A 95374-nucleotide genomic window follows, 5' to 3' on the forward strand; every position below is an offset into this window, starting at 1 on the left:
GATCTGATCGCCAATCTGCTGGCGGAAGCGCAGGAACTCGAAACCGGCTTAACGCGGGAAGAAGAGCCCGCGCGTCAGGCCTGTGACGAGGCAAACGACGAGTACGAAAAATACCGCGAGCAGCAGCACGACGCCGAGATCCGTTTCCGGAAAGGCCGCCAGCTGTCAGAAGAAGATCAAAGCGAACTCAAGCGACTGTGGCGTCAGGCCAGTAAACTCTGTCACCCGGATCTGGTGGCGGATGAACTGAAAGATGAAGCCAACGCCATGATGGTGCAGCTTAACCAGGCGAAGCATCGCGGCGACGTCAAAGCCATTCGTTCGCTGGTGGCGCGTCTGCATCAGGGCTTTGAGCCAATGATGGCCAGCGACCGGCTGAACGATCTGGAACGTATCCGCAAAAAGATGGCGCAGGTACGGGAACAAATCGACACTCTGGTCGCCGAGCTGGCGGAGCTGGAAAAAGAGGAGTCCTGGCTGCTGGTGTCATCACTGAGCAATATGGACGCGTATTTTACCCAGCAGGAGAAAGCCCTCAGCGAGGTTCGCGCCGCGCTGGAACGTCAGGTGAGCGAAGCGCAGCTCGACGCGGTCGCCTGATTATTTGGCGTGCCAGTAGGCTGCCGCCCGCATCAGTTGCGGATCAACCCCGCCGCCTTCAAACGGCTGGCTGACGTTTTTCACCACCTTCCCTTCCCCGGTGATCCACAGGTAATAGTCCTGCGCCGGGACGCGCACCTGCGCCAGCCGTTGCGCCAGTACGTCCTCGTTATGACCGATAATCCATTCGATATTGAAGCCGTCCAGATGCGCCAGATAATCCTTATACGCCTCATCGCCGATGGTTACGATGGTGGTCACCTCCGGGCGCGCCGGATGTTTGCTGATGGCTTCCAGACGGCGGCGCAGCGCAGGCATGCCTGACTCATCGCAGACGTAAAGCTGCCAGGCGTAATCCTCCGGCATCACCAGCGAACCGCGCGGGCCGCCGATGGTCAGGGTGTCGCCTTCCCGCGCCTCCAGCGCCCAGCTGCTGGCCACGCCGCCGTCATGGATAAAGAAATCCAGCGCCAGTTCGTGACGTTCTGCGTCATACAGCGGCGTATAGTCACGGGCCGCCGGGCGTGGGCCGTCCGGCCAGACGATACCGTCTTCGGTGACCGTGGGCGGCACCACTTTTTGCCCCGGCTGCGGGAAAAAGACTTTGGTGTGATCGTCAAACCCCTGCGAACTGAAGCCCGCCAGTTCGTCGCCGCCCAGCACAATGCGCTGAAAACCTGTGCCGATACGTTCAACACGTAATACTGTCAGTTCACGAAAGCGCAGTTCATTGCGCACGCGCTGCGGATAACGCTGATGTGATGTGGTCATTATTTAGCCTTCGTCACGTTAAAAACGATATATCTGATTTGGTTTTAAATGATAATGATTGCTAATTAGCAGGAACGCAAGCAAAATTAGATATATCTAATTCAGAGGGTTTATGCGATGAGGCATCCACAGGTTCACGGTCATCACGAGCACGGCAGCCGCCGTCCGCGCTTTTTCGGACATGGCGATCTGCGGCTGGTCATTCTGGATCTGCTGTCCCGCAACGCCAGCCACGGTTACGAGCTGATCAAGGCGATTGAACAGCTCACCCTCGGCCATTACACGCCAAGCCCTGGGGTGATCTATCCGACGCTGGATTTTTTGCAGGAACAGGCGTTTATCGCGATCGGGGAAGACGGCGGACGGAAAAAGATCGCTATTACCCCAGCCGGAATGCAGTGGCTGGCGGAAAACGCTGAGCAGCTCGGCCAGATCCAGGCGCGGATCAAAGCCCGCAGCGTCGGGTATCTGCTGCGTCAGGATCCGCAGATGAAACGCGCGCTGGATAACTTTAAAGCCGTGCTGGATCGGAAAGTAAATCAGGAAAACGTCAGCGCCGCACAGCGGGAACAGATCATCGCGGTGATCGACCATGCGGCGCTGGAGATTTCACAGCTGGATTAAGCCGTCGCCTCCCGGCGTACGCGGAACACGCTGACCAGACCTTTCAGGTGCGACGCCTGATCGCTGAGCGACGCGGCGGCGGCCACAGACTCTTCCACCAGGCTGGCGTTCTGCTGGGTGGTGGAGTCAATCAGGCCAATGGCGCTGTTGATCTGCGAAATGCCTTCCGTCTGTTCACGGCTGGCGTGGCCAATCTGGCGCAGAATGGTGTCCATCTCTTCCACATTGCTGACCATACCGTTAATCAGCCCGCCCGCTTTTTCCACCAGCGCCATGCCGTCGCGGGCCTGGGCGGTGGAGCTTTCGATCAGATGGCGGATCTCGCTGGCGGAAGACGCCGTTTTGCCCGCCAGCTGGCGCACTTCCCCTGCCACGACCGCAAAGCCACGTCCGTGCTCACCGGCGCGCGCCGCTTCCACTGCCGCATTGAGCGCCAGAATATTGGTCTGGAAGGCGATGGAATCGATCAGGTTGATGATGTCGGACATGCGGTCAGAAGTGTCGTTGATGACGCGCATTTTCTCGGTCACCTGCTTCATCATCTGGCCATTGTTTTTCACCACCGTCGCCGCTTCGGCAGAGAGCTGCGTCGCTTCGGTGGTATGTTCACTGGTGTTTTTCACCGTGGCGGTGATCTGCTCCATAGAGGCGGCGGTCTGTTCAACGGAACTGGCCTGCTCTTCGGTGCGGGCAGCCAGATCCTGGTTACCGGCCACAATCTGCGCGGCGGCGCTGGAGATGTTCTCCGAGCCGTTCTGCACTTCCTGCACAATCTCATACAGGCGTGTTTTCATCGCCACCAGCGCGCTGAGCAGCACGCCGGTTTCATCCCGGTGTTTTACGTCAATATGCTGAGTCAGATCGCCGCCGGCAATGGCTTCGGCAAACTGCACCGCCTGTACCAGCGGACGGGTGATGGCGCGTACAATAAACAGCCCCATCAGGCTGCCAGCGCCAATACTGATCAACGCCAGCAGGATCAGCAGGGTGCGGTTGGATTTAAAATCATGCTCCACCAGCTTTCCGGCGCTGCGCATATTGTTGTCCTGAACGGCAATCAACTCCTGCACTTTGGCTTTGTAGGCACGCTGTACCGGCAGAGTGTTGTTCATCATCTCTTCCACCGCCGCGTGAGTATCTTTATTTTTCACCGCCTCGAGAATACGGAAACGCGAATCCAGATACTGCTGACGTATCTGGCGCAGTTCACTCAGGATGCGCTGCGACTCGCGATCGCGCAGGGCGCTGCTGAGGTCGTCGAGCAACACGGTAATGTTGCTGCTAATGGCGGTCAGATGCTTCTGCGATTCGGCGCTCCACTTCCCGTCCGTATCCAGCACCATCAGCTGCTGGGTGCTGACAAACTCCTGAAAATTCTCAATCAACTGATTGGCCTTTACGGTCGTGGGATAGTCACGATTAACAATGTCCTGCATCCCATTGTTGGCACGATTCAGGCTGAACAGCGACAGACTGGAACTCACCACCATCAACACAATAAAAATTCCGAACGCCAGAAATAATTTTGTGCCGATCTTAACATCATGTAAGAACATATTTTTTCCCTGGTTGTAAATGGCTACGCACAGGAAACGTTATCGGTAACGGTTTCGCTAACTTTATGAGTTTGATCGGTTTTTTATTTATCACCGCACGAAAAGAATATTCTCAGACAGGTTGCTGTTATTCGAAAAATAGCCTAATGAAGATCCGTAAATACGCTATATTTCGATCAAAAAGCATTCGGCTTTTAATATAAAATTAACAATATTTAAATATGTAGTTTACATGAAGCTAACAGGAGGGAATGCCATCAGGCGATAAAAAACCGCTTCTCTGCGGGCAGAAAAGCGGTGAGGGAAATGACTTAATGCAGGACGGTGACGGCCTCTTCCAGACGGCTGGCGCGCTGTTTGACCATCGCTGACACCTGGGCGCTCACTTCCACCAGCCCGGCATTTTTCTGCGTGATGGTATCCAGTTCTGCCACGGCGCGCGTCAAATCCGACAGCCCCGCCGCCTGCTCAGAGGTGGAGTGGCTGATCTGCGCGATCAGCTGCGTGACGTTCTGCACCTGTTCAACAATGTTATCCATGGTGGCGCCCGCGGCATGCACCTGCTGCGAACCGGACTGCACCTTGCTGGCGCTGGCATCAATCAGTTTACGAATATCATTGGCGGCGCTGGCGCTGCGGCTGGCCAGATGACGCACCTCCCCGGCCACCACGGCAAAACCTTTGCCCTGCTCGCCCGCGCGTGCGGCCTCCACGGCGGCGTTAAGCGCCAGGATATTGGTCTGGAAGGCGATGTCGTTAATCAGCGAGGTAATAGAGCCGATGCGCTGGGTGCTGTCGGCGATCTCATCCATGGTTTTCACCACCGTATCCATCGCTCGTCCACCATGGCTGGCGGCATTACTGGCTTCAATAGAGAGCTTATCCGCCGCAGCAGCGGTGGCGGAATTGTTCTGTACCGAGGCTGCCATCTGCCCCATGGTGGTGACCGTCTGCTGCACATTCACCACCGTCTGGCGCGTCCGCTCGTTAAGATCGTCATTGCCTTTCGCCAGGGTTTCGCTGCCGTCGCGCACTTCTGTCGCCTGGTGCGCCACGTCGTTAATCAGCCAGCGGCACATCAGGCCAAGCTGACCAACGGATCGCAGGATCAGCCCCAGCTCATCGCTGCGGTTAAGGTGCTGCACGCTGTTGCGCTCGCCGGTCGCCACCTTCAGCGCCTGCCGCGCGACGTTTTCCACCGGACGAACAATCTGCGCCTCAAAAATGCCGCAGCCGATGAGCATGATCAGCGCGCCGGCCAGCTGCACCGCCCAGCCGGCATGCAGAACGGCCATGGCCGCCGCCAGCACCAGCCACAGTCCGGCCATCACGCTGCGCATCCGCCAGCGCAGCGGCAGCGCGGGCAGACGCCCCAGCCAGCCTTTGCGTACCACCAGACCGGTATCCACACGCTTGTTGCAACGCCCTTCGTTCAGCGCCTTGTACAGCGGCGTGACGGCGGCGATCTCCTCCGGCGTGGCGCGGGAGCGGATCGACATATAGCCGGTGACTTTTCCGTTGCGCACCATCGGCACGGCATTGGCGCGCACCCAGTAGTGATCGCCATTTTTGCGGCGGTTTTTGACGATGCCGCTCCAGGGCTCGCCGCGTTTCAGGGTGGCCCACATATCCGCAAACGCGGCTTTTGGCATATCCGGGTGACGAACAAGATTGTGCGGCTGGCCGATCAGTTCATGGAGTTCATAGCCGCTAACCTGAACGAAGGTGTCGTTGGCATGCGTAATGTAACTATTAAGATCGGTGGTGGACATCAGGGTGGTGTCATCATCGAGTGAATACTCGTGCTGGCTGACCCAGGGTTGAGCAGGCATGAAAGCGTCCTTTGCAGAGTTATCTGGCTGTTAATTTTTCTGGCAAATGTTATTTCGGCGATAATGAATTTATCTTTAGTTGTTAAATTTGATTTAGATCGCAAATCGCACTAAAACCCTGTTAATTTCATGCCATGCAGGTCATTGATTTTCTAATATTTTCATGAAGAAACTACTTCTACTCCCTTTTTGCCTGTGCCCTATAAAGAGGCAAAATCTGCACCATATCTGCGCAATATCGGCGAAAGTACAGCCAAAGACCGCTTTTTACCGCCGCAGGAAAAGAGTTTAATCGCCCTGCCGGACGATTAAATTTTGCGCAATCGCGATTCCGCCTGGTGTTTATCCCGATTTTCTGCGCGCCTGCTGAAGTGGCGTAATCCCTGCAATAATTATTTTGTGTATCGCGTGATACGCCACTCCCAGGAGCTCATTTTGAACAGGTTACCTTCCAGCGCATCGGCTCTTGCCTGTAGCGCACATGCCCTTAACATTATTGAGAAGGCCACGCTTTCTCATGACGAAATGAAAGATCTGAATCGCGAGGTGATTGAATATTTTAAAGAGCACGTCAATCCGGGGTTTTTAGAGTATCGAAAATCTGTCACCGCAGGCGGGGATTACGGAGCCGTAGAGTGGCAAGCGGGAAGTCTGAATACGCTTGTCGACACCCAGGGACAGGAGTTTTTAGATTGCCTGGGTGGCTTTGGTATTTTTAACGTGGGGCACCGTAATCCAGTCGTTGTTTCCGCCGTACAGCATCAGCTCGCCAAACAACCCCTTCACAGCCAGGAATTACTTGATCCACTGCGGGCGATGCTCGCCAAAACCCTCGCCGCGCTGGCGCCGGGAAAACTGAAATACAGCTTCTTCTGTAACAGCGGCACCGAATCCGTTGAGGCGGCGCTGAAGCTGGCGAAAGCCTGGCAGTCCCCGCGCGGTAAATTTACCTTTGTCGCCACCAGCGGCGCGTTCCACGGTAAATCGCTGGGCGCGCTGTCGGCCACGGCGAAATCCGCCTTCCGCAAACCCTTTATGCCGCTGCTGCCGGGCTTCCGCCACGTGCCGTTCGGCGACATCGAGGCCATGCGCACGCTGCTGTCGGAATGCCACAAAACCGGCGATGACGTGGCGGCGGTGATCCTTGAACCCATCCAGGGCGAAGGGGGTGTGATCCTGCCGCCGGTCGGCTATCTGCCTGCGGTGCGTAAGCTGTGCGATGAGTTCGGCGCGCTGCTGATCTTCGACGAAGTGCAGACCGGTATGGGACGCACGGGCAAAATGTTTGCCTGCGAGCATGAAAATGTTCATCCGGATATTCTCTGTCTCGCCAAAGCGCTGGGCGGCGGCGTGATGCCGATTGGCGCCACCATCGCCACCGAAGAAGTCTTCTCGGTGCTGTTTGATAATCCCTTCCTGCACACCACCACTTTCGGCGGCAACCCGCTGGCCTGTGCCGCCGCGCTGGCGACCATTAACGTGCTGCTGGAAGAGAACTTACCGGCGCAGGCAGAGCAGAAAGGCGACATGCTGCTGGACGGCTTCCGTCTGCTGGCGCGTGAATACCCGGATCTGGTGCAGGACGTGCGCGGCAAAGGCATGCTGATGGCCATTGAGTTTGTGGATAACGAGACGGGCTATAACTTTGCCAGCGAGATGTTCCGCCAGCATGTACTGGTGGCCGGGACGCTGAACAATTCGAAAACCATTCGTATTGAACCGCCGCTGACGCTACAGATTGATCAGTGCGAGCAGGTGCTGAAAGCCGCCGGTGCGGCGCTGGCCGCGCTGCGGGTAGGCGTGGCGGAGGCGTGAGGCTTGTCCCCCTCACCCGGCTATACCAGCGGGGTGAGGGAAACATTCACACCCCCAGATGCTGCCACAGCGCATCCAGCGGCAGCGTCGCCAGCGCAATACACTCATCGGCTGCGCCGTACCAGATGTGCAGCGTCTCATCTCTGATCAACGCCCCGCAGGTAAAGACCACGTTGCCGAAAAATCCTTCCCGCTCATAGGGGGCCACCGGCTCCAGCAGCGGCACCGGGGATTTGGCGAGGATCTTCAGCGGATCGTCCGTATCCAGCAGTAACGCCCCCAGGCAGTAGCGCTGGTTTTCATCCACGCCGTGATAAATTTCCAGCCAGCCGCGATCGGTTTTCAGCAGCGGCGCGCCGCCGCCGGATTTGCGCGCGTCCCAGGCATCGCCGGATCGCCCCAGCAGATGCTGGTGATTACCCCAGTGCAGCATATCCGGCGATTCGCAGATCCAGATCTCCGGCAGACCAAAATGACAGGGTGCCGGGCGGGTCAGCGCCATATATTTTCCGCCCACCTTTTCCGGGAAGAAGCAGACATCGCGGTTATCCGGACAGAAAATCAGCCCTTTTTTCTCCACCGTGACAAAATCGCGGGTGATCGCCAGCGCCGTGGTGATGCCGAGCGGTGAAATCGCCGAATAGTTGATATACCAGACGTCGTCGATGCGGGTGATGCGCGCATCTTCGCAGCCAAACTGTTCGCACTGGCTGTCGGCGAGGATAAACGGCTGAGGGCCGACGCTAAAATTCACGCCGTCGCGGCTGCGCGCCAGCCGTAAATGGGACATGGAGGTGAGCCAGATCTGCGACGGATCGCTTTTCAGGACGATCAGCCGCGGATCGCTGAAGTCGTAGCGCGGATCGGCGCGATCGAAGGTACGCGTCGTCGCCACCCACGCGCCGTCCTGCTGCTCCAGCAGCGGCACGACAATTTTCTGTGCATCGCTGCACTTCACGCTCTCCGCCACGCGCACCAGCAGCAACACTTCGCCGTGATACTCCGTCACCCCGGCGTTAAATACGCACTCGACTTTCATCTCCGGTGAAGACGGCACCACGTCAGCCGGCGTGATAAGCGGATTTTTACTGTGCCTTTCCATAACCTCTCCTTTTGATCACAAACTGATTTTTCCCAAGCCAGGGGGCGTTATCGCCGTAGAGCACCTCGCCTGCCACCGCGTGCCACGGATTACGCACCGGCGCGCCAAAATTAATCGCCACCCACACCTGCTCGTCCGCCGTGATGCGGGAAAACCAGATGCAGGCGTCCGTTAACGCCAGGCGGGTATACGCACCGTAGCGCAGTACCGGGATGTGGTTACGCAGGGCTATCAGCTCGCGATAATCCTTCCACAGCGCGTCTTTCTCGCCCCAGGGCAGCGGCGCGCGGGAGGCGTCGCGAGTATGCGTCAGGGCGATCTCCAGCGCCTGCTCCGCCGTCATGCCCGCCTCCCGCGCGGTCTGGTAATGTGTCCTGCCCTGCACATCGGCGATTTCTTCAAGGCATTGCGGGCGAAAATCGGTCAGGCCGAACTCTTCCCCCTGGTAGATAAAGGGCACGCCGCGGGCGGTGAGTTGCAGCGCCAGCACCGCGCGGGCGCGGTCAGTATCGCGTGCGTTTTCCCCAAAGCGGCTGATCATGCGCGACATATCGTGGCTGGAAAAAAACAGCGTCGGCAGGCCCGGCTGCTGCTCATTCATGGCGGTTAAGGCGGCGAAAATCGCCGCCGCGCTGAAGGTTTTCTGGCTGCCGAGGTTGAAGTTAAACACCACGTCCAGCAGATCCGCGGCCTGATAGCGGCGCAGCACCGCCAGATCCTCGCTGCCGATTTCGCCGATCAGAAACAGCTCGCCCCTGGCGCGGGCATACGCCATCAGGCGGCGCAGCACGGCCAGCAGTCCCGGCTGGTTCACATCGTACAAATGTTCCTGTTCACCTGCGCTTTCCGGGTTATCCGCGCCGATGCCGTCGGTAGTGAGAAAGTTGATCACGTCGAAGCGAAAACCATCCACGCCAGCTGCCAGCCAGAAATCCATCACCCGGTAGATCTCCTGCTCCACCTGCGGATTCTGCCAGTTGAGATCCACCTGCTGCGGGGCGAATTTATGGTAATAAAACTGCCCGGTATCCGGCTCCGGCATCCAGGCGCTGCCGGAAAAAAACGACTGCCAGTTGTTGGGCTGGTCGGTAAAAATAAAATAATCCCGGTAACGGCTGGCGGGATTATTCCAGGCATCAACAAACCATGGATGCTGTGATGAGACATGGTTGAGCACCAGGTCGATCACCACGCGGATCCCCCGCCCATGACAGGCCGCCACCACGCGCCGGAAATCGTCCAGCTCCCCAAAACGCGGATCCACCGCGCAGTAATCGCTGATGTCGTAACCGTTATCCACCAGCGGCGACGGGTAGAACGGCGTGATCCAGATCCCGCCGATCCCTAACTCATGCAGATAGTCGATCTTCTGCGCAAGGCCGATAAAATCCCCCCGCCCGTCGCCGTTGCCGTCGCAAAACGCGGGCAGATAAATTTGATAAAACACGCACTCCTGCCACCAGCGCACCGGTTCCATCCGGCCCTCCTTATTTGAGTGACAATGACATCCCTTGCAGGAAATATTTGCGGAACAGAATAAACAGCAGCATCACCGGCAGCATCTGCACCACGGATCCCGCCAGTACCGGGCCGAGGTGAATGCCCCAGGATTTGCTGAAGGTGGCAAGCAGCACCGAGAACGGCATTTTGTCGGCATCGCGCATCACGATCAGCGGCCAGAGAAAGTTGTCCCAGGCGGTGGAAAAGGTGAACAGCGCCACAATGGCGAGGATCGATTTGTTCAGCGGCATCATCACGTGGCGCAGAATGCTCCACAGGCTGGCGCGATCGAGTTTTGCGGCGTGGATATAGTCGTTTGGCGTGCCTTTAAAACTCTGGGAGACCATAAAGATCCCCCAGGCGCTCATGGCGTAGGGCAGGATCATCGCGCTGTAGCTGTTAATCAGCCCCAGCTCGCGCATCAAAATAAACTGCGGAATGATGAACATAAACGCCGGAAACACCATCTGCACGATCAGCAGATTTTTAAAGGCGTTTTTGCCGCGAAAATCCGTTTTCGCCACCGCGTAGCCCACCAGCATGGCGGTAACCGTGACGCAAAAGGTGATGGTCAGCGACACAAACAGCGAGTTAAACAGCGTGCGCATAAAGGGCTTATCGGCGCGGTTGCTGTTATCAAACAGAAACTGGTAGTTCGCCAGCGAAACGTCACCGGCAAACAGGCTGGTGGTGTAGATCTGCGCCGTTGGTTTCAGGGAGGCCATCACCATCCAGATAAAGGGATACAGCCAGGTGAGCGCGAGGATCAACATGGCGGCGTGGAGAAGCAGGCTGGCGGGGGTAAGTTTTTTCATCAGACGATCTCAATGTGCTTTTCAAAGAGTTTGCGGAACAGCCAGATCAGCAGAAAACTGCACGCGGCGACGATAATCGACATGGTCGCCGCCCAGCTCGGTTTCATCTTCTGAAACGCCACTTCGTACATCACCACCATCGGGCTGGTGGTGCTGTTAAGCGGGCCGCCGCCGGTGATGAGATACGGCTCGGTAAAGATGCTGAACGCCACGGTGATCGCCAGCACCATCACCATGACGATTTGCGGGTTCATCATCGGCAGCGTGATGGCGTACGCCTGGCGCAGGCGACCGGTTTTATCCAGCCGCGCGGCGCTATAGATGTCCTGCGGGATCGCCAGCATGCCGGAGTAAAGGATCAGCCCGTAATAGCCGACGAATTTCCAGGTGACGATCAGCGCAATGGAGAGCATCGCGCAGTCCGGGTTGGTAAACCAGGGCACGGAAATGCCGAACAGCTCGCGTAAAAAGGCGTTCACCGGGCCGAACTCGCTGAACAGTTTTGAAAACACAATGGAGTAGGCGACGCCGGACGAAATGTTCGCCAGCAGGAAACTCAGCGCGATAAACCCCCGGCCAAAAGTGATGCGTTTTAACCCGGCGGCAAACAGCAGCGCGCTGAAAAACACAATCGGGATGTACCACAGCAGAAAGCGCAGCACATTGAGCATTGAGGTCCAGAAGAGTTCGTCCTGCATCACGCTGAACAGATTATTCAGCCCGGTGAAGACCGGCGTACCGGTGAACTGCCACTGCGTCACGCTTAACAGCGCCAGCCAGGCCAGCGGATAAAACCAGAACAGCAGCGAATATCCGAGCCATGCGGAGGCCAGCCAGCCTCCGGTACGTGCGTCATGTCCAGCCATCGCCGCCTCTTAAGGTTTCAGGATGCCGTTAATTTCCTGAGCGGAATCATTAAGCGCCGCCGCCGGATCGTCGTTGCGGAAAATCACCCGCTCGATCATCTGCGTCATGCTGCGCTGAATGTCGCTGGTTTTGGTGGTCGCCGCCGCAGGCAGCGCGACGTTCACATAAGAGGCAATTTGCTTCTCAAGCGGGTTGTTCGCAAAGTAGCTGACAAACAGCGGATGGGTGAGCAGATCGGCGCGGGCGGGCGGCATACCGACCATTTCCAGCCACAAAAGATCGTGCTCCGCGCTGCCGAACACCCACTGCAAAAACGCCCAGGCTTCTGCCTTGTGTTTGCTGGTGCTGAACATCGCCACGCCTTTGCTGTCGCCGAAGGTATAAGGCTTTTCGCTGCCGTTCTGCGTCAGCATGGGGCCAATCTGGATCTGCTTTAAGATCTCCGGAAACTGCGTGCGGTAGCGGGCAATATCCCAGGGGCCGCGCGCCGAGGCCAGCACCTGACCGGTGGCGAGCGGATCTTCCGCCGAGGTAAAGTCGTAGCTGCTCCAGCCGCTGTTGAACACCTTGCCCATAAAGCTCAGCACCGCCTGACCGTCGGCGTTATTAAACTGCGCCTGATTCTCCGCGATATAGGGCTTGCCGCCGTTTTGCGCGTACAGCAGCGGAATAAAATCGTACCAGCGCTCCCACCAGTTTTTTCCGGCGGTGAGCTGCATCACGTAGCCGTTGTTATCCGCATGGCGGGCCTCAGCCAGCCGGTACAGCTCGTCATAGTGCCGCGGCACCTGGTCAAAACCATACTGTTTTAACAGATCGGTACGCCACCACCAGACGGTGGGATTGATATAAATCGGCAGCACGTTTTGCTGGCCGTTAATTTCCCAGGCGGGCATCACGTCATTCATCTGGCGCTGCTTAATAAGATCGGCAAAGCCCGGCATTTTAGAGAGATCTTCCAGCTGATTAATTTCATTCAGCTGCGAGGCGAAGCCAATAAATATATTACTGGTGATATCCGGTTCGGTGCCGGAGGCAATCGCGTTCATGATGGCCTCTTCGGAACTGCTGGCGACGGGAATAGGGGTGAATTCCACCGGCGTATGGGTGGGATCGTTATTCCACTCGGTGACCATTTTCTTCCAGAAGGCTTCTTCGTTCTCGACTGGCGTCACCCATAATTTAATCGGCGTTTTCGCCGCGGTGTCGGCGGACTGCTCATCAGGGCCGCAGCCAGTAAGACAAACACTTAATAAGAGTGATGCGGTCCATGTGGCGAGTGTTGCACTTTTCATCCTGATCTCCATGTTATTCCTGACGCGTGTTAAATAAAACATCGCACACGGCAAACGGCCTGTAAGTTAACAAGAGTGATTTATGTTTAACGATAATTCAGTCACATTTCGGTTTTTATTTATCGCTAAACTTTGCGGCGAAAAGTAAATGCAAAAATATAATCAAGACAAATACATCTGATTATTTTTAACAAGCTCAACGGCGATTAATATCTTATACAGATAGGCCATTAAAAAGGATTTCACATGACCGCCCTCACCCTGAGAAATATTCACAAGCAGTACAACAAAAACACCATTATTGAAAACCTGTCGCTGGATATTGCCTCCGGCGAATTCATCGTGCTGGTCGGCCCGTCCGGCTGTGGTAAATCGACGCTGCTGCGTATTATTGCCGGGCTGGAAACGCCCGATGGCGGAGCGATAGTGATGGGCGATGAGGACGTCACCCACCAGCCTGCGGGCAGACGCAGCCTGTCGATGGTATTTCAGTCCTACGCGCTTTACCCGCACATGACCGTGCGGCAGAACCTCAGCTTTGGGCTGAAAAACATGAACACGCCGCCCGCAGAAATTACGCAACGCATCGCCGGAGCGGCGAAAATGCTCAAGCTTGAAGCATTGCTGGATCGCCTGCCGCAACATCTCTCCGGCGGCCAGCGCCAGCGCGTGGCGATTGGGCGATCCATCGTTCAGCAGCCGGAGGTGTTTCTGTTCGACGAGCCGCTGTCGAATCTGGACGCGGCACTGCGCGTGGAGATGCGCCAGGAGATCCAGGAGCTGCACAACAGGCTTGGCAACACCATGATTTACGTCACCCACGATCAGGTGGAGGCCATGACGCTGGCGGACAGAATTGTGGTGCTCAACAAGGGCAATATTGAACAGACGGGGACGCCGCTGGAACTCTACAACACCCCGGCGAACCTGTTTGTCGCGGAGTTTATCGGCACGCCAAAAATTAACGTTTTGCAGGCCGAATGGCGCGATGGCGGCCTGAGTATCAGCGACGAGCTGCATTTTCCGCTGTCACGCCAGCCTGATGGCGTGCTTGAGGGTGATGCGCTTTTCGTCGCCATCCGCCCGGAACATATCCGCCCCGAGAGCAGCGGCGAACTGACCTTCAGCGCCACCACCCGGCTGTGTGAATTACAGGGGGATGCCACGCTGGTATGGTTTACGCTGGCCGGGCAGGCGTGCTGCCTGAAGTCATTCCAGCAGCTGAACTACCCGCCGCGTCATCCGCTGATCATGAGCACGGATGCGCGGCATTTACATCTGTTTGACAGCGCCGGGAACAGGATCGCCTTACTCCGGTAACAACCCGATAAAACTGCGCTTTTTACGCGGCTCCGACATCATGTCGTCCAGCTTCTCCACGCACGCCAGATAGTGCGGCGTTTGCTTGTGCGCCAGCACCGCCGCCTCATCCTGGTACGCCTCATAGATATAAAAGCGCGTATTCACTTCGGGGTCCTGCAACACGTCGAAGCGTAAGTTGCCCGGTTCCTGGATCGCCCCTTCGTGATTGGCGCGAAACACCGCCAGAAACTCATCGACCCGCTCCGGTTTGATATTGATCTCCACCAGCGTCACGTTCATCGCGCCTCTCCCTGTTTTTCTTCCTGCCAGAATTCGAACGCCTCGTGGGCGCTCATATTGTCATGCACCACTTTTTTCACCGCTTTCAGCATGGCGAGTGGCGCGCTGGACTGGAAAATATTACGTCCCATATCGACGCCGGACGCGCCCTGATCGATAGCGCGGAAACACATCTCCAGCGCCTCGCGCTCCGGCAGTTTTTTACCGCCGGCGATGACGATGGGCACCGGACAGCTGGCGGTCACTTTCTCGAAGCCCTCCTCAACAAAATAGGTCTTCACGAACTGCGCCCCCATCTCGGCGGCGATACGGCTGGCGAGGGAAAAATAGCGGGCATCGCGGGCCATCTCTTTGCCGACGCCGGTCACCGCCAGCGTCGGAATGCCGTAGCGGTTACCGGCATCCACCAGCTTGATGATGTTATTGATGGACTGGTGTTCGTGTTCGCTGCCGATATACACCTGCGCTGCCACCGCGCAGGCGTTGAGGCGCAGCGCGTCTTCCATCGCCACCGCCACGCACTCGTTAGAGAGTTCAGAAAGGATGGAATTGCCGCCGGAGGCGCGCAGCACCACCGGTTTGTTGGTGGCGGGCGGCACCACGCTTCTGAGCACGCCGCGGGTACACATCAGCACATCGGTTTCGCCGAACAGCGGCGCAATCGACAGATCGATACGCTCAAGCCCGGTGGTCGGCCCCTGAAAATAGCCGTGGTCAAACGCCAGCATCACCGTGCGGTTACTTGCCGGGTTAAAAATACGCGCCAGCCGCGACTGCATCCCCCAGTCCAGCGCGCCGCAGCCCTTCAGGGCGAACAACGTATTCTGTTGCGGCGTTTCAAGGCCAAAGTTTTTACCTTCTCTGATGTCGTCTAAATCTGCCATGCTCTCCCCCGTCAGAAATCGTATTTGCCGATGTTATCTTTGGTGAACACCACGCGCTCCGGCAGCAGCACAATGCCGTTGCCCTTCGCTTCATACTGGTAGCCCTGTACGCTGTTCGGCTCCACTTTAAGCGGGCCAAGTCCCTTCACTTCCACCGTGTCGCCGACGTTCAGATCGCCTTTCTTCAGTAACTGGCTGGCGACGTTGACGGAGATTTTCCCCTGCTGCACCACGTCCCACAGGCCGAAGGCTTTCACCGTGCCGCGCTCCACATAGGGGCGCATAACGTTCGGCGTGCTGAAGCCGGTGATCGCCACGTTGGTACGCTTGAGGTTTTCCGCCGCCTGCGCCGCAGCCGGTAAGGCGTTGGCGTCCGGGGCGATGATCGCATCCAGATCCGGATACGCTTTTAAGATCCCCTCGGCGGTTTGCAGGGATTTGGTGGCGTCGTTATAGCCAAACTGGGTGGTGACGATTTTCCACTGCGGATGATCTTTGGCGATCTTCGCTTTCGCGGCATTCACCCACTGGTTCTGGTCGGTCACCGTCGGGCTGGAGTAGAAAAACGCCACCTTCGCATCAGGCTTCGTCACCTGTTTTTCGGTCATCTCCACCAGCAGGCCGCCCAGCTGTTCCGGCGTGCCCTGGTTGATATAGATGCTGCGGCATTCCGGTTTGGTGTCGGAATCCCAGGTGAGCACTTTCACGCCGCGCTGCATCGCCCGCTTGAGCGCCGGGCAAAGACCGTCCGGCGACACCGCCGACACGATAATGGCGTTATAGCCCTGGTTGACGAAGTTATTCACCAGCTGCACCTGGCCGGAAACGCTCGGCTCGGTGGGGCCGTCGTAGGTAACGTCGACGCCGAGATCTTTGCCCGCCTCTTTCGCGCCGTTGCCGCCGCTGGTGAAGAAGCCGACGCCCACCAGTTTGGGAATAAAGGCGATGCGGTCGGCGGCCTGCGCCGTTGCCACACAGGTTGCCAGCGCCAGCGCGCTAAGCTGCACTATCTGTTTTGCTTTCATCTTATGCTCCGATTGTTTTTCGCGAGAGAAGCCGACGCCAGGCCGTGCGCACCCATTCCCGGTGCAGGCTCAGCGAACGCCCCATCACCACCACGACCAACAGCGCACCTGACAACGCGCTCGACACCTGGTTGGGGATGCCGACCATCTGTAACCCTTGTTGCAGATACCCCACCAGCAACGCTGCCAGCGCGGTACCCAGAATGGACCCCGATCCGCCGTAGATATTCGCGCCGCCGAGCACCGCCGCCGTCAGCGCGGGCATCAGCAAATCACGCCCCAGATCCGAACGTGCCGAACCGAAGTAAGAGACCAGCACCAGCGCGGCAATCGCCGACGCCACCCCCACCAGCCCGTACAGCGCGTAGGGCATACCGTTCACTGGCAGTGCCGCATAGCGTGCCGCGCGCGGGTTCTGACCAATCAAAAACAGGTGCCGCCCGAAGCGCCCGCGGTGGGCGAGCAGCCAGAAGGCAAAGGTCAGCACGCCGAACAGCACCAGCGGCACCGGCAGCCCGAACAGCGTCAGGCTGGCGAAGGCGGTAAAGCTGTCCGGGAAACCGCCGATGCCCTCGTAACCTGTCGCTCCCGCCATGCCGGAGAGCAGCAGCGCCCCACCGCCGTAGAGATAGAGCGTGCCGAGGGTGATCACCAGCGGACTGATGCCGGTATAGTGAATTAGCGCAGCGTTCAGCAGGCCGCACAGCAGACCCAGTGCCAGCGTTAGCACGATAGCGAGGCTCATCGGCCAGCCCGCCTGCATCATCACCCCCAGCGCGATGGCGCACAGGCCAATGGTGGAGCCGAGGGAAATGTCGATACCGCCGCTGATGATCACCAGCGTCAGCGGCAGCGCCACGATGCCGATGCAGATAAAGTCGCTGGTGCTGAACAGCAGCATGTTGATGTCCAGCATGCGCGGGTTAATCGCGCCGAACAGCGCGATCTCCAGCACCAGCAGACCGAGCAGCGACCACTCCCAGTTGAGCTTCATTTACGCCACCTCTTTATTTTTGCGATGCGGAAAGCGGGCGACGTGCTTACTCCCTTTGTGGCCCGGCTGAAAACGGCTGTATTTAAGCTGGCGCTGATGACGGGCCAGCGCCTGACGCAGACGCCCGTCCAGCACCAGCACGCCCAGCAGCACCAGCCCGGCGATAAAGTCGTTCCACCAGGCCGGGAGCTTAAACAGCACCAGCACGGTGTCGATTTGCGTGAGGAAGAACGCGCCCAGAAACGCGCCGATCAAGGTGCCGGTGCCGCCGAGCAGCGAGATGCCGCCGAGCACGCAGGCGGCGATGGCCTTCATCTCCAGCCCGCTGCCGGTCTGGTTAGGCACAAAGCCGATCTGCGCGGCAAAGACGATCCCGGCGCAGGCCGCCAGCACGCCGTTTAAGGTGAAGGCCAGCATACGGGTGCGGTTGACCGCCACGCCCAGTTGCCGTGCGGCGGCGAGGTTATCCCCCACCGCATAAAAATCCCGCCCGGACGCGGTGCGCGCCAGCCACCACGCGCCCGCGCCCAGCACGCCCAATACCAGCAGGCCGAGGGGTGACACGCCCGCCGCCACCGGCACCGACAGGGATTTCAGGCTGGCGGGCAGTCCTTCGATCCACTTGCCGCCGGTCCACAGCAGCATCGCGCCACGGTATAACCCGAGGGTGCCGAGGGTGGCGACGATGGCCGGAATGCGCAGGCCGACCACCAGCAGGCCGTTGAATGCCCCCGCCAGCGCGCCTATGCTCAGGGCAAACAGCATGGCAAGGGGCAGGCCGTAGCCATTGTTGAGCGCCACCCCGACGGCAATGGCGCTTAAGCCCACCGTCGAGCCAACCGAGACGTCAATATTGCGCGTCAGCATCACCAGCGTCGCCCCCAGCGCCAGCAGGATCAGGATCTGACTGCTGGCAAAAATCATCCCCAGCGTTTGCAGGCTGAGGTAGGCCGGATCGAGGGCCACCAGCACGGCAAAGAGGGCAAGGATCGCCAGAAAAGCGCTCAGCTCGCGGTTTTTAAGTAAGGTCTTCATGCCTGTCCTCCGAAGGCCAGCGCCATCATGCGATCGACATTGATCGCCTGCTGCGCCAGTTCACCGCTGCGCATCCCCTGATGCATCACCACCACCCGATCGGCCAGACCGGGGAATTCATCGAGATCGCTTGAGATCATCAGCACCGCGACGTTCTGCGCCGCCACGCTTTTCAGCAGCTGATAAATATCCGCCCGCGCGGAAACGTCGACGCCGCGCGTCGGCTCATCGACAATCAGCAGCAGCGGATTGGCCTCCAGACAGCGGGCAAGCAGCACTTTTTGCTGATTACCGCCGGAGAGGGTACGCACCGTCTGATCGGCGTTGTTAAGTTTGATGCCCAGCGCCCGGTGATAACGCTCCACCACCGCCGCTTCGCGGCTTTTTTGCTGCCAGACGGAGGGTTCATTAAGCGTCACGGTGTTCCAGCGCACCGGCGCATCGAGAAACAGCCCGGACACCTGCCGATCTTCCGGCAGATAGACCAGCCCGCGCGCCAGCCGGGAAGCAGTGTCCCGGCTGGTGATCTCCTGATTTTCCAGCCACACGCGCCCGCCGCGTACCGGACGCAGACCGTAGAGGGTTTCGGCGAATTCGGTGCGCCCGGATCCTACCAGCCCGGCCAGGCCGACGATCTCCCCGGCATACACCTCAAGATCCAGATCGATAAAGCCTTCGCCGGTCAGGTCTTCCACGCGCAGCACCGGAAAATCCTGCGGCTGGGTGCGGCGGTTGCCCGGCAATGCCAGCCACAGCTTTTGCGAGTCGCTTAAATGATGGGCGCGGCTGGCTGGGGTCATCGCGCCGATCAGCGCCTGATCGTCAAATTCACTGAGCGCCCCGCTGAGCACCACCGCGCCGTCGCGCATCACCGAGACGCTGTCGGCCAGGGCGCGGATCTCCGGCAGCTTGTGGGAGATAAACACGATGCCGACGCCGAGCCTTTGCAGGGCGCGGATCTGCCGGAACAGCCGCTCTGTTTCCCCCGGCGTCAGCGAGGCAGTGGGTTCATCGAGGATCAGAATGCGCGCGTTACGCATCAGCCCGCGCAGGATCTCCACCATCTGCTGATCCGCCACTTCCAGCGTGCTGGCGGCGGCCTGCAAATTCAGCTGGCAGTTGAGCTGCTGTAATTTTTCATTCAGCACCGCATCGGTATTCCCGCTGCGCGGCAGGCGGAACAGAATGTTTTCCCGCACCGTCAGATTGGGAAACAGCATCGGCTCCTGCGGCACCAGATAAATGCCCAGCTGATGCGCCTGGCCGGGCGTCAGGCGGCGGTAGGCGCTGCCGTTGATGCACAGCGTGCCGCTGTCGGCGGTTTCCACCCCGGCGATGATCTTCATCAGCGTGGATTTCCCCGCCCCGTTGCCGCCCATCAGCGCATGCACCTGACCGGCAAGCAGCGTAAAATCAATGCCTTTCAGAACGGGCACGCCGGAGAACTGCTTACGGACGTCACGGGCTTCAATGAGAGGGATCATTCTGGCTCCGGCTATGAACATATGATTTTAAAAATTCACAATGTTCAAAAAGCGTAGACGGTGAGCTATATTAATACCCGTGCCCGGATCACACTTTTTTGCATTCGGATCGTTGCTTTGTTTTGCGCAGGGACAAAAGATCGCTTTTGCCATCGCGCTCACATTTTATTCAGCGGCGCATGAGAACATTTGATCTAAAATTTTATAAGAGTTCATCATATGAGCGAAAAACGTATTACGGATGAGAGCCGCTTTGCCGGGCTGACGTTATCGGAGGAAGAGCTGGTGGCGCGGGTGGCCTGGTGCTACTACCACGATGGCTTAACGCAAAATGATATTGGCGAACGGCTGGGGCTGCCCCGGCTGAAGATCTCCCGCCTGCTGGAAAAGGGGCGGCAGTCCGGCGTGATACGCGTGCAGATCAACTCCCGTTATGAGGGCTGTCTGGCGCTGGAAACCGAACTGCAACGGCGCTTTGGGCTGAAGATCACCCGCGTGCTGCCCGCGCTGAACACACCGGCAATGAGTGTGCGCCTCGGGATAGGCGCTGCCCAGTCGCTGATGGGCGTGCTGTCGCCGGGGCAGTTGCTGGCGGTGGGCTTTGGCGAAACCACCATGAGCTGTATCCAGCATCTGAGCGGTTTTATCAGCTCACAGCAGATCCGCCTGGTGACGCTGTCCGGCGGCGTCGGGCCGTATATGACCGGCATCGGCCAGCTGGACGCGGCCTGTAGCATCAGCATGATCCCAGCCCCGCTGCGGGTATCGTCGGCGGATGTGGCGGAGATCTTAAAACGCGAATCCAGCGTGCGGGATGTGATCCTCGCCGCCACCGCCGCAGACGTTGCCGTGGTGGGCATTGGATCGGTCAACCAGAAACGCGACGCCACCATTATGCGCTCCGGCTATATCAGCGAAGGCGAACAGCTGATGTATGCCCGCAAAGGCGCGGTGGGGGATATTCTGGGGTATTTCTTGCAGGCAGACGGCGAGCGGGTGGAAAACCTCGACATCCACCGGGAACTGCTCGGCGTCACCCTCGATGAACTGGCGCAACTGCCGACCATTGTCGGCGCGGCCGGCGGTATCGAAAAAGCAGAGGCGATTTATGCCGCACTCAAAGGTCGCCGTATCAATGGCCTGGTGACGGAAGAGACGACAGCACGCGCGATCCTGGCACTGGCGGAGTAATTCCGGCCTGCCGCGCGCCAACAGCGAGGCAAGCTCATGAGTTATCTTTTAGCCTTAGATGCCGGGACCGGCAGCATTCGCGCGGTAATTTTTGATTTACAGGGGCGGCAGATCGCCGCAGGTCAGGCCGAGTGGAAACACCTGAGCGTGGAGAACGTGCCCGGCTCAATGGAGTTCGATCTCACCATCAACTGGCAGCTGGCCTGCCAGTGTATTCACCAGGCGCTGACGCGCGCGCAGCTGACCGGCGCTGATATTCAGTCCGTCGCCTGCTGCTCCATGCGTGAAGGTATTGTGCTTTATGACCGCAACGGCGAGGCGATCTGGGCCTGCGCCAATGTTGATGCCCGCGCCAGCCGCGAAGTGGCGGAATTAAAAGAGATCCATGACGATCGCTTTGAAGCGGAAGTGTACGAGGTTTCCGGGCAGACGCTGGCGCTGAGCGCGATGCCGCGTCTGCTGTGGCTGGCGCATCACCGGCCGGATATTTTTCGTCAGGCGGCGACCATCACTATGATCAGCGACTGGCTGGCGGCAAAACTCTCCGGCGAACTGGCGGTGGACCCCTCCAATGCCGGGACCACCGGCATGCTGGATCTTTTCTCACGCGACTGGCGTCCGGCGCTGCTGGATATGGCCGGGCTGCGCGCTGATATCCTCTCCCCCGTAAAAGAGACCGGCACCGTGCTGGGCGCGGTGACCCATTCTGCCGCCATGCAGTGCGGCCTGCGCGAGGGCACGCCGGTGGTGATGGGCGGCGGCGATGTGCAGCTGGGTTGTCTGGGGCTGGGCGTGGTGCGCGCCGGGCAGACGGCGGTGCTCGGCGGCACCTTCTGGCAGCAGGTGGTGAATCTTCCGCAGGTACGCACCGATCCCGATATGAATATCCGCGTTAATCCGCACGTCATTCCCGGCATGGCGCAGGCGGAGTCGATCAGCTTTTTCACCGGCCTGACCATGCGCTGGTTCCGGGACGCGTTTTGCGCCGAGGAGAAGCTGATCGCTGAACGCATGGGGATGGACGCCTATGCGCTGATGGAAGAGATGGCGGGCCGCGTCCCTGCGGGCTCCCACGGCGTAATGCCGATTTTCTCGGACGCCATGCATTTCAAACACTGGTATCACGCCGCGCCGTCGTTTATTAACCTCTCCATCGATCCGGAAAAATGCAATAAAGCCACGCTGTTTCGCGCTCTGGAAGAGAACGCAGCTATTGTCTCGGCCTGCAATCTGGCGCAGATCTCGCACTTCTCCGGCGTCACCTTTGATGGGCTGGTGTTTGCGGGCGGCGGCGCGAAAGGCGCACTGTGGAGCCAGATTTTAAGCGACGTGACCGGCCTGCCGGTGCGTGTGCCGGACGTGAAAGAAGCCACCGCGCTCGGCTGCGCCATCGCCGCGGGTACCGGCGCCGGACTGTTCGACGATATGGCCGCCACCGGCGAGCGGCTGGTGAGCTGGAGCCGGGAATTTACGCCCAACCCGGCACACCGGGAGCTGTATGACGGCATGATGCAGAAATGGCAGGCGGTGTATGCGGATCAGCTGGGGCTGGTGGACAGCGGGCTGACCACCTCGATGTGGCAGGCACCCGGGCTGGTGCGCGCAACGGCGCCGTAAGTCATGCCGGATGGCGCTGCGCTTATTCGGCCTGGGGTTTCTGCGGTTTCGTAGCCCCGGTAAGCGTAGCCCCGGTAAGCGCAGCGCCACCGGGGAAGTTCTTTGAGTTCTATCACAATCATTCGATCCCGCTTTTACCTTTGCCCCCGCGCTGGCTAAATTAGTAACTCATCCGACCACATAACAATAATTTTACACTGGAAGAGATTATGAGCCGCTATCCGTCGCTTTTCGCCCCGCTCGATCTGGGTTTCACCACGCTGAAAAACCGCGTGCTGATGGGCTCCATGCACACCGGCCTTGAGGAGCGCCCTGACGGTGCCGAACGACTGGCCGCTTTTTATGCCGAACGCGCCCGGCACGGCGTGGCGCTGATCGTCACCGGCGGCGTGGCTCCGGCGTTCTCCGGCGTTACCATGGAAGGCGGCGCGGTGCTCTGTGATGCCAGCCAGGTGCCCCATCATCAGATCATCACCGGGGCGGTGCACCGCGAGGGCGGCAAAATCGCCCTGCAAATTCTGCACACCGGGCGCTACAGCTATCAGCCGCACCCGGTCGCGCCTTCCGCCATTCAGGCGCCGATCAACCGTTTTAAACCCCACGCCCTGACGCACGAGGAGATCCTCGCGCTTATCGACGATTTTGCCCGTTGCGCTGCGCTGGCGCGTGAAGCGGGCTATGACGGCGTGGAAGTGATGGGATCGGAAGGCTATCTGATTAACGAATTCCTCGCTGCCCGCACCAACCAGCGCGACGATGAATGGGGCGGCGATTATCCACGGCGGATGCGTTTTGCCGTCGACGTGGTGCGCGCCGTGCGTGAGCGGGTCGGCAGCGACTTCATTATTATCTATCGCCTGTCGATGCTCGATCTGGTGGAAGGAGGCGGCACTTTTGAGGACACCGTACAGCTGGCGCAGGCTATTGAAGCGGCGGGCGCCAGCATCATCAATACCGGCATCGGCTGGCACGAGGCGCGCATTCCGACCATCGCCACGCCGGTGCCGCGCGGGGCCTTTACCTGGGCGACCCGTAAGCTGAAGGGCAAAGTGTCACTGCCCTTAATCACCACTAACCGTATTAACGATCCGCAGGTGGCGGAGGAGATTCTGGCGCGCGGCGACGCGGATATGGTATCGATGGCGCGGCCTTTTCTCGCCGATGCGGCGATCCTCTCCAAGGCGCAGGCCGGACGTGCGGACGAAATCAACACCTGTATCGGCTGTAATCAGGCCTGTCTGGATCAGATCTTTGCCGGGAAAGTAACGTCGTGCCTGGTGAATCCCCGCGCCTGCCACGAAACCAAAATGCCGATCGTACCGGCGGTGAAGATCAAAAAGCTGGCGGTGATTGGCGCAGGCCCCGCCGGGTTGTCTTTTGCGGTTAACGCGGCGGCGCGCGGCCACAGCGTGACCTTGTTCGACGCCCAGGCGGAACCGGGCGGGCAGTTTAACGTCGCCAAACAGATCCCCGGTAAAGAAGAGTTTTACGAGACGCTGCGCTACTACCGCACCATGATCGCGGTGACCGGCGTCGATCTGCGGCTGAACCAGCGGGTCACGCCTGACATGCTGGGAGACTTTGACGAGGTGATCCTCGCCTGCGGGATCGAGCCGCGCACCCCGCCGATCGAGGGGATCAAGCATCCGAAGGTGCTGACCTATCTGGACGTGCTGCGCGATAAAAAACCGGTCGGCGAGCGGGTGGCGATCATCGGCAGCGGCGGCATCGGTTTTGACACGGCGATGTATTTGAGCCAGCCGGGTGAGTCCACCAGCCAGAATATCGCGGAGTTTTGCGCCGAATGGGGAATTGATACCAGTCTGGATCAGCCCGGCGGCCTGCGGCCAGAAGGCGCGCAGTTACCGAAAAGCCCGCGGCAGATCGTGATGCTGCAACGCAAAGCCAGCAAGCCGGGGGAAGGACTCGGCAAAACTACCGGCTGGATCCATCGCGCTACCCTGCTGGCGCGCGGTGTGAAAATGATCCCGGCGGTGAGCTACGAAAAAATCGACGATGCCGGTCTGCATGTGCTGATCAACGGCGATCCACAACTCTTCGCGGTGGATCATGTGGTGCTTTGCGCAGGACAGGAGCCGCGCCGGGAACTGGCGGAGCCACTGCGCGAAGCGGGAAAAATCGTGCATCTCATCGGCGGCTGCGATGTGGCGCTGGAGCTGGACGCCCGCCGCGCGATTGCGCAGGGTACCCGGCTGGCGCTGGAGATATAAGTTTGCCTTTGCCGGACGGCGCTGCGCTTGCACCGGCCTACAAGGTACAATGCCACATTGTAGGCCCGGTAAGCGCAGCGCCACCGGGCGGGAAATTCAAAAGAAGGGAAGATGATCAGTGCTGGAGCTGTGCCAGTTCATCTTCGCTCAGACCGGTCATCTTCATCACGCTGAGCCGATCGAGGCCGTTTTGCAGCATCACGCGGGCGATTTTCAGCGTCGCTTCCCTTTCGCCTTTTTCAATGCCACGCTGCTCACCTAGTTGAATGCCTTTCTTGATGCCTTTCTGCTCCAGCTGCTGTGCAATCGTCATTAGTTCATCCTCATGCTGCGGCACGCGCAGTGCCAGTTCACGAACAAAGGCTTCCGCATCACATGTTTCGCCAACCTGTACGAGATAGTTTATCAATGATACTAACTGTTGTCCTGTCAGCGGGCTCGCCATTAATGCGCTAACCAGTCTATCCATCAGTTCGGCCAGATCGCGCTGATGAATGTGTTTTTGCAGGAGTGTCAGGGCCGCCATACTTCGATGGGTCATGATGTCATCATCAGAAATCACGGTCACATCAACCAACGGAAAATCTGTGCTGTAGAGTTTTTCAGCAATGACAGGATCATCAAAATTTTCCAGCCAGTTTGTCGAATACGGATAGGGGCTACGCTGACCGGTATAAAACAAAACCGGGATCACCAGCGGCAGCGCTTTATGCCCGGCATCAAGATGTCGCTGCATGGCTGCGACAGCATAGCGGATGAGGCGAAAAGCCATATGCCGGTCCGGTGTGGATTGATGCTCAATAAGCACATGAATATAACCGTCGCCGCCGGTCGTTTTCAGGCTATAGAGCACATCGCTATAGTAGGGGCGCAAACTTTCTTCAACAAAACTCCCGGATTCCAGTTTAAGCGTTCTGAGATCGCAGATAGCCCGTAATTCTGCGGGTAAATGCAGCTCCATAAAATCACGGGCGGTATCGGGGTGGGTCAAAAATTGTTTGAATGCGGCATCGTGTGGCGTTGGGGTAACGTGCTTTCCTTGCTTTCCCGTCATATTTTGCCTTCCTGGCAATAACCTTGTCCGGCACAATTGTACATAAATCGTGCCGGAAGTCCTGCTGATTTACCGCCTGCGTCCGGTTTTAACCGCTTTCAGCACCACGAATTTCTGGTTGGTGGCGATGGTTTCACAGTTGCCGAAAATCTTCTTCAGCTTGTGGAAATAATCCAGGTGGCGGTTCGCCACGATGCGCAGCTCGCCGTTGATTTTCAGGCAGCGGCGGGCGTGGTGGAACATCTCCCAGGCGATATTGTCCGTCAGCGCATGTTTTTGATGGAACGGCGGGTTACAGAGCACGGCGTCAAAACGGAACGGCTCGACGCCTGACAGCGCGTTGTTGATCATAAACTCGCAGCGATCCAGCGCCTCTGGCAGGTTGGTTTCGACGTTAAGACGGCTGGAGGCCACCGCCATCGGCGACTCATCCACGAATACCACGCTGGCCAGCGGGTTCTTATCCAGCAGCGTCAGGCCAATCACGCCGTTGCCGCAGCCGAGATCGACAATCTCCCCTTCCAGGTTATCCGGCAGATGCTGCATAAAGAAGCGCGCGCCGATGTCCAGCCCGGTACGGGAAAAGACGTTGGCGTGGTTGTGAATAGTCCAGTCGGTGCCGTCCAGTTTCCAGCTCAGGGTCTGCGGCGCATCGTTAAGCGCCGGGGCGCTGAAAGTGCAGTTCACCAGACGCGCTTTTTTCCAGGCCAGGGTAGTGGTGGTCGGCCCCAGCACTTTTTCAAACAGCTCAAGGGTCGAGTTGTGAATATCACGCGCTTTGGTCCCGGCGATGATGCGCGTTTGCGGCGTCACTACCGTGCGCAGGGTGCGAAGTTGCTGCTCCAGCAGGGCCAGGGTTTTCGGGATCTTAATCAGCACGACGCCCGGCGCGGCCGGGTATGCCGCGGTGCTGTCGAGGAAGGTGACATCCCCTTCGTTGAGATCGTTATGGCGCAGATTTTCACGGGTCGCCAGTTCGCTCAGGTAGGAGTCGCCAATGCTGTAAGGCTTGTGCTCCACCAGCGCGCAGGCCAGCGCACCAAAGGTGTCGTTGAAAATCAGGACCGGGCCACTGATTTCAGTTTCGTCCAGTTGTTGCAGCAGGTATTCATCCGCCGCTTCCCACGCCTGCAGTGGGTTGACGTCGTCCGTCTCCGGAAAACGTTTTAAGTTAAGTGAACGGAAACCGTTGTCTGAATGGCTCATCGGCCCTCCTGGATGGTAAAATTCGGTGTGATCCCCTGAATGGGGGCGTGAGTATACCCTTTTTTGACTGCTATCGTGGGGCAATGATGAGCAAACTTCTCTATCTCCAGGGCTATCCGGAAAATCTGCTGGCCCAGGTTACGACGCTCATCGAGCAGAACCGGCTCGGCGAGGTGCTGCAAAAGCGTTATCCCGATACGCACAACGTCACCACCGACAAGGCTCTCTATCAATATACCCAGGATCTGAAAAGTCAGTTTCTGCGCAATGCGCCGCCAATCAACAAAGTGGCCTACGACAATAAAATTCATGTGCTGAATAACGCCCTTGGTCTGCATACCGCCATTTCCCGCGTGCAGGGGGGCAAGCTGAAGGCAAAAGCGGAAATCCGCGTGGCGACGGTGTTTCGCAACGCGCCGGAAGCCTTTTTGCGCATGATAGTGGTGCATGAACTGGCGCACCTGAAAGAGAAGGATCACAGCAAGGCCTTTTATCAGCTGTGCTGTCATATGGAGCCGCACTATCATCAGCTGGAGTTTGATACTCGTCTGTGGCTGACGCATCAGGCGCTGGCATGATCGTCGCCTGACTTCTGCGGCGCAGCGCACTGGTTTTGTCACACTGACGTGCTACATTGGCGGATGGTCCCCTTTTACGGAGCACAACGCCGTTTATGATACGTTTCGCAGTCATTGGGACGAACTGGATCACCCGCCAGTTCGTCGATGCCGCCCATGAAACCGGCAAATATACCCTTACCGCCGTTTACTCCCGCAGCCTTGAACAGGCGCAGCATTTCGCCAGCGATTATCCGGTCGAACATCTGTTCACCTCCCTTGAGGCGCTGGCGCAAAGCCATGATATTGACGCGGTGTATATTGCCAGCCCGAACTCCCTGCACTTTTCGCAAAGCGAACTGTTCCTGCGCCATAAAAAGCATGTGATCTGCGAAAAGCCGCTGGCCTCCAATCTGCGTGAAGTGGAAGCCGCCATTGCCTGCGCGCGGGAAAATGGCGTGGTGCTGTTCGAAGCGTTTAAAACCGCCTCGCTGCCGAATTTCCTGCTGCTGCAACAGTCACTGCCGAAAGTGGGAAAGGTGCGCAAAGCCTTTATTAATTACTGCCAGTACTCTTCCCGCTATCAGCGCTATCTGGACGGCGAAAATCCGAACACCTTTAATCCGGCGTTTTCCAACGGCTCGATTATGGATATCGGCTTTTACTGCCTGGCCTCGGCGGTGGCGTTATGGGGCGAACCGCACAGCGTACAGGCCACGGCCAGTCTGCTGGACAGCGGCGTGGACGCGCACGGCGTGGTGGTGCTTAACTACGGCGATTTCAGCGTCACCCTGCAACATTCCAAAGTGAGTGAATCGGTGCTGGCGAGCGAGATCCAGGGCGAAGAAGGCTCGCTGGTCATTGAAAAAATCTCCGAATGCCAGAAAGTATCTTTTGTGCCGCGCGGCGGCAAGCCACAGGATCTCTCCCAACCGCAGCATATCAATACCATGCTGTATGAGGCAGAGCGCTTTGCCAGCCTGGTAGAAAACAATGAAGTGAACCATCCGGGCATCGCCATCAGCCGCATAACCGCGAACTTGCTGACGGAGATCCGCCGCCAGACCGGCGTGATTTTCCCGGCGGACAGCGAAGCCGCTGCCGATCCGGTGGCGTAAAGGTATGTAAAACAGATGTTACGTCCCATTGACGGAATGCGATCTCTGTCATATTTTGTTACTTGCAAAGGGGAGTAACTTCATTGCCGGTTGGTCGTCATTACGATGCGCAAGCATCCGGTCGCCGGGCATCCTTAAGGATGTAAGTGAGACCTTGCCGAAAGGCGAGGACCCGTGCATCTAAAATAAACGGCTATCGTCTTTCGACGTCAGCCGTTTTTTTTATGTAAGGAATTTCCTATGAATACTGTCGGCACACCGCTGCTCTGGGGCGGATTCGCAGTTGTCGTCGTGATCATGCTCGCCATCGACCTTCTGCTTCAGGGGCGTCGCGGCGCTCATACGATGTCCATGAAGCAGGCGGCCGTCTGGTCACTGGTCTGGGTATCACTCTCTTTGCTGTTTAACGCCGCCTTCTGGTGGTATCTCGCCAGCACCGAAGGCCGTGCCGTGGCCGATCCGCAGGCGCTCGCCTTCCTCACCGGTTACCTGATTGAGAAAGCGCTGGCCGTGGATAACGTCTTCGTCTGGCTGATGCTGTTCAGCTACTTCGCCGTGCCGCCTGCATTGCAACGTCGTGTATTGATCTACGGCGTGCTGGGGGCGATTGTGCTGCGTACCATCATGATTTTCGCCGGTAGCTGGCTGATCTCCCAGTTCGAATGGCTGCTGTACGTCTTCGGCGCGTTCCTGCTGTTCACCGGGGTGAAAATGGCGCTGGCGAAAGAAGACGAAGCGGGTATTGGCGACAAACCGCTGGTGCGCTGGCTGCGTGGTCATCTGCGCATGACGGACAAGATCGAAAGCGAGCACTTCTTTGTGCGTAAAAACGGTCTGCTGTACGCCACGCCGCTGCTGCTGGTGCTGATCCTGGTTGAGTTAAGCGACGTGATCTTCGCGGTCGACAGTATTCCGGCTATTTTCGCGGTGACCACCGATCCCTTTATCGTGCTGACCTCTAACCTGTTCGCGATCCTCGGTCTGCGCGCCATGTACTTCCTGCTGGCGGGCGTGGCGGAACGCTTCGCGCTGCTGAAGTACGGCCTGTCGGTGATCCTGGTGTTTATCGGTATCAAGATGCTGATCGTCGACTTCTACCATATCCCGATTGCCATCTCCCTTGGCGTGGTGGGCGGTATTCTGGCGATAACCCTGCTGCTTAACGCCTGGGTGAATCACCAGAACGACAAGAAAAAGCTTCAGGGATGACAGACAGAACCTTCTCCGGCAACGGAGAAGGTTTAATTGTTGGCCATGTCACAAATATGTTATCAGACAGTTAAAAAACACGACACTTACCACCAATCCAGCCTCTTGTTCTTTCCCGCCGCCTGCGAATGCGTATACTCCTCTTTGCAAACATTTGTTACATCCCGACATGAACATCCCTTAAGAGGATGTCCGGGATGGCACTACAACACCATCTAAGGAATTCCTCATGAGTACGCAACACTCCACAGGTGTGCTGCACCGTCTGGTGCATGGCAGTCTGGTAAAACAAATTCTCGTCGGGTTAGCGCTGGGCATTCTGCTCGCCTGGGTATCAAAACCAGCCGCGCTTGCTGCCGGTCTGCTGGGCACGCTGTTCGTCGGCGCGCTGAAAGCGGTGGCGCCGGTGCTGGTACTGATGCTGGTGATGGCATCCATCGCCAATCACCGCCACGGTCAGAAAACCAATATCCGTCCTATTCTGGTGCTCTATCTGGTGGGCACCTTTTCCGCTGCCTTAACCGCCGTGGTATTCAGCTTCCTGTTCCCGTCCACCCTGCAACTGGTGACCGGCGCGACGGACATCACGCCGCCCGCTGGCATTACGGAAGTGCTGCGTGGCCTGCTGATGAGCATGGTGTCTAACCCGGTACATGCGTTGCTGGAAGCCAACTATATCGGCATTCTGGTGTGGGCCATTGGTCTGGGCTTTGCGCTGCGTCACGGCAGCGACTCCACCAAAAGCCTGATTAACGATGTGTCGGACGCGGTGACCTTTATGGTGAAGCTGGTGATCCGCTTTGCGCCGATCGGTATTTTTGGCCTGGTGTCGGCGACGCTGGCGGAAACCGGTTTTGCCACCCTCTACGGCTATGCGCATCTGCTGCTGGTGCTGATTGGCTGTATGTTCCTGGTGGCGCTGGTGATCAACCCGCTGCTGGTGTTCTGGAAAATTCGCCGCAATCCTTTCCCGCTGGTGCTGCTGTGCCTGCGTGAAAGCGGCGTGACGGCGTTCTTTACCCGCAGCTCGGCGGCGAACATTCCGGTCAACATGGCGCTGGCGGAAAAACTGAATCTGGACCGCGATACCTACTCGGTTTCCATTCCGCTGGGGGCGACGGTCAATATGGCGGGCGCGGCGATCACCATTACCGTGCTGACCATGGCGGCGGTGCATACGCTGGGTATTCCGGTTGATTTGCCGACGGCGCTGCTGTTGAGCGTGGTGGCCTCGCTGTGTGCCTGTGGGGCATCGGGCGTGGCGGGTGGTTCGCTGCTGTTGATCCCGCTGGCGTGTAATATGTTCGGCATTCCGAACGATATTGCCATGCAGGTGGTGGCGGTGGGCTTTATCATCGGCGTGTTGCAGGATTCCTGCGAAACCGCGCTTAACTCATCCACCGACGTGCTGTTCACCGCGGCAGCATGCCAGGCGGAAGATGAACGCCTGGCGAAAAACGCATTGCGCAGTTAATGACGTGTTGCCCGGCGGCGCAAGCTTGCCGGGCCTGGGTTGATTTGTAGGTCGGGTAAGCGCAGCGCCACCCGACAACAGGTTTACAGCGTTACGCCGCTTTTAAAGATCGCCAGCTCGCGGAAATCGTTACGCTCGTTGCAGGTCTGCTTGCCACTGGCGATATCCGCAATCACATCCACGAATTCGTTCAGCAGCTCCGGCATCATTTTGCCGTGGATCAGCTGACCCGCGTCAAAATCGATCCAGTGCTTTTTCTTCGCCGCCAGCTCGCTGTTAGTGGCGATTTTCACCGTCGGCACAAAACCGCCGTACGGCGTACCGCGACCGGTGGAGAACAGCACCATATGGCAACCGGCACCGGCCAGCGCGCTGGTGGCGACGGCATCGTTACCCGGCGCGGAAAGCAGGTTCAGACCGTGCTTTTGCAGACGCTCGCCGTAACGCAGCACGTCCACCACCTGGCTGGCCCCCGCTTTCTGGGTACAGCCGAGGGATTTCTCTTCCAGCGTAGTGATGCCACCGGCTTTGTTGCCCGGCGACGGGTTCTCGTAAATCGGCTGGTTGTGAGCGATAAAATACTGTTTGAAATCGTTCACCATGGTGACGGTTTTTTCAAAGGTGGTTTCATCGACACAGTGGCTCATCAGGATCTGTTCCGCGCCAAACATCTCCGGCACTTCGGTCAGCACGGTGGTGCCGCCGTTACCGATGACGTAATCCGAGAAACGACCGAGCATCGGGTTAGCGGTGATGCCGGACAGGCCATCGGATCCGCCGCACTCCAGCCCAAACTTCAGCTCGCTTAGTTTTCCCGGCTCGCGTTTGTCGTGACGCATCGCTTCATATAACTGATGCAGATGTTCAAGGCCCGCTTCCACTTCGTCGTCCTGATGCTGACAGACCATAAAGTGAACGCGCTCCGGATCAAAGTCGCCCAGGGTTTCGCGGAAGGCGTCGACCTGGTTGTTTTCACAGCCGAGGCCAATCACCAGCACCGCGCCCGCATTCGGGTGGCGCACCATGTTTTGCAGCATGGTGCGGGTGTTGATGTGGTCATCCCCCAGCTGCGAGCAGCCGTAGGTGTGACTGAACAGGAACACGCCGTCGGTGCCTTCGGCATCGTTGGTTTCTTTCAGAAAGCGCGTCTGGATCTGACGGGCGATACCGTTCACGCAGCCGACGGTCGGCAGGATCCACAGTTCATTGCGGATGCCGACTTCGCCGTTGGCCCGGCGGTAGATCTCAACGTCGCGATCCGCACCCTGCGCGGCTTCAGCCTGAGGTTCAGGTTGATAGCTATACTCGTCCAGATCGCTCAGGTTGGTGCGGGCATTATGAGAGTGAATATATTCACCCTCAGCAATGTCTGCCGTGGCGTGACCAATAGGCAAACCGTATTTCACCACGTTTTCGCCCTGATGGATGGTGCGCAGGGCGAACTTATGCCCGCGTCCTACTGCCTGACGCAGCCGCACCGTCTGGTTATCTACGGTAACTTCTGCGCCTTCCGCCAGGTCAGCCAGTGCGACTGCGACGTTGTCCAGCGAATGGATCTTGATGTATTGCATATCAACCTCAAACGGCCTTAGTTCAGTTCAATCGCGAAGTAGTCACGCGCATTGTTAAAGCAGATATTTCTCACCATCTCGCCCAGCAACTGAATGTCGGCAGGGGCTTCGCCCGCTTCGACCCAGCGGCCAATCATCTGGCACAGAATGCGACGGAAATATTCATGACGGGTATAGGACAGGAAGCTACGGCTGTCGGTCAGCATACCGACGAAGCGGCTTAACAGGCCCAGCTGCGCCAGCTGTGTCATCTGACGTTCCATGCCGTCTTTCTGATCGTTAAACCACCAGCCTGAGCCGAACTGCATTTTGCCCGGCATGCCTTCCCCCTGGAAGTTACCGATCATGGTGCCCAGCACTTCGTTATCGCGCGGGTTCAGACAGTAAAGGATGGTTTTCGGCAACAGGTTTTCTTCGTTCTGTTTGCTGAGCAGCTTCGACAGCTCTTCCGCCATCGGACGGTCGTTGATGGAGTCAAAGCCCACATCCGGCCCCAGCAGTTTGAACTGGCGCAGGTTGTTATTACGCAGCGCGCCAATGTGGTACTGCTGGACCCATTCACGACGAGCATATTCCGCGCCGAGGAACACCAGCACGGCGGTTTTGAACTGCGCCACTTCATGCTCGCTCAGGGTTTCGCCTGCCAGACGACGCGCAAGGATGCTGTCCAGCTCGGCCTCGTTCGCTTCCGCAAACAGCACCACGTCCAGGGCGTGGTCGGAGACTTTACAACCGTGCGCAGCAAAGTGATCCAGACGTTTGGTCAGGGCAGTTTGCAGATCGCTGAAACGGCGGATCTCGGTATCGGAGACTTCACCCAGTTTCGCCATGTAATCGTTAAAGGTCGCCTGTTCAATATTGAAGGCTTTATCCGGACGCCAGCTCGGCAGCACTTTAATGCTGAAGGAAGTGTCTTTCGCGACGGTGGCGTGATGCTCCAGCGAGTCAATCGGATCGTCGGTGGTGCCGACCATTTTCACATTCATCTGCTGCATGATACCGCGGGCAGAGAACGCCTCCTGCGCCAGCAGTTCGTTACCCTGATGCCAGATCTCGTCAGCGGTGGACGGCGACAGCAGTTTGCCGGTGATACCGAACGGGCGACGCAGTTCAAGGTGAGTCCAGTGGTACAGTGGGTTGCCGATGGTATGCGGAACAGTGGCCGCCCAGGCATCAAACTTTTCGCGGTCAGAGGCATCGCCGGTACACAGGCGCTCCGGCACGCCGTTGGTACGCATGGCGCGCCATTTGTAGTGGTCGCCTTTCAGCCAGATGTCATACAGGTTTTTAAAGCGGTAGTTTTCTGCGATCTGCTGCGGCGGTAAATGGCAGTGGTAATCGAAAATCGGCTCATCTTTTGCGTAATCGTGATACAGACGGCGGGCAAATTCGGTATCTAACAGGAAATCTTCGGTCATAAACGGAGTCATTATCGTCTTCCTCTAAAAAGAGCGTAGATGTATGCCTTAATGCTGACAAAGTTATCACACCAATTTCTACAGACCGAAGATATTTTCGTGAGTTAGATCAATAAATGCTGACAAATAAACTACCCCGATTGGGGTAAACATCCCCGCAGGCCGCGCCAGCTCTGGCTTCGCTGACCGAAAATAAAGACCACACAAAGAAACGCACTTTTGTGATGTCACTCACCTTTTAAAGTTGTATGACAAGTTATCTTTCTGCCGTCGCAAAACATAGACCGACGGAATGTATTACAGGTGAGTTACTCACCCGGATTAACGGTACGGATACCGAATTTCGCACGAATGACAATGGCAAGGTTTGGACCGTACCGGGAATCAGTCCCGATTTCGCTCCCCCCGTTACATAACATCCCCCGACCTGGTCGGGAGGTGAACCGCCAGAGGCGGAAATAACATAACGATGAGGTTTACATGCGTAAAATTAAAGGGTTACGTTGGTACATGATAGCGCTGGTGACGCTCGGTACCGTACTGGGTTACTTGACGCGTAATACCATCGCTGCGGCGGCACCAACGCTGATGGAAGAACTGCATATTTCCACGCAACAATATTCCTACATTATTGCGGCCTACTCCGCGGCTTACACCATCATGCAGCCGGTGGCGGGTTATGTGCTGGATATTCTCGGCACCAAAGTTGGCTACGCGGTCTTCGCCGTGACCTGGGCCATCTTCTGCGGCGCAACAGCGCTGGCGGGAAGCTGGGGTGGACTGGCGCTGGCGCGTGGCGCAGTGGGTGCCGCTGAAGCCGCGATGATCCCGGCGGGTCTGAAAGCCGCCTCCGAGTGGTTCCCGGCCAAAGAGCGTTCTATCGCCGTCGGCTACTTCAACGTCGGTTCCTCTATTGGCGCGATGATTGCCCCGCCGCTGGTGGTCTGGGCCATCGTGATGCACAGCTGGCAGCTGGCGTTCATTATCTCCGGCGTCCTGAGCTTTGCCTGGGCTATGGCCTGGCTGATTTTCTACAAACATCCGCGCGATCAGAAAAAACTGACCGAAGAAGAACGTAGCTACATCATTGGCGGTCAGGAAGCGCAGCACCAGACCAACAACGGCAAAAAAATGTCCGTATGGCAGATTCTGGGCACCCGTCAGTTCTGGGGCATCGCCCTGCCGCGTTTCCTCGCAGAACCGGCCTGGGGTACCTTTAACGCCTGGATCCCGCTGTTCATGTTCAAAGTCTACGGCTTTAACCTGAAAGAAATCGCGATGTTTGCCTGGATGCCGATGCTGTTTGCTGACCTGGGTTGTATCGTCGGGGGTTACCTGCCGCCGCTGTTCCAGCGCTGGTTTGGCGTGAACCTGATCGTGTCCCGTAAAATGGTGGTGACCATGGGTGCGGTACTGATGATTGGCCCTGGCATGATCGGCCTGTTCACCAGCCCGTATGTGGCAATCGGCCTGCTGTGCATCGGTGGTTTTGCTCACCAGTCCCTGTCCGGCGCGCTGATCACCCTCTCTTCTGACGTGTTCGGTCGTAACGAAGTGGCAACCGCAAACGGTCTGACCGGCATGGCGGCCTGGACGGCAAGCACCATGTTTGCGCTGGTAGTAGGTGCGCTGGCGGATACCATCGGCTTCAGCCCGCTGTTCGCGGTACTGGCAGTGTTCGACATCATGGGCGCTGTGGTGATCTGGACGGTGCTGAAAAGTAAATCGGCCGCGGAGCTGGAAGCGGAAAAAGCCGCCTATGGCGGACCCGCGACACAAAGTTAAAACGCGCTGTTAAACCATTTGCATACGAGCCGCCCCGTTGTCCGGGGCGGCTTTTTACTTTTCTGCGGTGGTGAGAATGGCGTAAAAGTGGTATAACAAATCTAATCTGACTTATCCTGCCTGGAGTGTATATGGAAATCACTGACACGCGTCGTTTGTATCAGCAGCTCGCTGCTGAGCTGAAAAGCCGTATTGAAAACGGCGTGTATCTCGTTGGTGATAAACTGCCTGCCGAGCGCTTCATTGCGGATGAAAAAAACGTCAGCCGTACCGTGGTGCGTGAAGCCATCATCATGCTGGAAGTGGAAGGCTACGTTGAAGTGCGTAAAGGCTCCGGGATCCACGTGATGTCGAACCAGCCTAAATACCAGCAGGTGCCGGACGAAACGCTTGAGTTCGCCAACTACGGCCCGTTTGAACTGCTACAGGCCCGCCAGCTGATTGAAAGCAATATTGCCGAGTTCGCCGCCACCCAGGTGACGAAACAGGACATTATGAAGCTGATGGAAATCCAGGATCGGGCGCGCCAGGAGAAATGCTTCCGCGATTCCGAATGGGATTTGCAGTTCCACGTTCAGGTAGCCCTTGCCACGCAGAATACGGCGCTCGCGGCGATTGTCGAAAAGATGTGGACGCAGCGTATTCATAACCCGTACTGGAAAAAGCTGCACGATCATATCGATTTACGTACCGTGGATAACTGGTGCGACGATCATGACCAGATCCTTAAAGCCCTGATCCGTAAAGACCCGCATGCCGCCAAGCTGGCGATGTGGCAGCATCTGGAAAACACTAAACAGATGCTGTTTAACGAAACCAGCGATGATTTCGAATTCAACGCTGACCGCTATCTTTTTGCAGATAATCCTGTGGTTCACCTTGATGCTGCCGCGAACGCGGTAAAATAAATTTTTATCCTCCACAGCAGGCGCTCCTGCGCTTGCTGCGCTCCCCGCAGTAACAAAAGGTATAGAGTGTCAGCCTTTGTAAATACTCTGGTCTCCCCCCTACGCCACAAGCAAAATCAATTCTTACATTTCATAAATTTTGAGACGCAGAACTCCGGCATTTGTTACAATTAGATGCAATTTGCCCGCACGTATAGGTGCACAGGATCCGATCTGGCGTGACGTTAACCGATGTACCAGGAATAACGAATGGAACTATTTACTCAGCTACTTAATGCATTGTGGAGTCAGGATTTCGAGACGCTGGCGAATCCTTCCATGATCGGCATGCTTTATTTCGTCCTGTTTATGATTTTGTTCCTGGAAAATGGCCTGCTGCCCGCCGCCTTTCTGCCCGGCGACAGCCTGTTAGTGCTGGTGGGCGTACTGATCGCCAAAGGCGCGATGAGCTATCCGCTCACCATAGCGCTGCTGACTACCGCCGCCAGCCTCGGCTGCTGGCTGAGCTACATCCAGGGCCGCTGGCTGGGTAATACCCGCATTGTGCAGAACTGGCTGTCGCATCTGCCCGCGCATTATCACCAGCGCGCGCACCATATGTTCCACAAACACGGCCTGTCTGCGCTGCTGTTAGGGCGATTTATTGCATTTGTTCGCACACTGTTACCAACTATTGCCGGGATCTCTGGTCTGAACAATGCGCGCTTCCAGTTTTTCAACTGGATGAGCGGTCTGCTCTGGGTGGTGATCCTGACGACCCTGGGCTATCTTCTTGGTAAGACGCCGGTTTTCCTCAAATATGAGGATGCGCTGATGTCCTGCCTGATGTTGCTGCCGGTCGTACTGCTGGTGTTTGGACTCATCGGTACGCTGGTGGTGTTATGGAAGAAAAAATATGGAAAGCAGGAATAACCGGATGCTTATTCAACGCACGTCGATGAAGCGCGTTGCTTTAATGGTGGCAGCAGTCATGCTGTTCACGATCTTTTTCTTTGCCTGGGCGACGCTGCAACAGCGTGAGTCAACGCTGGCTATTCGCCCGGCCAGCCAGAGCGTCAGCGTGCCTGACGGCTTTTCTATCTGGCATCATCTGGATGCTAACGGCATTCGCTTTAACAGCATTACCCCGCAGAATGACACGCTGTTAATTAAGTTTGATTCCAGCGCGCAGAGCGCTGCCGCCAAAGTGGTGCTCGATCGCACCCTGCCCCATGGCTATATCATCGCGCAACAGGATGACGATGATAAAGCCGCGGTATGGCTTTCCCGACTGCGCGATACGCCACATCGGCTGGGTTGAAAACTTCAATTATTCCGAAACTTCGCCCGCATTTTGGTTTTCTCCCCGTTCGTTACTATGCTTAGTACACGGGCACCCATCTTACTCTTTTAATCAACTGGATTTCGGCGCCTCATGTTGAGGCCCGTAGCAACAATGGAAGGTTTCAAGAATGAAATACCGCACCGCACTGGCGTTAGCCCTTTTTTCACTGAGTGCCGCTTCACAGGCTGCTTCCCTTTGTCAGGAAAAGGAGCAGGATATTCAAAAGGAAATCCGTTACGCCGAGAAGCACAATAATCAGAGCCGTATCGACGGCCTGAATAAAGCACTTAGCGAAGTCAGAGCCAATTGCACGGACAGCAAATTGCGCGCCGATCATCAGGAGAAGATCGCCGATCAGAAAGAAGAGATTGCCGAACGCGAGCAGGATCTTCAGGAAGCGAAGCAAAAAGGCGATGCGGATAAGGTGTCCAAAAGAGAACATAAGCTGAAAGAGGCTCAGGAAGAACTGAAAGCGCTTGAGGCTCGGGATTATTAAAGGAAGTTAACACTCACTCACTGGAGAGAACTATGTCAAAAGATACCAATACGGAACATCTGCGCGCTGAGTTGAAATCCCTGACGGACACCCTGGAAGAAGTGCTGAATAGCTCCGGGTCAAAATCGAAAGAAGAGCTGAGTAAACTGCGTAGCAAGGCTGAACGTGCGCTGCATGAAAGCCGTTACCGTCTGGGCGAGACCAGTGACATTATCGCTAAACAGACACGTGAAGCGGCCGGTAAGGCTGAAGATTATGTACGTGAGAATCCATGGACTGGCGTTGGCATCGGTGCTGCGATTGGCGTAGTGCTGGGCGTCCTGATTTCGCGTCGTTGATTATGGATAGTTCACGTCACACAAACGGGCCCGGTAAAAGCGTTCTGGGCATCGGGCAGCGCATTGTGACCATCATCGTTGAGATGGTGGAAACGCGTCTGCGGCTGGCAGTGGTTGAGCTGGAAGAAGAGAAAGCGAATCTCTTCCAGCTTCTCCTGATGGTAGGTCTGACCATGCTGTTCGCCGCTTTCGGACTGATGAGTCTGATGGTGCTGATCATCTGGGCCATTGACCCGCAATACCGTCTGAACGTCATGATTGGCACGACGGCGGTACTGCTGATTGGCGCATTGATTGGTGCTATATGGACCCTGCGTAAAGCGCGCCGGTCCACCCTGCTGCGTCATACCCGTCAGGAGCTGTCCAACGATCGTTCGTTGCTGGAGGATGATTGAGATGAGCAGTCAGATTGATCGCCAAAGGCGTAAGGCCGTGCTGCTGAGCCAGATCCAGCAGCAACGTCTGGATCTCGCCGCCAGCCGTCGCGACTGGGAAGAGAGAACCGTATCTTACGATCGCGGATGGAATACGCTGTTAAGCCTGCGCTCATGGGCGCTGGTGGGCAGTAGCCTGCTGGCTATTCGCACCATCCGCAATCCTAATATGCTGGTACGCTGGGGGAAGCGCGGTTTTGCTGCGTGGAGCGCCTGGCGCCTGGTGCAAACGACGTTACGCCAGCAACACCTGCGTTAACCTGTCCCCTGCCCGGCGGATCGCCGTCGGGTATATTTCTCCCGCCTGTTATTACTCAGAATATTTGATAAAGATTGACAGTTTTCCTTGCTAACAATCTCTTATCGCTACGCCTATTATCCTCTCCATCAACGGCAAACGTGCGCCAGACGCCGTAACTGCCTGAACAATCACACTTGCATACCGCATGAGATTTCTGGAGAGTAAAATGAAAAAATTAGAAGATGTTGGTTTCCTGGTAGCGCGTATTCTGATGCCAATCCTGTTTATCTATGCGGGCTGGGGAAAAATTAACGGGTATGCAGGTACACAACAGTACATGGAAGCGATGGGCGTGCCGGGCTTTTTCCTGCCGCTGACCATTCTGCTTGAGTTCGGCGGCGGTCTGGCGATCCTGTTTGGTTTCCTGACCCGTACCACCGCGCTGTTCACCGCAGGCTTTACCCTGCTGACCGCTTTCATTTTCCACAATAACTTTGCGGAAGGGGTGAACGCGCTGATGTTCATGAAAAACCTGTCCATCGCTGGCGGCTTCCTGCTGCTGGGCATCACCGGGCCGGGCGCATTCAGCATCGACCGTGTGCTGAATAAAAAGTGGTAAGGCTTCTATACTAAACTGCTGACGTAGTATGCAGGCCAGCGCAAGCGTAGCGCCGCCGGGCATCGACAACCTTTGCCAGGTGGCGCTTCGCTCACCTGGCCTGTGATTTTTTGCGCATCTGCCCAACCTGAAGGAGAACGTGATGGGACAACTAATTGACGGTGTCTGGCATGACACCTGGTACGACACTAAATCCACAGGCGGCAGCTTTAAGCGTTCAGTCTCAGCTTTCCGCAACTGGCTGACCGCCGATGGCGCGCCAGGCCCGAGCGGTGAAGGCGGATTCGCCGCCGAAAAAGGCCGTTATCACCTCTATGTTTCCCTCGCCTGTCCGTGGGCGCACCGCACGCTGATCATGCGTAAATTAAAAGGCCTGGAGCCGTTTATTGATGTCTCGGTGGTCAATCCGCTGATGCTGGAAAACGGCTGGACCTTTGACGACAATTTCCCGGCGGCGACCGGCGACACCCTCTATCAGCACGACTTCCTCTACCAGCTCTATCTGCATGCCGATCCGCACTACAGCGGTCGCGTCACCGTGCCGGTGCTGTGGGATAAAAAGAACCAGACCATCGTCAGTAATGAATCGGCGGAAATCATCCGCATGTTCAATACCGCGTTCGATGCGCAGGGCGCCCGCGCGGGGGATTACTACCCGACGGAGTTGCAGTCGCAGATTGATGAGCTGAACGGCTGGATCTATGACACTGTGAACAACGGCGTCTACAAAGCGGGCTTCGCCACCAGCCAGGCCGCTTACGACGAGGCGGTCACCGCGCTGTTTGATTCGCTGTCGCGCCTGGAGCAGATCCTCGGCCAGCACCGCTATCTCACCGGCGATCGTCTGACTGAAGCCGATATCCGTCTGTGGACCACGCTGATCCGCTTCGATCCGGTCTACGTCACGCATTTCAAATGCGATAAGCACCGCATCAGCGATTACCTGAATCTGCACGGCTTCCTGCGTGATATCTGGCAGATGCCGGGTATTGCAGAAACGGTGGATCTTGCGCACATCCGCACCCACTACTATTGCAGCCACAAGACCATTAACCCGACCGGTATTATTTCCATCGGCCCATGGCAGGATCTTGATGAGCCGCACGGTCGCGACGCCCGTTTCGGCAACCGCGACACCGAATAACCTGACCCGCGCGGCGGTGGCGTTTACAGACGCCGCAGCCGCGCCACCAGTTCACCTGCCTCATCGATTACGGTTTGCGCTGACGGCCTGCATAAGCACTCCAGCGATACCGCCCCCTGATAGCCCGCCAGTCTGAGCGCGGTGTAGACCTCCTCCAGCGGTAAATGTCCGTACCCCGGAAATCCCCGGTTCGAATCCGCCAGATGCACATGGCGCAGACGCGGGCCGAGCGTGGCGATGGCCTGCGCATAATCCGCGTCTTCAATACTGGCGTGGAACAGATCCCAGAGCACGCCGACGTTTTCCGGCGCATCACTGAACGCCAGGTAATCCATCATCTCCTGCGCGCTGTGCAACTGACAGACTTCATAGCGGTTGAGCGCCTCCAGGATCAGCACCACGCCGTTGCGCCGCGCGTACTCGACGCAGGGAAACAGCGCCGCCGCCAGCTCGCTCATATACTGCCCTTTATCCAGCGGCAGTTCCGTGGCGCGCAACGATCCAATGGTGACGTGGCTGCCAAGCTGCGCGGCGGCGTCAATATGTTGAAAGAGTCGCGCCTGGGTACGGCGCACCACGCTTTTATCAGCCGACAGCAACGTCAGCCCGTCACGTTTACGCGCCTGGCCGGTGGCGATGGTGGTACAGCCAAGACCCGCGAGATCTAACGCCTGGCGGATGGCCGCCACCTCCACGCCCTCGTAATCATTGATGCACAGCTCGGCGGCATCAAAGCCGCTGGCCGACAGCCAGGCCAGCCCGTGACCAAATTGCGCGGCCGGAAAGGGCGAAAAAGGCGTGTCGTACTGACAGGCCAGGGTGGCGCTGAAGGCGATCATTTTTTGACGGCCCGCTGTAAAATGCGCCCGGCTTTTTTGGCAAACTGCGACGCCGCCTGTTCAACCGTCAGGTTGCCCTGGTCAATGTTCTGAATGGTGTCATGCCAGAGCGCCACCAGCTGCGGGTTATCAAAGTAAGGCGAAGTCGGGATCTTATGCGGCAGCGCCAGCGACGACTTGATCCCCGTAACAGTAATATTGTCATCCTTTAACACGCCGCTCGATGACAGCTGCGCCACGGCCTTTTTGCTCAGCGGCGTACCGCGCTCCAGCCCCATCGCCGCCACGCCTGCCGGATCGTTCATCAGGAAGTCGATCAGCTTCGCCGCCTGCTGCGGATGTTTACTGGTTTTCGCCACGCTGAACATCATGGTCGGTTTCAGGAACAGCCCCGCGTCCTTAGCGCCTGGCAGCATAAAGAACGGCCCCAGCTCCAGCTTGTTATAAGGCGCGGCGAGGTTGTTCTCGTACATCACCGCATTGGTGTTCCACATGTAGATCCCGCCCCATTGCCCCTGGATCCAGGGCTTCATTTCCCAGGTGTTGGACTTACCGTATGACGACAGCACGCGGGTCGACGGGAAGACGTGGCTGTCCACCAGATCTTTATAGACCTGGAAAAACTCCACCCACTGCTGCGGGGTGTAATTAAATTTCCCGGCTTTTTCGTCGATGGCGGCGATATTATGTTTTTGTACCATCCATGACTGCACCAGGGTGATCGACTCCATATAGTCGAGCACCAGCGGATATTTATTTTCGTCCTTCGCTTTAAAGGCTTTCCCGGCGGCTTTTAATTCATCCCAGCTTTGCGGATAGGCGACGCCCATTTCCTGCCACAATTTCTGGTTGTAATAAAAACTGCGCGCGGTCATCGCCACCGGAATACCGTTCAGCTTGTTATTCACCATGACGCTTTGCAGCGACTGCGAATCATACTGGCTGAGATCGATGCTCTCTTTCAGCTTCAGCAGGTCGTAAAAACCGTCGCCGTCTTTGGAGAACAGCGGCAGCCAGTTCCAGTTGGTCTGAATGACATCCGGTTCATTTCCCCCAGCCATCTGCACCGTCAGACGCGAGAGATACCCTTCCCAGCCTGCATATTCCGCTTTCACCTGAATATCCGGGTTTTGCTTTTCAAACAGCTCAATAGCTTTCAGCGTCGCCTGATGACGGCTGTTGCCGCCCCACCAGGAGATACGAATTTCCGCAGGCTGGGCCACCGCCGCACAGGCGCAGACCAGCAACAACGATGCCGTGACGGGCAAGAGTTTCTTTAACATAGCGCGCTCTCTCAGGAATGAATGCTGCGTAATACGTGGTCTGGAATATCCGCCAGATACAGCGCCGGCAGGCCGTCTTTATCGGAGCTGAACAACACCTGTTTTTCATCCGGCGTGAACGACGGATGCGGATGCGTCACCTGCCGATCGCCGTCCAGCACGCGCCATGACGAGCTGTGGCGCGCCACTTTGTGCGTCTGCTTGCGGGCAATATCGAACAGGTAAAGATAGGGATCGGTGGCATCGCCATAGCCCGCGTTATCGGCAATATCAATGGGTTTACCGGAGCCGTCGCCCACCACCAGCGTGCCGCTGTCGTTGCTCATCACGTGCGAGCACGGCGGCATGGCGATCAGCTTTTCATCTTCACCACTGTCGCCATTTACCCGGCACAGCCAGCGCACCGGGCTGTCCTTGACGTAGGTGACGTACATCAGCGCCGAGCCGTCAGGCACCCAGAATTCATGGGTATAGCTCTCCCCCGGCGCAGGCTCTTTGGCTTTGCGGATGTGGCTGCCGTCATCGTTCATCAGCCACATGCGGGCATCCACCTGATCCAGCGGCCCTTCGTGGCAGAAAGCCACCGTGTTGTCGTCGAAAGGACGGTAAATGGGGTGCCCGAGCCACTGATTTTCTTCCAGCAGGGTTTCCCGCTCGCCATTCTCCAGCGAGATGCGGATCACCCGACAGCGCGGCTGCTCGGCATAAAACTCTTGGAAGACGGTCCAGTCGCTGATGGGTCGCCAGCTGTCGCGATGAATCTCCACGCCCACCAGTTTGTTGCAGTCGGAATTCGCCACCCAGGTGCCGTAACCCACCCACTCATCCGGTACGCGATACACCACGCTTTCTTCCTGCGTCGCCAGCGTCACGCGCATCAGATTGCGCTCGTCCTTCACGTAATAAAGATATTGCTCATCCGGTGAGAGAAAACCGCCAAAGGTATTATCCCCCGGCCCTTCGGTAAGCTGTTTTGCTTCGCCGCTGGCGATGTCGAGTAAATAATAATTGCGCGTGCCGCTGAACTCGCCGGCGAAAATTAACTGGCGTCCCTCATCCAGGAAACACTTTTGATAGAAGTAGTTACGATGACAAATAATATCCGGCGGCGTCAGGCGAATAACCCGCGCGCCGGTATCCTCATCGGTATATTCATAATAATGAAGCTGAACCCTATCCCCTTTCGCCATCATTTTTCTCCGTTAGTGATAAATAACTGTCGATCGTCCGGGCGCTTGCCCGTATGGTGAGTGAACAGCTTCCCCAGGAAACAGGTCATAATGTCCGCTGCACCCTTGTTATTGCTGGAAGTCAACACGCCGAAAATATGGGACTGGCACTATTTCCAGCACATTGCCGCCATCCTGAAGGCGCACCATTTCAATGGCCTTATCATTCATCAGCAGTCGCTGATCGCCGACCTTGCCGCGCCCTCGCCCGGCTGCCGTCCCGGCGACATTCGCCATTTGATCCATCGCCGCGACCATGCGCTTTTGTATCTGCAAAAGGTCAGTCGCTACTGCGATGAGCACAATCTGCAACTCTGGTTACAGGGGGAAGCCACCCCCGATTGCAGCGAACAGAAAGCGAAATTCCCGGAGTTTTTTCTCACGGAATCGCGCGGCGATGACGCCAGCTTTACCGACTGGCTGTTCGGCCATGCCATTCCGGAACTGCTCCGGCTGCTGCCGTCGGTACGCGGATTACGGCTCTCACTTTCCACCCCGGACATGAGCAACGAAGCGTGGAAAGGCGTATTAAACCTGCTGTACCAGTCAGTGCGCCGTCAGGGTCGCCAGCTGGTGCTGCGCGATTACCGGGACAAAACCTGGCCGCGGCATATGTTAAAAACCGCGCTGGAGGCGCTGCCTGGCGATGTGCGCGCCTCGGTCAAAGCCACCGAGCTGGATTACCGTCCCGGCTTTGCCAACAACCCCAACCTGACCACCCTGACGGGTTTCACCAAATGGCTGGAGTTTGATATGTGGGGCATCGAATACGGCTGGACGCTGCTGCCCTGCTATTTACTGGAGGAGTTTCACCAGCGTTTACAGTGGTTCAGCGGTCAGGAGGGCGCGATGCCCGAAGCCGTTACCCTGCGCCTTAACTGGGAGTGGATCCCCGATCTGGAGCTGACCGACTCCCTTAATGAAATCAATCTCTACGGCCTTGCCCGGCAGGTGCGCGAGCCGGACAGCACGCCCGCAGCCCTTCTGCGCGCCTGGCTGCAAACTCATGCGGTAGCGCCCCTGCCGCTGCATCTTGAGACGCTGTTCAGCAACCTGCTGAGCGCCAGCTACGAATGGAGCTGCAAAACCCCGACGCTGCTCGGCCGCGTGCTGCAATCCCACAGCCAGCCGCCCGCTACCTTCCAGCAGGCATTGCACCTGCTGCATCTGGATACCCGCAGCGCAAACTGGGCGCAGGCGTTTCAGCCGCTGATGCCCGCCGACGATCCCGAACTGGGTCAGCAACAGTTTCAGCTTATTGAACTGGAACGGCAGCAGACGCTGTTCCTCGCCGGTCATATGCAGACCCTCGCCCAGCAGTTGCAGAGCGATAACCATCTCAGCCCGGCATTCACTCGCCGCCTCACCGACACCACCACCCGCGCCCTGTGGTATACCCGCGCTTACAGCGCCGTAACGCGGGCCATCGTGCTGCGGATCTGGATACGCAAATATGGCGCGCAGTCCGGTATGGCCCAGCAGTTCACCGACGCGCTACAGGCTTTGCGCAGCATCAGCCGTGAGCTGGACGTCTGGTTTAGCGGCGAAGGTGAGAAGCATCCTTACCTCTTTCGCAACCTGCTCAGTCCGGCGCGGCTTAATGAACTGGCCCGCAGTCTTGAACAGGAAGCGCCGGATGACGTCAGCATGGCGGCGCGCGCCCTGGCTGTAAATCAGCGCGGCAGCGAATGAATTCGTGAAAACCGACTCCGGCGATTAAAAAGCGAGCAGCCTCACAGAACGGGATCATTTCAGGTGAGGAGGATCACAACAGGCGCAACGCGTTTTGTGATCCTCCCCGGAATGTCAGCATAAAAATGATCGCTTCGATTAATTCAGACGCATGATATTTACCGGCGAAATATTGATGGCTATTATTAATATGATTGCTGATAAAACAGTGAATTAACCACAGATTGAGGCGCTAACATGGACTGGTATTTAAAAGTTCTCAGGAACTACATTGGGTTTCGCGGGCGTGCGCGCCGCAAAGAGTACTGGATGTTTATTCTGGTCAACATCGTGCTGACCGCGGTGCTGGGGATTGTGGATAATATCCTGGGGTTTCAGCGGGGCAGCGGCGAAGGCGTGCTGACCACAATTTATGGTGTGCTGATTTTTCTGCCGTGGTGGGCGGTGCAGTTCCGTCGTCTGCATGATACTGACCGCTCGGCGTGGTGGTTGTTATTGCTGCTGATCCCGGTGATCGGCTGGCTGGTGATCATCGCCTTTAACTGCCAGAGCGGTACGCCAGGCGAAAACCGTTTTGGACCGGATCCAAAACAGGTCCCCTGATCCTGCTGGCTCCTCCGGGCGGAGGAGTCGCTTATTTATTGACAAACAGCTTCGGGATCTCACGCAGGCACCAGGCTTTCGCTTCTCCCATACTGTCGCGCCGCCAGGCCATGATAATGTCCACTTCGGCGGAATATTCCGGGCTGACGACGCGCAGACGTCCCTCGGCGATGTCTTTCTCCACCAGCGGGTAAGGCATGGTCGCCACGCCCAGCCCGGCCAGCAGCGCCTGGCGCTTATCTTCAATAGAACTTACCGTCAGACGCGGCTGTTTATCCAGCAGCTGTACGGTGAGCACCGGGCGTTCCCGCGCCGTATCCGCCACCGCCACGCCGCGGTATTTCACGCGCGTTACTTCCGAGAGCGGTTCAGGTTCATCGTGAATAGGATGATCCGGTGCCGCCACGTACACATTCATGATCTTATACAGCTTGCGGGAGTTAATTTCCGACGAGGAACGAAAATGCATATCCGGCCCGATGACGATGTCCGCCCGGCCCTGCTCCAGACGCTCCCATGCCCCGGCGAGCACTTCGGTGATCACCGACAGCTGGGTATTGGCTTTGGTCGCCAGCTTTTCCACCAGCGGGAAGAATGACGGCGTCGGCACCAGCGCTTCGGTCACCAGCGTCAGATGGGTTTCCCAGCCGCGCGCCAGCGCTTCCGCATCGGTGGTCAGCTTATCTGCCGCTTCCAGCAACACACGCCCGCGCTCCAGCAGCATACGGCCCACGTTGGTAAATTTTGTACGGTGGCCGGAGCGGTCGAACAGCACCACATCCAGTTCTTCTTCCAGCTTTTGCATGGTGTAGCTGAGCGCCGAAGGAACACGGCCCAGTTCATCTGCCGCCGCCGCGAAACTACCGCGCCGATCGATCGCATCCATTACCCGTAATGCTTCGAGGGTTAACGCTCTTTCTTTAGCCATGTCGTTTTCATTCAGGAAATTTGAATATACCGGGCAGAATATCTGGCTAACAATGCAGCGTCCATACCTTTACCATTGTTAAAGTGTAAAGAGAGGGCAAACATTATGATCACGACAAGAACAGCCAAACAGTGCGGAAAGGCCGACTTCGGATGGTTGCAGGCCCGCTACACCTTCTCCTTTGGCCATTATTTTGACCCGAACCTGCTGGGCTATGCCTCGTTGCGGGTGCTGAACCAGGAAGTGCTGGCGCCGGGCGCGTCATTCCAGCCGCGTACCTATCCAAAAGTGGATATTTTAAATCTCATTCTGGAAGGCGAAGCCGAGTACCGCGACAGTGAAGGTCATCATGTCCAGGCGAAGGCAGGCGATGCGCTGCTGATCGCCACGCAGCCGGGCATCAGCTACAGCGAACATAACCTGAGCAAAGATAAATCCCTGACGCGTATGCAGCTATGGCTGGACGCCAGCCCCGAGCGGGAAAATTCGCTGGTGCAGAAAATTTCGCTGGCAGACCATGCGCAGCAACTGCTGGCCTCGCCTGACGGCAGCCAGGGCAGCCTGCAACTGCGTCAGCAGGCGTGGGTTCATCATATCGAACTGGAAAAAGGCGAAGAGCTGAGTTTCCATCTCCACGGCCCGCGCGCCTATTTGCAGTCGATCCATGGCAGCGTGCACGCCGTGACGCACCAGACCGGGCAACAGGCCCTGACCTGCGGCGACGGGGCCTTTATCCGTGATGAGCCGAATATTACCCTCGTCGCCGATACGCCGCTGCGTGCTTTATTGATTGATTTACCGATGTAAACGAGCGGCAAGATTTATGACGCTTTACTGGCCATTATTTCAATAATTTGCCGGTCGGTGTACTGCATCGACTGGCAGGCCAGGGCACACAAGTTGGAGATGGACTGTTCCACATTGTGCGCCACAATCCCTTCATTACCGGTGACCGTCGTGTCATCCAGCGCCATCATTACTGCTTTCCAGGCTGATGAAACGCTGGTAGAAACTTTCATGGCGCAGCTGTTAGAGGCGCCGTCGCAAATGATACCGCTGATATCGCCGATCATACTATTGATCGCCATAGCAATGACGTCATATCGCCCGTCAATCAACCAGGCTATGCCCGCCGCTGCCCCCATGGCGGCAGTAGTGGCGGCACATAATGCCGACAGCCGTGGCAACTGATGATGAATATAGATCGCGCTTAAATGCGATAGCATCAGCGCCCGTGCCAGCCGCTCTTCACTCACCTCAAAATGCTCCGCGACAACGACTACCGGCAGAGTGGCGGTAATGCCCTGATTACCCGATCCGGAATTGCTCATAGCAGGCAGACTCGCCCCGCCCATGCGCGCATCAGATGCCGCGCTGGTACGGATCAAAATGGCAGTGAGGAGATCGTCTGCCAGCAGACCGCGCATTTGCTGCTTCTGAAGGGTCGCGCCAATGTGTAGCCCCCATTTGCTGCGCAATCCCTCCTTCGAAAGTGCATCATTGAGTTGCACCGCCTGCAGGATAAAACGGATACACGCCAAAGGCACCTGCTCGGCAAAGGCCAGGATTTCCTTAAGCGAGGTACGGGAAAGCACATCCAATGCGGTGTCAGCGCATTCCGCATCCGGCGCATTATTTTCAAACAATACCACGTTCGCCGTTTCGACACGCACAATACGAGTATGATCGCCGGCGATAGTTACGCAGGCCCATTGTTCATCGGCAAACACACAGGCGCGCACCCAGAGAATATCGTCGCAGGGGGTTTGTAATCTGACCTTTACTCGTCCGGCGTCCAACATTTTTTTTGCTGATAACACCGCCTGCGGGGAGATGTTTTTTAGCACTTCCAGACCGGCTGTTGCATCACCCGCCAGCGCACCAAGGGCGGCGGCAATCGGCAGACCTACCATTCCGGTACCCGGCACGGTAACACCCATGCCGTTTTTCATCAGGTTGGGTGACACCTGGACCTCAATACGATCCACCGTTTCCGTCAGTTGCGTTGCCGCAACCGCACAGGCCAGCGCCACTGAGACCGGTTCGGTACAACCGAGCGCCGGTTTCACCTCCTTTTGCACAATGTCGATAAAACCAGCCCATAACGAATTCACTTTAGTTGTAGTCATAACAACAGCCTTTCTGTCAGGAAAATGCGAGGAACGGTGAAATGCAAAGCAACAGGCCGGTCACAATAATGATGTACAGCGATGCGCCTTTGTATTTGTGTAATGCGGGGACTTTGTAAACCAGCCACGCCGGGATGAGGCAGCCCACCATGCCGAAAATAGGGCTACACACTGAGGTGAAGCTCAGTACCGGCGCGTTGAGCACAATGGCACTCCAGGCCAGCAGCACGGCGAACACCATAATGCTTCCCTGTACATACTTCTCATTGAACGTGTGGCCCGGAAATTTGCGGCGCAGCAGATTCATGGCGATGCCCTGGGTTGCTTCACGAAAGCCAAGATAGACGCCAAAAAAGGCGGTCATCACGGCAAAGATATTGAGGATCACGCTGACGATTTTTACCCAGCCAGCCCCCTCACCGCTGATGAACTGCGCGGCGATGGCCAGCGCCGAGATATTTTGCTCATAGGCTTTGACGGCTTCGTCGTGTCCCATCGCCAGCGTAAAAGATACGGCATAGAAAAAGACGGTGACAAACAACACAGCAAACGCGATGTTCATTGCCCGTAGCGCTTTATAGCGCGCCACTTCCACTGACGTTTCCCGGGAACGGTAGGAGATCACCATCGGGCTGAGGGTCTGAATAAACAAAATGGAGGTCAGGGTAAAGGGCAGTGTGATAATCGCGTTTTTGATCAACAATCCCGCAGGTGGTAACGCCCCGATGTTATATAAATGCCACATGCCGATCATTGATAACCCCAGCGCCGCTACCACGAATAATTTCGTGAGCACCATCAGACTGGAGATTTTGAACAGCAGTTTTTCGCCGCGTGAGGAGATCGCAACCAGCACGCAAATTAATCCCAGCCCATAGAAAGGATTGTCGGATAACAGCCCGTCGGTAATACCAAAGGTATGCAGATAGGATGCGCTGTCGTTGGTGATCGCCGTGGAGTAGACAAACATCCAGATCACCAGCATCACGAAATAGAGCGCCCCTAACAGGATGCCCCAATTTTTTCCCAGATAACCACTGATGACGCTCGGATAATCTTTACATTCTGGCGAAGCGGCCAGGGTATTAATAAATAAGCGCTGAAAAAGGTACATGGCCGGGTAGCCAATAATTGAGGAAAGCAGAAAAACCCACAGTCCCATCAGTCCGACCTGGACGGGTAAAAAGACAATTCCTGCGCCAATTGCCATGCCGATGCTCATAATGATCCAACCGGTATCGCTGCTGTCAAACTTGATGGCTGCACGCCATTCGTTTTCGGTCATGCCCGCTTCACGGGCTGCCGGTGATGCTTCCATGTTTCCGCCGGTCTGAGTTGCCGTTTCCATAATCTTCTCGCTGTGTAGGTAGAGGTTTTTATTTTTTTGCGATGTGCGGTGCAGGCGATTTATTGGAATATCAGGATCATACGCCAGCAGTCGGAGAAAAATTTGGCATTTAGCAGGCAGCAGAAAGCGAGCCGGGAAAAAAATTTCTACGTTCTGGCAACGAACGCAGAAATTATTCTGTCAGTCGTGAAGGTAAATCAGGCGGGATAATTCGGCGCGCCCGGCGGCGCAGGCTTGCCGGGCCTACAGGGGCACAACACCAGTAGGCCGGGTAAGCGCAGCGCCACCCGGCAAAATCAAAACGCAAACCGCAGATAGCAAAAACCCCGCCGGAGCGGGGTTCTGTAAGAAGTTGAAGCTGACCGGTAAGCCGGGTTCTTTCATAGAAAGCGGAGTGGACAGTCATTCATCTTATTTAGCGCAGAAAGCAAAAACCCCGCCGGAGTGGGGTTCTGTAAAAAGTTGAAGCTGACCGGTAAGCCGCGTTCTTTCATAGAAAGCGGAGTGGACAGTCATTCATCTCATTTAGCGCAGAAAGCAAAAACCCCGCCGGAGCGGGGTTTTGTAAAAAGTTGAAGCTGACCGGTAAGCCGGGTTCTGTCGTGGACAGTCATTCATCTAGGCCAGCAATCGCTCACTGGCTCAAGCAGCCTACCCGGGTTCAGTACGGGCCGTACCTTGTGAACCCCTATTTGGCCTTGCTCCGGGTGGAGTTTACCGTGCCACGGACTGTTACCAGCCGCGCGGTGCGCTCTTACCGCACCCTTTCACCCTTACCTGATCCCGCTTGCGCGGGCCATCGGCGGTTTGCTCTCTGTTGCACTGGTCGTGGGTTTCCCCCCCAGGCGTTACCTGGCACCCTGCCCTATGGAGCCCGGACTTTCCTCCCCTCCGCCCGTCTCCCCCCGAGAGGGGACGACGACGAAGCGGCGACTGTCTGGTCAGCTTCGGCGCGAAGTATAGAGGGTTTGCGCCGCGATGTCACCCTTCGCTCAACATCCCGACCTGCAAGGTTGCGGCAATATTGCGCGAAGCGCGATAAATATTGTCGAACGCGCCGCGAAACGCCTCTTCCAGCGTGCAGACCGTGGTTAATAGGCTGAACACGGCATCAATGCCGTGATCGTGTACCACGCCCACATCGGCGGTCAGACTCCCGGCGATACCGATCACCGGCTTATGGTATTTTTTGGCCACCGAGGCAATGCCCGCCGGTACTTTGCCATGAATGGTCTGGCTGTCGATGCGGCCTTCGCCGGTCACCACCAGCGTACAATCGTGAATATGTTCTTCGAGGTTCAGCGCGTCGGTCACAATTTCAATGCCGCTGCGCAACTCGGCGTTGAGAAACGCCATCAGCGCCGCCCCCATACCGCCCGCCGCGCCTGCGCCCGGTACGTTTTTCACATCCACATGCAGGGATTTTTTAATGACGTCCGCGTAGTGAGCGAGGTTTTTGTCCAGCTCAATAATGCACGCCTCGCTCGCTCCTTTTTGCGGGCCGAAGATACGCGACGCGCCCTGGTCGCCGAGCAGCGGGTTAGTGACGTCACAGGCCACACGGAGCGTGCACCGGGCAAGGCGTGGATCCAGCCCCGTAATATCGATCGAATTCAGGCTCATCAGGCTGCCGCCGCCGTTGGCGATCTCCGTACCATTGGCATCGCACAGTTTTGCGCCAAGCGCCTGCACCATGCCTGCGCCGCCGTCGTTGGTGGCGCTGCCGCCGATACCGATAATGATATGGCGCGCGCCCTGTTCCAGCGCGTGCAGAATAAGCTCGCCGGTACCGCGCGAGGTGGTGATCAGCGGATTGCGTAACGCGGACGGCACCAGCGCCAGGCCGCTGGCCGCCGCCATTTCGATAAAGGCGGTCTGCCCGTCGCCGGAGATGCCCCAGCGTGCGTCAACCACCTCCCCCAGCGGGCCGGTGACCGGGGCGACGAACGCCGTGCCCCCGGTGGCGGCAATCATGGCTTCTACCGTGCCTTCGCCGCCGTCAGCGACCGGGACACAGACATACTCGGCCGCGGGAAAAATTTCCCGAAAGCCTTTTTCTATTGCCTGCGCCACTTCTGAAGCGGACAGGCTTTCTTTATATGAATCAGGAGCGATGACGATTTTCATATCTGTAGCCTGTTACCGCATGTCGCAGGAGGGATTAGCTTTTCGGCTTACTTATCAGGCCCGGCAGCGTGACGCCACCGGGCGCGGGGATCAGCGGGAGACTTCCACTTTCGCCAGTTTTTCGTAATAGCAGGCAAGCGCACTGTGATCGTCGTTGCCATGACCATCGGCACGCAGGGCCTGCATCATTTCCATGACCGCCGCGGTGAGCGGCAACTGCGCGCCCACGCCGTGAGAGGTATCCAGCGCGTTAGACAGGTCTTTGATGTGCAGATCAATACGGAAGCCCGGCTTAAAGTTGCGATCCATCACCATCGGCGCTTTCGCCTCCAGGACGGTGCTGCCCGCCAGACCGCCGCGGATCGCCTGGAAGACCAGATCCGGGTTAACGCCCGCTTTGGTCGCCAGCGTCAGGGCTTCCGACATGGCCGCGATGTTCAGCGCCACTATCACCTGGTTGGCCAGTTTGGTAACGTTGCCTGCGCCAATATCGCCGGTATGCACCACGGATCCCGCCATGGTTTTCATCAGGTCGTAATACTTATCGAAGATAGCTTTATCGCCGCCCACCATCACCGACAGCGTGCCGTCGATAGCTTTTGGCTCGCCGCCGCTGACCGGCGCATCGAGCATATCAATCCCTTTGGCTTTCAGGGCTTCGCTGATTTCGCGGCTCGCCAGCGGTGCGATAGAGCTCATGTCGATCAGCACGGTGCCCGGTTTTGCGCCTTCAATAATGCCGCCTTCCCCCAGCGCCACCTCTTTTACATGCGGGGAGTTCGGCAGCATGGTGATGATCACCTCACACTGTTCGGCCACTTCTTTTGCCGTTGCGGCAGTTTCGGCACCGGCGGCAACCACTTCCGACACGGCATCATGATTGCGATCCACCACCACCACTGAGTAACCGGCTTTCATGAGGTTCTTGCTCATCGGTTTACCCATGATACCCAGGCCAATGAAACCCACTTTCATCGTCATAATTATGTCTCTCTTGTCGTCGTGGTTATTTTTTAAAGGCGTCGGCTAACTTCTGCGTGGCGGCGCGGAATACGCCTAAATCGCTGCCGACGGCAACAACGGTCGCGCCCCATTCCAGATAGCGACGGGCATCAACCTCTACCGGGGCCAGAATGCCTGCCGGTTTGCCGTGCGCTTTGGCGCGGGCAAAAATGTGTTGAATGACACGCTGCACGTCCGGGTGCGCGGCGTTGCCGAGATAGCCCAGGCTTGCCGCCAGGTCGCTTGGTCCAACGAATACCGCGTCCACGCCGTCAGTGGTGAGAATGCCGTCAAGGTTATCCACGCCGGCCTGGCTTTCGATCTGCACCATGATTGAGATGTTTTTGTTCGACTGGGCGAAGTAATCCGGTACGGTGCCGAACATATTGGCGCGATGGGATACCGATACGCCGCGAATGCCTTCCGGCGGATAACGGGTGGCGGCTACCGCCAGCGCGGCTTCGGCTTCGGTTTCCACGAACGGGATCAGGAAGTTATAAAATCCGATGTCCAGCAGGCGCTTGATCACCACCGGATCGTTGGTCGGTACGCGAACCACAGAGGCGCTGCTGCTGCCTTTGAGCGCCATCAGCTGCGGCACGAAAGAAAGTACGTCGTTAGGGGCGTGTTCACCGTCCAGCAGGATCCAGTCAAAACCGGCGAGGCCCAGCACTTCTGTGGTGAACGGGTTTGCCAGCGCCGACCAGCAGCCAATCTGCACCTGATTCGCCGCCAGCGCAGCTTTAAATGTGTTCGGGAAAACAGTGTTATTCATTGTATATACCTTGAATTAACCGATACTTAAATTATGCGTTTCTGTCGCCAGCAAAATCCCGCTCTTAATTATTTTCTGATTAAATGTAATTCCTGATGGCATTATTTAAAACACCAGAATACAAAGAAAACGAGAATAAGTATAAATAACGTGCGCCGGTTGCGCATTGTTGCAATGCTCAATTTACTCATCATAAATAACAAAGTTATTGAGCATCTGCACAAGGTGCTGGGCGCTGATGCACATATTTTATCTTGTCTGCGCCGTCGGGCTTGCGAGGGTAACGATGAGTGATGGCGATCACATTATTCAACTGTGACACCTGCCATGCTTTATTCCGTTACCGCTCCCTTTAAATATTAATAACCAGAAAGCGACGCTTAAATTACTCATTTTTGCCCCATAAATTGACTGGAGAATACTGGACAATGGCCGATATCGAAATCCGACAATATTCGCCGGCAGCCTTTTATATTAAGGTTCATGAGACTGATAACGTCGCGATTATTGTCAATGACAATGGCTTGAAAGCCGGCACCCGCTTCCCTGACGGGCTTGAACTCACAGAGCACATTCCGCAGGGGCATAAAGTGGCGCTGACCGATATTCCGGCTCATGGCGAAATCATCCGTTACGGCGAGGTTATCGGTTATGCGGTGCGTGATGTCGCGCGTGGCAGCTGGATTGACGAATCGACCGTTGAACTGCCGGAAGCCCCGCCGCTCAATACCCTGCCACTGGCGACCCGCGTACCTGAACCTTTGCCGCCGCTGGAAGGTTACACTTTCGAAGGCTATCGCAACGCGGACGGCAGCGTCGGCACCAAAAACCTGCTCGGCATCACCACCAGCGTGCACTGCGTGGCGGGCGTGGTGGATTACGTGGTGAAAATCATTGAACGCGATTTACTGCCGAAATACCCGAACGTCGATGGCGTGGTCGGCCTGAATCACCTTTACGGCTGCGGCGTGGCGATCAACGCCCCGGCAGCGGTGGTGCCTATCCGCACCATCCACAATATTTCCCTCAACCCGAACTTTGGCGGCGAAGTCATGGTGGTCGGCCTCGGCTGTGAAAAACTGCAACCGGAACGCCTGCTGGAAGGCACCAGCGATGTGCTGGCTATTCCGGCTGACGGGGCCAGCATCGTGCGTTTGCAGGATGAGCAGCATGTCGGCTTTAAATCCATGGTGGATGACATTCTCGCCGTGGCGGAACGCCATCTCGCGAAACTTAACCTGCGCCAGCGCGAAACCTGCCCGGCTTCCGATCTGGTGGTCGGCACCCAGTGCGGCGGCAGCGATGCCTTTTCCGGCGTCACGGCGAATCCGGCGGTGGGCTACGCCTCGGATCTGCTGGTGCGCTGCGGCGCGACCGTGATGTTTTCTGAAGTCACCGAAGTGCGCGACGCCATCCATCTGCTCACCCCGCGCGCCATCAATGAAGAAGTGGGTAAACGCCTGCTCGAAGAGATGGCCTGGTATGATAACTATCTGGATATGGGCAAAACCGACCGCAGCGCCAACCCGTCCCCCGGCAACAAAAAAGGCGGGCTGGCGAACGTGGTGGAAAAGGCCCTCGGCTCTATCGCCAAATCCGGCCAGAGCGCCATTTCAGAAGTGCTGTCGCCCGGCCAGCGCCCGACGAAACGCGGCCTGATTTACGCGGCCACCCCCGCCAGCGATTTTGTCTGCGGCACCCAGCAGGTAGCGTCTGGTATTACCGTGCAGGTGTTCACCACCGGGCGCGGTACGCCTTACGGTCTGATGGCCGTACCGGTGATCAAAATGGCGACCCGCACCGAGCTGGCGACTCGCTGGTATGACTTAATGGACATCAACGCGGGCACTATCGCCACCGGGGAAGAAACCATCGAGGAAGTAGGCTGGCGGCTGTTCCACTTTATTCTGGATGTTGCCAGCGGGCGTAAGAAAACCTTCTCCGATCAGTGGGGCCTGCATAACCAGCTGGCGGTGTTCAACCCCGCTCCGGTCACCTGATGCTATAGCCATAACGGCGTAGTACCCGACCTCATCTTCATCCGGAGATGAGGTTTTTTTTGTCCTCACTTCTTTGTTTCGAAAATCCATCCCTTCGATCAGGATCACAAAAATTACTTTCAAATACCTTTATTTTATTTCGAAAGAAATCATTCGAAAGGTAACGGAGAAAGTATGTATCTTATCTCGACCAGAACCATGCTCACCAAAGCGCAGCAGGAAGGCTATGCCGTGCCGGCCTTCAATATCCATAACCTTGAGACTTTACAGGTGGTGGCAGAAACCGCCGCTGAACTGCGTGCGCCGCTGATTGTCGCCGGTACGCCGGGCACCTTCAGCTATGCGGGCACCGGCAACCTGATCGCCATTGCCGCGGATCTGGCACGCGCGCTTGATCATCCTCTCGCCATGCATCTCGATCACCATGAAACCCTTGCCGATATTGAAGCCAGAGTCGTGGCTGGCATTCGCTCCGTGATGATCGACGGCTCTCATCTGCCCTTTAGTGAAAACGTGGCGCTGACGCAGCGCGTTACGCAGTTCTGCCATCGCTATGACGCCAGCGTGGAAGCCGAGCTGGGGCGGCTTGGCGGCCAGGAAGACGATCTGCATGTCGACAGCCGGGATGCGCGTTTCACCAGCCCGGAGCAGGCAAAAACCTTTGTTGAACTCACCGGCGTGGACTCCCTTGCGGTGGCCATCGGCACCGCGCATGGCCTGTATGACCATGAGCCGGAACTCGATTTTGACCGTCTTGCCGCCATCCGCCAGTGCGTGGATGTGCCGCTGGTGCTGCATGGCGCATCCGGTTTGCCTGATGCCGACATTCGCCGTGCCATCGCGCTTGGCGTCTGCAAAGTCAACGTGGCGACTGAGTTAAAAATGGCGTTTTCCGCCGCCCTGAAAGACTACCTGCAGGCCCATCCGCAGGCCAGCGATCCCCGCCACTATCTGCAACCTGCGAAAGCCGCCATGAAAGAGGTGGTGCGCAAAGTGATAGGCGTGTGCGGCTGCGAAGGCAAACTTTGAGAGCAGGCTTCAGAAACGGAACATTACTTTTGCCTCAGCCACAGAAGATAACGAAACTAAACAAAACCAAACGGACCCTACAAAATGAAAGAAATCATCTCGCGCCATAAAGCGGGCGAACGACTGGGCATTTGCTCGGTCTGCTCCGCCCACCCGCTGGTGATCGAAGCGGCACTGCGCTTTGATTTGTATACGCAGGAAAAGGTACTGATTGAGGCCACCTCAAATCAGGTCAATCAATATGGCGGCTATACCGGAATGACGCCCGCGGATTTTCGCGACTTTGTGTTTAACATCGCCGCCGGAGTGGGCTTTCCCCGCGAGCGCATTATTCTGGGCGGCGACCACCTTGGCCCCAACTGCTGGCAGAACGAAAACGCGGCTGACGCGATGGAGAAATCCGTCGAGCTTATCCGGGCCTACGTCGCGGCAGGCTTCAGCAAGATCCATCTTGATGCTTCCATGTCCTGCGCAGACGATCCTGTTGCGCTCGATCCCGCCGTCGTCGCCAGCCGCGCGGCCCGTCTGTGCGCTGCCGCTGAAGCCACGGCCACACCGGAACAAAAACGCCAGCTCACCTACGTGATTGGCACGGAAGTGCCGGTGCCCGGCGGCGAAGCCAGCAGCATTGGCAGCGTCCACGTCACCCGCGCAAGGGATGCCGCCGCCACCCTGGAGACCCATCAGGCGGCCTTCCGCGCCGCAGGCCTGGAGGACGCCATGCAGCGCGTCATCGCCCTGGTGGTGCAGCCGGGCGTCGAATTCGACCATACGCAAATTATCCATTATCAGCCGCAGGCGGCGCGTGAGTTATCCGACTGGATCGCCGCCACGCCGCTGGTCTATGAGGCGCACTCCACGGATTACCAGACCCGCGAAGCTTACCGGGCGCTGGTGGAAGATCACTTTGCCATTCTGAAAGTTGGCCCGGCGCTGACCTTTGCCCTGCGCGAAGCGATATTTGCGCTGGCGCAGATGGAAAACGCGCTGGTTCCGCCGGAGCGCCGCAGTCATGTGCTGGAGGTGATCGACGAGGTAATGCTCGACGAGCCTGGCTACTGGAAAAAGTACTACCGCCCGACATGGAGCCAGTCGATGGTGGATATCCATTTCAGCCTTTCCGATCGCATTCGCTACTACTGGCCGCATCCGCGCATTCGCCAGAGCGTCGAAAAACTGATCGCAGGTCTTGGTGAAATCACGCTGCCGCTGGGCCTGATCAGCCAGTACATGCCGGTGCAGTTTGAACGGCTTTCCCGCAACGAACTGAACGCCACGCCGCACGCGCTGATCCTCGACCGCATCCAGGATGTGCTGCGCGCTTACCGCTATGGCTGTTCACCTGACATCGTCTGAATCTGCAAGAGGATCTATGAGCCAACTCTTTGTCCGAACCGGCATCGACTTTCCCTCCTGCCAGCATGCGTTGCAGCATATTGGCGAAACGATGCTGGCCCATGGTGTGGTGCACGACACCTACCCGCAGGCATTGCTGGAGCGGGAAGCCGCCTTCCCGACGGGAATTGCGCTGGAGCAGCATGCCGTCGCTATCCCTCACTGCGAGGCGCTACATGCCAAATCGCCCGCCATTTACCTGATCCGCCCGGACAGCCCGGTGCTGTTCCGGCGCGCCGATGACGACGATGAGATTGCCGTTTCGCTGATCATCGCGCTAATCGTTGAAAATCCCGACGCCCAGCTAAAACTGCTGCGCCGGTTATTCAGCGAGCTACAAAACCCGGCCACCCTGGAGGCGCTGCTTCATGCGCCGGACGCTGAACTGGCGTCGCTATTCAGGCAAAGGCTGCTTGAGCAAGAACCCTGTCTCTGACCTTATTAATATACTGATAATAAAAGGAATACCCTATGAAACGTAAAGTAATCGTCGCCTGTGGCGGCGCTGTGGCGACCTCCACTATGGCAGCAGAAGAGATCAAAGAGCTGTGCGAGGCCAATAACATCCCGCTCGAACTGGTGCAGTGCCGGGTAACGGAAATCGAAACCTACATGGACGGGGCGCACCTGATCTGCACCACCGCCCGCGTCGACAGAACTTTCGGCAGCATCCCTGTCGTTCACGGTATGCCTTTCGTTTCCGGCGTCGGCATCGAGCCGTTGCAGCAAAAAATCCTGACCATTCTGCGGGGGTAAGCTTATGTTTAGCGAAATCATGCGTTATATCCTCGATCTTGGGCCGACGGTGATGCTGCCGCTGGTGATCATCCTCTTTTCAAAGCTGCTGGGGATGAAGCTTGGGGATTGCTTTAAGTCCGGTTTACATATCGGCATCGGCTTTGTCGGTATCGGGCTGGTGATCGGCCTGATGCTTGATTCCATCGGCCCGGCGGCAAAGGCCATGGCGGAGCAGTTCCAGATCAACCTGCATGTGGTAGATATTGGCTGGCCGGGATCGTCACCCATGACCTGGGCCTCGCAGATCGCACTCATCGCCATTCCTGTCGCCATTGGCGTCAATATTCTGATGCTGGTGACGCGGATGACCCGCGTGGTGAACGTCGATATCTGGAATATCTGGCACATGACCTTTACCGGCGCCATGCTGCATCTGGCGACCGGTTCCTACTGGATCGGCATGCTGGGCGTGGTGGCGCATGCGGCCTTTGTTTACAAGCTGGGCGACTGGTTTGCGAAAGATACCCGCGATTTCTTTGGCCTTGAGGGTATTGCGATCCCCCACGGTTCATCGGCCTATCTCGGCCCGGTGGCGGTGCTGGTCGACACGCTTATCGAAAAAATCCCCGGTCTTAACCGTATCCATTTCAGCGCCGATGATGTGCAAAAGCGCTTCGGACCCTTTGGCGAGCCGGTGACCGTTGGCTTTGTGATGGGCTTAGTTATTGGGCTGCTGGCGGGCTACGACGCGAAAAACGTGCTGCAACTGGCGGTAAAAACCGCGGCGGTGATGCTGCTGATGCCCCGCGTCATCAAGCCTATCATGGATGGTCTGACGCCTATCGCGAAGCACGCCCGTAAGCGTTTACAGGCGAAATTCGGCGGACAGGAATTCCTGATTGGTCTGGATCCCGCGCTGCTGCTTGGTCATACCTCGGTGGTCTCCGCCAGCCTGATTTTTATTCCGCTGACCATTCTGATTGCCGTGCTGGTTCCCGGTAACCAGGTCCTGCCGTTCGGCGATCTGGCCACCATTGGCTTCTTTGTGGCTATGGCAGTGGCGGTTCATCAGGGCAACCTGTTCCGTACGCTGATCTCCGGCGTCATCATTATGGGCATTACGCTGTGGATCGCCACGCAAACTATCGGTCTGCATACGCAACTGGCGGCGAACGCAGGCGCGCTGAAGGCGGGCGGTATGGTGGCCTCCATGGACCAGGGCGGTTCGCCGGTCACCTGGCTGCTGATCCAGCTGTTTACCTGGCAGAACATAGTCGGCTTTGCCGTGATTGGCGTGATCTATCTGGCCGGGGTGTTTCTCACCTGGCGTCGCGCGCGCCAGTTCGTGATGGCGGAGAAAGCCGCGGCGGCGCAACAGGCGCAAACCGTTTCCTAATCTCCGGGGGCTGACGCCCCCATAACATTTCCGGAGAAGTGTATGAAATCAGTGGTCATCCATGCTGAGGGACAGGTGCGCGTTGAAGAACGTCCACAGCCTCAGATTAATGCGGAAGACGAGGTGCTGGTGAAGGTCATCAGCTCGGGTCTGTGCGGCTCAGACATTCCGCGTATTTTCGCGCACGGTGCGCATTATTACCCCATCACCCTTGGGCATGAGTTTAGCGGTTATGTGGTCTCCTGCGGCGCAGCCGTCACGGATTTGCACCCAGGCGACGCGGTGGCCTGCGTACCTTTGCTGCCCTGCTTTCAGTGTCCGCAGTGCGAGCGGGAATACTTTTCGCTCTGTAAACACTATCAGTTCGTGGGCTCGCGCAGCGATGGCGGCCACGCGGAATATGTGGTGGTGAAGCGCGCGAACCTTTTCGCCCTGCCCGCTGACATGCCGATTGAGGACGGCGCTTTTATTGAGCCCATTACCGTTGGGTTGCATGCGTTCCATCTGCTGGGCGGCTGCGCCGGGAAAAATGTCATCATTGTGGGAGCTGGCACTATCGGCTTACTTGCCATGCAGTGCGCCAGAGAGCTGGGCGCGCGCAGCATCACCGCCATTGATATTAATCCGCAAAAACTGGCGCTGGCAAAATCACTTGGGGCGACGCAAACCTTTAACAGCCGGGAGATGAGCGCGGCGCAGATCCAGGCGGCGCTGGCCGATTGTCAGTTTGATCAGCTGCTGCTGGAAACCGCCGGTACGCCGCAAACCGTCGCGCTGTCGATTGACATCGCAGGATCGCGCGCGCAGCTGGCGCTGGTAGGCACGCTGCATCAGGATCTCACGCTCCCCTCGTCAGTTTTTGGCCAGATCCTGCGTAAGGAGCTGACGATAACCGGCAGCTGGATGAACTATTCCGGACCCTGGCCTGGCGAGGAGTGGCAAATCGCCGCGCGTCTGCTGACGGAAAAACGCCTCAGTCTGACGCCGCTTATCGCCCACCGTGGCGATGCGGCGCATTTTGCGCAGGCGGTAGAAGCGCTTCAGGGCGCGCCGATGCAGGGCAAAATTCTGCTGCAGTTCAGTTAGACTTTCGGGCCAGCAACCTGAGCTGGCTCACATTTCCTTTCGAAAAATGGCATTCAACTTTCATAACCCTTCGATTACACTAAGGTCAGTTAATAATCAGGCAGATAAAGATGAACTCATTTGAACGAAGGAACGCAATCGTTGATCTGATTAATGCGCAGGGCAGCGTGCTGGTATTAGATCTGGCGTCAGCCTTTGGTATTTCAGAAGTGACAATCCGCGCAGATTTGCGTTTGCTGGAAAAAAAGGGGCTGGCGACCCGCTTCCATGGCGGTGCAGCAAGACCCGGCAGCAATCTGACGGAACCCGATAATCAGGAAGTGGTGCTGGAGGATCGCTACCAGCTTGCCAGCGATCCGAAAAAGCGTATTGCCCAGGCCGCCGTCGCCATGATCCAGGAAGGAATGACCCTTATTCTGGACAGCGGCAGCACCACCATGCTTATTGCCGAAGCGTTGACAAAACACGCCAATATTACGGTGATCACCAACAGTCTGCCCGCTGCGTTTATGCTGGCGGATAACAAGGATATTACGCTGGTGGTGTGCGGCGGCACCGTGCGCCATAAAACCCACTCCATGCATGGCACCATCGCGGAGCGTTCATTACAGGGCATCAGCGCTGATTTGATGTTCGTCGGGGCCGATGGCATCGACACGCAGAATGGCATCACCACCTTTAACGAAGGCTACTCCATCAGCGGCGTGATGGCTGCCGCCGCGCATAAGGTGGTCGCCGTCCTTGATGCCACCAAATTCAATCGCCGCGGTTTTAATCAGGTGCTGCCGATTGAACAGATCGACTGCATTATCACCGATGAAAGTATTAAAGCCGAAGAAATCAAAGCGTTTCGGCAGAAAAATATGGAGATGATTATCGTCTGATAGTAAGTGCGCCGACACCTTTAAAGCAGTCTGGCATTAGCAACCTTCAAAATCTTAGGGGCGTTAGCCCCTTTTCCTACCGGATAAAACACCACCTTTTGTAAGTTTTTTGATGAATTCGTAAATCTAAACTAAGTTAATTTTAGACGCGAATTTTCTTGATGGCCTTAAGGCAAATCATACCGCATGGCGCGGTGAATTAGCGCATCACTAAACGATTGCGCGTTTGCCATTCGCGACTTTCTTAAATTAAAAAAACAAGGGGTGTTATGTCCTGGAAAATTATTGATTCTCTGGCGAGCCCGGATACCGGGACCTACTTCTCGATAGCCCAGACGTCAAAAAATCTTAAGCTCATCCTGTGGTGTAAAGGGGATTATTTTTTGCGGCAGGGGAACGCCTTTTTGACCGGGGAACTGGGCCTGTTCGTCGATGGAAAATTGCGGAACATCTCGGTTATTCACGCGTCGCCCTACAACGCGAAACTGTGGCAAAACCTGTTAAAAAAGACCGATTGTCCGGGCAATACACGGGATTTTGTCACCCCCTGTCCGAAAGATAAAAAGTGCCGCTTCGCGCTCTGTCCCTTCGGGCTTAAGCCGTACCAGCCTAAAAGCAGCGAGCCGCCCTGTACGCCGACGGCCCTGCGGTTTTCGCCTCCACAGCCCTGAAAATGCAGGGAGGCGGTTAACGGCTTGCAGAATTACTCTCCCTGCTGCTCCAGGGCATATTTGTACAGCGCGTTTTTCTTCACGCCATGAATTTCAGCCGCCAGCGCTGCGGCTTTTTTCAGCGGCAGTTCCGCCTGTAACAATGCCAGGGTACGCAGGGCATCCGCCGGCAGATCTTCTTCCTGCGCTTTATGCCCTTCGACGATGAGCACCATTTCACCTTTGCGGCGGTTTTCGTCCTCTTTCACCCAGGCCAGCAGCTCGCCGACAGGCGCGCCCTGGATCGACTCCCAGGTTTTGGTCAGTTCACGCGCCAGCACCACATAGCGTGATTCACCCAGCACGGCGCAAATATCTTCCAGGCTATCCAGCAGACGATGCGTGGACTCGTAGAAAATCAACGTGCGGGGCTCCGCTTCCAGCGCTTTCAGCGTGTCCCGGCGGCCTTTGGATTTGGCGGGCAGGAATCCTTCGTAGCAGAAACGATCCGACGGCAGCCCGGCGGCGCTTAACGCGGCGATGGCGGCGCACGGCCCCGGCAGCGGCACCACGCGGATCCCGGCCTCGCGGCAGGTGCGCACCAGATGGTAGCCGGGATCGTTAATCAGCGGCGTGCCCGCATCGGAAACCAGCGCGATGTTCTGGCCTTCTTTGAGCTTTGCCACCAGGGTTTCCGCTTTTTGCTGCTCATTATGATCGTGCAGGGCGAAGAGCCGCGCGCTGATAGCGAAATGTTGCAGCAGTAATCCCGTGTGACGCGTGTCTTCAGCCGCAATTAAATCAACGCTTTGCAACACGGTGAGAGCACGTTGTGTAATATCAGCCAAATTCCCGATAGGAGTGGGTACAATATAAAGCTGACCTTGAGAATTCTCAGCTGATTCGCGTTGTTTCATTGTTTCGTCCGTAGTGCCGATTTAATATTGAGCATTGCCTGAAAAATATCACTGGATACAGAATGGTACCGTCAACATTTCTTCGTTCAAAAGCCACGCGTTGTCTGCCTGTGGTGCTGGCCGCCCTGCTTTTTGCAGGCTGCGGAACGCAATCACCGGATCAGAGCAGTGCGCACATGCAGGGCGCAGAGCAGGCTGATTCGGGTTATTACCTGAACCAGATGCAGCAAAGCTCCGATGATAGCAAGACCAACTGGCAATTACTCGCCATTCGTGCACTGCTGAAAGAAGGTAAAACGCAGCAGGCGAGCGAGCTGTTCGCCCGGTTGCCGCAGGAACTCAGTGACGCGCAGCGTCGCGAGCAGGCGTTGCTGGCGGCGGAAATGAAAGTCGCGCAGAAAGATTTCCAGGGCGCGCAGGCGCTCCTCGGCAAAATGGATCCGGCAGAACTCGACAAAAATCAGCAAAGCCGATTCTGGCAGGCGGGCATTACCGCCCAGCAGGGTCGCCCTTCCCTGACGCTGTTGCGGGCGCTGATTGCGCAGGAGCCGCTGCTGGCGGCGAAAGAAAAGCAGGCCAACATAGACGCCACCTGGCAGGCACTGTCGCAGATGACGCCGGAACAGGCGCAGGCGCTGGTGATCAATGCCGATGAAAACGTGCTGCAGGGCTGGCTGGATCTGCAACGCGTCTGGTTTGATAACCGTAACGATCCCAACATGCTGAAAGCGGGCATCAGCGACTGGCAGGTGCGTTATCCGCAAAACCCTGGCGCGAAAATGCTGCCGTCGCAGCTGGTGAACGTGCAGAACTTTACCCCGGCCTCCACCAGCAAAATTGCCCTGTTGCTGCCGTTGAACGGTCAGGCGGCGGTATTTGGCCGTACCATCCAGCAGGGGTTTGAAGCGGCGAAGAACGGCGTCGCTGCCGTATCAGGTCCGGCTACGCCTGCCCAGGTTGCGCAGGCCGCCACCACTGAAGAAAGCAGCGCGCCCGCGGACGTCGTCAGCCCGTCGGCGGCGCAGGTTGGCGATATCAGCGGTGAAGATCAGCCGCAGCCGGAAGCACAACCCACAGAGGCTGCTACGCCAGCGCCGTCCCCAGATGCGCCAGTGGCAGCCACTGAAACAGCAGCCGCTCCGCCGTCCGCGGTCAGTACGCCCGCTAACCCTGGCGCGCAGCTGAAAGTCTACGACACCACCACGCAGCCGCTGGATCAGATCCTCACCCAGGTTCAGCAGGATGGCGCCAGCATTGTGGTGGGTCCGCTGCTGAAATCCAACGTCGAAGAGCTGATGAAGAGCAATACGGCGCTTAAGGTGCTGGCCCTTAACCAGCCGGAAACCGTCGAGAGCCGGGCGAATATCTGTTACTTCGCCCTGTCGCCGGAAGATGAGGCCCGCGATGCGGCGCACCACATCTGGGATCAGGGCCACCGCGCGCCGTTAATGCTGGTGCCGCGCAGTACGCTTGGCGATCGCGTCACCAACGCCTTTGCCGATGAGTGGCAAAAACTCGGCGGCGGTACGGTGCTGCAACAGAAATTTGGTTCGACAGCAGAACTGAAGATGGGCATCAACAGCAATTCCGGTATCGCGCTCACCGGCAGCCCGGTGACGGCCAGCCTGCCTGCGCAGCAGAGCGTCACTATCGGCGGCCTGACCATTCCGGCACCGCCCAGCGATGCGCAAATCAGCGGCGGCGGTAATGTTGATGCAGCCTATATTCTGGCAACGCCGGATGAAATTGCGCTTATCAAACCGATGATCGCCATGCGTAACGGCAGCCAGAGCCATGCCACGCTGTACGCCAGTTCCCGCAGCGCGAAAGGCATTGCCGGCCCGGATTTCCGTCTGGAGATGGAAGGCCTGCAATACAGCGAGATCCCGATGCTGGCGGGCAGCAATCCGGCGCTGATGCAGCAGGCGCTCAGCAGCGTGAACAACGATTATTCACTGGCGCGTCTGTATGCGATGGGCGTGGATGCCTGGGCGCTGGCTAATCACTTCTCGCAAATGCGCCAGGTGCCGGGCTTTGAGATTAACGGCAACACCGGCGACCTTTCCGCCACTCAGGATTGTGTGATTAACAGGAAGTTATCATGGCTGAAATACCAACAGGGGCAGATCGTCCCGGCCGGTTAACGCGTAAACAGACCGGCGAGGCGTGGGAAGTACGCGCGCGTCGCTGGCTGGAAGGCAAAGGACTGCGTTTTATCGCCGCCAACGTGCATGCGCGTGGCGGCGAAATTGATCTGATAATGAAACACGGGCCGACGACGGTCTTCATTGAAGTTCGCTACCGTAAAACGGCGACATTCGGCGACGCTGCGGCCAGCGTTACCCGGCAAAAACAGTTGCGATTGCTGCAAACCGCGCGTTTGTGGCTTGCCCGGCACAATGGGAGTTTTGACACTGTGGATTGCCGGTTCGATGTGGTAGCCTTCACCGGAAATGATGTTGAGTGGATACAAGACGCCTTTAACGACCACTCATAATTGCTGAAATAATAGGGATTATCGTGCTCGAAAGAATTAAAGTCTGCTTTACGGAAAGCATTCAAACCCAGATTGCGGCGGCGGAAGCGTTGCCGGATGCGATTTCCCGTGCTGCCATGACGCTGGTTCAGTCCCTGCTCAACGGCAACAAAATCCTCTGTTGTGGTAATGGCACTTCTGCCGCCAATGCACAGCATTTTGCTGCCAGCATGATCAATCGTTACGAAACAGACCGCCCCAGTTTACCCGCCATTGCACTTAATACCGATAACGTGGTCTTAACTGCGATCGCCAACGATCGTCGGCATGAAGAAATTTATGCCAAACAGGTGCGGGCGCTGGGTCATGCGGGGGATGTGCTGCTGGCCATCTCCACCCGCGGCAACAGCCGCGACATTGTGAAAGCGGTGGAAGCGGCAGTGACACGCGATATGACCATTGTCGCGCTGACAGGCTACGACGGCGGGGAACTGGCCGGGCTTCTGGGGCCTCAGGATGTTGAAATTCGCATACCGTCGCATCGAAGTGCACGTATTCATGAAATGCATATGTTGACGGTGAACTGCCTGTGCGATCTGATCGATAACACGCTTTTTCCACACCAGGATGATTAAGGAGTACACATGAAGGCATTTTCGCCCCTCGCAGTCCTTATTTCCGCATTATTGCTTCAGGGATGTGTAGCTGCTGCGGTCGTAGGAACGGCAGCGGTGGGCACGAAAGCGGCAACGGATCCGCGTACCGTGGGTACGCAAGTGGATGACGGCACGCTGGAGGTACGCGTAAACAGCGCGCTGTCGAAAGACGAACAGATTAAGAAAAACACCCGTATCAACGTGACCGCTTATCAGGGCAAAGTCCTGCTGGTGGGACAGTCTCCGGACAGTTCGCTCTCCGCGCGCGCCAAACAGATTGCCATGGGCGTGGAAGGCACCACCGAAGTCTATAACGAGATCCGCCAGGGTCAGCCGATTGGGCTGGGTACGGCGTCTTCGGATACCTGGATCACTACCAAAGTTCGTTCGCAGCTGTTAGGCAGCGATCAGGTGAAATCTTCGAACGTGAAGGTAACCACCGAGAACGGCGAAGTGTTCCTGTTAGGGCTGGTAACCGAGCGTGAGGCGCAGGCGGCGGCGGATATTGCCAGCCGGGTGAGCGGCGTGAAGCACGTGACAACGGCCTTTACCTTTATTAAATAATCCCCTCACGTTAACCCTCTCCCGTCGGGAGAGGGTGTCAAATCTCACAGCAGCGCGAGCATTCCAACAATCATCCCGCACAATGCCACCAGCGCACCGGTCAGCCACAGGGCTTTCGCCGGGAATGACTTACGCAGCATAATCAATGACGGCAGGCTGACGGCGGGCAGCGTGATGAGCAGCGCCAGCGCAGGCGCGGTGCCCATGCCAGCCAGCATCATGGTCTGCACAATCGGGATCTCGGCGGCGGTTGGGATCACGAACAGACAACCAACGATCGCCATGGCGATGATCCACAGCAGGGAATTATCGATCGTGCCATCCGCATGAGGGAACAGCCAGACGCGCGCCGCTCCCAACACCAGCACGGCAAGGATATACACCGGAATGGTGCTCCAGAACAGCGACCACAGCGCTTTACCCCAGCGGGTCATAAAACCGCCCTGCGCCTGCGGGACCGCCACTTCCACCGGTTCAACCGGCTGCGCGCGATCTTTCACCACATGCTGCACCACGGCCGCCACCCCGATCACCGTGACCAGCCCGGCCACCAGACGGATCAACGCAAAGTGCCAGCCGAGCACAAAGCCCATAAATACCAGGGTCGCGGGATTAAGTAACGGGTTTCCCATCCAGAATGCCAGCGCCCCGCCCATGGAAACCTGCTGACGACGCATACCCGCCGTCACTGGCGCAGCACAGCAGGAGCACATCATTCCCGGCAGGGAAAACAGCGTGCCGAGGAGCGTGCCGCGAAAGCGCGGCTGTCCGAGGGTGCGCAGCAGCCAGTCACGCGGGATCAGCACCTGAATCAGGGAACCGAGCAGTACACCAAGCACGGCGGCTTTCCAGACGGCGAGGAAATAGACCATGGCGTAATCCAGCGCCGCCTGTAACGGGCTGCTGGCCGCCTGGCCGAGAATGGATTTACCGATGCTGTGCGTTTCGGCGGCAGTAAAGGCTTTACCGTAGTACGGCTGCCATTTCACATACCAGAGTCCGATAATAACGACGAGAAAAAAGAGTGCGGGTTTCCACCATTGGACAGGGGCAACCGCCTGAGATGAAGACTGACCAGTCATAGCATTTTCCAGGAGTAATGTTTTATTAAGCCGGAAAATACTACGCCTGCGAACCGCTTTTGGAAACGATTAATCCCGTGCGCGCTGGGCGATTTCCCGTAACTGCGCGGAATCCAGTACCGTTACGCCTTCCTGCGCCGGAGAAAGCGCGGTGATCAGCATGGCTTTTGCCACATCACGCGCCTCAATGGATTTCCAGTTTCCCGGCAGCAGACGAAATAACGGGGCCATCAGCGACTCATTGAAGCGTTTTTTATTGCGGTCGCCGAGCAGCATCGACGGGCGGGCCAGGGTCAGCCGGGGCCAGTGCTGCGCCTTCAGCGCTTCTTCCATCTCGCCCTTAACGCGATTATAGAAAAAGGGGGAATGAGGATTCGCGCCCGTGGCGCTGACCACCAGCATATGTTTCGCCCCCAGGCGCTGGCCGGTAATGGCCGTGTCCACCACCAGCGTATAATCAGCATGAATGAAGGCTTCTTTGCTGCCCGCCTCGCGGCGCGTGGTGCCCAGGCAGCAAAACACAATATCCAGCGGATCTTTTACCTGCGCCAGCGCATCGCTGAGCTGCGGATCGTGCGGATTAAACACGTCGTAAGCGTCCGCTAACGGGCGGCGCGTGGGCGCGGCGATGGCGGTGATTTCCGGTGTCTGCCTGAGCATACGCAGCAGGTGTCCCCCTACCAGGCCGGTCGCGCCGGTGATCATTACCTGAGTCATCTCATCTCCTTTGCAGATTAGTCCGCCTTGCAATGTCGCGTCACTGAACCAGACTTAACAGTACTCTTCGTCATTATTAACGATTTATGGCGAAATCACCTGTCTGAACCCAAAACAGCGGAGGAAATATGGGCAAGAAGATTGCAGTCTTGATAACCGACGAGTTTGAAGATTCAGAATTTACGTCACCTGCCGAAGCGTTTCGTAAAGCCGGCCATGAGGTGATCACCATTGAGATGGAAGCCGGGAAAACGGTCAAAGGTAAGAAAGGGGAAGCCAGCATCACTATCGATAAAGCTATCGATGAAGTGAAACCTGACGAGTTCGATGCGCTGTTACTGCCGGGCGGTCACTCGCCGGACACCCTGCGCGGCGACGATCGCTTTGTTACCTTTACCCGTGAATTTGTGGATTCCGGTAAACCCGTGTTTGCCATCTGTCACGGCCCGCAACTGCTGATCAGCGCCGAAGTGGTACGCGGACGTAAGCTCACCACGGTGAAACCTATTGTTATCGATCTGAAAAACGCCGGTGCGGATTTCTATGACCAGGAAGTGGTCATAGATAATAACCAGATCGTCACCAGCCGTACCCCGGACGATCTGCCCGCCTTTAACCGCGAAGCCCTGCGCTTACTCGGCAGCTGAGTCGCGCAACCAGTGAAGTTTTTTCCCGAAGCCCAGGGTGTTATCGGTAAATTTGATCTCGTCCGGGAGGATCTCCCAGACGGGGGCCGATAACGCTCTGGCCACCGGAAAGCGGCGATTATACTGCGCGCGCGGTACGTCGCTTTCTTCCTCGCTCAGACGCCGGATCTTCCCTTTGAACTGCACGCCGCGGATCAGCGCGACGGTTTTCGGCTGCCCGTTTATAGTGCCCGCCACCGGCGCGTTTTGCCCGGTCATCTGCGCATGGCGGGTGTGATCTTCACTCAGCACGTAGAACGCCACTTTTACGGGATCGTAGAGATAGAAGGCGTTTGCGCACCACAGCTCCCCGTCGCGGGTGACACACCAGCTCAGCACGTGTTGTCTGGCCAGCCAGCGATTAATGGCGGCAAGTGATTCCATCTGACTTCTTCCTCATGCTATGGTGCGCTCACCTTAACATAGTGAACGCTGTAATGACGCCCTGGTCTGTTTATCTTATTCGCACCGCTGATGATTCGCTCTATACCGGCATTACCACGGACGTATCCCGCCGCTTCAGCCAGCATCAGTCGGGCAAAGGCGCAAAGGCGCTGAGGGGTAAAGGCGAGCTGCGGCTGGCCTTTACGGCGCAGGTTGGTGAACGCTCGCTTGCATTGCGGATCGAATACCGGATCAAACAACTGACGAAGCGCCAGAAAGAGCGCCTCGTCAGCGGGGATGGTTCATTTGAAGCGCTGTTAGCCAGCCTGCAAATGCCTGCGCTTAAAAGCGATTGAAATGATCGTGATACTCCACCAGCCCGGTCACGCCGTTAAAGGCGTCATCCGCCAGCCGATGGACGTGAAAGGCGGTTTCCGTACCTGGCCAGCGGCAATGCAGATCGTAATGCGCCGCCCGTTCAAAGCCGAGGCGGTCATAGAATGCCGCATCCCCTAAGGCTACCACGGCGGCATAGCCAAATTCATTGAGCGAATCCAGCCCTTCATACACCAGTTGCCGCGCGAGGCCCTGCCCACGGTAGTTTTCGTCAATGGCCAGCGGCGCAAGCCCTACCCACTGCAAATCCTCACCCTGCACAGAGACCGGGCTGAAGGCGACATAACCCACCACCTGCCCTTCGTCATCTGTCGCCACCAGACCCAGCGTGATCAAACCATCTTCACGCAGATCATGTACCAGACCCGCTTCGCCATCGCCCGGATAAGCGCGACGAAGTAATGCGTCAATGCCTGGCGCATCAATGGGGATTTCAACTCTAATCAGCATGGTTCACCTACAGAAAGAGGTTTAGTTTCAGGGGGCGTTTTCAGGCCCGCTTCAACAAATTCCGCCAGTTGCATGAGCAGAACGCGTAACGGCTTCGGCATCTGCTCAGGTTCAATGGCGTCCATCAGGTTTTTGACGTACAGACCCAGTTCAGTATCACCTTCAATCACCAGACGGCGCTGGAAGAACAGCGTATCCGGATCCTGCTTGCGGGCCGCGATCATCAGCAGATCGCTGGCATCCGCGCTGAAGCTGACGTCGGCATTGGCAGACTGGCGCACGATTAACTGACCGTTCTCAACGGAGGTGAACCACTGAAGGCCAATGTCACGCACCTCGATACTTAACCAGCGTCCTTCGAGAAACTCAAGTTCTCCATCCACCAGCGCCTGCTGAAACTGCCAGCGCAGGACCTGTTCCAGTACCTGGCGTTTAAGGGCGAAAGGCGCGAGCTTCACAGGCACACTCAGCAAAGACGGACCCGCGAGAACGAGACGTGAGCGCAGTTTATCCAACACAAGCATTACTCCCTGAAATGATTAGTGCGCTTATTCTGCCACATCATACAAACGACATAGCGGCGCAAATCAACAATTACGACGAAGAAATACAGCATTATTGGTGTCATCAATACGCGATTAACTGCCTCAAATCAAAAATTGTCGCCGAAGGGTTAACTAAAATCCCAGTTCGTTAACAATTTTTGCACCTCTCAGGTGCGTCCGGGTCAGGCTGGCCCGTTGAACCGCAGGATATATTATGGAGTTGCTCTGCCCGGCCGGAAATCTTCCGGCGCTAAAGGCGGCCATCGAGAACGGAGCCGACGCCGTTTATATCGGCCTGAAAGATGATACCAATGCCCGCCATTTTGCCGGACTTAACTTTACGGAGAAAAAGCTCCAGGAAGCAGTGAACTATGTCCACCAGCACGGCAAAAAATTGCACATCGCCATTAACACCTTTGCCCACCCTGACGGCTATCAGCGCTGGCAGCGGGCGGTGGACATGGCGGCGCAGCTCGGCGCGGATGCGCTGATCCTCGCCGATCTGGCGATGCTCGAATATGCCGCCGAACGCTATCCCCATATTGAACGCCATGTCTCGGTGCAGGCATCGGCCACCAATGACGAAGCCATTCGTTTTTATCACCGTCATTTTGACGTGGCGCGCGTGGTGCTGCCGCGCGTGCTGTCGATCTATCAGGTGAAACAGCTCTCCCGCACCACGCCGGTTCCGCTGGAGGTGTTCGCCTTCGGCAGCCTGTGCATTATGGCGGAAGGACGCTGCTATTTATCCTCTTACCTGACCGGCGAATCGCCCAATACCGTGGGCGCCTGCTCACCGGCGCGCTTTGTGCGCTGGCAACAAACGCCGCAGGGGCTGGAATCACGCCTGAACGATGTGCTGATCGACCGCTATCAGGAAGGGGAAAACGCCGGTTATCCGACGCTGTGCAAGGGGCGCTATCTGGTGGATGGCGAGCGCTATCACGCGCTGGAAGAGCCGACCAGTCTGAACACGCTGGAGCTGTTGCCGGAGCTGCTGGCGGCCAATATCGCCTCGGTGAAAATTGAAGGTCGTCAGCGCAGCCCGGCGTACGTCAGCCAGGTGGCTAAGGTCTGGCGTCAGGCTATCGATAAATGCATGGCCGCACCGGACGCCTACGCGCCGCAGGCGGCATGGATGGATACGCTGGGGGCGATGTCGGAAGGCACGCAAACGACGCTGGGCGCTTATCACCGTAAATGGCAGTGAGAAACCAATGAAATATGCATTAGGACCGGTGCTCTACTACTGGTCAAAAGAGACGCTGGAAAATTTCTATCAGCAGGCCGCTGAAAGCGAAGCCGATATTATTTATCTTGGCGAGGCGGTATGCAGCAAGCGCCGCGCCACCAAATCAGGCGACTGGCTGGATATGGCGAAAGCGCTGGCGCAAAGCGGCAAGCAGGTGGTGCTGTCGACGCTGGCGCTGGTACAGGCCTCATCTGAACTTAATGAACTGAAGCGCTATGTGGAGAACGGCGAGTTTATGCTGGAGGCCAGCGATCTCGGCGTGGTGAATATGTGCGCCGAGCGGAAACTGCCGTTTGTCGCCGGTCATGCACTGAACTGCTATAACGCCGTGACGCTGCGCCTGTTGCACAAACAGGGCATGGTGCGCTGGTGTATGCCGGTGGAGCTGTCCCGCGACTGGCTGGTTAATCTGCTTAACCAGTGCGATGAGCTGGGGATCCGCAATCAGTTTGAAGTGGAAGTGCTGAGCTATGGTCATCTGCCGCTGGCCTATTCCGCGCGTTGCTTTACCGCCCGCTCGGAAGACCGGCCCAAAGATGAGTGCGAAACCTGCTGCATCAAATACCCGACGGGGCGCAATGTGCTGTCTCAGGAAAATCAGCAGGTGTTCGTGTTAAACGGTATTCAGACGATGAGCGGCTATGTCTATAACCTCGGCAATGAGCAGACCTCAATGCACGGGCTGGTGGATATTGTGCGCCTGTCGCCCATGGGCCCTGAGACGCTGGACATGCTGGCGGCCTTTCGCGCTAACGTCTGCGGCGACGCCCCGCTGCCGCTGGCGGCACACAGTGACTGCAACGGCTACTGGAGGCGCCTGCCCGGTCTGGAACTGGTGTAATTGGGCACCTCAATCACGCAGATAGCTCACTTTGTTAACAGCTTTAGCTACGCTTTAATGCAGTATTAAAGAATTAGCCTGTAACAAAGTGAGCACATTATGACCGATACATCCCCGCTTTTTTCGGTGCTCGATCTCGCACCGATCCCGCAGGGCGCTTCTGCGAAAGACGCCTTCGAACACTCTCTGGATCTGGCCCGTCTCGCTGAAAAACGTGGCTATCATCGCTTCTGGCTGGCTGAACATCATAATATGACCGGCATCGCCAGCGCGGCGACGTCCGTGCTGATTGGTTATCTGGCGGCAAATACTAACACTCTGCACCTCGGCTCCGGCGGCGTGATGCTGCCGAACCACTCGCCGCTGGTGATCGCCGAGCAGTTCGGCACGCTCAATACGCTCTATCCGGGCCGAATCGATCTGGGTCTGGGGCGTGCGCCGGGCAGCGATCAGCGCACCATGATGGCGCTGCGCCGTCATATGAGCGGCGATGTCGATAACTTCCCGCGCGATGTGGCAGAGCTGGTGGACTGGTTTGACGCCCGCGATCCGAATCCGCATGTGCGCCCGGTGCCCGGCTACGGCGAGAAAATTCCCGTCTGGCTGCTCGGCTCCAGTCTCTACAGCGCCCAGCTCGCCGCCCAGCTTGGCCTGCCGTTTGCGTTCGCCTCGCACTTCGCGCCGGATATGCTGTTCCAGGCGCTGCACCTGTACCGCAGCAACTTTAAGCCGTCGGCGCGCCTTGAGAAGCCGTATGCGATGGTGTGCATCAATATCGTGGCCGCCGACAGTAACCGCGATGCAGAATTCCTGTTCACCTCCATGCAGCAGGCGTTTGTGAAGCTGCGCCGGGGCGAGACCTCGCAGCTGCCGCCGCCGATTGATAACATCGATCACTTCTGGTCGCCGTCAGAAAAATACGGTGTGCAGCAGGCGCTGAGCATGTCGCTGGTAGGGGATAAAGCGAAAGTCCGCCACGGGCTGGAGTCGATCCTGCGTGAAACCCAGGCGGATGAGATCATGGTGAACGGCCAGATTTTCGATCATCAGGCGCGTCTGCATTCGTTTGACCTGGCGATGCAGGTGAAAGAAGAGCTGTTGGGATAGTTCTGGCCTGCCCGGTGGCGCTACGCTTACCGGGCCTACAACATTAATTTTGTAGGCCGGATAAGGCGCAGCCGCCATCCGGCAAAAATTGTCTACTGATACACCGGCAACAGATTAAAGCTCGACAACAGATGCACCACCGCGTTGCCGACGCCGAAAATCAGGATCAGGGCAATCATCGGTTTGCCGCCCCAGACGCGAAACCGCGGGCTGCCAAATCGCTTGCGGGATTTGCGCGCCAGCAGCGCCGGAACAATTGCCGCCCAGATCGTTGCTGCCAGTCCGGCATAGCCAATCGCATACAGAAAACCGTTCGGCCACAGCAAACCGCCCGCAACCGGCGGCAGGAAAGTCAGCGCCGCGGTCTTCAGGCGCCCTGCCGCGCTGTCATCAAAACCAAACAGATCAGCCAGATAATCGAACAGCCCCAGCGTCACGCCCAGGAAGGAACTGGCAACGGCAAAGTTTGAAAACACCAGCAGCAGCAAATCCAGGCTGCGGCTATTCAGCACGCCACTTAACGCCTGCACCAGCACATCGATATTTCCGCCCTGCGCGGCAATGGCGATAAAGGCCGGGCGCGGAATATTGCCCATCGTTCCCAGCAACCAGACCGCGTACAGACCCAGCGCCAGTAACGAGCCCAGCACGATACAACGGGTGATGGTGCGCGGATCCTTGCCGTAAAACTTCATCAGGCTGGGGACGTTGCCATGGTAGCCAAAAGAGGCGAGGCAAAACGGCAGCGTCATCAGCAGATAAGGCGTATAGGAAGCGTTGCTTTCGGCCACATTAAACAGCGTGGCGGGCTGAACGTGCCCCAGCAGGCTGCCGAAGGTCAGAAAGAAGGTGATGACTTTGGCGCCCAGCACAATGGCGGTCATACGGCTGACCGCGCGGGTCGACAGCCAGACAATAAACGCCACCAGCAGCGCAAAACCAAATCCCGCCAGCCGTGCCGGAACGTTCAGCGACATTTCGCTAAAAGTATGATGCAGGATCGAGCCGCTCGCGGAAATGTAGGCGTAGGTCAGGATATAGAGCACAAAGGCAATGGAAATGCCGTTGATGGCGTTCCAGCGCCTGCCGAGCAGATCGCGGGTAATGGTGTCGAAGCTGGATCCAATACGATAGTTGAGGTTCGCTTCAAGGATCATCAGCCCGGAATGCAGCATACAGAACCAGGTGAAGATCAGCGCCGCCATTGACCAGAAGAACCACGCGCCGGACATCACCACCGGCAGGGAAAACATGCCTGCGCCAATGATTGTACCCGCAATAATCACAACGCCAGCCAGCAGCGAAGGAGTGGTGTGTGTGGTCGTTAACGTCGCCATCCGTTTTATCTCCGGTGTTATAACAGCTTCGGTCAGTGAAGCATCGCGCCAGCATTGTACCAGTACATGAGTACAAAGCAGATAAAAAAAGCCCCGATTGTTAAGATCGGGGCTGGAACTTTTACTTTACAGTAAAGCGTAATGCGTTACGCGATTATGCATCACCGAAGCGACGACGACCGGATGCGGCACCGTCTTCGCGACGCGGACCACGGCTGCCTTCACGACGTTCGCCGCTGAAACGGCCAGCGCCTGGCGCTGCGCCTTCACGACGTGGGCCCCGGCCACCTTCGCGACGCTCACCGCCACCGAAGCGACGTTCGCCGGCAGGACGATCGCCACCGCGACGTTCGTGCGGCTGTGCATCACCCAGCAGTTGCATATTCATCGGCTTGTTCAGGATACGCGTACGGGTAAAGTGTTGCAGAACTTCGCCCGGCATACCTTTCGGCAGTTCGATGGTGGAGTGGGTACCGAACAGCTTGATGTTACCGATGTAACGGCTGCTGATGTCGCCTTCGTTAGCGATCGCGCCAACGATGTGACGAACTTCAACACCATCATCACGGCCCACTTCAATGCGATACAGTTCCATTTCGCCTGCGTCACGACGTTCACGACGCGGACGATCTTCACCGCCACGCTCAGGACGCGGACCACGATCATTACGGTCGCCACGGCGTTCGAAACGCTCGTCACGCTCACGGAATTCACGCTTCGGACGCATAGGCGCATCTGGCGGCAGGATCAGCGGACGCTCGCCCTGTGCCATTTTCAGCAGTGCGGCAGCCAGGGTTTCGATGTCCAGCTCTTCGTCAGCGGAAGGCTGGATTTTCGCCAGCAGACCACGGTAGAGATCCAGATCGCTGCTTTCCAGCTGCTGCTGAACTTTAGCGGCGAATTTTTCCAGACGGCGTTTGCCCAGCAGTTCTGCGTTCGGCAGTTCAACTTCCGGAATGGTCAGCTTCATGGTGCGTTCGATGTTACGCAGCAGACGACGCTCGCGGTTCTCAACGAACAGCAGTGCGCGACCTGCACGACCTGCACGACCGGTACGGCCGATACGGTGCACGTAAGACTCGGAGTCCATCGGGATGTCGTAGTTAACAACCAGGCTGATACGCTCAACGTCCAGGCCACGGGCCGCAACGTCGGTCGCAATCAGGATGTCCAGACGACCATCTTTCAGACGCTCCAGGGTCTGCTCACGCAGCGCCTGGTTCATGTCACCGTTCAGCGCGGCGCTGTTATAACCGCTGCGCTCCAGCGCTTCAGCCACTTCCAGGGTCGCATTTTTGGTACGCACGAAGATGATCGCCGCGTCAAAGTCTTCTGCTTCCAGGAAACGCACCAGCGCTTCGTTTTTACGCATACCGTATACAGACCAGTAGCTCTGGCTGATGTCCGGGCGAGTGGTTACGCTGGACTGAATGCGCACTTCCTGCGGCTCTTTCATAAAGCGGCGGGTAATGCGACGGATCGCTTCCGGCATGGTGGCGGAGAACAGCGCGGTCTGATGTTCAGCCGGGATCTCAGCCATGATGGTTTCAACGTCTTCGATGAAGCCCATACGCAGCATTTCATCCGCTTCGTCCAGTACCAGACCTTTCAGGTTGGACAGGTTCAGCGTGCCGCGTTTTAAGTGATCAAGCAGGCGACCCGGGGTACCCACAACAATTTGTGGGCCCTGACGCAGGGCGCGCAGCTGCACGTCATAACGCTGGCCGCCGTAAAGGGCAACCACGTTTACGCCGTGCATATGTTTAGAGAAGTCCGTCATGGCTTCAGCAACCTGAACCGCCAGTTCGCGGGTCGGGGCCAGCACCAGAATCTGTGGCGCTTTCAGCTCAGGATCGAGGTTGTGCAGCAGCGGTAAAGAGAACGCTGCGGTTTTGCCGCTACCGGTCTGGGCCATACCCAGAACATCGCGGCCACCCAGCAGATGTGGGATACACTCTGCCTGGATTGGAGATGGCTTTTCGTAACCCAGATCGTTCAGGGCCTGAAGGATGGAGGCATTCAGCCCAAGATCAGAAAAAGTGGTTTCGATGGTATCAGTCATGTAGTACATGTGCCTCATTGATGGCGGCCAGTCTACGTAACTCATCGTGAAATTGATCTGCAATTTTCATTGAAAAGTGTGAACCGGCTCAAATTTAGTTGATTAACGAACAAAAACGCCCTCACCCGTCAGGATGATGACTTTAGTAAAAAAGTTGGTGGGCTGATCGTTGTTCGTCAGCTATTGCTGGTCCGATTCTGCCAGGTCATCTTGCTCCTGGCCCAAGAGCGATAATTCCAACAATGCATAACGATGCTCAACGTAGTTGTGTACGTTGTTAGCGACCGCTAACTTGAACAGTGCCGTAGCGCTGTCCTTTTCCCCCAGACTTAGGTAGAACTTACCTAAATAGAAGTTGGTTTCACTGAGATGCTCAGCGAGCGAGGTGTTATCCGTTGCGTCCGCCTTCAGGCGATCCATTAACGTTGCTTCGTTAATGTCACCGAGGTAGAACTCGACAATGTTCCATCCCCATTGCTCTCTATCCGATTTCTCGAAGCGCTGTCTTAGTGCTTCTTTGGCCTGCTTTTCGTCAAGCTTACGCTCGGCGATGTAAAGCCACAGGCTACGGAAAGGATCATTGGGATCGTCTTGATAAAACGCCAGCAGATCATCTTGCGCTAACTTGTCACGACCGCCGTAATACAGAGCGATACCGCGATTCAAGTGCGCGTAGTTGTAAGTTGGATCAAGCTCAAGTACAGAATCAAACGCTTCATAAGCGGCGTCAAAATTGCCCGCTTGCGTTAAGTAAATGCCTAAGTAATTGAATACTTCAGGCATATCGGGTCGGATGGCCAGTGCTTGTGAAAAATCATTTCGCGCCAGTGCCCTCAGACCGAGACTATCATACAACACTCCGCGCTCATATAAAAGCTGTGCGCGTTCATCATCGGTTAAAGCCCGACTGGCAAGAATTTGTTCCATGCGCGCCAGAATCACTTCTTGCTGCAAAGTCGGTTGCAATGGCACCGCCAGGACTTCGCTCTTACGCCAGGCAGAGTTGCTGCATCCTGCCAGCGTTAAAGCTGTCGCAACGAAACACCAGCGCAAAAAAGGCTTCATTTCCCACTCCCGAAGACAACAATTAGATGGACATCCTGTCCCCCGGCTGCAAACACAGCATCCTGCCCGGAATGAAAACTCTCCGTCAACGACGGAGAGCTAAACAGCAACCTTACTCGCCTTGTTCTGCTGCCGGCGCTTGTGCCGCTTCAGCAGGCTGAGATTGTTCAGTCGCTTCTTTGATGCTCAGACGGACGCGGCCCTGGCGATCGACTTCCAGAACTTTAACCGGGACTTCCTGACCCATCTGCAGATAGTCGGTCACTTTCTCTACACGCTTGTCAGCGATCTGAGAAATGTGCACCAGACCTTCTTTACCGCCGCCGATGGCAACGAACGCGCCAAAGTCAACGATACGGGTCACTTTACCATTGTAGACGCGACCCACTTCGATTTCTGCGGTGATCTCTTCGATACGACGGATAGCGTATTTCGCTTTCTCGCCGTCGGTCGCTGCGATTTTCACGGTGCCGTCATCTTCGATTTCGATGGTGGTGCCGGTTTCTTCGGTCAGCGCACGGATCACAGAGCCACCTTTACCGATGACGTCTTTGATCTTGTCCGGATTGATCTTGATGGTGTGAATACGCGGCGCGAACTGCGAAATATCGCCACGCGGCGCGTTGATTGCCTGTTCCATCACGCCCAGGATGTGCAGACGCGCACCTTTAGCCTGGTTCAGCGCAACCTGCATGATCTCTTTGGTGATACCTTCAATTTTGATATCCATCTGCAGCGCAGAGATACCGTCGCGGGAACCCGCTACTTTGAAGTCCATATCGCCCAGGTGATCTTCATCGCCGAGGATGTCAGACAGCACAACGAAGTTGTCGCCTTCTTTCACCAGACCCATTGCGATACCCGCAACGGCGGCTTTGATCGGCACACCCGCATCCATCAGCGCCAGAGAAGCACCGCATACGGACGCCATGGAAGAAGAACCGTTGGATTCGGTGATTTCAGAAACCACACGTACGGTGTACGGGAATTTTTCAGCGTCAGGCATTACTGCCAGCACGCCACGCTTCGCCAGACGACCGTGACCGATTTCACGACGCTTCGGTGAACCTACCATGCCCGTCTCGCCAACGGAGTACGGAGGGAAGTTATAGTGGAACAGGAAGCTGTCAGTGCGCTCGCCCATCAGTTCGTCGATGTTCTGCGCGTCACGGGTGGTGCCCAGGGTCGCAGTAACCAGCGCCTGAGTTTCGCCACGGGTGAAGAGTGCGGAACCGTGGGTACGCGGCAGCACGCCGGTACGCACGTCCAGACCACGGATCATGTCTTTTTCACGGCCATCAATACGCGGCTCGCCTGCCAGTACGCGGCTACGAACAACGTTTTTCTCGATAGCGTGCAGGATGTCGCCCAGTTCGTTGGCGTCCAGGGTTTCATCTTCAGCCAGCAGCGCAGCCACAGTTTCAGCTTTGATAGCATCAACCTGTGTGTAACGCTCCTGTTTGTCGGTGATGCGGTAAGCATCGCTCAGACGGGATTCAGCCAGCGCAGCAACACGTGCATTCAGGGCTTCGTTAGCAGCTTCTGGCTGCCAGTCCCAACGCGGTTTACCGGCTTCTTTCACCAGGTCGTTGATGTTCTGGATCACGATCTGCTGCTGTTCGTGGCCAAATACCACGGCGCCCAGCATCTGGTCTTCGCTCAGCAGTTCAGCTTCGGATTCAACCATCAGCACTGCGCCTTCGGTACCGGCAACCACCAGATCCAGTTTGCTTGCTTTCAGCTCTTCCTGGGTCGGGTTCAGCACGTACTGGTCATTGATGTAACCTACACGCGCCGCGCCGATTGGGCCGTTGAACGGGATACCGGACAGGGACAGCGCAGCGGATGCGCCGATCATTGCCACGATGTCCGGGTTAACCTGCGGGTTAACGGAAACTACGGTGGCGATAACCTGTACTTCGTTAACGAAGCCTTCCGGGAACAGCGGACGAACCGGGCGGTCAATCAGACGCGCGATCAGCGTTTCGCCTTCGCTTGGACGGCCTTCACGACGGAAGAAGCCACCCGGGATTTTACCAGCAGCGTAAGTACGCTCCTGATAGTTAACCGTCAGCGGGAAGAAGTCCTGGCCCGGTTTCGCTTTTTTCTGACCCACAACGGTAACGAATACCGCAGTGTCGTCCATGCTTACCATAACAGCTGCAGTTGCCTGACGCGCCATCATGCCGGTCTCCAGCGTTACGGTATGTTGACCGTACTGGAATTTACGAATGATCGGATTAAGCAAAATTTTATCCTTTCTTAATGAATGACAGCACACCATTGGGTGTGCTGACGTTAATACCCGATCTTCTGTGCATCCTCGCGACTAATGACAACCCTAACCCAAACCGGGTAAAGCCTCTCATTAGCCGCGCGAACCTCTGCAACGAAGATCATTCATAGCAACAATACAATAGTTTAGGTCGAATTGCTGCCGTCTGGTTGAAAAAAGGGGCCGTTAAGGCCCCTTTCTGTGAAACTCGCCAGACTTAGCGACGCAGACCCAGACGCTCGATCAGCGCGGTGTAGCGTGCAACATCTTTACGTTTCAGGTAGTCGAGCAGTTTACGACGCTGAGAAACCATGCGCAGCAGACCACGACGGCTGTGGTGATCTTTTTTGTGCTCTGCAAAGTGACCCTGCAGGTGGTTGATCTGAGCAGTCAGCAGGGCAACCTGAACTTCGGTAGAACCGCTGTCGTTCTCGCCACGACCAAACTCGGAAACGATTTTTGCTTTAGCTTCAACGCTTAGAGACATTTTAAACTCCAAAATTAAAAGAATGAAAGGGTGCCGATCTCTAATTCAGCAACCCCAGGTTTAACGCCGGAAGATGTTAAACATCTAACCTGACGTTAAGCGGCAATATTCTACTCGCAGTACCCTGTTATCGCAAGGTAACTGCAATGGATTACGCCGGGTACTCAACCACCAGGCGGCGTGGCGCCACGCGACCCTGATCGTCGATTTCTGCCATGCCGATAAATACCGACTCTGGCCCTTCCGTCACGCGCACCAGGCCTTCTGTCGGTGCTTGTGCCGCACGAACGGGCTGGCCGTTCCTGAAATAGGCGGCGCTGACGGCAGGAATATTCACTACCGGGAAGTCCGCTGCCGGACTGTCCATTGGCATCAGCAGAGGATCAAGCAACTGAGCGGCAGGAATATCCTGCTCACCGGCCTGCTCAACCAGCGACTGCAATTGCTCAAGCGTCACCATGCGATCAACCGGGTACTTGCTCACCGCCAGACGGCGCAGGAAAATCACATGTGCGCCGCAGCCGAGCTTTTCACCGAGATCGTCCACAATGGTGCGGATATAGGTGCCTTTCGAGCAGTGTACTTCCAGCTCCAGCTCATCCCCTTCGTGGCGGATAAACAGCAGCTCGTAAACGGTAATCGGACGAGCCTCACGCGGCACATCAATACCCTGGCGCGCGTACTCGTAAAGCTTCTTCCCCTGATACTTCAGAGCCGAATACATGGACGGGATTTGCTGAATATCACCGCGGAAGGTTTCCAGGGCGGCAGCAAGCTGCTCTGCGCTGAAGGTGATCGGGCGTTCTTCAACAATCTGTCCATCGGCATCGGAGGTATCCGTGCGCTGACCCAGACGAGCAATCACGCGGTAACGCTTATCCGAATCCAGCAGATACTGGGAAAACTTTGTCGCCTCTCCCAGGCAAATCGGCAGCATGCCGGTCGCCAGCGGATCCAGCGCGCCAGTATGCCCGGCGCGATTCGCGTTATAGAGACGTTTTACTTTTTGCAGCACGTCGTTGCTGGACATCCCTTGCGGCTTATCCAGCAACAGTACGCCGTGCACATCGCGACCGCGACGACGAGGACGACTCATCAGTCCTCCTTGGTGTCGTCCGGGTTCACACGACGTTCATCGTCATGACGCACCACGTTGGTCACCAGGTTAGACATACGCATACCTTCCACCAACGAGTTGTCGTAGAAGAAGGTCAGTTCCGGCACGATACGCAGACGCATGGCTTTACCCAGCAGCGAACGGATAAACCCGGAGGCGTCCTGCAATGCTTTGATGCCGCCTTTAATGGCTTCTTCGTCTTTGTCGTTCAGAAAGGTCACAAACACTTTCGCATAGGCCAGGTCGCGGGACATTTCCACACCGGAAACGGTGGTCATCATGCCCAGACGTGGATCTTTAATTTCGCGTTGCAGGATAAGCGCGATCTCTTTTTGCATCTCCTGCGCGACACGCTGAGGGCGGCCAAATTCTTTCGCCATAATAAGTCCTCCAGATAAAGACAAAAAAGGGGCTAAAAGCCCCTTTTGAAATAGTTGCCAGGTGGTGCTCTCAGGCCTGAAGGCGCTACGCTTATCAGACCTGCAACCCAGCCACCGGGCATTACGAAGATTAAGCGATGGTACGCTTGATCTCGATGATTTCGAACACTTCGATCATATCGCCAACGCGAACGTCGTTGTAGTTCTTCACGCCGATACCACATTCCATGCCGTTACGAACTTCGTTAACGTCATCTTTGAAGCGGCGCAGGGACTCCAGCTCGCCTTCGTAGATAACCACGTTGTCACGCAGAACGCGGATCGGGTTGTGACGTTTGATGGTGCCTTCGGTAACCATACAGCCCGCGATCGCACCGAATTTCGGTGATTTGAACACGTCACGCACTTCAGCCAGACCGATGATCTGCTGTTTCAGTTCCGGAGACAGCATGCCGCTCATCGCTGCTTTCACTTCGTCGATCAGGTGGTAGATGACGGAGTAGTAACGCAGATCCAGGCTTTCCGCTTCGATCACTTTACGCGCAGAGGCGTCAGCACGAACGTTGAAGCCAACCAGAATAGCATTGGATGCCGCAGCCAGGGTCGCGTCGGTTTCGGTGATACCACCTACGCCGGAACCAATGATCCTTACTTTTACTTCGTCGGTAGACAGTTTCAGTAAGGAATCGGAAATCGCTTCTACAGAACCCTGTACGTCAGCTTTCAGAACAACGTTCACTTCGTGAACTTCGCCTTCAGTCATGTTAGCGAACATGTTCTCAAGTTTGGATTTCTGCTGACGCGCCAGTTTGACTTCACGGAATTTGCCCTGACGATACAGTGCAACTTCACGCGCTTTCTTCTCGTCACGTACAACGGTCACTTCATCACCGGCTGCCGGCACACCGGACAGACCCAGGATTTCAACCGGAATAGACGGACCGGCTTCCATAACTTCCTGACCCAGTTCGTTACGCATTGCACGAACACGGCCATATTCGAAGCCACAAAGCACGATGTCGCCTTTGTTCAGCGTACCTTCACGTACCAGAACCGTTGCTACCGGACCACGACCTTTATCCAGGAAGGATTCGATAACCGCGCCGCTCGCCATACCTTTGCGAACCGCTTTCAGTTCCAGAACTTCAGCCTGCAGCAGGATAGCGTTCAGCAGGTCATCAATACCGGTACCGGCTTTCGCGGATACAGGGATGAACTGAGACTCGCCGCCCCACTCTTCCGGCATAACGCCGTACTGGGACAGTTCGTTTTTAACGCGATCCAGGTCAGCTTCCGGCTTATCAATTTTGTTCACCGCAACCACGACCGGCACCTGCGCCGCTTTCGCGTGCTGGATTGCTTCGATAGTCTGCGGCATCACGCCATCGTCCGCTGCCACAACCAGCACAACGATATCCGTTGCCTGCGCGCCACGAGCACGCATAGAGGTAAAGGCGGCGTGGCCCGGGGTATCCAGGAAGGTGATCATACCGTTGTCAGTTTCAACGTGGTACGCACCGATGTGCTGAGTAATGCCGCCCGCTTCGCCAGAGGCCACTTTCGTTGAACGAATGTAGTCCAGCAGCGAGGTTTTACCGTGGTCAACGTGACCCATGATGGTCACAACAGGTGCGCGAGCTTCTGCCGCAGCGCCAGTGTCACGGTCGCTCATTACCGCTTCTTCCAGCTCGTTTTCACGACGCAGGATAACTTTGTGGCCCATTTCTTCCGCAACCAGCTGCGCAGTTTCCTGATCGATAACCTGGTTGATGGTGGCCATTGCGCCCAGTTTCATCATCGCTTTGATGACCTGAGAGCCTTTCACTGCCATTTTGTTAGCCAGTTCGCCCACGGTGATGGTTTCACCGATGATAACGTCACGGTTAACCGCCTGAGCCGGTTTCTGGAAGCCCTGCTGTAAAGAAGAACCTTTACGCTTGCCGCCTTTACCGCCACGAACAGCAGCGCGCGCTTCTTCGCGATCGGCTTTCGATTCGGAATGCTTGTTGCCTTTTTTCGGGCGCGGTGCTTTAGCAGTACGCGTACGGCTGCGGCCACCTTCTACTTCGCGGTCGCTGTCGTCTTCTGCCTGACGCGCATGTTGAGAAGTGGTTACATGATAGTCACTGGACTCTTCAACCGGTTCAGCAGCCACATTAACACCATTTTTCTCGTTTTCTTCGGCCATACGACGCGCATCTTCTGCCACGCGGCGTGCTTCTTCTTCCAGTTTACGACGTGCCTCTTCTTCAGCTTTGCGCTTGAGTTCCTGCGCTTCGGCTTCACGACGGGCTTTTTCAGCCTGGGCAGTCCTGGTCATTTCGTCAGATTGTTGATTGCTCACTTTGCTCGTTTCCGCAGCTTCGCGTTTCACCGGGTTAGCGGATTCGCGTTTCGCTTTTTCTTCGGCTTCACGTTTCGCTTTCTCTTGTGCGTCACGCTTGGCTTTTTCCTCGGCTTCACGCTTAGCAGCTTCCTGCGCTTCACGACTGGCCTTCTCTTCCGCTTCGCGCTTCGCCTCTTCTTCCGCGGCGAGACGTTCAGCCTCTTGCGGATCGCGTTTTACAAAGGTGCGTTTTTTGCGGACTTCGATCTGCACCGATTTGCTTTTACCGCCGGTGCCAGGGATGTTCAGTGTGCTGCGCGTTTTGCGCTGCAACGTCAGCTTGTCAGGCGCTGAACCATGTTCACGGTTCAGGTGCGCTAACAATGTCTGTTTTTCTTGTGCTGTCACTGAGTCGTCAGATGACTTCGGGATCCCTGCATCAGCAAATTGCTGTACCAGGCGGTCCACGGAGGTCTGAATCTCAGCGGCCAGCGCTTTTACGGTTACATCTGTCATGCTGTTCCTTCCTGCTACAGTTTATTACGCTTCGTCACCGAACCAGCAAATATTACGTGCGGCCATAATCAGCTCGCCCGCTTTCTCGTCGGTCAGACCTTCAATATCACTCAGGTCATCGATGCCCTGGTCGGCGAGGTCTTCCAGCGTACAAACACCACGAGCAGCCAGTTTAAACGCCATTTCGCGATCCAACCCTTCAAGGCTCAGCAGGTCATCAGCCGGTTTATTATTACCGAGGCTTTCTTCCTGTGCCAGCGCCAGGGTGGTCAGTGCGTTCTTAGCGCGATCGCGCAAGGCTTCGACGGTCGCTTCATCAAGACCGTCAATTTCCAGCAGCTCTTTCATTGGCACATAGGCCAGTTCTTCCAGCGTCGAGAAACCTTCTTCTACCAGTACAGTGGCAAAATCTTCGTCAATGTCGAGATACTTAGTAAAGGTGTCGATCGCTGCATGCGCTTCCGCCTGATGCTTAGACTGGAGATCGTCAACGGTCATGACGTTGAGTTCCCAGCCGCTCAGTTGAGAAGCAAGACGCACGTTTTGGCCGTTACGGCCAATCGCCTGCGCCAGGTTACCCGCTTCTACCGCGATATCCATGGTGTGCTTATCTTCGTCCACTACGATAGAGGCGACATCCGCCGGTGCCATCGCGTTGATAACGAACTGCGCCGGATTGTCATCCCACAGCACGATATCGATACGCTCGCCGCCCAGTTCGGTAGACACCGCCTGGACACGGGCGCCGCGCATACCTACGCAGGCACCTACCGGATCGATACGCTTGTCGTTGGTTTTCACGGCGATTTTCGCACGAGAACCTGGATCGCGAGCAGCGGCTTTGATTTCAATAACTTCTTCGCCAATTTCTGGCACTTCAATGCGGAACAGTTCAATCAGCATTTCCGGTTTGGAACGCGTCACGAACAGCTGCGCACCACGCGCTTCCGGACGCACGGCGTAAAGCACGCCACGAATACGGTCGCCTGGACGGAAGTTTTCACGCGGCAGCATATCTTCACGCAGGATCACAGCTTCAGCATTGCTGCCCAGATCCAGAGAGATGTTGTCGCGGTTCACTTTTTTCACCACGCCGGTGATGATCTCACCTTCGTGCTCACGGAACTGATCCACAACCATCGCGCGTTCAGCTTCACGTACTTTCTGTACGATAACCTGTTTCGCTGTTTGTGTAGTAATGCGGTCAAAGGTGACAGATTCAATCTGATCTTCAACGTAATCACCCACATTCAGGCTTTCATCTTCGTAACGTGCAGCTTCCAGCGTGATTTCACGGGTCGGCTGCGTCACTTCTTCAACGATAACCCAGCGACGGAAGGTGTCGAAGTCGCCGCTTTTGCGATCGATTTCTACGCGAACGTCGATCTCTTGCTCGTATTTTTTCTTGGTTGCTGTCGCCAGAGCACTTTCCAGCGCTTCAAAAATTTTCTCACGCGGCAACGATTTTTCGTTGGAAACTGCTTCAACAACAGCCAAAATTTCTTTGTTCATTGGGGGCCTTTCACCTCAATCCAGACTGTTAAAAGTGGGGGACCAGGTTCGCTTTCTGGATATTGCTTAAAGCGAACACTTCATCTTTACCGTCGACCGTAACGGTGATCATTTCACCGTCAACACCCTTAATTACACCCTGCCACTTGCGACGGTTTTGTACCGCCATACGCAGTACCAGCGTTGCTTCTTCGCCGATATAACGCGCGTAGTGCTCGGCGGTGAATAAAGGACGATCGAGACCCGGTGAGGAGACTTCCAGGTTGTAAGCGACGGTAATAGGATCTTCAACGTCCATTACTGCGCTCACCTGGTGGCTGACATCAGCACAATCATCAACATTGATGCCATTATCACTATCAATATAGATGCGCAGCGTAGATGTGCGACCGCGTACAAATTCGATGCCGACCAGTTCATAGCCCAGAGCCTCAACCGGTGCAGTGATCATCTCTGTTAATTTTTGCTCTAATGTGGACAAACCCACCCCCAAGACATAAAAAAAGGGCGCTAAGCCCAGTTATTCTGTAGTCAGATAACAAAAAACCCCGATAAATCGGGGCTTTAGATAACTGAACCCTATAGCCGCAACTGCGGCCTGGAGAACCTTCCAGAAGTATTTTTTTCAAATCCAAAAAGAGGAAGGCTCAAACGTCTTCACAGTATATTTGAAAAAGAACACTAAGGGAAAGTGGTTGCGGGGGCCGGATTTGAACCGACGACCTTCGGGTTATGAGCCCGACGAGCTACCAGGCTGCTCCACCCCGCGCCTGAAACGTGGCAAATACTACGCCGATCATGCATTAAATGCAAGTTAAGACAGGTGTAAACACCGGGAACTACTGATAAGACGAGCATTATAATCAATTGATTTTGTTCATTGCAAGGAAAAATACGCGCGCGTGCCGGAAACCGCAGAATGAACGCCAGGCAGAGGGGTTTACCTGCCGCCACGCACAGATTTGCATAGCGTGGAATACGCAATGATGCGGGTATTGACGCGAAAGACACATCGTTAAACGCCCGCCTGGCGGCTACGCCAGCGATTTTTTTAACTATTCTGTCACTCTTCGCTTTCGATCGTCGCCAAAAGATGTTTAAATGAAAACTCACTAATTTTGCATAAAAATGCATTAATGATGAGAAGCTAAGCGGTATCATCTTCCGGTGACAACACATCATGGCGTGGCTGTTAAGTCTCTCACCATCAGTATATTAAGCAGGGATTTATTTTATGACGACGATTCTCAAGCATCTTCCGGTTGGACAACGTATTGGTATTGCATTCTCCGGTGGTCTCGACACCAGCGCGGCCCTGCTGTGGATGCGCCAGAAAGGTGCCGTTCCTTACGCCTATACAGCAAATCTGGGTCAACCGGACGAGGATGACTATGACGCGATTCCACGCCGTGCAAAAGAGTATGGTGCCGAGAATGCCCGCCTGATCGACTGCCGTAAGCAGCTGGTCGCCGAAGGCATTGCCGCTATCCAGTGTGGCGCGTTTCATAACACCACCGGTGGGTTGACCTACTTCAACACCACGCCGCTGGGCCGTGCTGTGACCGGAACCATGCTGGTCGCCGCCATGAAAGAAGACGGTGTGAACATCTGGGGCGACGGCAGCACCTATAAAGGCAACGATATCGAACGTTTCTACCGCTACGGTCTGCTGACTAACGCTGAGCTGAAAATCTATAAACCGTGGCTGGATACCGACTTTATTGATGAGCTGGGCGGCCGTCAGGAAATGTCCGAATTCATGATCGCCTGCGGATTCGATTACAAAATGTCCGTGGAAAAAGCCTACTCCACCGACTCCAATATGCTGGGCGCAACGCACGAAGCGAAGGATCTCGAATTCCTGAACTCCAGCGTGAAAATCGTTAACCCGATCATGGGCGTCAAATTCTGGGATGAGAACGTTAAGATCCCGGCGGAAGAAGTCACCATCCGTTTTGAACAGGGCCACCCTGTTGCGCTCAACGGCCAGACCTTCAGCGATGATGTGGAACTGATGCTGGAAGCGAACCGTATCGGCGGCCGTCACGGTCTGGGGATGAGCGATCAGATTGAAAACCGTATCATTGAAGCGAAAAGCCGTGGCATTTACGAAGCCCCGGGCATGGCCTTGCTGCACATTGCCTATGAGCGTTTGCTGACCGGTATTCATAACGAAGATACCATTGAGCAGTATCACGCCCATGGCCGTCAGCTGGGTCGTCTGCTGTATCAGGGCCGCTGGTTTGACTCTCAGGCGCTGATGCTGCGTGACGCGCTGCAACGCTGGGTGGCAAGCGCTATTACCGGCGAAGTGACGCTTGAACTGCGTCGCGGCAATGACTACTCGATCCTGAATACTGTGTCTGACAACCTGACCTATAAAGCAGAACGTCTGACCATGGAAAAAGGGGATTCCGTATTCTCACCTGACGATCGTATCGGGCAGTTGACCATGCGTAATCTGGATATCGCCGATACCCGCGAGAAGCTGTTTGGTTATGCGCAGTCTGGCCTGCTTACCGCCTCCGCCAGCACGGGCCTGCCGCAGATGGACAGCCTGGAACACAGCGAGAAGAAATAACCTTTTCAGTGAGAAAAAAGGGCGCGATAAGCGCCCTTTTTTTGTTTGTCGGTGTCTGCCAGGTAAATTACAGACGAAAAAAAAGACATCTTTCGATGTCTTTCTTTCGGAATATTGGTACTGAGGATGGGACTCGAACCCACAAGCCCGTTAGGGCACTACCACCTCAAGGTAGCGTGTCTACCAATTCCACCACCTCAGCACTGATACTGCTATTACTGCGGGATATCGCTGGTCGGCTTAGCCGGAGCAGCTGGCTGAGTTTGCTCAGATTTCGCTGGCGCGCTCAGATTTTCCCACTCGCTTCCTTTACTGGTTTTGTTGCTGTTAATGTTACCCAACACCAGGCTGATGATGAAGAACAGGGTACCCAGTACAGCTGTCATGCGGGTCATGAAGTTACCAGAACCACTTGAACCGAACAGCGTAGCAGATGAGCCTGCGCCAAAGGAGGCTCCCATATCAGCGCCTTTACCTTGTTGCAGCATAATCAGACCGACAAGGCCAATCGCCACAATAAGGAAAACTACCAAAAGAGCTTCGTACATAATCAACCTGTTCCTTGCGGGGCTGCCGCGTAACATTAGCTTCTGACCATAAAAGCGGGACGTTATTTCGTTTCCCACTGAAGCGGGTGTGAATACTAACCAAAGCGCATGACCTGCGCAAGGGCAATTTCAACGCATTGTATCAAGTGCGGAAAAAAACAGCAAAAAGCCTGGGGTGGTCTAATTCAGCTTCAACAATTGTCGTAGTTTTAGTCGCTTAATCAAAAAGAGCGCGCGCCCGGCACGCGCCCTTTTATAACTTTTATGCTTCAATCGGCGCACGCCAGTCATCGGCCCCGGACGTACCTGCAACGGTATGTTCCCAGGTGATCTTACGGTAGGCCAGTGAAACCTTCACTAACTGCGTGAATTCAGATTTCTGAATGTCCTGACAATGCGGCATCTGGCAATCAATATCCACAATGGTCGCATCGTCAAGAATGGTTGAGAAGAAGTGCTCTTGCTTACCTTCAACAGAGGTGCGATACCACTTCATTTCAACCCGTGGCAGCATTTCTCCAGAAGCCAGCGCGTTGTACAGTAACGGAACGGCTTTGTTCAGCGCCACGGTAAATCTGAATGGCTTATGGACGCGCTGCCCTGACGGCTGACCAGATTGCGGATCCGTTGGCACGGTGACGATGTGTTCAAACTCCTGAACGAGCATCTGATCTTCATGCCCCTGAACATAAATGTTACCGACGGAATCAGAAGTGAAGGCGCCGGAAGTAATATTGCCCTGGGTTTTTCCCTGGATGGAGATATAACATGGAGTTGGCATTTCAGTTTCCTTTGAATAATGACCGTTTAACGCACGAGAAAATAGTTCCTTTTTTCTCTCGCTATAAAATGAAAGGATGACGTCCTGTCAGGCACAGCTTCATTGCTAAAAAATTAACATGGGAGAATAGAAATAAATTTCTCTCCCCCCGGCAATATGTAAGAAATTATGTGGAAAAATTTTTCTCGCCTGAAAAAAATTTCCTTTTGCGAAAAAAAATCACAGATACAATTTATTCATCAATATTTAATCCCTAAAATATTCATCTAATAAATATTAAGAGGCTATTGCACTTGCTGAAGGTTCGGCGAGCGCATGGCATTCCAGACCTTTTTCATTTAGCTTGTACTGCCAGACGCGTTGTTCAGTCATGAGTGGATTTGGATCCGGGCTTATCCATTGTTGCACTGGACCAAAAAAATCGGCCAGCCGGACAGGCGCCAGGTTGTTAATCCAGTGGTTAAACACCCGTGGATCATAAAAACGAAACCGATTTTTCATTTCGCCATCTTCCTTTACATACATTAGTCCCTGCAGATGGGAGATGAGCTCATCAGGATCTGTAATGTCTGCCACCAACCATAAAGCATTGATGCCGTAGTCAGGGCGCGAGAGTATATACTGAACCAATCGCGGCTTTGTCCAGGCCGCCACCAGCCAGGGTCCACGGCCTTCAAGTGCCTGATCCGCAGGCCTGAACAAGGAATAATGGGCGACTTCAAGCGCGTCAGCCATTCCTTGTATTGAGGCATCCAGCGCATTATCCACGATGACCCAAAGAGGAAGACCGGCCTCGCAAAGACGATAGACAATACTTTCAGTGCTGTCTTTATTAACCGCCTCACGGCGAGTAAATGGCTTAAGATTGAGCGCAGCCAGCTTTTCAAGTAAACCCAGCTTTTCCTGCGTTGGCGCTGTATGATTCAAAATATCTTTAACTTCATCCTGCAGCCAGAAGTCACTCCCTCCCATTAGCGCTATTGTCAGCCATCGTGAAAAGCTGTTTTGTTCTAATGCACCATAGCGCCGTGCATGGTTTATCTGTTCTTCAACCCAACGCAACCCGTCCTGTCCTGTTGGGAGAGGCGGTAAATGCTCTTCCCGGGCAACATACCTGAGTGCATTGCAAATCACAGCCGTTTCCATACCTTTCGTCAGAACGACTTTATCGTCGTCGCGTAAATACCAGAATTTCATTTCCATATATTTATTCCTTATTGATAAATGTTGGGAGACAGTGTTTCTCGCAGCCTCCCACGGACTATTACTGACCGTACATCCGGATATCCTCGTCACCGCCGGGGCGCATTTTCAGGCTTTCCAGCACCCACAGGGCCAGTTCTTCACCGCTCACTTTGTCACGCAGTTCCGGTGGTAAATCGCGGGTGTCAAAGCGGCCCGACACTTTGATTAAGGGCTTCATGCGGTTGCCCGCTTCGCTCTCA

At 56.4% G+C, this 95374-nt stretch carries 90 protein-coding genes, 2 tRNA genes, 1 other RNA gene and 1 pseudogene (1 of these 94 cut by a window edge); 43 read left to right on the plus strand and 51 right to left on the minus strand.

Translation table 11 applies throughout. From position 1 onward, the window contains the following. Positions 1 to 600 carry the 3' portion of a DNA repair protein gene (locus tag ACQUTD_RS02100; protein WP_072569668.1) on the plus strand. Its footprint begins 570 nt before the window's first position, so only the last 600 of its 1170 coding nucleotides appear in the window; the start codon falls outside the window, past its left edge; its stop codon occupies positions 598 to 600. On the opposite strand, the gene ACQUTD_RS02105 is transcribed toward ACQUTD_RS02100, so the two are convergent. Continuing rightward, on the minus strand, positions 601 to 1371 hold the full coding sequence (locus tag ACQUTD_RS02105) for a siderophore-interacting protein (protein ID WP_473274521.1): 771 nt from the start codon (positions 1369 to 1371) through the stop codon (positions 601 to 603). A 117-nt stretch (positions 1372 to 1488) separates the two neighbouring features. Between ACQUTD_RS02105 and ACQUTD_RS02110 the strand changes: the two genes are divergently transcribed. Next, entirely contained in the window at positions 1489 to 1995 is a 507-nt protein-coding gene (locus ACQUTD_RS02110) for a helix-turn-helix transcriptional regulator (RefSeq protein ID WP_473274520.1), read from the plus strand. Here ACQUTD_RS02110 and ACQUTD_RS02115 read toward each other — a convergent pair. Next, positions 1992 to 3551, minus strand: coding sequence for a methyl-accepting chemotaxis protein (locus ACQUTD_RS02115; RefSeq protein WP_473274519.1), 1560 nt, complete (start codon positions 3549 to 3551; stop codon positions 1992 to 1994). The two genes, ACQUTD_RS02110 and ACQUTD_RS02115, sit on opposite strands and share 4 nt — an antisense overlap. A 311-nt stretch (positions 3552 to 3862) precedes the next feature. Then, a complete protein-coding gene (locus tag ACQUTD_RS02120; RefSeq protein ID WP_473274517.1) occupies positions 3863 to 5383 on the minus strand; it encodes a methyl-accepting chemotaxis protein in 1521 nt (506 codons plus the stop codon). Between the two features lie 435 nt (positions 5384 to 5818). Between ACQUTD_RS02120 and ygjG the strand changes: the two genes are divergently transcribed. Beyond that, positions 5819 to 7198 (plus strand): putrescine aminotransferase, encoded by a 1380-nt coding sequence (gene ygjG / locus ACQUTD_RS02125; protein WP_318375787.1) that lies wholly within the window; start codon positions 5819 to 5821, stop codon positions 7196 to 7198. Between the two features lie 46 nt (positions 7199 to 7244). On the opposite strand, the gene ACQUTD_RS02130 is transcribed toward ygjG, so the two are convergent. Genes ACQUTD_RS02130 through ACQUTD_RS02150 form a run of 5 tightly spaced genes read right to left on the minus strand, consistent with a single transcriptional unit; the run spans position 7245 to position 12777 of the window. Further along, complete coding sequence (locus ACQUTD_RS02130) at positions 7245 to 8300, minus strand: glycoside hydrolase family 130 protein (protein ID WP_473274516.1); 1056 nt, start codon at positions 8298 to 8300, stop codon at positions 7245 to 7247. After that, a complete protein-coding gene (locus ACQUTD_RS02135) occupies positions 8284 to 9777 on the minus strand; it encodes an alpha-amylase family glycosyl hydrolase (RefSeq protein WP_473274514.1) in 1494 nt (497 codons plus the stop codon). Before ACQUTD_RS02135 ends, ACQUTD_RS02130 begins: the two co-directional genes overlap by 17 nt. Positions 9778 to 9787: 10 nt before the next feature. Further along, positions 9788 to 10615: an ABC transporter permease subunit gene (locus tag ACQUTD_RS02140; protein ID WP_473274512.1), complete on the minus strand. Its 828-nt coding sequence runs from the start codon at positions 10613 to 10615 to the stop codon at positions 9788 to 9790. Next, positions 10615 to 11481, minus strand: a complete 867-nt coding sequence (locus ACQUTD_RS02145; protein WP_473274511.1) for an ABC transporter permease subunit — start codon at positions 11479 to 11481, stop codon at positions 10615 to 10617. Before ACQUTD_RS02145 ends, ACQUTD_RS02140 begins: the two co-directional genes overlap by 1 nt. Positions 11482 to 11490: 9 nt before the next feature. Beyond that, entirely contained in the window at positions 11491 to 12777 is a 1287-nt protein-coding gene (locus ACQUTD_RS02150) for an extracellular solute-binding protein (RefSeq protein ID WP_473274509.1), read from the minus strand. Positions 12778 to 13023: 246 nt separating this feature from the next. Here ACQUTD_RS02150 and ACQUTD_RS02155 point away from each other — a divergent pair, with 246 nt between their 5' ends. Further along, positions 13024 to 14097, plus strand: coding sequence for a sn-glycerol-3-phosphate ABC transporter ATP-binding protein UgpC (locus ACQUTD_RS02155; RefSeq protein WP_473274507.1), 1074 nt, complete (start codon positions 13024 to 13026; stop codon positions 14095 to 14097). On the opposite strand, the gene lsrG is transcribed toward ACQUTD_RS02155, so the two are convergent. From lsrG to lsrA, 6 genes are read right to left on the minus strand one after another with little or no spacing between them, the layout of a single operon-like run. Then, positions 14086 to 14379: a (4S)-4-hydroxy-5-phosphonooxypentane-2,3-dione isomerase gene (gene lsrG / locus ACQUTD_RS02160; protein WP_072569657.1), complete on the minus strand. Its 294-nt coding sequence runs from the start codon at positions 14377 to 14379 to the stop codon at positions 14086 to 14088. The two genes, ACQUTD_RS02155 and lsrG, sit on opposite strands and share 12 nt — an antisense overlap. After that, positions 14376 to 15263 carry a 3-hydroxy-5-phosphonooxypentane-2,4-dione thiolase gene (lsrF, locus tag ACQUTD_RS02165; RefSeq protein ID WP_318363418.1) on the minus strand — a complete coding sequence of 296 codons (888 nt, stop codon included), beginning with the start codon at positions 15261 to 15263 and terminating at the stop codon, positions 14376 to 14378. The genes lsrG and lsrF overlap by 4 nt, the downstream gene beginning before the upstream one ends. 11 nt (positions 15264 to 15274) lie before the next feature. Further along, a complete protein-coding gene (gene lsrB, locus ACQUTD_RS02170) occupies positions 15275 to 16288 on the minus strand; it encodes an autoinducer 2 ABC transporter substrate-binding protein LsrB (protein WP_072569655.1) in 1014 nt (337 codons plus the stop codon). Position 16289: 1 nt separating this feature from the next. Next, positions 16290 to 17282: an autoinducer 2 ABC transporter permease LsrD gene (gene lsrD / locus ACQUTD_RS02175; RefSeq protein ID WP_473274503.1), complete on the minus strand. Its 993-nt coding sequence runs from the start codon at positions 17280 to 17282 to the stop codon at positions 16290 to 16292. Further along, entirely contained in the window at positions 17283 to 18317 is a 1035-nt protein-coding gene (gene lsrC / locus ACQUTD_RS02180; RefSeq protein ID WP_318375778.1) for an autoinducer 2 ABC transporter permease LsrC, read from the minus strand. Then, entirely contained in the window at positions 18314 to 19801 is a 1488-nt protein-coding gene (gene lsrA / locus ACQUTD_RS02185) for an autoinducer 2 ABC transporter ATP-binding protein LsrA (protein WP_473274502.1), read from the minus strand. The genes lsrC and lsrA overlap by 4 nt, the downstream gene beginning before the upstream one ends. A 219-nt stretch (positions 19802 to 20020) precedes the next feature. Here lsrA and lsrR point away from each other — a divergent pair, with 219 nt between their 5' ends. From lsrR to ACQUTD_RS02200, 3 genes are all read left to right on the plus strand, one after another. Further along, positions 20021 to 20992, plus strand: a complete 972-nt coding sequence (gene lsrR / locus ACQUTD_RS02190) for a transcriptional regulator LsrR (RefSeq protein WP_473274501.1) — start codon at positions 20021 to 20023, stop codon at positions 20990 to 20992. 36 nt (positions 20993 to 21028) lie between these two features. Next, a complete protein-coding gene (gene lsrK / locus ACQUTD_RS02195; RefSeq protein WP_473274499.1) occupies positions 21029 to 22609 on the plus strand; it encodes an autoinducer-2 kinase in 1581 nt (526 codons plus the stop codon). Positions 22610 to 22818: 209 nt separating this feature from the next. Then, positions 22819 to 24840 carry an FAD-dependent oxidoreductase gene (locus ACQUTD_RS02200; RefSeq protein WP_473274497.1) on the plus strand — a complete coding sequence of 674 codons (2022 nt, stop codon included), beginning with the start codon at positions 22819 to 22821 and terminating at the stop codon, positions 24838 to 24840. Positions 24841 to 24955: 115 nt separating this feature from the next. Here ACQUTD_RS02200 and ACQUTD_RS02205 read toward each other — a convergent pair whose 3' ends face one another. Together ACQUTD_RS02205 and rlmG are read right to left on the minus strand one after the other, a co-directional pair. After that, positions 24956 to 25894, minus strand: a complete 939-nt coding sequence (locus tag ACQUTD_RS02205; RefSeq protein WP_473274496.1) for an Rpn family recombination-promoting nuclease/putative transposase — start codon at positions 25892 to 25894, stop codon at positions 24956 to 24958. A 69-nt stretch (positions 25895 to 25963) separates the two neighbouring features. Beyond that, positions 25964 to 27100, minus strand: a complete 1137-nt coding sequence (gene rlmG / locus ACQUTD_RS02210; protein ID WP_473274495.1) for a 23S rRNA (guanine(1835)-N(2))-methyltransferase RlmG — start codon at positions 27098 to 27100, stop codon at positions 25964 to 25966. Positions 27101 to 27186: 86 nt separating this feature from the next. Between rlmG and ACQUTD_RS02215 the strand changes: the two genes are divergently transcribed. The 4 genes from ACQUTD_RS02215 to sstT all read left to right on the plus strand — a co-directional run bounded on the left by ACQUTD_RS02215 (position 27187) and on the right by sstT (position 31458). Next, a complete protein-coding gene (locus tag ACQUTD_RS02215; protein WP_072569647.1) occupies positions 27187 to 27678 on the plus strand; it encodes a M48 metallopeptidase family protein in 492 nt (163 codons plus the stop codon). A 95-nt stretch (positions 27679 to 27773) separates the two neighbouring features. Beyond that, positions 27774 to 28775 (plus strand): Gfo/Idh/MocA family oxidoreductase, encoded by a 1002-nt coding sequence (locus ACQUTD_RS02220; protein WP_473274493.1) that lies wholly within the window; start codon positions 27774 to 27776, stop codon positions 28773 to 28775. A 240-nt stretch (positions 28776 to 29015) separates the two neighbouring features. After that, on the plus strand, positions 29016 to 29984 hold the full coding sequence (locus ACQUTD_RS02225) for a TerC family protein (RefSeq protein WP_072569645.1): 969 nt from the start codon (positions 29016 to 29018) through the stop codon (positions 29982 to 29984). Positions 29985 to 30213: 229 nt separating this feature from the next. Further along, on the plus strand, positions 30214 to 31458 hold the full coding sequence (sstT, locus tag ACQUTD_RS02230; protein ID WP_321988099.1) for a serine/threonine transporter SstT: 1245 nt from the start codon (positions 30214 to 30216) through the stop codon (positions 31456 to 31458). Between the two features lie 83 nt (positions 31459 to 31541). Here the strand turns inward: sstT and ACQUTD_RS02235 are convergent, their stop codons facing one another. Further along, positions 31542 to 33029 (minus strand): UxaA family hydrolase, encoded by a 1488-nt coding sequence (locus ACQUTD_RS02235; RefSeq protein ID WP_318373810.1) that lies wholly within the window; start codon positions 33027 to 33029, stop codon positions 31542 to 31544. A 17-nt stretch (positions 33030 to 33046) separates the two neighbouring features. Next, positions 33047 to 34459, minus strand: a complete 1413-nt coding sequence (gene uxaC, locus ACQUTD_RS02240) for a glucuronate isomerase (protein WP_473274489.1) — start codon at positions 34457 to 34459, stop codon at positions 33047 to 33049. A 468-nt stretch (positions 34460 to 34927) separates the two neighbouring features. Between uxaC and ACQUTD_RS02245 the strand changes: the two genes are divergently transcribed. The 10 genes from ACQUTD_RS02245 to ACQUTD_RS02290 all read left to right on the plus strand — a co-directional run bounded on the left by ACQUTD_RS02245 (position 34928) and on the right by ACQUTD_RS02290 (position 41736). Next, positions 34928 to 36232 (plus strand): MFS transporter, encoded by a 1305-nt coding sequence (locus tag ACQUTD_RS02245; RefSeq protein ID WP_072569641.1) that lies wholly within the window; start codon positions 34928 to 34930, stop codon positions 36230 to 36232. 131 nt (positions 36233 to 36363) lie between these two features. Further along, positions 36364 to 37140 (plus strand): transcriptional regulator ExuR, encoded by a 777-nt coding sequence (gene exuR / locus ACQUTD_RS02250; RefSeq protein ID WP_072569640.1) that lies wholly within the window; start codon positions 36364 to 36366, stop codon positions 37138 to 37140. A 249-nt stretch (positions 37141 to 37389) separates the two neighbouring features. Continuing rightward, positions 37390 to 38052 (plus strand): DedA family general envelope maintenance protein YqjA, encoded by a 663-nt coding sequence (yqjA, locus tag ACQUTD_RS02255; RefSeq protein WP_072569639.1) that lies wholly within the window; start codon positions 37390 to 37392, stop codon positions 38050 to 38052. Positions 38053 to 38056: 4 nt separating this feature from the next. Beyond that, a complete protein-coding gene (mzrA, locus tag ACQUTD_RS02260; RefSeq protein ID WP_072569638.1) occupies positions 38057 to 38440 on the plus strand; it encodes an EnvZ/OmpR regulon moderator MzrA in 384 nt (127 codons plus the stop codon). A gap of 151 nt (positions 38441 to 38591) precedes the next feature. Further along, a complete protein-coding gene (locus ACQUTD_RS02265) occupies positions 38592 to 38960 on the plus strand; it encodes a DUF1090 domain-containing protein (protein ID WP_318363404.1) in 369 nt (122 codons plus the stop codon). Positions 38961 to 38992: 32 nt separating this feature from the next. Continuing rightward, on the plus strand, positions 38993 to 39298 hold the full coding sequence (locus ACQUTD_RS02270) for an ElaB/YgaM/YqjD family protein (RefSeq protein ID WP_072569636.1): 306 nt from the start codon (positions 38993 to 38995) through the stop codon (positions 39296 to 39298). Positions 39299 to 39300: 2 nt separating this feature from the next. Further along, a complete protein-coding gene (locus tag ACQUTD_RS02275; protein ID WP_072569635.1) occupies positions 39301 to 39693 on the plus strand; it encodes a phage holin family protein in 393 nt (130 codons plus the stop codon). A 1-nt stretch (position 39694) separates the two neighbouring features. Further along, positions 39695 to 39991 (plus strand): YqjK-like family protein, encoded by a 297-nt coding sequence (locus ACQUTD_RS02280; protein WP_072570132.1) that lies wholly within the window; start codon positions 39695 to 39697, stop codon positions 39989 to 39991. A gap of 208 nt (positions 39992 to 40199) precedes the next feature. Beyond that, entirely contained in the window at positions 40200 to 40592 is a 393-nt protein-coding gene (locus tag ACQUTD_RS02285) for a DoxX family protein (RefSeq protein ID WP_318363403.1), read from the plus strand. Positions 40593 to 40734: 142 nt separating this feature from the next. After that, positions 40735 to 41736: a glutathione S-transferase C-terminal domain-containing protein gene (locus ACQUTD_RS02290; protein WP_473274479.1), complete on the plus strand. Its 1002-nt coding sequence runs from the start codon at positions 40735 to 40737 to the stop codon at positions 41734 to 41736. Positions 41737 to 41759: 23 nt separating this feature from the next. Here the strand turns inward: ACQUTD_RS02290 and ACQUTD_RS02295 are convergent, their stop codons facing one another. The 3 genes from ACQUTD_RS02295 to ACQUTD_RS02305 are packed head-to-tail and all read right to left on the minus strand — an operon-like array spanning position 41760 to position 45048. Further along, positions 41760 to 42575, minus strand: coding sequence for a TIM barrel protein (locus ACQUTD_RS02295; RefSeq protein WP_473274478.1), 816 nt, complete (start codon positions 42573 to 42575; stop codon positions 41760 to 41762). After that, complete coding sequence (locus ACQUTD_RS02300; protein ID WP_473274477.1) at positions 42572 to 43858, minus strand: extracellular solute-binding protein; 1287 nt, start codon at positions 43856 to 43858, stop codon at positions 42572 to 42574. Before ACQUTD_RS02300 ends, ACQUTD_RS02295 begins: the two co-directional genes overlap by 4 nt. 11 nt (positions 43859 to 43869) lie before the next feature. Continuing rightward, positions 43870 to 45048 carry an oligogalacturonate lyase family protein gene (locus ACQUTD_RS02305; protein WP_473274691.1) on the minus strand — a complete coding sequence of 393 codons (1179 nt, stop codon included), beginning with the start codon at positions 45046 to 45048 and terminating at the stop codon, positions 43870 to 43872. A gap of 90 nt (positions 45049 to 45138) precedes the next feature. On the opposite strand from ACQUTD_RS02305, the gene ACQUTD_RS02310 reads away from it, so the two are divergent. Then, the gene (locus ACQUTD_RS02310) at positions 45139 to 46779 is read left to right on the plus strand and encodes a hypothetical protein (RefSeq protein WP_473274476.1); all 1641 of its coding nucleotides are present in this window, start codon (positions 45139 to 45141) and stop codon (positions 46777 to 46779) included. 237 nt (positions 46780 to 47016) lie between these two features. Beyond that, complete coding sequence (locus tag ACQUTD_RS02315) at positions 47017 to 47382, plus strand: DUF805 domain-containing protein (RefSeq protein ID WP_072569628.1); 366 nt, start codon at positions 47017 to 47019, stop codon at positions 47380 to 47382. Between the two features lie 31 nt (positions 47383 to 47413). Here the strand turns inward: ACQUTD_RS02315 and ACQUTD_RS02320 are convergent, their stop codons facing one another. After that, positions 47414 to 48310 carry a LysR family transcriptional regulator gene (locus tag ACQUTD_RS02320; protein WP_318363398.1) on the minus strand — a complete coding sequence of 299 codons (897 nt, stop codon included), beginning with the start codon at positions 48308 to 48310 and terminating at the stop codon, positions 47414 to 47416. A 105-nt stretch (positions 48311 to 48415) separates the two neighbouring features. Here ACQUTD_RS02320 and ACQUTD_RS02325 point away from each other — a divergent pair, with 105 nt between their 5' ends. Continuing rightward, positions 48416 to 49117, plus strand: coding sequence for a pirin family protein (locus ACQUTD_RS02325; RefSeq protein WP_072569626.1), 702 nt, complete (start codon positions 48416 to 48418; stop codon positions 49115 to 49117). A 14-nt stretch (positions 49118 to 49131) separates the two neighbouring features. On the opposite strand, the gene ACQUTD_RS02330 is transcribed toward ACQUTD_RS02325, so the two are convergent. The 6 genes from ACQUTD_RS02330 to garL all read right to left on the minus strand — a co-directional run bounded on the left by ACQUTD_RS02330 (position 49132) and on the right by garL (position 55691). Further along, the gene (locus ACQUTD_RS02330) at positions 49132 to 50439 is read right to left on the minus strand and encodes an L-serine ammonia-lyase, iron-sulfur-dependent, subunit alpha (RefSeq protein WP_473274473.1); all 1308 of its coding nucleotides are present in this window, start codon (positions 50437 to 50439) and stop codon (positions 49132 to 49134) included. Between the two features lie 16 nt (positions 50440 to 50455). Beyond that, the gene (locus tag ACQUTD_RS02335; RefSeq protein WP_473274472.1) at positions 50456 to 51787 is read right to left on the minus strand and encodes an SLC5/6 family protein; all 1332 of its coding nucleotides are present in this window, start codon (positions 51785 to 51787) and stop codon (positions 50456 to 50458) included. A 570-nt stretch (positions 51788 to 52357) separates the two neighbouring features. After that, positions 52358 to 52736, minus strand: an RNA gene (gene rnpB / locus ACQUTD_RS02340) — RNase P RNA component class A. A 32-nt stretch (positions 52737 to 52768) separates the two neighbouring features. Next, positions 52769 to 53914 (minus strand): glycerate 2-kinase, encoded by a 1146-nt coding sequence (gene garK, locus ACQUTD_RS02345; protein WP_473274470.1) that lies wholly within the window; start codon positions 53912 to 53914, stop codon positions 52769 to 52771. A gap of 90 nt (positions 53915 to 54004) precedes the next feature. Beyond that, positions 54005 to 54895 carry a 2-hydroxy-3-oxopropionate reductase gene (gene garR / locus ACQUTD_RS02350; RefSeq protein ID WP_318363396.1) on the minus strand — a complete coding sequence of 297 codons (891 nt, stop codon included), beginning with the start codon at positions 54893 to 54895 and terminating at the stop codon, positions 54005 to 54007. A 25-nt stretch (positions 54896 to 54920) separates the two neighbouring features. Beyond that, positions 54921 to 55691 carry a 2-dehydro-3-deoxyglucarate aldolase gene (gene garL, locus ACQUTD_RS02355; RefSeq protein ID WP_318363395.1) on the minus strand — a complete coding sequence of 257 codons (771 nt, stop codon included), beginning with the start codon at positions 55689 to 55691 and terminating at the stop codon, positions 54921 to 54923. A gap of 428 nt (positions 55692 to 56119) precedes the next feature. Here garL and garD point away from each other — a divergent pair, with 428 nt between their 5' ends. From garD to ACQUTD_RS02400, 9 genes are all read left to right on the plus strand, one after another. Next, positions 56120 to 57691: a galactarate dehydratase gene (gene garD / locus ACQUTD_RS02360; RefSeq protein WP_318374687.1), complete on the plus strand. Its 1572-nt coding sequence runs from the start codon at positions 56120 to 56122 to the stop codon at positions 57689 to 57691. A gap of 174 nt (positions 57692 to 57865) precedes the next feature. Next, a complete protein-coding gene (locus ACQUTD_RS02365) occupies positions 57866 to 58720 on the plus strand; it encodes a tagatose bisphosphate family class II aldolase (RefSeq protein WP_072569621.1) in 855 nt (284 codons plus the stop codon). A gap of 84 nt (positions 58721 to 58804) precedes the next feature. Then, on the plus strand, positions 58805 to 60076 hold the full coding sequence (gatZ, locus tag ACQUTD_RS02370; protein WP_318375760.1) for a tagatose-bisphosphate aldolase subunit GatZ: 1272 nt from the start codon (positions 58805 to 58807) through the stop codon (positions 60074 to 60076). 16 nt (positions 60077 to 60092) lie between these two features. Then, entirely contained in the window at positions 60093 to 60551 is a 459-nt protein-coding gene (gene gatA, locus ACQUTD_RS02375) for a PTS galactitol transporter subunit IIA (RefSeq protein ID WP_072569619.1), read from the plus strand. Between the two features lie 35 nt (positions 60552 to 60586). After that, positions 60587 to 60871: a PTS galactitol transporter subunit IIB gene (gatB, locus tag ACQUTD_RS02380; RefSeq protein ID WP_072569618.1), complete on the plus strand. Its 285-nt coding sequence runs from the start codon at positions 60587 to 60589 to the stop codon at positions 60869 to 60871. Between the two features lie 4 nt (positions 60872 to 60875). Beyond that, a complete protein-coding gene (locus ACQUTD_RS02385; protein WP_318363392.1) occupies positions 60876 to 62249 on the plus strand; it encodes a PTS galactitol transporter subunit IIC in 1374 nt (457 codons plus the stop codon). Positions 62250 to 62291: 42 nt separating this feature from the next. Continuing rightward, complete coding sequence (gatD, locus tag ACQUTD_RS02390; protein ID WP_072569616.1) at positions 62292 to 63335, plus strand: galactitol-1-phosphate 5-dehydrogenase; 1044 nt, start codon at positions 62292 to 62294, stop codon at positions 63333 to 63335. Between the two features lie 110 nt (positions 63336 to 63445). Further along, positions 63446 to 64219 (plus strand): DeoR/GlpR family DNA-binding transcription regulator, encoded by a 774-nt coding sequence (locus tag ACQUTD_RS02395; protein ID WP_072569615.1) that lies wholly within the window; start codon positions 63446 to 63448, stop codon positions 64217 to 64219. Positions 64220 to 64488: 269 nt separating this feature from the next. Then, on the plus strand, positions 64489 to 64890 hold the full coding sequence (locus tag ACQUTD_RS02400; RefSeq protein WP_473274466.1) for an anti-adapter protein IraM: 402 nt from the start codon (positions 64489 to 64491) through the stop codon (positions 64888 to 64890). A 32-nt stretch (positions 64891 to 64922) separates the two neighbouring features. Here ACQUTD_RS02400 and rsmI read toward each other — a convergent pair whose 3' ends face one another. Then, positions 64923 to 65786: a 16S rRNA (cytidine(1402)-2'-O)-methyltransferase gene (rsmI, locus tag ACQUTD_RS02405; protein ID WP_072569613.1), complete on the minus strand. Its 864-nt coding sequence runs from the start codon at positions 65784 to 65786 to the stop codon at positions 64923 to 64925. A 62-nt stretch (positions 65787 to 65848) separates the two neighbouring features. On the opposite strand from rsmI, the gene ACQUTD_RS02410 reads away from it, so the two are divergent. The 4 genes from ACQUTD_RS02410 to dolP are packed head-to-tail and all read left to right on the plus strand — an operon-like array spanning position 65849 to position 69482. After that, complete coding sequence (locus ACQUTD_RS02410; RefSeq protein ID WP_473274462.1) at positions 65849 to 67930, plus strand: penicillin-binding protein activator; 2082 nt, start codon at positions 65849 to 65851, stop codon at positions 67928 to 67930. Beyond that, positions 67888 to 68283 carry a YraN family protein gene (locus ACQUTD_RS02415; protein WP_473274461.1) on the plus strand — a complete coding sequence of 132 codons (396 nt, stop codon included), beginning with the start codon at positions 67888 to 67890 and terminating at the stop codon, positions 68281 to 68283. The genes ACQUTD_RS02410 and ACQUTD_RS02415 overlap by 43 nt, the downstream gene beginning before the upstream one ends. A gap of 23 nt (positions 68284 to 68306) precedes the next feature. Next, positions 68307 to 68897: a DnaA initiator-associating protein DiaA gene (diaA, locus tag ACQUTD_RS02420; RefSeq protein WP_072569610.1), complete on the plus strand. Its 591-nt coding sequence runs from the start codon at positions 68307 to 68309 to the stop codon at positions 68895 to 68897. A 9-nt stretch (positions 68898 to 68906) separates the two neighbouring features. Next, entirely contained in the window at positions 68907 to 69482 is a 576-nt protein-coding gene (gene dolP / locus ACQUTD_RS02425) for a division/outer membrane stress-associated lipid-binding lipoprotein (protein WP_072569609.1), read from the plus strand. A gap of 44 nt (positions 69483 to 69526) precedes the next feature. Here the strand turns inward: dolP and ACQUTD_RS02430 are convergent, their stop codons facing one another. Both ACQUTD_RS02430 and ACQUTD_RS02435 read right to left on the minus strand, forming a co-directional pair. Then, a complete protein-coding gene (locus tag ACQUTD_RS02430) occupies positions 69527 to 70564 on the minus strand; it encodes a permease (protein WP_473274460.1) in 1038 nt (345 codons plus the stop codon). A 69-nt stretch (positions 70565 to 70633) separates the two neighbouring features. Next, positions 70634 to 71281 (minus strand): NAD-dependent epimerase/dehydratase family protein, encoded by a 648-nt coding sequence (locus ACQUTD_RS02435; protein ID WP_072569607.1) that lies wholly within the window; start codon positions 71279 to 71281, stop codon positions 70634 to 70636. 128 nt (positions 71282 to 71409) lie between these two features. On the opposite strand from ACQUTD_RS02435, the gene ACQUTD_RS02440 reads away from it, so the two are divergent. Next, on the plus strand, positions 71410 to 71928 hold the full coding sequence (locus ACQUTD_RS02440; protein ID WP_072569606.1) for a type 1 glutamine amidotransferase domain-containing protein: 519 nt from the start codon (positions 71410 to 71412) through the stop codon (positions 71926 to 71928). On the opposite strand, the gene ACQUTD_RS02445 is transcribed toward ACQUTD_RS02440, so the two are convergent. Beyond that, positions 71914 to 72351 carry a YhbP family protein gene (locus ACQUTD_RS02445; protein WP_072569605.1) on the minus strand — a complete coding sequence of 146 codons (438 nt, stop codon included), beginning with the start codon at positions 72349 to 72351 and terminating at the stop codon, positions 71914 to 71916. The two genes, ACQUTD_RS02440 and ACQUTD_RS02445, sit on opposite strands and share 15 nt — an antisense overlap. A 14-nt stretch (positions 72352 to 72365) precedes the next feature. Between ACQUTD_RS02445 and ACQUTD_RS02450 the strand changes: the two genes are divergently transcribed. Further along, positions 72366 to 72707, plus strand: coding sequence for a GIY-YIG nuclease family protein (locus ACQUTD_RS02450; protein ID WP_321988113.1), 342 nt, complete (start codon positions 72366 to 72368; stop codon positions 72705 to 72707). On the opposite strand, the gene ACQUTD_RS02455 is transcribed toward ACQUTD_RS02450, so the two are convergent. Beyond that, the gene (locus tag ACQUTD_RS02455; protein WP_318363386.1) at positions 72694 to 73197 is read right to left on the minus strand and encodes a GNAT family N-acetyltransferase; all 504 of its coding nucleotides are present in this window, start codon (positions 73195 to 73197) and stop codon (positions 72694 to 72696) included. The genes ACQUTD_RS02450 and ACQUTD_RS02455 overlap by 14 nt on opposite strands. Then, entirely contained in the window at positions 73191 to 73715 is a 525-nt protein-coding gene (gene ubiT, locus ACQUTD_RS02460) for a ubiquinone anaerobic biosynthesis accessory factor UbiT (RefSeq protein WP_321988114.1), read from the minus strand. Before ubiT ends, ACQUTD_RS02455 begins: the two co-directional genes overlap by 7 nt. Positions 73716 to 73956: 241 nt before the next feature. On the opposite strand from ubiT, the gene ubiU reads away from it, so the two are divergent. The 3 genes from ubiU (at position 73957) to ACQUTD_RS02475 (ending at position 76942) form a co-directional block, all read left to right on the plus strand. Further along, entirely contained in the window at positions 73957 to 74952 is a 996-nt protein-coding gene (gene ubiU / locus ACQUTD_RS02465; RefSeq protein WP_473274457.1) for a ubiquinone anaerobic biosynthesis protein UbiU, read from the plus strand. A gap of 7 nt (positions 74953 to 74959) precedes the next feature. Further along, on the plus strand, positions 74960 to 75835 hold the full coding sequence (locus ACQUTD_RS02470) for a U32 family peptidase (RefSeq protein ID WP_473274455.1): 876 nt from the start codon (positions 74960 to 74962) through the stop codon (positions 75833 to 75835). Positions 75836 to 75934: 99 nt separating this feature from the next. Next, positions 75935 to 76942, plus strand: coding sequence for a luciferase-like monooxygenase (locus ACQUTD_RS02475; RefSeq protein ID WP_473274454.1), 1008 nt, complete (start codon positions 75935 to 75937; stop codon positions 76940 to 76942). A gap of 92 nt (positions 76943 to 77034) precedes the next feature. On the opposite strand, the gene mtr is transcribed toward ACQUTD_RS02475, so the two are convergent. The 12 genes from mtr to ACQUTD_RS02535 all read right to left on the minus strand — a co-directional run bounded on the left by mtr (position 77035) and on the right by ACQUTD_RS02535 (position 90788). Continuing rightward, the gene (gene mtr / locus ACQUTD_RS02480) at positions 77035 to 78279 is read right to left on the minus strand and encodes a tryptophan permease (RefSeq protein WP_473274453.1); all 1245 of its coding nucleotides are present in this window, start codon (positions 78277 to 78279) and stop codon (positions 77035 to 77037) included. 154 nt (positions 78280 to 78433) lie between these two features. Then, the gene (locus ACQUTD_RS02485; protein WP_072570130.1) at positions 78434 to 80341 is read right to left on the minus strand and encodes a DEAD/DEAH family ATP-dependent RNA helicase; all 1908 of its coding nucleotides are present in this window, start codon (positions 80339 to 80341) and stop codon (positions 78434 to 78436) included. Continuing rightward, complete coding sequence (gene yrbN / locus ACQUTD_RS02490; protein WP_099458804.1) at positions 80334 to 80411, minus strand: protein YrbN; 78 nt, start codon at positions 80409 to 80411, stop codon at positions 80334 to 80336. Before yrbN ends, ACQUTD_RS02485 begins: the two co-directional genes overlap by 8 nt. Before the next feature lie 110 nt (positions 80412 to 80521). Then, entirely contained in the window at positions 80522 to 81406 is an 885-nt protein-coding gene (nlpI, locus tag ACQUTD_RS02495) for a lipoprotein NlpI (protein WP_072569598.1), read from the minus strand. A 112-nt stretch (positions 81407 to 81518) separates the two neighbouring features. Next, positions 81519 to 83654 (minus strand): polyribonucleotide nucleotidyltransferase, encoded by a 2136-nt coding sequence (gene pnp / locus ACQUTD_RS02500; RefSeq protein WP_072569597.1) that lies wholly within the window; start codon positions 83652 to 83654, stop codon positions 81519 to 81521. 244 nt (positions 83655 to 83898) lie between these two features. Next, complete coding sequence (gene rpsO, locus ACQUTD_RS02505; protein ID WP_004385056.1) at positions 83899 to 84168, minus strand: 30S ribosomal protein S15; 270 nt, start codon at positions 84166 to 84168, stop codon at positions 83899 to 83901. 151 nt (positions 84169 to 84319) lie between these two features. Beyond that, complete coding sequence (truB, locus tag ACQUTD_RS02510; RefSeq protein WP_072569596.1) at positions 84320 to 85264, minus strand: tRNA pseudouridine(55) synthase TruB; 945 nt, start codon at positions 85262 to 85264, stop codon at positions 84320 to 84322. Further along, on the minus strand, positions 85264 to 85665 hold the full coding sequence (gene rbfA / locus ACQUTD_RS02515; protein WP_072569595.1) for a 30S ribosome-binding factor RbfA: 402 nt from the start codon (positions 85663 to 85665) through the stop codon (positions 85264 to 85266). Before rbfA ends, truB begins: the two co-directional genes overlap by 1 nt. Before the next feature lie 130 nt (positions 85666 to 85795). Beyond that, positions 85796 to 88507, minus strand: a complete 2712-nt coding sequence (gene infB / locus ACQUTD_RS02520) for a translation initiation factor IF-2 (protein ID WP_072569594.1) — start codon at positions 88505 to 88507, stop codon at positions 85796 to 85798. Between the two features lie 24 nt (positions 88508 to 88531). Continuing rightward, positions 88532 to 90019 (minus strand): transcription termination factor NusA, encoded by a 1488-nt coding sequence (nusA, locus tag ACQUTD_RS02525; RefSeq protein WP_072569593.1) that lies wholly within the window; start codon positions 90017 to 90019, stop codon positions 88532 to 88534. A 28-nt stretch (positions 90020 to 90047) separates the two neighbouring features. Next, positions 90048 to 90500, minus strand: coding sequence for a ribosome maturation factor RimP (gene rimP, locus ACQUTD_RS02530; RefSeq protein WP_158684874.1), 453 nt, complete (start codon positions 90498 to 90500; stop codon positions 90048 to 90050). 211 nt (positions 90501 to 90711) lie between these two features. After that, positions 90712 to 90788, minus strand: a tRNA-Met gene (locus ACQUTD_RS02535). Between the two features lie 465 nt (positions 90789 to 91253). Between ACQUTD_RS02535 and argG the strand changes: the two genes are divergently transcribed. Then, positions 91254 to 92600 carry an argininosuccinate synthase gene (gene argG, locus ACQUTD_RS02540; protein WP_072569591.1) on the plus strand — a complete coding sequence of 449 codons (1347 nt, stop codon included), beginning with the start codon at positions 91254 to 91256 and terminating at the stop codon, positions 92598 to 92600. A gap of 115 nt (positions 92601 to 92715) precedes the next feature. Here the strand turns inward: argG and ACQUTD_RS02545 are convergent. The 5 genes and pseudogenes from ACQUTD_RS02545 to ACQUTD_RS02565 form a co-directional block, all read right to left on the minus strand. Beyond that, positions 92716 to 92802 (minus strand) — tRNA-Leu (locus ACQUTD_RS02545). 13 nt (positions 92803 to 92815) lie between these two features. After that, positions 92816 to 93148: a preprotein translocase subunit SecG gene (gene secG / locus ACQUTD_RS02550; protein ID WP_072569590.1), complete on the minus strand. Its 333-nt coding sequence runs from the start codon at positions 93146 to 93148 to the stop codon at positions 92816 to 92818. Between the two features lie 262 nt (positions 93149 to 93410). Next, the gene (locus tag ACQUTD_RS02555; protein WP_473274450.1) at positions 93411 to 93929 is read right to left on the minus strand and encodes a type VI secretion system tube protein TssD; all 519 of its coding nucleotides are present in this window, start codon (positions 93927 to 93929) and stop codon (positions 93411 to 93413) included. A gap of 276 nt (positions 93930 to 94205) precedes the next feature. Further along, entirely contained in the window at positions 94206 to 95132 is a 927-nt protein-coding gene (locus ACQUTD_RS02560) for a DUF4123 domain-containing protein (protein ID WP_473274449.1), read from the minus strand. A gap of 61 nt (positions 95133 to 95193) precedes the next feature. Then, positions 95194 to 95374, minus strand: a pseudogene (locus tag ACQUTD_RS02565) (hypothetical protein); the annotation flags it as partial.

The organism is Enterobacter sp. K510 (assembly GCF_055804875.1).

Coding starts and splice junctions, on each gene's coding strand:
- yqjA (WP_072569639.1), top strand. CDS start 37,390: ATGGAACTATTTACTCAGCTACTTAATGCATTGTGGAGTCAGGATTTC.
- lsrD (WP_473274503.1), bottom strand. CDS start 17,282: ATGAAGCTCAACTGGGAGTGGTCGCTGCTCGGTCTGCTGGTGCTGGAG.
- ACQUTD_RS02435 (WP_072569607.1), bottom strand. CDS start 71,281: ATGACTCAGGTAATGATCACCGGCGCGACCGGCCTGGTAGGGGGACAC.
- lsrB (WP_072569655.1), bottom strand. CDS start 16,288: ATGAAAGCAAAACAGATAGTGCAGCTTAGCGCGCTGGCGCTGGCAACC.
- ubiU (WP_473274457.1), top strand. CDS start 73,957: ATGGAGTTGCTCTGCCCGGCCGGAAATCTTCCGGCGCTAAAGGCGGCC.
- ACQUTD_RS02120 (WP_473274517.1), bottom strand. CDS start 5,383: ATGCCTGCTCAACCCTGGGTCAGCCAGCACGAGTATTCACTCGATGAT.
- yrbN (WP_099458804.1), bottom strand. CDS start 80,411: ATGAAAATTGCAGATCAATTTCACGATGAGTTACGTAGACTGGCCGCC.
- ACQUTD_RS02215 (WP_072569647.1), top strand. CDS start 27,187: ATGAGCAAACTTCTCTATCTCCAGGGCTATCCGGAAAATCTGCTGGCC.
- ACQUTD_RS02440 (WP_072569606.1), top strand. CDS start 71,410: ATGGGCAAGAAGATTGCAGTCTTGATAACCGACGAGTTTGAAGATTCA.
- lsrF (WP_318363418.1), bottom strand. CDS start 15,263: ATGGCAGATTTAGACGACATCAGAGAAGGTAAAAACTTTGGCCTTGAA.
- ACQUTD_RS02305 (WP_473274691.1), bottom strand. CDS start 45,048: ATGGCGAAAGGGGATAGGGTTCAGCTTCATTATTATGAATATACCGAT.
- lsrC (WP_318375778.1), bottom strand. CDS start 18,317: ATGAAGACCTTACTTAAAAACCGCGAGCTGAGCGCTTTTCTGGCGATC.
- rbfA (WP_072569595.1), bottom strand. CDS start 85,665: ATGGCGAAAGAATTTGGCCGCCCTCAGCGTGTCGCGCAGGAGATGCAA.
- ACQUTD_RS02475 (WP_473274454.1), top strand. CDS start 75,935: ATGACCGATACATCCCCGCTTTTTTCGGTGCTCGATCTCGCACCGATC.
- ACQUTD_RS02450 (WP_321988113.1), top strand. CDS start 72,366: ATGCTATGGTGCGCTCACCTTAACATAGTGAACGCTGTAATGACGCCC.
- ACQUTD_RS02385 (WP_318363392.1), top strand. CDS start 60,876: ATGTTTAGCGAAATCATGCGTTATATCCTCGATCTTGGGCCGACGGTG.
- ACQUTD_RS02115 (WP_473274519.1), bottom strand. CDS start 3,551: ATGTTCTTACATGATGTTAAGATCGGCACAAAATTATTTCTGGCGTTC.
- truB (WP_072569596.1), bottom strand. CDS start 85,264: ATGAGTCGTCCTCGTCGTCGCGGTCGCGATGTGCACGGCGTACTGTTG.
- mtr (WP_473274453.1), bottom strand. CDS start 78,279: ATGGCGACGTTAACGACCACACACACCACTCCTTCGCTGCTGGCTGGC.
- ACQUTD_RS02410 (WP_473274462.1), top strand. CDS start 65,849: ATGGTACCGTCAACATTTCTTCGTTCAAAAGCCACGCGTTGTCTGCCT.
- gatD (WP_072569616.1), top strand. CDS start 62,292: ATGAAATCAGTGGTCATCCATGCTGAGGGACAGGTGCGCGTTGAAGAA.
- ACQUTD_RS02300 (WP_473274477.1), bottom strand. CDS start 43,858: ATGTTAAAGAAACTCTTGCCCGTCACGGCATCGTTGTTGCTGGTCTGC.
- ACQUTD_RS02330 (WP_473274473.1), bottom strand. CDS start 50,439: ATGACTACAACTAAAGTGAATTCGTTATGGGCTGGTTTTATCGACATT.
- ACQUTD_RS02130 (WP_473274516.1), bottom strand. CDS start 8,300: ATGGAAAGGCACAGTAAAAATCCGCTTATCACGCCGGCTGACGTGGTG.
- ACQUTD_RS02455 (WP_318363386.1), bottom strand. CDS start 73,197: ATGCTGATTAGAGTTGAAATCCCCATTGATGCGCCAGGCATTGACGCA.
- ACQUTD_RS02415 (WP_473274461.1), top strand. CDS start 67,888: ATGGCTGAAATACCAACAGGGGCAGATCGTCCCGGCCGGTTAACGCGT.
- gatZ (WP_318375760.1), top strand. CDS start 58,805: ATGAAAGAAATCATCTCGCGCCATAAAGCGGGCGAACGACTGGGCATT.
- garL (WP_318363395.1), bottom strand. CDS start 55,691: ATGAATAACACTGTTTTCCCGAACACATTTAAAGCTGCGCTGGCGGCG.
- ACQUTD_RS02220 (WP_473274493.1), top strand. CDS start 27,774: ATGATACGTTTCGCAGTCATTGGGACGAACTGGATCACCCGCCAGTTC.
- lsrG (WP_072569657.1), bottom strand. CDS start 14,379: ATGAACGTGACGCTGGTGGAGATCAATATCAAACCGGAGCGGGTCGAT.
- lsrA (WP_473274502.1), bottom strand. CDS start 19,801: ATGATCCCTCTCATTGAAGCCCGTGACGTCCGTAAGCAGTTCTCCGGC.
- rpsO (WP_004385056.1), bottom strand. CDS start 84,168: ATGTCTCTAAGCGTTGAAGCTAAAGCAAAAATCGTTTCCGAGTTTGGT.
- ACQUTD_RS02555 (WP_473274450.1), bottom strand. CDS start 93,929: ATGCCAACTCCATGTTATATCTCCATCCAGGGAAAAACCCAGGGCAAT.
- ACQUTD_RS02135 (WP_473274514.1), bottom strand. CDS start 9,777: ATGGAACCGGTGCGCTGGTGGCAGGAGTGCGTGTTTTATCAAATTTAT.
- ACQUTD_RS02315 (WP_072569628.1), top strand. CDS start 47,017: ATGGACTGGTATTTAAAAGTTCTCAGGAACTACATTGGGTTTCGCGGG.
- ACQUTD_RS02155 (WP_473274507.1), top strand. CDS start 13,024: ATGACCGCCCTCACCCTGAGAAATATTCACAAGCAGTACAACAAAAAC.
- argG (WP_072569591.1), top strand. CDS start 91,254: ATGACGACGATTCTCAAGCATCTTCCGGTTGGACAACGTATTGGTATT.
- gatA (WP_072569619.1), top strand. CDS start 60,093: ATGAGCCAACTCTTTGTCCGAACCGGCATCGACTTTCCCTCCTGCCAG.
- nusA (WP_072569593.1), bottom strand. CDS start 90,019: ATGAACAAAGAAATTTTGGCTGTTGTTGAAGCAGTTTCCAACGAAAAA.
- nlpI (WP_072569598.1), bottom strand. CDS start 81,406: ATGAAGCCTTTTTTGCGCTGGTGTTTCGTTGCGACAGCTTTAACGCTG.
- ACQUTD_RS02335 (WP_473274472.1), bottom strand. CDS start 51,787: ATGGAAACGGCAACTCAGACCGGCGGAAACATGGAAGCATCACCGGCA.
- ACQUTD_RS02235 (WP_318373810.1), bottom strand. CDS start 33,029: ATGCAATACATCAAGATCCATTCGCTGGACAACGTCGCAGTCGCACTG.
- ACQUTD_RS02560 (WP_473274449.1), bottom strand. CDS start 95,132: ATGGAAATGAAATTCTGGTATTTACGCGACGACGATAAAGTCGTTCTG.
- ACQUTD_RS02320 (WP_318363398.1), bottom strand. CDS start 48,310: ATGGCTAAAGAAAGAGCGTTAACCCTCGAAGCATTACGGGTAATGGAT.
- ACQUTD_RS02105 (WP_473274521.1), bottom strand. CDS start 1,371: ATGACCACATCACATCAGCGTTATCCGCAGCGCGTGCGCAATGAACTG.
- garD (WP_318374687.1), top strand. CDS start 56,120: ATGGCCGATATCGAAATCCGACAATATTCGCCGGCAGCCTTTTATATT.
- ACQUTD_RS02140 (WP_473274512.1), bottom strand. CDS start 10,615: ATGAAAAAACTTACCCCCGCCAGCCTGCTTCTCCACGCCGCCATGTTG.
- ACQUTD_RS02200 (WP_473274497.1), top strand. CDS start 22,819: ATGAGCCGCTATCCGTCGCTTTTCGCCCCGCTCGATCTGGGTTTCACC.
- ACQUTD_RS02150 (WP_473274509.1), bottom strand. CDS start 12,777: ATGAAAAGTGCAACACTCGCCACATGGACCGCATCACTCTTATTAAGT.
- garK (WP_473274470.1), bottom strand. CDS start 53,914: ATGAAAATCGTCATCGCTCCTGATTCATATAAAGAAAGCCTGTCCGCT.
- ACQUTD_RS02265 (WP_318363404.1), top strand. CDS start 38,592: ATGAAATACCGCACCGCACTGGCGTTAGCCCTTTTTTCACTGAGTGCC.
- secG (WP_072569590.1), bottom strand. CDS start 93,148: ATGTACGAAGCTCTTTTGGTAGTTTTCCTTATTGTGGCGATTGGCCTT.
- rsmI (WP_072569613.1), bottom strand. CDS start 65,786: ATGAAACAACGCGAATCAGCTGAGAATTCTCAAGGTCAGCTTTATATT.
- uxaC (WP_473274489.1), bottom strand. CDS start 34,459: ATGACTCCGTTTATGACCGAAGATTTCCTGTTAGATACCGAATTTGCC.
- ACQUTD_RS02445 (WP_072569605.1), bottom strand. CDS start 72,351: ATGGAATCACTTGCCGCCATTAATCGCTGGCTGGCCAGACAACACGTG.
- ACQUTD_RS02275 (WP_072569635.1), top strand. CDS start 39,301: ATGGATAGTTCACGTCACACAAACGGGCCCGGTAAAAGCGTTCTGGGC.
- ACQUTD_RS02295 (WP_473274478.1), bottom strand. CDS start 42,575: ATGATCGCCTTCAGCGCCACCCTGGCCTGTCAGTACGACACGCCTTTT.
- ACQUTD_RS02225 (WP_072569645.1), top strand. CDS start 29,016: ATGAATACTGTCGGCACACCGCTGCTCTGGGGCGGATTCGCAGTTGTC.
- ACQUTD_RS02470 (WP_473274455.1), top strand. CDS start 74,960: ATGAAATATGCATTAGGACCGGTGCTCTACTACTGGTCAAAAGAGACG.
- sstT (WP_321988099.1), top strand. CDS start 30,214: ATGAGTACGCAACACTCCACAGGTGTGCTGCACCGTCTGGTGCATGGC.
- dolP (WP_072569609.1), top strand. CDS start 68,907: ATGAAGGCATTTTCGCCCCTCGCAGTCCTTATTTCCGCATTATTGCTT.
- ACQUTD_RS02325 (WP_072569626.1), top strand. CDS start 48,416: ATGATCACGACAAGAACAGCCAAACAGTGCGGAAAGGCCGACTTCGGA.
- ACQUTD_RS02245 (WP_072569641.1), top strand. CDS start 34,928: ATGCGTAAAATTAAAGGGTTACGTTGGTACATGATAGCGCTGGTGACG.
- lsrK (WP_473274499.1), top strand. CDS start 21,029: ATGAGTTATCTTTTAGCCTTAGATGCCGGGACCGGCAGCATTCGCGCG.
- ACQUTD_RS02365 (WP_072569621.1), top strand. CDS start 57,866: ATGTATCTTATCTCGACCAGAACCATGCTCACCAAAGCGCAGCAGGAA.
- mzrA (WP_072569638.1), top strand. CDS start 38,057: ATGCTTATTCAACGCACGTCGATGAAGCGCGTTGCTTTAATGGTGGCA.
- ACQUTD_RS02205 (WP_473274496.1), bottom strand. CDS start 25,894: ATGACGGGAAAGCAAGGAAAGCACGTTACCCCAACGCCACACGATGCC.
- rlmG (WP_473274495.1), bottom strand. CDS start 27,100: ATGAGCCATTCAGACAACGGTTTCCGTTCACTTAACTTAAAACGTTTT.
- gatB (WP_072569618.1), top strand. CDS start 60,587: ATGAAACGTAAAGTAATCGTCGCCTGTGGCGGCGCTGTGGCGACCTCC.
- garR (WP_318363396.1), bottom strand. CDS start 54,895: ATGACGATGAAAGTGGGTTTCATTGGCCTGGGTATCATGGGTAAACCG.
- ACQUTD_RS02430 (WP_473274460.1), bottom strand. CDS start 70,564: ATGACTGGTCAGTCTTCATCTCAGGCGGTTGCCCCTGTCCAATGGTGG.
- ACQUTD_RS02400 (WP_473274466.1), top strand. CDS start 64,489: ATGTCCTGGAAAATTATTGATTCTCTGGCGAGCCCGGATACCGGGACC.
- ACQUTD_RS02395 (WP_072569615.1), top strand. CDS start 63,446: ATGAACTCATTTGAACGAAGGAACGCAATCGTTGATCTGATTAATGCG.
- ACQUTD_RS02145 (WP_473274511.1), bottom strand. CDS start 11,481: ATGGCTGGACATGACGCACGTACCGGAGGCTGGCTGGCCTCCGCATGG.
- ACQUTD_RS02485 (WP_072570130.1), bottom strand. CDS start 80,341: ATGACTGATACCATCGAAACCACTTTTTCTGATCTTGGGCTGAATGCC.
- ACQUTD_RS02110 (WP_473274520.1), top strand. CDS start 1,489: ATGAGGCATCCACAGGTTCACGGTCATCACGAGCACGGCAGCCGCCGT.
- infB (WP_072569594.1), bottom strand. CDS start 88,507: ATGACAGATGTAACCGTAAAAGCGCTGGCCGCTGAGATTCAGACCTCC.
- exuR (WP_072569640.1), top strand. CDS start 36,364: ATGGAAATCACTGACACGCGTCGTTTGTATCAGCAGCTCGCTGCTGAG.
- ACQUTD_RS02285 (WP_318363403.1), top strand. CDS start 40,200: ATGAAAAAATTAGAAGATGTTGGTTTCCTGGTAGCGCGTATTCTGATG.
- lsrR (WP_473274501.1), top strand. CDS start 20,021: ATGAGCGAAAAACGTATTACGGATGAGAGCCGCTTTGCCGGGCTGACG.
- ACQUTD_RS02270 (WP_072569636.1), top strand. CDS start 38,993: ATGTCAAAAGATACCAATACGGAACATCTGCGCGCTGAGTTGAAATCC.
- ACQUTD_RS02290 (WP_473274479.1), top strand. CDS start 40,735: ATGGGACAACTAATTGACGGTGTCTGGCATGACACCTGGTACGACACT.
- ACQUTD_RS02280 (WP_072570132.1), top strand. CDS start 39,695: ATGAGCAGTCAGATTGATCGCCAAAGGCGTAAGGCCGTGCTGCTGAGC.
- ACQUTD_RS02310 (WP_473274476.1), top strand. CDS start 45,139: ATGTCCGCTGCACCCTTGTTATTGCTGGAAGTCAACACGCCGAAAATA.